Annotated in this window: 117 protein-coding genes and 1 pseudogene (1 of these 118 only partly in view); 98 read left to right on the top strand and 20 right to left on the bottom strand. The window is 30.0% G+C overall.

From position 1 onward, the window contains the following. Positions 1-79 precede the first annotated feature (79 nt). The 9 genes from HZY82_RS06215 (at position 80) to gdhA (ending at position 8,447) form a co-directional block, all read left to right on the top strand. Entirely contained in the window at positions 80-601 is a 522-nt protein-coding gene (locus tag HZY82_RS06215; RefSeq protein ID WP_135156292.1) for a hypothetical protein, read from the top strand. A gap of 12 nt (positions 602-613) precedes the next feature. Further along, the gene (locus tag HZY82_RS06210) at positions 614-832 is read left to right on the top strand and encodes a helix-turn-helix domain-containing protein (RefSeq protein WP_135156293.1); all 219 of its coding nucleotides are present in this window, start codon (positions 614-616) and stop codon (positions 830-832) included. Between the two features lie 52 nt (positions 833-884). After that, on the top strand, positions 885-3,227 hold the full coding sequence (locus tag HZY82_RS06205; RefSeq protein ID WP_179939041.1) for an ABC transporter ATP-binding protein/permease: 2,343 nt from the start codon (positions 885-887) through the stop codon (positions 3,225-3,227). A gap of 106 nt (positions 3,228-3,333) precedes the next feature. Continuing rightward, the gene (locus HZY82_RS06200) at positions 3,334-3,705 is read left to right on the top strand and encodes a VOC family protein (protein ID WP_179939039.1); all 372 of its coding nucleotides are present in this window, start codon (positions 3,334-3,336) and stop codon (positions 3,703-3,705) included. A gap of 180 nt (positions 3,706-3,885) precedes the next feature. Next, the gene (gene cysS / locus HZY82_RS06195) at positions 3,886-5,289 is read left to right on the top strand and encodes a cysteine--tRNA ligase (protein ID WP_179939037.1); all 1,404 of its coding nucleotides are present in this window, start codon (positions 3,886-3,888) and stop codon (positions 5,287-5,289) included. After that, positions 5,274-5,705: a Mini-ribonuclease 3 gene (locus tag HZY82_RS06190; RefSeq protein ID WP_135156297.1), complete on the top strand. Its 432-nt coding sequence runs from the start codon at positions 5,274-5,276 to the stop codon at positions 5,703-5,705. Before cysS ends, HZY82_RS06190 begins: the two co-directional genes overlap by 16 nt. Then, the gene (gene rlmB / locus HZY82_RS06185; RefSeq protein WP_179939035.1) at positions 5,689-6,522 is read left to right on the top strand and encodes a 23S rRNA (guanosine(2251)-2'-O)-methyltransferase RlmB; all 834 of its coding nucleotides are present in this window, start codon (positions 5,689-5,691) and stop codon (positions 6,520-6,522) included. The genes HZY82_RS06190 and rlmB overlap by 17 nt, the downstream gene beginning before the upstream one ends. Positions 6,523-6,765: 243 nt before the next feature. Further along, on the top strand, positions 6,766-7,047 hold the full coding sequence (locus HZY82_RS06180) for a glutaredoxin (protein WP_135156298.1): 282 nt from the start codon (positions 6,766-6,768) through the stop codon (positions 7,045-7,047). A 50-nt stretch (positions 7,048-7,097) separates the two neighbouring features. After that, entirely contained in the window at positions 7,098-8,447 is a 1,350-nt protein-coding gene (gene gdhA, locus HZY82_RS06175) for an NADP-specific glutamate dehydrogenase (RefSeq protein WP_135156299.1), read from the top strand. 31 nt (positions 8,448-8,478) lie between these two features. Here the strand turns inward: gdhA and HZY82_RS06170 are convergent, their stop codons facing one another. Next, on the bottom strand, positions 8,479-9,033 hold the full coding sequence (locus tag HZY82_RS06170) for a DJ-1 family glyoxalase III (protein WP_135156300.1): 555 nt from the start codon (positions 9,031-9,033) through the stop codon (positions 8,479-8,481). A gap of 1 nt (position 9,034) precedes the next feature. Beyond that, positions 9,035-9,766 carry a gamma-glutamyl-gamma-aminobutyrate hydrolase family protein gene (locus tag HZY82_RS06165; protein ID WP_135156301.1) on the bottom strand — a complete coding sequence of 244 codons (732 nt, stop codon included), beginning with the start codon at positions 9,764-9,766 and terminating at the stop codon, positions 9,035-9,037. A gap of 225 nt (positions 9,767-9,991) precedes the next feature. On the opposite strand from HZY82_RS06165, the gene HZY82_RS06160 reads away from it, so the two are divergent. The 3 genes from HZY82_RS06160 (at position 9,992) to HZY82_RS06150 (ending at position 13,348) form a co-directional block, all read left to right on the top strand. Further along, positions 9,992-10,618, top strand: coding sequence for a deoxynucleoside kinase (locus HZY82_RS06160; protein WP_218925260.1), 627 nt, complete (start codon positions 9,992-9,994; stop codon positions 10,616-10,618). A 294-nt stretch (positions 10,619-10,912) separates the two neighbouring features. After that, positions 10,913-12,013, top strand: a complete 1,101-nt coding sequence (gene ychF, locus HZY82_RS06155) for a redox-regulated ATPase YchF (protein WP_179939033.1) — start codon at positions 10,913-10,915, stop codon at positions 12,011-12,013. A 129-nt stretch (positions 12,014-12,142) separates the two neighbouring features. Continuing rightward, positions 12,143-13,348, top strand: coding sequence for an alpha/beta hydrolase (locus HZY82_RS06150; protein WP_218925259.1), 1,206 nt, complete (start codon positions 12,143-12,145; stop codon positions 13,346-13,348). Between the two features lie 7 nt (positions 13,349-13,355). Here HZY82_RS06150 and HZY82_RS06145 read toward each other — a convergent pair whose 3' ends face one another. After that, entirely contained in the window at positions 13,356-13,787 is a 432-nt protein-coding gene (locus tag HZY82_RS06145) for a DUF3021 domain-containing protein (RefSeq protein ID WP_135156303.1), read from the bottom strand. A gap of 12 nt (positions 13,788-13,799) precedes the next feature. Beyond that, complete coding sequence (locus HZY82_RS06140; RefSeq protein WP_135156304.1) at positions 13,800-14,234, bottom strand: LytTR family DNA-binding domain-containing protein; 435 nt, start codon at positions 14,232-14,234, stop codon at positions 13,800-13,802. Positions 14,235-14,786: 552 nt separating this feature from the next. On the opposite strand from HZY82_RS06140, the gene HZY82_RS06135 reads away from it, so the two are divergent. The 24 genes from HZY82_RS06135 (at position 14,787) to tkt (ending at position 40,076) form a co-directional block, all read left to right on the top strand. After that, the gene (locus HZY82_RS06135; protein WP_135156305.1) at positions 14,787-16,586 is read left to right on the top strand and encodes an aminopeptidase P family protein; all 1,800 of its coding nucleotides are present in this window, start codon (positions 14,787-14,789) and stop codon (positions 16,584-16,586) included. 89 nt (positions 16,587-16,675) lie between these two features. Continuing rightward, positions 16,676-17,443 (top strand): type III pantothenate kinase, encoded by a 768-nt coding sequence (locus HZY82_RS06130; RefSeq protein ID WP_135156306.1) that lies wholly within the window; start codon positions 16,676-16,678, stop codon positions 17,441-17,443. 10 nt (positions 17,444-17,453) lie between these two features. Continuing rightward, a complete protein-coding gene (gene hslO / locus HZY82_RS06125; RefSeq protein WP_135156307.1) occupies positions 17,454-18,323 on the top strand; it encodes an Hsp33 family molecular chaperone HslO in 870 nt (289 codons plus the stop codon). A gap of 110 nt (positions 18,324-18,433) precedes the next feature. Next, positions 18,434-19,018 carry a xanthine phosphoribosyltransferase gene (locus HZY82_RS06120; RefSeq protein WP_135156308.1) on the top strand — a complete coding sequence of 195 codons (585 nt, stop codon included), beginning with the start codon at positions 18,434-18,436 and terminating at the stop codon, positions 19,016-19,018. Between the two features lie 25 nt (positions 19,019-19,043). Continuing rightward, the gene (guaB, locus tag HZY82_RS06115; protein WP_135156309.1) at positions 19,044-20,507 is read left to right on the top strand and encodes an IMP dehydrogenase; all 1,464 of its coding nucleotides are present in this window, start codon (positions 19,044-19,046) and stop codon (positions 20,505-20,507) included. 87 nt (positions 20,508-20,594) lie between these two features. Beyond that, a complete protein-coding gene (locus tag HZY82_RS06110) occupies positions 20,595-21,302 on the top strand; it encodes a Wzz/FepE/Etk N-terminal domain-containing protein (protein ID WP_135156310.1) in 708 nt (235 codons plus the stop codon). Beyond that, on the top strand, positions 21,302-22,006 hold the full coding sequence (locus HZY82_RS06105; RefSeq protein ID WP_135156311.1) for a polysaccharide biosynthesis tyrosine autokinase: 705 nt from the start codon (positions 21,302-21,304) through the stop codon (positions 22,004-22,006). Before HZY82_RS06110 ends, HZY82_RS06105 begins: the two co-directional genes overlap by 1 nt. Before the next feature lie 141 nt (positions 22,007-22,147). Beyond that, positions 22,148-24,085, top strand: a complete 1,938-nt coding sequence (locus HZY82_RS06100; RefSeq protein ID WP_179939031.1) for an N-acetylmuramoyl-L-alanine amidase — start codon at positions 22,148-22,150, stop codon at positions 24,083-24,085. Between the two features lie 51 nt (positions 24,086-24,136). Further along, positions 24,137-24,910, top strand: a complete 774-nt coding sequence (locus HZY82_RS06095; RefSeq protein WP_135156313.1) for an SDR family NAD(P)-dependent oxidoreductase — start codon at positions 24,137-24,139, stop codon at positions 24,908-24,910. Positions 24,911-25,198: 288 nt separating this feature from the next. Beyond that, positions 25,199-26,242, top strand: a complete 1,044-nt coding sequence (locus HZY82_RS06090; protein ID WP_179939029.1) for an LLM class flavin-dependent oxidoreductase — start codon at positions 25,199-25,201, stop codon at positions 26,240-26,242. A gap of 131 nt (positions 26,243-26,373) precedes the next feature. Beyond that, positions 26,374-27,537, top strand: a complete 1,164-nt coding sequence (locus HZY82_RS06085) for a multidrug effflux MFS transporter (protein WP_135156315.1) — start codon at positions 26,374-26,376, stop codon at positions 27,535-27,537. An 84-nt stretch (positions 27,538-27,621) separates the two neighbouring features. Beyond that, positions 27,622-28,269, top strand: coding sequence for an O-methyltransferase (locus HZY82_RS06080; RefSeq protein ID WP_135156316.1), 648 nt, complete (start codon positions 27,622-27,624; stop codon positions 28,267-28,269). A gap of 21 nt (positions 28,270-28,290) precedes the next feature. Continuing rightward, a complete protein-coding gene (udk, locus tag HZY82_RS06075; RefSeq protein WP_167753225.1) occupies positions 28,291-28,911 on the top strand; it encodes a uridine kinase in 621 nt (206 codons plus the stop codon). Positions 28,912-28,960: 49 nt separating this feature from the next. Then, positions 28,961-29,446: a transcription elongation factor GreA gene (gene greA, locus HZY82_RS06070; RefSeq protein WP_135156318.1), complete on the top strand. Its 486-nt coding sequence runs from the start codon at positions 28,961-28,963 to the stop codon at positions 29,444-29,446. 1 nt (position 29,447) lies between these two features. Next, positions 29,448-30,143: a 5'-methylthioadenosine/adenosylhomocysteine nucleosidase gene (locus HZY82_RS06065; protein ID WP_135156319.1), complete on the top strand. Its 696-nt coding sequence runs from the start codon at positions 29,448-29,450 to the stop codon at positions 30,141-30,143. Between the two features lie 283 nt (positions 30,144-30,426). Continuing rightward, positions 30,427-31,863: a PTS sugar transporter subunit IIC gene (locus tag HZY82_RS06060; RefSeq protein WP_135156320.1), complete on the top strand. Its 1,437-nt coding sequence runs from the start codon at positions 30,427-30,429 to the stop codon at positions 31,861-31,863. Between the two features lie 53 nt (positions 31,864-31,916). Further along, complete coding sequence (locus tag HZY82_RS06055) at positions 31,917-32,195, top strand: PTS sugar transporter subunit IIB (protein WP_135156321.1); 279 nt, start codon at positions 31,917-31,919, stop codon at positions 32,193-32,195. Positions 32,196-32,274: 79 nt separating this feature from the next. Beyond that, positions 32,275-32,760 carry a PTS sugar transporter subunit IIA gene (locus tag HZY82_RS06050; protein ID WP_135156322.1) on the top strand — a complete coding sequence of 162 codons (486 nt, stop codon included), beginning with the start codon at positions 32,275-32,277 and terminating at the stop codon, positions 32,758-32,760. A gap of 36 nt (positions 32,761-32,796) precedes the next feature. Then, entirely contained in the window at positions 32,797-33,462 is a 666-nt protein-coding gene (locus tag HZY82_RS06045; RefSeq protein WP_135156323.1) for a 3-keto-L-gulonate-6-phosphate decarboxylase UlaD, read from the top strand. A 5-nt stretch (positions 33,463-33,467) separates the two neighbouring features. Then, complete coding sequence (locus HZY82_RS06040) at positions 33,468-34,331, top strand: L-ribulose-5-phosphate 3-epimerase (RefSeq protein ID WP_135156324.1); 864 nt, start codon at positions 33,468-33,470, stop codon at positions 34,329-34,331. A gap of 1 nt (position 34,332) precedes the next feature. Next, complete coding sequence (locus tag HZY82_RS06035; RefSeq protein ID WP_135156325.1) at positions 34,333-35,049, top strand: L-ribulose-5-phosphate 4-epimerase; 717 nt, start codon at positions 34,333-34,335, stop codon at positions 35,047-35,049. Between the two features lie 119 nt (positions 35,050-35,168). Further along, positions 35,169-36,815: a BglG family transcription antiterminator gene (locus HZY82_RS06030; RefSeq protein WP_218925258.1), complete on the top strand. Its 1,647-nt coding sequence runs from the start codon at positions 35,169-35,171 to the stop codon at positions 36,813-36,815. A 123-nt stretch (positions 36,816-36,938) separates the two neighbouring features. Further along, on the top strand, positions 36,939-38,033 hold the full coding sequence (ulaG, locus tag HZY82_RS06025) for an L-ascorbate 6-phosphate lactonase (protein ID WP_135156326.1): 1,095 nt from the start codon (positions 36,939-36,941) through the stop codon (positions 38,031-38,033). 72 nt (positions 38,034-38,105) lie between these two features. Further along, positions 38,106-40,076 (top strand): transketolase, encoded by a 1,971-nt coding sequence (gene tkt / locus HZY82_RS06020; protein ID WP_179939027.1) that lies wholly within the window; start codon positions 38,106-38,108, stop codon positions 40,074-40,076. Between the two features lie 186 nt (positions 40,077-40,262). On the opposite strand, the gene hpf is transcribed toward tkt, so the two are convergent. From hpf to HZY82_RS06005, 3 genes are all read right to left on the bottom strand, one after another. Next, entirely contained in the window at positions 40,263-40,808 is a 546-nt protein-coding gene (hpf, locus tag HZY82_RS06015; RefSeq protein ID WP_135156328.1) for a ribosome hibernation-promoting factor, HPF/YfiA family, read from the bottom strand. A 123-nt stretch (positions 40,809-40,931) separates the two neighbouring features. Continuing rightward, positions 40,932-41,525: a ComF family protein gene (locus HZY82_RS06010; protein ID WP_179939025.1), complete on the bottom strand. Its 594-nt coding sequence runs from the start codon at positions 41,523-41,525 to the stop codon at positions 40,932-40,934. Further along, positions 41,525-43,012: a helicase-related protein gene (locus tag HZY82_RS06005; protein ID WP_179939023.1), complete on the bottom strand. Its 1,488-nt coding sequence runs from the start codon at positions 43,010-43,012 to the stop codon at positions 41,525-41,527. Before HZY82_RS06005 ends, HZY82_RS06010 begins: the two co-directional genes overlap by 1 nt. A gap of 126 nt (positions 43,013-43,138) precedes the next feature. On the opposite strand from HZY82_RS06005, the gene pcp reads away from it, so the two are divergent. Beyond that, on the top strand, positions 43,139-43,783 hold the full coding sequence (gene pcp, locus HZY82_RS06000; protein ID WP_179939021.1) for a pyroglutamyl-peptidase I: 645 nt from the start codon (positions 43,139-43,141) through the stop codon (positions 43,781-43,783). Between the two features lie 268 nt (positions 43,784-44,051). On the opposite strand, the gene HZY82_RS05995 is transcribed toward pcp, so the two are convergent. Both HZY82_RS05995 and HZY82_RS05990 read right to left on the bottom strand, forming a co-directional pair. Beyond that, positions 44,052-44,477, bottom strand: coding sequence for an HIT family protein (locus HZY82_RS05995; protein WP_135156332.1), 426 nt, complete (start codon positions 44,475-44,477; stop codon positions 44,052-44,054). A 19-nt stretch (positions 44,478-44,496) separates the two neighbouring features. Next, positions 44,497-45,321 carry a purine-nucleoside phosphorylase gene (locus HZY82_RS05990; protein ID WP_179939019.1) on the bottom strand — a complete coding sequence of 275 codons (825 nt, stop codon included), beginning with the start codon at positions 45,319-45,321 and terminating at the stop codon, positions 44,497-44,499. Between the two features lie 348 nt (positions 45,322-45,669). On the opposite strand from HZY82_RS05990, the gene HZY82_RS05985 reads away from it, so the two are divergent. The 21 genes from HZY82_RS05985 (at position 45,670) to HZY82_RS05885 (ending at position 67,391) form a co-directional block, all read left to right on the top strand. Continuing rightward, positions 45,670-46,767, top strand: a complete 1,098-nt coding sequence (locus tag HZY82_RS05985) for a BMP family lipoprotein (RefSeq protein WP_179939017.1) — start codon at positions 45,670-45,672, stop codon at positions 46,765-46,767. A gap of 157 nt (positions 46,768-46,924) precedes the next feature. Next, a complete protein-coding gene (locus HZY82_RS05980) occupies positions 46,925-48,436 on the top strand; it encodes an ABC transporter ATP-binding protein (protein ID WP_135156335.1) in 1,512 nt (503 codons plus the stop codon). Between the two features lie 12 nt (positions 48,437-48,448). Continuing rightward, entirely contained in the window at positions 48,449-49,507 is a 1,059-nt protein-coding gene (locus tag HZY82_RS05975; RefSeq protein ID WP_135156336.1) for an ABC transporter permease, read from the top strand. Next, positions 49,508-50,428 carry an ABC transporter permease gene (locus HZY82_RS05970; protein WP_179939015.1) on the top strand — a complete coding sequence of 307 codons (921 nt, stop codon included), beginning with the start codon at positions 49,508-49,510 and terminating at the stop codon, positions 50,426-50,428. Positions 50,429-50,577: 149 nt separating this feature from the next. Next, complete coding sequence (gene prfB, locus HZY82_RS05965; RefSeq protein WP_135156338.1) at positions 50,578-51,696, top strand: peptide chain release factor 2; 1,119 nt, start codon at positions 50,578-50,580, stop codon at positions 51,694-51,696. Between the two features lie 182 nt (positions 51,697-51,878). Then, positions 51,879-52,802: an ABC transporter ATP-binding protein gene (locus HZY82_RS05960; protein ID WP_179939013.1), complete on the top strand. Its 924-nt coding sequence runs from the start codon at positions 51,879-51,881 to the stop codon at positions 52,800-52,802. Between the two features lie 9 nt (positions 52,803-52,811). After that, on the top strand, positions 52,812-53,948 hold the full coding sequence (locus HZY82_RS05955) for an ABC transporter permease (protein ID WP_179939011.1): 1,137 nt from the start codon (positions 52,812-52,814) through the stop codon (positions 53,946-53,948). Then, positions 53,945-55,063 carry an ABC transporter permease gene (locus HZY82_RS05950; RefSeq protein WP_135156341.1) on the top strand — a complete coding sequence of 373 codons (1,119 nt, stop codon included), beginning with the start codon at positions 53,945-53,947 and terminating at the stop codon, positions 55,061-55,063. The genes HZY82_RS05955 and HZY82_RS05950 overlap by 4 nt, the downstream gene beginning before the upstream one ends. Before the next feature lie 21 nt (positions 55,064-55,084). Beyond that, positions 55,085-55,699, top strand: a complete 615-nt coding sequence (locus tag HZY82_RS05945) for a DUF4097 family beta strand repeat-containing protein (RefSeq protein ID WP_179939009.1) — start codon at positions 55,085-55,087, stop codon at positions 55,697-55,699. A 464-nt stretch (positions 55,700-56,163) separates the two neighbouring features. Beyond that, positions 56,164-57,858 carry a M3 family oligoendopeptidase gene (locus HZY82_RS05940; RefSeq protein ID WP_179939007.1) on the top strand — a complete coding sequence of 565 codons (1,695 nt, stop codon included), beginning with the start codon at positions 56,164-56,166 and terminating at the stop codon, positions 57,856-57,858. A gap of 103 nt (positions 57,859-57,961) precedes the next feature. Continuing rightward, a complete protein-coding gene (locus HZY82_RS05935; protein WP_179939005.1) occupies positions 57,962-58,741 on the top strand; it encodes a phosphatidylserine decarboxylase in 780 nt (259 codons plus the stop codon). A gap of 7 nt (positions 58,742-58,748) precedes the next feature. Beyond that, positions 58,749-59,288, top strand: a complete 540-nt coding sequence (locus HZY82_RS05930) for a YqeG family HAD IIIA-type phosphatase (RefSeq protein ID WP_135156345.1) — start codon at positions 58,749-58,751, stop codon at positions 59,286-59,288. A 10-nt stretch (positions 59,289-59,298) separates the two neighbouring features. After that, positions 59,299-60,420: a ribosome biogenesis GTPase YqeH gene (gene yqeH, locus HZY82_RS05925; protein ID WP_179939003.1), complete on the top strand. Its 1,122-nt coding sequence runs from the start codon at positions 59,299-59,301 to the stop codon at positions 60,418-60,420. A 61-nt stretch (positions 60,421-60,481) separates the two neighbouring features. Further along, on the top strand, positions 60,482-60,781 hold the full coding sequence (gene yhbY / locus HZY82_RS05920) for a ribosome assembly RNA-binding protein YhbY (protein WP_135156347.1): 300 nt from the start codon (positions 60,482-60,484) through the stop codon (positions 60,779-60,781). Continuing rightward, on the top strand, positions 60,781-61,398 hold the full coding sequence (gene nadD / locus HZY82_RS05915) for a nicotinate (nicotinamide) nucleotide adenylyltransferase (protein ID WP_135156348.1): 618 nt from the start codon (positions 60,781-60,783) through the stop codon (positions 61,396-61,398). The genes yhbY and nadD overlap by 1 nt, the downstream gene beginning before the upstream one ends. Further along, complete coding sequence (yqeK, locus tag HZY82_RS05910) at positions 61,367-62,236, top strand: bis(5'-nucleosyl)-tetraphosphatase (symmetrical) YqeK (RefSeq protein WP_135156349.1); 870 nt, start codon at positions 61,367-61,369, stop codon at positions 62,234-62,236. The genes nadD and yqeK overlap by 32 nt, the downstream gene beginning before the upstream one ends. Before the next feature lie 15 nt (positions 62,237-62,251). Beyond that, complete coding sequence (gene rsfS, locus HZY82_RS05905) at positions 62,252-62,590, top strand: ribosome silencing factor (protein WP_135156350.1); 339 nt, start codon at positions 62,252-62,254, stop codon at positions 62,588-62,590. 49 nt (positions 62,591-62,639) lie between these two features. Next, positions 62,640-63,359: a class I SAM-dependent DNA methyltransferase gene (locus HZY82_RS05900; protein WP_179939001.1), complete on the top strand. Its 720-nt coding sequence runs from the start codon at positions 62,640-62,642 to the stop codon at positions 63,357-63,359. A gap of 64 nt (positions 63,360-63,423) precedes the next feature. Further along, a complete protein-coding gene (gene whiA, locus HZY82_RS05895; protein WP_135156352.1) occupies positions 63,424-64,371 on the top strand; it encodes a DNA-binding protein WhiA in 948 nt (315 codons plus the stop codon). Between the two features lie 141 nt (positions 64,372-64,512). Next, the gene (locus HZY82_RS05890) at positions 64,513-65,949 is read left to right on the top strand and encodes an alanine/glycine:cation symporter family protein (RefSeq protein ID WP_179938999.1); all 1,437 of its coding nucleotides are present in this window, start codon (positions 64,513-64,515) and stop codon (positions 65,947-65,949) included. A 161-nt stretch (positions 65,950-66,110) separates the two neighbouring features. Then, positions 66,111-67,391, top strand: coding sequence for an MFS transporter (locus HZY82_RS05885; RefSeq protein WP_228098256.1), 1,281 nt, complete (start codon positions 66,111-66,113; stop codon positions 67,389-67,391). 170 nt (positions 67,392-67,561) lie between these two features. Here the strand turns inward: HZY82_RS05885 and murB are convergent, their stop codons facing one another. Beyond that, entirely contained in the window at positions 67,562-68,467 is a 906-nt protein-coding gene (gene murB / locus HZY82_RS05880; RefSeq protein WP_179938998.1) for a UDP-N-acetylmuramate dehydrogenase, read from the bottom strand. Between the two features lie 208 nt (positions 68,468-68,675). On the opposite strand from murB, the gene HZY82_RS05875 reads away from it, so the two are divergent. Then, on the top strand, positions 68,676-71,234 hold the full coding sequence (locus HZY82_RS05875) for a transglycosylase domain-containing protein (RefSeq protein ID WP_179938996.1): 2,559 nt from the start codon (positions 68,676-68,678) through the stop codon (positions 71,232-71,234). Positions 71,235-71,464: 230 nt separating this feature from the next. Then, positions 71,465-72,658 (top strand): mechanosensitive ion channel, encoded by a 1,194-nt coding sequence (locus HZY82_RS05870; protein WP_135156356.1) that lies wholly within the window; start codon positions 71,465-71,467, stop codon positions 72,656-72,658. Positions 72,659-72,720: 62 nt separating this feature from the next. Here HZY82_RS05870 and glmM read toward each other — a convergent pair whose 3' ends face one another. The 8 genes from glmM to mbhE all read right to left on the bottom strand — a co-directional run bounded on the left by glmM (position 72,721) and on the right by mbhE (position 79,919). Next, positions 72,721-74,061 carry a phosphoglucosamine mutase gene (gene glmM / locus HZY82_RS05865; protein WP_135156357.1) on the bottom strand — a complete coding sequence of 447 codons (1,341 nt, stop codon included), beginning with the start codon at positions 74,059-74,061 and terminating at the stop codon, positions 72,721-72,723. Positions 74,062-74,179: 118 nt separating this feature from the next. Beyond that, on the bottom strand, positions 74,180-74,551 hold the full coding sequence (locus tag HZY82_RS05860; RefSeq protein ID WP_135156358.1) for a cation:proton antiporter: 372 nt from the start codon (positions 74,549-74,551) through the stop codon (positions 74,180-74,182). Continuing rightward, the gene (locus HZY82_RS05855) at positions 74,535-74,831 is read right to left on the bottom strand and encodes a monovalent cation/H+ antiporter complex subunit F (protein ID WP_135156359.1); all 297 of its coding nucleotides are present in this window, start codon (positions 74,829-74,831) and stop codon (positions 74,535-74,537) included. The genes HZY82_RS05860 and HZY82_RS05855 overlap by 17 nt, the downstream gene beginning before the upstream one ends. Continuing rightward, positions 74,831-75,310, bottom strand: coding sequence for a Na+/H+ antiporter subunit E (locus HZY82_RS05850; RefSeq protein WP_135156360.1), 480 nt, complete (start codon positions 75,308-75,310; stop codon positions 74,831-74,833). The genes HZY82_RS05855 and HZY82_RS05850 overlap by 1 nt, the downstream gene beginning before the upstream one ends. Before the next feature lie 5 nt (positions 75,311-75,315). Next, entirely contained in the window at positions 75,316-76,794 is a 1,479-nt protein-coding gene (locus tag HZY82_RS05845) for a proton-conducting transporter transmembrane domain-containing protein (RefSeq protein WP_135156361.1), read from the bottom strand. Then, positions 76,784-77,146, bottom strand: a complete 363-nt coding sequence (locus HZY82_RS05840) for a sodium:proton antiporter (protein ID WP_135156362.1) — start codon at positions 77,144-77,146, stop codon at positions 76,784-76,786. Before HZY82_RS05840 ends, HZY82_RS05845 begins: the two co-directional genes overlap by 11 nt. Positions 77,147-77,148: 2 nt before the next feature. Next, positions 77,149-77,574, bottom strand: coding sequence for an MnhB domain-containing protein (locus HZY82_RS05835; protein ID WP_135156363.1), 426 nt, complete (start codon positions 77,572-77,574; stop codon positions 77,149-77,151). Next, the gene (gene mbhE / locus HZY82_RS05830) at positions 77,574-79,919 is read right to left on the bottom strand and encodes a hydrogen gas-evolving membrane-bound hydrogenase subunit E (protein ID WP_135156364.1); all 2,346 of its coding nucleotides are present in this window, start codon (positions 79,917-79,919) and stop codon (positions 77,574-77,576) included. Before mbhE ends, HZY82_RS05835 begins: the two co-directional genes overlap by 1 nt. A 226-nt stretch (positions 79,920-80,145) precedes the next feature. On the opposite strand from mbhE, the gene gltX reads away from it, so the two are divergent. The 8 genes from gltX to HZY82_RS05790 all read left to right on the top strand — a co-directional run bounded on the left by gltX (position 80,146) and on the right by HZY82_RS05790 (position 88,016). Beyond that, positions 80,146-81,597 carry a glutamate--tRNA ligase gene (gltX, locus tag HZY82_RS05825; RefSeq protein ID WP_135156365.1) on the top strand — a complete coding sequence of 484 codons (1,452 nt, stop codon included), beginning with the start codon at positions 80,146-80,148 and terminating at the stop codon, positions 81,595-81,597. A gap of 130 nt (positions 81,598-81,727) precedes the next feature. Then, positions 81,728-84,295, top strand: a complete 2,568-nt coding sequence (secA, locus tag HZY82_RS05820) for a preprotein translocase subunit SecA (protein ID WP_135156366.1) — start codon at positions 81,728-81,730, stop codon at positions 84,293-84,295. A gap of 85 nt (positions 84,296-84,380) precedes the next feature. Beyond that, on the top strand, positions 84,381-84,530 hold the full coding sequence (gene rpmG / locus HZY82_RS05815) for a 50S ribosomal protein L33 (RefSeq protein ID WP_003145675.1): 150 nt from the start codon (positions 84,381-84,383) through the stop codon (positions 84,528-84,530). 425 nt (positions 84,531-84,955) lie between these two features. Continuing rightward, positions 84,956-85,294, top strand: a complete 339-nt coding sequence (locus HZY82_RS05810) for an Asp23/Gls24 family envelope stress response protein (RefSeq protein WP_135156367.1) — start codon at positions 84,956-84,958, stop codon at positions 85,292-85,294. An 8-nt stretch (positions 85,295-85,302) separates the two neighbouring features. Continuing rightward, positions 85,303-85,695: a transcription antitermination factor NusB gene (gene nusB / locus HZY82_RS05805; RefSeq protein WP_135156368.1), complete on the top strand. Its 393-nt coding sequence runs from the start codon at positions 85,303-85,305 to the stop codon at positions 85,693-85,695. Next, complete coding sequence (gene xseA, locus HZY82_RS05800) at positions 85,696-86,967, top strand: exodeoxyribonuclease VII large subunit (RefSeq protein WP_135156369.1); 1,272 nt, start codon at positions 85,696-85,698, stop codon at positions 86,965-86,967. Continuing rightward, positions 86,960-87,160 (top strand): exodeoxyribonuclease VII small subunit, encoded by a 201-nt coding sequence (gene xseB / locus HZY82_RS05795; protein WP_135156370.1) that lies wholly within the window; start codon positions 86,960-86,962, stop codon positions 87,158-87,160. The genes xseA and xseB overlap by 8 nt, the downstream gene beginning before the upstream one ends. Continuing rightward, positions 87,153-88,016 (top strand): polyprenyl synthetase family protein, encoded by an 864-nt coding sequence (locus tag HZY82_RS05790; protein WP_135156371.1) that lies wholly within the window; start codon positions 87,153-87,155, stop codon positions 88,014-88,016. The genes xseB and HZY82_RS05790 overlap by 8 nt, the downstream gene beginning before the upstream one ends. Positions 88,017-88,049: 33 nt before the next feature. Here HZY82_RS05790 and HZY82_RS05785 read toward each other — a convergent pair whose 3' ends face one another. Next, entirely contained in the window at positions 88,050-89,288 is a 1,239-nt protein-coding gene (locus tag HZY82_RS05785) for an aminotransferase class I/II-fold pyridoxal phosphate-dependent enzyme (RefSeq protein WP_135156372.1), read from the bottom strand. Positions 89,289-89,516: 228 nt separating this feature from the next. Between HZY82_RS05785 and HZY82_RS05780 the strand changes: the two genes are divergently transcribed. The 5 genes from HZY82_RS05780 to HZY82_RS05760 are packed head-to-tail and all read left to right on the top strand — an operon-like array spanning position 89,517 to position 93,860. Beyond that, positions 89,517-90,062 (top strand): helix-turn-helix domain-containing protein, encoded by a 546-nt coding sequence (locus HZY82_RS05780; protein WP_135156373.1) that lies wholly within the window; start codon positions 89,517-89,519, stop codon positions 90,060-90,062. 9 nt (positions 90,063-90,071) lie between these two features. Further along, positions 90,072-91,160, top strand: coding sequence for an ABC transporter ATP-binding protein (locus HZY82_RS05775; RefSeq protein ID WP_179938994.1), 1,089 nt, complete (start codon positions 90,072-90,074; stop codon positions 91,158-91,160). A 2-nt stretch (positions 91,161-91,162) separates the two neighbouring features. Beyond that, positions 91,163-91,975 (top strand): ABC transporter permease, encoded by an 813-nt coding sequence (locus HZY82_RS05770; protein WP_135156375.1) that lies wholly within the window; start codon positions 91,163-91,165, stop codon positions 91,973-91,975. Continuing rightward, positions 91,975-92,781: an ABC transporter permease gene (locus HZY82_RS05765; RefSeq protein ID WP_179938992.1), complete on the top strand. Its 807-nt coding sequence runs from the start codon at positions 91,975-91,977 to the stop codon at positions 92,779-92,781. Before HZY82_RS05770 ends, HZY82_RS05765 begins: the two co-directional genes overlap by 1 nt. Then, positions 92,781-93,860, top strand: coding sequence for an ABC transporter substrate-binding protein (locus tag HZY82_RS05760; RefSeq protein ID WP_179938990.1), 1,080 nt, complete (start codon positions 92,781-92,783; stop codon positions 93,858-93,860). The genes HZY82_RS05765 and HZY82_RS05760 overlap by 1 nt, the downstream gene beginning before the upstream one ends. 56 nt (positions 93,861-93,916) lie before the next feature. Here the strand turns inward: HZY82_RS05760 and HZY82_RS05755 are convergent, their stop codons facing one another. Beyond that, complete coding sequence (locus HZY82_RS05755; RefSeq protein ID WP_179938988.1) at positions 93,917-94,285, bottom strand: PH domain-containing protein; 369 nt, start codon at positions 94,283-94,285, stop codon at positions 93,917-93,919. Between the two features lie 155 nt (positions 94,286-94,440). On the opposite strand from HZY82_RS05755, the gene obgE reads away from it, so the two are divergent. The 25 genes and pseudogenes from obgE to HZY82_RS05630 form a co-directional block, all read left to right on the top strand. Next, positions 94,441-95,748, top strand: coding sequence for a GTPase ObgE (gene obgE, locus HZY82_RS05750; protein WP_179938986.1), 1,308 nt, complete (start codon positions 94,441-94,443; stop codon positions 95,746-95,748). Beyond that, positions 95,748-96,191 carry an ACT domain-containing protein gene (locus HZY82_RS05745; protein ID WP_218925257.1) on the top strand — a complete coding sequence of 148 codons (444 nt, stop codon included), beginning with the start codon at positions 95,748-95,750 and terminating at the stop codon, positions 96,189-96,191. Before obgE ends, HZY82_RS05745 begins: the two co-directional genes overlap by 1 nt. Before the next feature lie 45 nt (positions 96,192-96,236). After that, positions 96,237-97,586, top strand: coding sequence for a 23S rRNA (uracil(1939)-C(5))-methyltransferase RlmD (gene rlmD / locus HZY82_RS05740; RefSeq protein ID WP_179938984.1), 1,350 nt, complete (start codon positions 96,237-96,239; stop codon positions 97,584-97,586). Between the two features lie 503 nt (positions 97,587-98,089). After that, entirely contained in the window at positions 98,090-99,082 is a 993-nt protein-coding gene (locus HZY82_RS05735) for an insulinase family protein (protein ID WP_179938982.1), read from the top strand. Between the two features lie 19 nt (positions 99,083-99,101). After that, positions 99,102-100,022, top strand: a complete 921-nt coding sequence (locus tag HZY82_RS05730) for an ABC transporter ATP-binding protein (RefSeq protein ID WP_179938980.1) — start codon at positions 99,102-99,104, stop codon at positions 100,020-100,022. After that, positions 100,015-100,767, top strand: coding sequence for an ABC transporter permease (locus HZY82_RS05725; protein ID WP_179938978.1), 753 nt, complete (start codon positions 100,015-100,017; stop codon positions 100,765-100,767). The genes HZY82_RS05730 and HZY82_RS05725 overlap by 8 nt, the downstream gene beginning before the upstream one ends. 330 nt (positions 100,768-101,097) lie before the next feature. Continuing rightward, positions 101,098-101,955, top strand: coding sequence for an asparagine synthase C-terminal domain-containing protein (locus HZY82_RS05720; protein WP_179938975.1), 858 nt, complete (start codon positions 101,098-101,100; stop codon positions 101,953-101,955). Beyond that, entirely contained in the window at positions 101,930-102,670 is a 741-nt protein-coding gene (locus tag HZY82_RS05715) for an ABC transporter ATP-binding protein (protein ID WP_135155994.1), read from the top strand. The genes HZY82_RS05720 and HZY82_RS05715 overlap by 26 nt, the downstream gene beginning before the upstream one ends. Positions 102,671-102,688: 18 nt before the next feature. Beyond that, positions 102,689-105,115, top strand: a complete 2,427-nt coding sequence (locus HZY82_RS05710) for an ABC transporter permease (protein ID WP_179938973.1) — start codon at positions 102,689-102,691, stop codon at positions 105,113-105,115. A gap of 238 nt (positions 105,116-105,353) precedes the next feature. Beyond that, positions 105,354-105,557 carry an SHOCT domain-containing protein gene (locus HZY82_RS05705; RefSeq protein ID WP_179938971.1) on the top strand — a complete coding sequence of 68 codons (204 nt, stop codon included), beginning with the start codon at positions 105,354-105,356 and terminating at the stop codon, positions 105,555-105,557. 56 nt (positions 105,558-105,613) lie between these two features. Beyond that, positions 105,614-106,081: a recombinase family protein gene (locus HZY82_RS05700; RefSeq protein WP_179938969.1), complete on the top strand. Its 468-nt coding sequence runs from the start codon at positions 105,614-105,616 to the stop codon at positions 106,079-106,081. A gap of 78 nt (positions 106,082-106,159) precedes the next feature. After that, complete coding sequence (locus tag HZY82_RS05695) at positions 106,160-106,483, top strand: recombinase family protein (protein WP_135155998.1); 324 nt, start codon at positions 106,160-106,162, stop codon at positions 106,481-106,483. A 72-nt stretch (positions 106,484-106,555) separates the two neighbouring features. Continuing rightward, on the top strand, positions 106,556-106,810 hold the full coding sequence (locus HZY82_RS06705; RefSeq protein ID WP_135156188.1) for a recombinase zinc ribbon domain-containing protein: 255 nt from the start codon (positions 106,556-106,558) through the stop codon (positions 106,808-106,810). A 69-nt stretch (positions 106,811-106,879) separates the two neighbouring features. Continuing rightward, positions 106,880-107,463: pseudogene (locus HZY82_RS05685) on the top strand (recombinase family protein); the annotation flags it as partial. A gap of 36 nt (positions 107,464-107,499) precedes the next feature. Next, positions 107,500-108,147, top strand: coding sequence for a recombinase zinc ribbon domain-containing protein (locus HZY82_RS05680; RefSeq protein ID WP_368667372.1), 648 nt, complete (start codon positions 107,500-107,502; stop codon positions 108,145-108,147). Between the two features lie 140 nt (positions 108,148-108,287). Continuing rightward, the gene (locus HZY82_RS05675) at positions 108,288-109,172 is read left to right on the top strand and encodes a hypothetical protein (RefSeq protein ID WP_135156001.1); all 885 of its coding nucleotides are present in this window, start codon (positions 108,288-108,290) and stop codon (positions 109,170-109,172) included. A gap of 111 nt (positions 109,173-109,283) precedes the next feature. Continuing rightward, positions 109,284-109,685, top strand: coding sequence for a hypothetical protein (locus HZY82_RS06565; RefSeq protein WP_218925256.1), 402 nt, complete (start codon positions 109,284-109,286; stop codon positions 109,683-109,685). 398 nt (positions 109,686-110,083) lie between these two features. After that, positions 110,084-110,389 carry a hypothetical protein gene (locus tag HZY82_RS05665; protein ID WP_135156002.1) on the top strand — a complete coding sequence of 102 codons (306 nt, stop codon included), beginning with the start codon at positions 110,084-110,086 and terminating at the stop codon, positions 110,387-110,389. 42 nt (positions 110,390-110,431) lie between these two features. Further along, on the top strand, positions 110,432-110,830 hold the full coding sequence (locus tag HZY82_RS05660) for a hypothetical protein (protein WP_135156003.1): 399 nt from the start codon (positions 110,432-110,434) through the stop codon (positions 110,828-110,830). Between the two features lie 212 nt (positions 110,831-111,042). Beyond that, positions 111,043-111,234 (top strand): hypothetical protein, encoded by a 192-nt coding sequence (locus HZY82_RS05655; RefSeq protein WP_135156004.1) that lies wholly within the window; start codon positions 111,043-111,045, stop codon positions 111,232-111,234. Positions 111,235-111,534: 300 nt separating this feature from the next. Beyond that, on the top strand, positions 111,535-112,023 hold the full coding sequence (locus HZY82_RS05650) for an N-acetyltransferase (protein ID WP_135156005.1): 489 nt from the start codon (positions 111,535-111,537) through the stop codon (positions 112,021-112,023). Positions 112,024-112,303: 280 nt separating this feature from the next. Beyond that, positions 112,304-113,035, top strand: a complete 732-nt coding sequence (locus HZY82_RS05645) for an ATP-binding cassette domain-containing protein (RefSeq protein ID WP_135156006.1) — start codon at positions 112,304-112,306, stop codon at positions 113,033-113,035. Then, the gene (locus tag HZY82_RS05640) at positions 113,035-114,549 is read left to right on the top strand and encodes an ABC transporter permease/substrate-binding protein (protein ID WP_179938963.1); all 1,515 of its coding nucleotides are present in this window, start codon (positions 113,035-113,037) and stop codon (positions 114,547-114,549) included. The genes HZY82_RS05645 and HZY82_RS05640 overlap by 1 nt, the downstream gene beginning before the upstream one ends. A gap of 11 nt (positions 114,550-114,560) precedes the next feature. After that, entirely contained in the window at positions 114,561-114,785 is a 225-nt protein-coding gene (locus HZY82_RS05635; protein ID WP_179938962.1) for a hypothetical protein, read from the top strand. A gap of 396 nt (positions 114,786-115,181) precedes the next feature. Then, a protein-coding gene (locus HZY82_RS05630) for a GyrI-like domain-containing protein (RefSeq protein WP_179938961.1) crosses the window boundary here: on the top strand, positions 115,182-115,343 show its 5' end (the start). The gene runs 480 nt beyond the window's last position; the window shows 162 of its 642 coding nt (coding positions 1-162); it begins with the start codon at positions 115,182-115,184; its stop codon lies beyond the right edge, outside the window.

Genomic DNA, 115,343 nt, shown 5'->3' with positions numbered 1-115,343 from the left:
TCGAAAAACAATATAAATATATTGAATTTAAAATTAAATTATGGTATTATTATTATAAAGAAGAAGGAGGAGATATAAAATGAGAGAGGCAAAGGTAAGGAATAGAGTATTACTATTAATTAGTTATATATTGAAACTAGTATCTTACTTAAGCTACATAGCAGTAGTTATTGTGTTGGGGCTTAGAGCATTACTATATTTTATTAACGCAGAAATAGTATTTAAAGACTGGTTAAATGACCCACAATTTTCTAATTTTACAACTAATTCAGAAATAATATTTAAAGACTTGCTATATGACCCACAATTTTCTAATTTATTTAAGTTTTTTGGAATGATAATAGTTTTATTAGTTATGGCTTATATATTAAGAACTATGGCCAAGCTTGTGGCTAATGTTAGTAAAGATATTATTTTTGAAAGAAAGAATGTTAGCTACCTTAGAGGAATGACTATTGCAACATTTTTATTATCATTTGTAATTTCAGATCAAAGTCTTGTAGATGGAGGGGTAATTCTACTATCATTAACCTTATTTTTATTTTCAATGACTTTATCTAGAGCAATAATTATTGCAGAAGAACAAGAATTTACTATCTAGGAGAGTGAATTTATGATAGTTATAAATTTAGATGTAGAATTAGCAAAAAAGAAGATGTCTTTGGGGGAACTTTCTGAAAAAGTAGGGATTACAGCAGCCAATCTATCAATTTTAAAAAATGGTAGGGCCAAGGCTATCAGATTCTCTACACTTGAGGCGATTTGTAAGATCTTGAAATGCCAACCTGGGGATATTTTAGAATATAGGGAAGATGAAGAGAAGAATAATTAAGAAAGAATTTACTACTTATGTTTTATCATAAATTATAGGTAAGGGAGGAAATATGTTAGAGTTAAAGAATATTGTAAAAGAGTATAATTTGGGAGGAGTTAAATCAACGGCCTTAAAAAATGTTAGTATAGCCTTTCCTCAGTCAGAATTTGTATCTATTCTAGGTGCGTCTGGATCTGGAAAAACTACTATGTTAAATATTATTGGAGGTATCGATAAATATACGTCTGGAGATTTAGTTATTGCCGGAAAATCTAGTAAGGATTTTAAAGATAAAGATTGGGATGCTTATAGAAATGGAACGATTGGATTTGTATTTCAAGCCTACAATTTAATTAGTCACTTAACAGTTCTAGATAATGTTAAATTAGCTTTATCTATTTCAGGTATATCTAGTAGAGAAGCTATTGAAAAATCTAAAGATGCTCTTGAAAGGGTAGGTTTGGCAGAACATATTAACAAAAAACCAGGTCAATTATCTGGAGGTCAAATGCAAAGGGTAGCTATTGCACGTGCCTTGGTGACTAACCCTAAAATAATTTTGGCTGATGAACCTACAGGGGCATTGGATTCTAAGACAAGTGTCCAAATTATGGAACTTATCAAGGAAATAAGCAAGGATAAGCTGGTAATTATGGTTACTCATAACCCGGAATTGGCAAAGGAGTATTCTGATAGAATAGTAAGGGTTGCTGATGGAGAAATTGTAGAAGATACTAAGCCATATAGTCTTGAAAATAGTGAAGGGTCAACATATATTGCTTCTAAAACAGCCATGTCTTTAAAAGATGCAGTTAAATCTAGTTTTAATAACTTACTTACTAAAAAATTAAGAACATTTTTAACTGTATTGGCATCTTCGATAGGAATAATCTCAATTGCTTTGGTGCTTTCAATTTCAGAGGGAATGAATGGATACATATCTAAATTAGAAGGGGATAATGTTTCTACAATGCCATTTACTATTATGAATCAGCAACCTACTGAGGGAGTGAGAATAGCAAGAACTTCGGAAGATACAGGAGAATCTAGTGATGCTAATTCTAGTAAGATAAAAGCTAGTAGTACCAATGATTTACATACTAATAAATATTCAGAAGATATATTAGGAAACGGGCAAACATTTATTAAATATTTTGAAGAAAATGCTAAAGATTATTATAAAAATATAGAGTATACGAATGCTTACGGATTAAAATCTCTTGTGAAAAATTATAATAATCAAGTGCAAGAAGTGAAAATTGAAGATGCAGAAACTTTTGGAAATTCAACAATTTTTTCAAAATTATCTACTGACAAGAGTGTTTTGACTAGTCAATTCGATATTGTTGCTAAACTTGATGAAAATTTTGACTACATAAAAGATAATGAAATGATTTTATTTGTAGGAAAAGATAATTCTCTTGATAAGTCAATATTAAGAGCTTTAGGTTATGATGACAATGCTAATTTAGAATTTAAAGATTTATTAGGAAAAGAAATTTCAGTAGTAGATAACGATAATTATTTTGAAGAGGTATCAGGTATCTATGTACCTAAGAAAGCTGATGATAATGCTTATAACTCTGGAGTAAAAGCTAAGATAGTAGCAGTTGCTAAACCTAGTGCAGATAATGTAAGCAGAACGGGTTATAGTTTAGGTTATACAAGTGCTTTAGAAAAGACAATGTTAGATAAGGAGAAAAATTCTAAAATTGTAGCAGCACAAAAAAAGGATACTTCTAAAAATGTAATGACAAAACAAGATCTAAAAGATAATGAGCTAGAGAATGTATTAGGCTACTTAGGGGCTAGTGAAAAACCAATTTCTATTGCAATTTATCCAAAATCAGTTGATGATAAGGCCAAGATTGAAAATGTAATAGTAGACTATAATAAAAAAGTAGAGAATAAGTATCCTAATGATGCATCTGCAGCAGAAAAAAATTCTATCAAATATATGGATATATCGGCAGCAATAACAGGAATATTAGGGGAAATAATTACAACAATCACTATAATATTAACATCATTTGCAGCTATTTCTCTAGTAGTTTCGTCAATTATGATAGGAATATTGACTTATGTGTCAGTTGTAGAACGTACTAAAGAAATCGGAATATTAAGAGCAATTGGTGCTAGAAAGAAAGACATTACAAGAATTTTCAATGCAGAGGCAGGACTTGTAGGACTTATTTCAGGTTTGACAGGGGTATTAATTGCAGCAACATTATCACTACCCTTATCAAGTGTAATTAAGAATGCTATCAAAGTAGAAAGTTTCAAAGCTTCTCTTCCACTAGATCAAGCAATTTATTTAATAGGCTTAAGTTTAATTCTTACTCTACTTGCATCAATTATACCAGCAAGAATTGCAGCTAAGAAAAATCCAGTAGAAGCACTAAGAAGTGAATAGGATTTTAGATTAAGAAAAATATATAATAATGCGTTAGGCTTGGAACTTGATTAATAGAATTAGAAAATATATAATTAAATGCACAAGTAATGAAAGAGGTTAATGTATGTTATCAAAAAATTTAGGTGTAATGTTGTATGTAGAAGATGTGGCTAAAGAGAAAGAATTTTGGAAGTCGATTGGATTTGAAATTGTATCTGAAACTGAAATGATGTCTTATGAAATGTTTGAAATGAAATCAAATTTAGAATCAAGTATAACATTTACAGTTTTTAATAAAGAATTTATCAAGCAAGTCTCTCCGGAAGTTGTTGATAATCAGCCTAGTGTTTTATTTGAAACTAATAATTTAGAAGAATTGCACAAAAAGCTAGAGGCAGTAACGGATACTGTTGGTCAAATCCAAGAAGTACCATTTAGAAATTTTAACTTTGCTAGTCCAAGTGGTAATTATTGCGCAGTAAAAGAAGTTAAGTAAATAATATTAATTTATTTTATAAAAGTGAGAAGATTAAAAATAAGTGAATTTTTTAGTAACACATTCAGAGATTAATTTCTGAATGTGTTTTTTTTATGACTGTAATTAAGAAAATTTACTGTTTATTGCTATAATGTGTTAAAATAGTTAATAATAGAAAATTTATAAAGGAGAAGTTAAATGATTAAAATTTATAATACGCTGAGTCAAGAAAAAGAAGTATTTAAATCATTAGAAAAAAATAAGCTGTCTATGTATGTATGTGGCCCTACAGTTTACAATTATATTCACATTGGTAATGCTAGACCAATTATTACTTTTGATGTAGTAAGGCGTTATTTTGAATATATTGGTTACGAAGTGAATTTTGTATCTAATTTTACAGATGTTGATGATAAGATTATTAAAGCTGCCAATGAAGAAGCTATCTCTACTAAAGAATTATCAGACAAATATATAGCAGAATTTTACAAGGATTATGATGCTCTAGGTTGCCAAAGAGCGAGTTCTAATCCAAGAGTATCTGATTATATTCAAGAAATTATTGATTTCATTTCTAAATTAATTTCAGAAGACTATGCCTATGAAGTGAAGGGAGATGTTTACTTCCGTACACGTAAGAAGGAAGATTACGGAAAATTAAGTAAGCAATCTATAGATGATTTAATTTCAGGTGCCAGAATTGAGGCTAGCGAACTAAAAGAAGATCCACTAGACTTTGCTTTATGGAAGGCTGCTAAAGATGGGGAAGTATCTTGGTTAAGCCCTTGGGGACAAGGGCGTCCTGGTTGGCATATTGAGTGCTCTGTAATGGCTAAAGAAAGTCTAGGTGTAACTATCGATATTCATGCAGGAGGACAAGACTTAACATTCCCTCATCATGAGAATGAAATTGCTCAATCAGAATGTCACAATCAGGCAACTTTTGCTAATTACTGGATGCATAATGGATTTATAAATATTGACGGGACTAAGATGTCTAAATCTTTAGGAAACTTTACTTTAGTAAAAGATATTCTTACCCAAGTAGATCCAATGGTACTTAGACTATTTATGCTAAGTGTTCACTACAGAACACCTATTAATTTTTCTGCAGAAAGTATAGAACTTGCTAAGACTAACTATGCAAAATTAGTGATTGCATATCAAAACTTGAACTTTAGATTATCTAACGAGATGCCAATTCCAAGTATGGATAATGAAGTTGCAGAAAAAGTGAATACTAATTTAGAAACTTTAGAAAAAGAAATGAATGATGATTTTAATACAGCTAATGTTTTATCGGCATGGTATGAGTTAGTGAAGATCTCTAATATCTATACTGAAAAAGATGAGGTAAATAAAGAGACTCTTGAATTAATTAAGGCTGCATTTGGAGTCTATAGTAAAATTTTAGGGATTAGCTTAGAAGTAAAAGAGGAAATCAAAGGGGATTATGCACGAATTGAGGGCTTAATTGCTCAGAGAGAAGATGCACGCAAGAATAGGGATTTTACTTTGGCAGACAAGATAAGAGATGACTTAAAAGCTGAGGGAATTATATTAGAGGATACTAAACAAGGAGTAAGATGGAAGAAAGAATAAAATTTTCTTTTACTGATGAAAATATAAAAAATTTAGAAAATATGCAAGTTTTATCATTAGCTTATATTGGAGATTCTATTTATGACATTATGGCTAGAGAGTATATGATGATAAATCATTTAGGGAAAATTAATGATTTACATAGACAAGTTTCTGGAGTTGTATCTGCTAGGGCTCAAGCACTTTTTATGCAGTCTATTTTAGATAATAATATTTTTAGTGAAGAAGAATTGGCTATATATAATCGTGGTAAAAATCAAAAGAATAATTCTAAAGCAAAGAATGCTACTATAATGGAGTATAAACTTGCTACAGGACTTGAGGCTGTATTTGGTTATCATTACTTAGCCAAAAATTTTGAAAGATTGGAGCAGCTGTTTAGCTATATAGTAAATGAATATGAGAAATCAAAATAAGAAATTTAAATCAAATAAGAATTTCAAAACTCAGGATTTTAAAAAACAAGGTAAGCAAAATGAGTTTTCAGAAATGGTAGATTTAGAAGATGATAAGGAAGTAATCGCTGGAAGAAATGCTATATTGGAGGCAATTAATTCTGGTCGTCAAATAAACAAAATTTTATTTCAAGAAGGAATCGAAAAAGGAAGATTGAAGTCTATTTTTTCTATTGCTAATGAAAAAAGAATTGTTTGTCAAGAAGTGCCTAAAAGAAAACTTGACAATGTAACTAAAGAAAGACATCAAGGAGTTGTAGCTTTTGTTGCACCTTATGCATACAGGGAATTAGATGAAATACTAAACTCATTAGAAGAAATAAATCGAGATACTACTTTATTGATATTAGATCATATTGAAGATCCTCATAACTTAGGAGCAATTATCCGTTCGGCAGAAGCAAGTGGGGTAAAAGCTGTAATTATTCCTAAGAGGAGAGCAGCAGTAGTAAGTCAAACAGTTGTACGTTCATCAGCGGGTGCTATAGAATATATGCCAGTAGTAAGAGTATCTAATTTATTAGACACAATTGCAAAATTAAAGGAAAAAGGATTTTGGATTGCAGGAACTACTCTTTCGGATAGATCAGAAGATTATACTAATATTGCTAAAGATGTTCCCTTAGCTATTGTAGTTGGAAATGAAGGAGAAGGTATGAGTAAGACTGTGACTGCAGCTTGTGACTTCTTATACCATCTTCCTATGTTAGGGAAGACTCAAAGTCTTAATGCATCAGTAGCAGCAGGTATTATTATGTATGAAAGAATAAGAAAATAGGTTAAGTAGATATAGTAAATAAAGACATAGCTTGAAAAATTCAACCTATATTTGAATTAACAAGTTGTGTTTTTATTTTATTACAGAATAATTTTAAAGGTCCTTTATTTCCAATTAAAGTTATTATGTTGCTAACTATAGTTTAATGATACATTGGTATTATTAATCATATTGAGCATAAAAATTTTTTTGAAAACTCTTTTATGATATAATTTCATTAAGAATGATGAGGGGAGAAAAAATATGGCAGGATATACTTTATATTTCAGTGATCTATGTCCAGATACAGCGGCATTTGTTGCTGAATTAAAGGAACAAGGAATTGATTACGAAGAAGTTAATATAACGGCCTCTATGGATAATTTGAAAAGATTTTTAAAACTTAGAGATACAAGACCAGAATTTGAAATGAGAAAACTTTGGGGATTTATTGGTATACCAGTTTTAGTTCAGCCTAATGATACGCTTATTTTTGAATTAAATGATTTAAATGGAACAGCTTGTACTTTAACTGCAAGACCCTAAGAAGAATTTTTAGGCAATGAACACACATGTTTAGATAAGGAGATTTTATTATGACAAAAGGAAGAGAATACGTAACAGAAGTTTTTAAGAAGGTAAAGGAAGATAATGCTCACGAGTCAGAATTTTTGCAGGCAGTAAAAGAGGTTTTTGAAACTTTAGTGCCAGTTTTTGATAGGTATCCAAAATATATTGAAGAAAATATTTTAGAGCGTTTAGTAGAACCTGAGAGAGTTATATCATTTAGAGTAGCTTGGTTAGATGATCAAGGAAAAGTACAAGTAAATAAGGGGTATAGAGTACAGTATTCATCAGCAATCGGACCTTACAAAGGAGGAATTAGATTTCATCCATCTGTAAACCAGTCAATTGTTAAGTTTTTAGGTTTTGAACAAATTTTCAAAAATTCACTGACAGGACTTCCTATCGGTGGAGGTAAGGGTGGTTCAAACTTTGATCCTAAAGGAAAATCTGATAATGAAGTAATGAGATTCGTTCAAGCCTTTATGACTGAACTTCAAAAATATATTGGTCCAGATATAGATGTACCAGCAGGAGATATTGGTGTAGGAGCAAGAGAAGTTGGATACATGTTCGGACAATATAAGAAGTTAAATGGATATAAGAACGGAGTTATTACTGGTAAGGGTCTAACTTATGGTGGATCACTTGTTCGTAAAGAGGCTACAGGATATGGTGCTGTTTATTTTGCTGAACAAATGTTAAAAGCTAATAGTAAGGATATTGCTGGGAAAATAGCTATAGTATCTGGTTCTGGAAATGTTGCAATTTATGCTGCAGAAAAATTACAGCAATTGGGTGCTAAGGTTGTAGCTATGTCTGATTCATCAGGATATATTTATGATGAAAATGGTATTAACTTGGATACAATTAAAGAACTTAAAGAAAAACAACGTGAACGTATTTCTAAATATGTAGAATTTCATCCACATAGTGTATTCACAAAAGCAGAGGAAGGTAGAATTTGGTCTATAAAAACAGATTTAGCTTTCCCTTGTGCAACTCAAAATGAATTAAATGAAGAAGATGCAAAAGTTTTAGTTGAAAATGGTTTATTAGCAGTTTCAGAAGGTGCCAACATGCCATCTACATTAGAAGCTATAAATGTTTTCCATCAAGCAGGTGTTCTATTTGGACCTGCTAAGGCTGCTAATGCTGGAGGGGTAGCAGTTTCAGCATTAGAAATGAGTCAAAATTCTATGCGTCTTGCTTGGACTTTTGAAGAAGTTGATGCTAAGTTATATGATATTATGAAGAATATTTACGAAGAATCGGTTAAAGCTTCTAAGGAATTTGGTCAAGAAGGGAATTTAGTTTTAGGTTCCAATATTGCAGGTTTTTTAAAAGTAGCTGAAGCAATGTCTACACAAGGATTAGTATAAATAAAAAGTTAGCGATTAAATCGCTAACTTTTTATTTTTTTAACATTGCTTTTGCTATATTATTGCTTGTTTCTTCATTTGTTAAATAGGTAAGTAGTTTTAGTGAAAAGTCTAAGGCTAGACCAGGACCAGAAGCTGTAATCATATTGCCATCTACTATGACGGTTGATTCTGAATACGATTTGAAATCAATGCTATTTTCGAAACCAGGATAACAAGTAATATTTTTATTTTGAGTTAATCCTGCTTTATCTAGAACGATAGGAGCAGCACAGATTGCTGATACTAGTTTAGCTGCTTTATTCATTTCTTGGAAAAATTCAATGACCCTTTCATTGTTTTTTAAGTTTTCAGCACCAGGCATACCTCCAGGGATAAAGATTGCGTCATAGTCCAGAATAGAGTTTATGTCATTAATTTTTTTATCTACAAGAATCTTTACATTACGTGAACTAGAGATACATTCAGCATTATTAGCGGAAATTAGGTCTACCTTTAGACCTGCACGTCTAAGTACATCGATAGGTGTAAGTAATTCTATTTCTTCAAATCCATTATCAGCCAAGACTGCTATTTTTTTAGTCATACTAAAGCCCTTTCTTACATTCCATTACAAAATTTTTAAATAATTTTTGGGATTCTTCATGCTTTTCTTGAAGTAAAATTTCTGGATGCCACTGAACTCCGAGAATATATTGACTAGGAATTATGGATTCAACAGCCTCTATTAATCCATCAGAAGAGTAAGCTGTTGCTTTAAGGTTTACTCCTAATTTTTTTATAACTTGATGATGAAGGCTGTTAATAGTAGAATTGTCTCCTATCAACTTATTTATTATTGAGTCTTTTACAGTTGATACTGAATGACTGATATATTTTGGGTGAGTATCTTGCCAATGTTTTATAAGTTCTGTATTTACATACTCGATATCTTGATAGAGACTACCACCTAGCGCTATATTGATAACTTGCATACCTCGACAGATACCGAAAATGGGTTTTTGTAATTTCAACATTTCCTTAACTATTTCAATTTCAAAAGCATCTCTTTTTGCCAAGGTCTGTCCTAATTTAGGGCTAGGTTCTTCTCCATAAAATAAAGGGGAGACATCTTGACCACCAGCAAGCAAAAGACCGTCTATTATGTGTGAATATTTTTTTACGGATTCCGCATTATTTATTGGTATAATGATGGGGTCCCCACCAGCATTGGAGATTGCATTTATATTGTCTGTTGCGGTATAAGTGATTTGGAGTTTATTTAAAACTTCAAATTCATCATTTATTTGATTGCTAACTATTCCGATTATAGGTTTCATAAAATCTCCTTAATTTTTATATATAAGAATAATTATAATATATAATTTATTAAAAATTCAAGTGACTAGTACGAACTATAAAATTTTGTAAAACTTTATAGTTCAAGTCATACTTCAAGGAAATCGGTGTATAATTTTAAAAAAATTAAAAGTTTTAGAATATTGACGCAAAAGGAGGATATATATATAATTAATAAAGAAAAATTATAAAGAAAAGAGAATAAAATGGTGTTAGTTTTAGGAGGGACAGTTGGTAGCGGTAAGTCAACTGTAAGTAAGAGATTATCGGATGAGTTAGGGACAAAACTTATGGCAGAACCCGTAGAAGAAAATCCAATTTTGGACAAATATTACGCTGATCGTAAACGTTATGGATTTTTACTGCAAATCTATTTCTTAAATAAAAGATTCAAGTTAATAAAAGAAGCTTTAGATAATGATAATAATGTTTTAGATAGATCTATATACGAAGATGCTTTATTTGCCTTACTTAATTATGAAGACGGGAACATGAGTGTAGAAGAATACAACACCTATATAGAATTATTGGATAATATGATGGAAGAATTGAAAGGTATGCCTAAGAAATCACCAGATCTACTTATATATCTTGATATTACTTTTGATAAGATGATAGCAAATATCAAAAAAAGGGGGCGTCCTTATGAGCAATGTGAAGTGGGAAGTAGCTTGTATAAATATTATCAAAGGATGCATAGTAAGTATGTAGGTTGGTATGAGTCTTATAATAAGGGACCAAAAATTAAGATTGATATGAATAATATTGATGTAAATAAAGAAGAAGATTGGCAGCTAGTTTTTGAACAAATAAAAACTAAATTAAAGATCTAATAAAAGGGGTTAATTGATTAGGAATAGATATTTGAAAAATAGATTAAAATCAAAAGAATTGTCGCTTTAAGAAATGTACAATAATTAAGAGAAGGTAATAACAATGGGAGCTATGTTGATTAAATTTTGCAAGTTTGAAACAAGTGGAGCACTCTAGGATAGGATTAGTAGTTGTTGTATTAGTAAGATGATTTATATGAGAAAATTGTATTGATAAGTTTTAGTTATAGGGTGACTTAATCAGTAATATGTGATAGAATATTTTAGATTAATAAAATTTTAGGAGATTAAAAAATGGCATTAACAGCAGGAATAGTAGGATTACCAAATGTGGGTAAATCGACATTATTTAACGCGATTACAAAGGCAGGAGCTCTAGCAGCTAACTATCCTTTCGCAACAATTGATCCAAACGTGGGTATTGTAGAAGTACCAGACCAAAGATTAAATAAATTAACAGAATTAGTAGAACCTAAAAAAACAGTGCCAACATCTTTCGAATTTACTGATATTGCAGGAATTGTAAAAGGTGCATCTAAAGGGGAGGGGCTTGGAAATAAATTTTTAAGTCATATTCGTGAAGTAGATGCTATTTGTCAGGTGGTAAGGTGTTTTGAAGATGAAAATATCACTCATGTAGCCGGAGGAGTAGATCCAATATATGATATAGAAGTAATTAATTTAGAATTGATCCTAGCAGATTTAGAAAGTGTTGAAAAACGTATAAGTCGTGTAGAGAAAATGGCTCGTCAAAAAGATAAAGATGCTCTAGCAGAATTTGAAGTTTTAACTAAAGTTCGTGAGGTTTTAAAGGAAGATAAACCAGCACGTATTATAGACTTCGATAAGGAAGAAACTAAAATTGCAAAAGGATTACATCTACTTACTTTAAAACCTATGCTTTATGTAGCAAATGTTTCTGAAGATGATTTAGGAAATGAGGACTCAAATAAATTTCTTCAGGCAGTAAAAGAATTTGCAGCTGTAGAAGGTTCAGAAGTAATTACAGTATGCGCTAAGATTGAAGAAGAAATTGCTTCTTTAGAAGATGAAGAAAAAGAAATGTTTTTAGAAGAATTAGGAATTAAGGAATCAGGACTTGATCAATTAATTAAGGCTGCTTATTCACTATTAGGCTTAGCAACTTACTTTACTGCAGGGGTTCAAGAAGTACGTGCTTGGACATTCAAAAAAGGAATGTTGGCACCAGAATGTGCAGGAATAATTCATTCAGATTTTGAGCGTGGATTTATTCGTGCAGAGACAGTATCTTATGACGATTTAGTGGAGTATGGTTCAATGCCGAAAGCTAAAGAGGCGGGGAGAGTTAGATTAGAAGGAAAAGAATATGAAGTTAAAGATGGTGATATAATGTTGTTTAGATTTAACGTTTAGAACTAGTGAAAAATCACAAACTTAATGTTTGTGATTTTTTATTTTAGTTTACATTTGGAGAATATTAAACTATACTATTTCATTATATAGTTTGATTAACAAACTAAAATTATATGATGGGAGTATATAATGAAATTTATAAAAAAATTTAAAAAAAGTATTATTTCATTTTTCATTATTATTTTACTTGCAGCTTCTTGGTTTGTAGGAGATTATTTTCATAATTTTGCTCTTAATCCGCAAATTAGTAAAGATGGAGTTACTGGACAAGATAATGATGGAGTTGAAGATACAAGAAAAGTTGAAAATCAAAAATGGTTCAATGAAAAAGCTATAGAACAGGACATGAAGTCAGTGACAGGGGTCAATCTAAAGGGATATACATTTACTCACAATAATGAAAAGAATGAAAAATGGATAATAGTAACTCATGGATTCACTAGTTCAGCTAAAGATGCGGTCAAATTCATTAAAGGTTTTTATAATAGAGGTTATAATGTTTTTGCTCCTGATTTAATTGCACATGGTAATAGTGAAGGAAAAACTTATTCAATGGGTGGTCATGATTCAAGTGATTTAGTAAATTGGGTTAAGAAAATATCTGCAGAAAATAATAATCCAGATATAGTGTTGTTTGGAGTATCTATGGGGGCGGCGGCGACAATGAATTCTTTAAATAAGGGACTACCAGAAAATGTTAAAGGCTTTATAGAGGATTCGGGATATGTGAGTTTAGATGAAGAGTTCTCATATCAATTAAAAAAATTATTTAAATTGCCGTCATTTCCTGTCATTCCTTTAGCTAATTTTGTAACAGGTCTTAAAGCATCTTATAATTTTGGAGATGTGGATGCAAAAGAAGCTTTAAAATCAACTAAGTTACCGGCTTTAATTCTGCATGGCGGACAAGATGGTTTTGTGCCTGTAGATAATGCGGATATAGCTTACAACTTGCTTAATTCATATAAAGAAAAATATATTTTTGATGATGCTAAACATGTTAAAGCTGAGAGAAAATATAATGAAGAATATTGGCAACATATAGAAAGATTTCTTGTCAAAGCATATTCAGGGAATATGACCGCTACAACAAATTTTAAAAATAATTTATCAAATGGAGATGAAGAATTTGGAGAAGATTTGGAAAGTCAGACAAACTCTAAGCAAGAAAGAGGTACAGAACTTGTTTTAAAGCATGATAATGAAGAAAATACTAGCAATAGAGAAAGTTTTGTTGATTCGTTTGACTATACGTCAGATCTAGAGTCATCTAGTAATTTTAAAAATATAAAAAGTACATTACCATCAACAAGAGCGGTGACAAAAAGTTCCTAGAAATTTTCTAGGAACTTTTATTTAATTTAGCATTTATTTTTGACATTTCAATTCTATTTGATGTATATAGGTATATATATATTATAAAGTAAATTATTTCTACCAGTATAAAACTTGCTATATTAAATTTAAACCAATGAAGATAAATTCCAGCTGCAAAAACTGATATAATAATTAAAAAATTATGAATAAGCGTTTGTGTTAGTAAACTTAAATCCTTAGAAAATATTTTTGAAGCATATGCTTGACTAATACCTATAAGCCCAGTTACTATAATTTGCATAGTCATTGCGTTAGTTGTAGATGAAAATTTACTTGCAAAGCTAGGAACCATAGCAACATAATCATAAGAAAAAATGTGAGCTAGCAATAATGATATAAAAGTAGAGAATCCGATTCCCATCATAGCGTATTTTAAAAGATTTTGTAGTGTTTTCATTTGTTTTTCTCCTTATATTCCTAATTTATTTTTAAATTCTTTTATTGAGCGTCTAGAAACAAAAGTCTCAATTCCATTTTTAAAGATTAATTTAATTGTTCCACTATAAGAAAAATCTAATTTTTTTACATATTTAATATTTACAATCTCAGATTGTGATATTTTAATAAAATCATCGGTTAACATTTTTTCAATTTCGTAAAGTTTTAATTTACTAATATAAGTTTTTGTTTGATAATAAATTTTTATCTTTCTATCTTCAATAAAAATTCTTTCTATAAAATTTTCGTCTAAAAGCTGAGCCTCTTTATCTCGATATGCGACAATAGTATTTTGTTTTGAGTTCACAATATCTATGATTTTTTGAATTTTTTCATCGATTTTATTAGTATAGATTTTAATTATTTTTTCATCTGTGGAAGAATCAGTAAATAATTCTAGCTTCATTAATTTTCTCCTTTCTTTGTTTCTACTTTAATAATATACTAGAAATAAAAGGAGGTAAATAGATTTTGTCTATGTGGTAATTTTTTTATTTTATATGGCTGGTAAGCACTTCTAAGTAAATTGTAGAGAAGAAAAAATAATATTGAATTATAGAGATAAGATTATAATCTTATATGAATTGTTAGGATAATAGATAAAAAAACTATTATTTCATTATAGTAGGTAAATATGTTAAAATATAAGAATATAAGCATTTTCAAAATTGAAATCTTATATAGTTTACTAATATTAAATATATAAAATTTATTGTATTGAATTAGATGATTTTTGGCCCTATCAGCAATTCTTTACCCGCTCTTTAAGTAAACTAATTTTTTATTTGAGGGCTTATTATTTTAGAAGAAGGATTGCTTTATAGAAATCTATATATTAAAAGAGAAATTAGTTATTGCTGTTAATGAGAGTATAAGAGTATACTTATATAACTAAAGGAGATATTTATAGTTTAATAGAACAGTTTATGAATTTAGAAATATTTTAGGAGAGTAAAGTATGTATGTGAATGAAAAATTAGCTGCTTTAAGGCAACTTATGAAAGAGAAAAAAATAGATATATATTTAATTCCAACTGCCGATTTTCATAATAGTGAAAATGTAGGTGATTATTTTAAGGTTCGTGAATATATGAGTGGTTTTACTGGATCTGCAGGAACACTTGTAATTACTGCTAATTATGCAGGTTTATGGACTGATGGGAGATATTTCTTGCAAGCAGAAAGAGAGCTTGCTGGAACAAGAATTGAACTGCAGAAAATGGGAGAAGAAGAAACCCCTAGTGTTATCGATTTTATTGTTGATGCAATTCCAAAGGGAGGTAAATTAGGATTTGATGGTCGTGTTGTAATGTATGGAGAAGGAAAGCAACTTGCACTTAGATTGAAGCGTAAAGAGGCTAGTCTTGTTTATGATTTAGATCTTGTTAATGAAATTTGGCTAGATAGACCATCTCTATCTAAAAATAAAGCCTTCTCTTTATCATTAGAACAAGCAGGAGAAACTGTTGCCGATAAATTAAGTAGAGTAAGGAAAGAGATGCATAGCTATGGAGCTAATGCTCATATTATTACGAGCCTTGATGATACTGGTTGGTTACTTAACATAAGAGGGACTGATGTGGAGTTTTTTCCTCTCTTATTAAGTTATACAATAGTTTATGAAAATAAAGTTGAATTATATGTAGATAAAAGTAAACTTTCTGATGAGATTAAGGTTAACTTGGCCAAAGACAAGGTAATCCTAAAAGACTATAATCAAATATACAAGACTGTAAAAGAATTTGAATATTCAGATGTAGTACTAGTAGATCCCGATTTACTAAATTATGCAATTTATAATAATATTCCAAAGGAAGTAACTCTTGTAGAAAAAAGAAATCCAACTATTTTGATGAAAGCCATGAAAAATGAGGTAGAGATCAATAATATAATTAATGCTCACATTAAGGATGGAGTAGCACATACTAAGTTTATCTACTGGTTAAAACAATTGGTTAAATCTGGAAAAATTTCAGAGCAAAATGAAATAAGTGCTTCAGATAGATTAGTTGAATTTAGAAAGGCTCAAGGAGATTATATATTTCCATCATTTTCGCCAATTTTTGGACATGGGCCTAATGGTGCTGTTATTCACTATTCATCAACAGAAGAAACAAATAGAAATTTAGAGATAGGAACTTTACTTTTGACTGATTCAGGATCTCATTTTATGCAGGGTTCAACTGATATAACAAGAACTCATGCACTAGGTGAAATTCCTTTGGAATTTAAAAAAGATTATACAAGAGTTTTGAAGGCAAATTTAGCCTTATCGAAACTTAAATTTATGGAAGGAATTGCTGGACAGAACATTGATATTTTGGCAAGGCAACATTTGTGGGAAAATTACCAAAATTATAATCATGGAACTGGACATGGAGTAGGTTATATTGGAAATATTCATGAAGGACCAGTCAATATACGTTGGCAAATCCCTCTGAATGGACAAGTGGAAGCCTTAAGAGAAGGAATGATTTTAAGTAATGAACCAGGACTTTATATAGCAGGATCACATGGAATAAGGTTAGAAAATGAACTTTTAGTAAGAAAAACAGTGAAAAATGAATTTGGACAATTTATGGAGTTTGAAGTTATTACCTATGTTCCATTTGATTTAGAAGCTATAGATTTTTCTTTAATGACTGATGTAGATAGAAAAGAACTTAATAAGTATCATGCAAAGGTGTATGAACTAATAGCACCACATTTGACAAAGGAAGAAAGAGAGTGGCTGAAAGAAGTTACTAGAGAAATATAATAAAGGCACGCTTAAGAGCGGGCCTTTATATTTTATAAAATTAGATTCTATGATATAATAAGTAGAATTTTTATTTAGGAGTAGACACGATGATTTGTGCACTTGATGTTGGAAATACTAACATTGTATTGGGAGTTTTTGACGATGACTATACATTAAAATATTCTTGGAGAATAGCTACAGATGCGAGTAAAACTGAGGACGAACTTTATGTTATTATAAAAAGTTTTTTTAAAGATAAAGAAATTTCTTTTGATTTTTTTAAGGGAGTAGTTATCTCTAGTGTAGTACCGGGTATGATATTTGCTTTAAAATTACTTAGTAAAAAATATTTTGGATTAGAACCAATAGTGGTCTCCAATGCTATAAATACAGGTCTAGTAGTACCAGAACCCTATACAAGTAAGTTAGGTGCAGATAGAATTGTAGATATAGTAGGAGCTAAGGTATCTAACTATTTACCTGCGATTGTTGTAGATTTTGGAACAGCGACAACTTTTGATTATGTTGATGAGAATATGATTTATAAGGGAGGAGTTATTTGTCCAGGAATAAATATTTCTGCAGATGCTCTCTATCAAAAAGCCGCTCAATTACCTAGAGTAGAGATTGAAAGGGTGGATAGTTCTTTAGGAATGGATACAATTACTCAAATGCAAGCGGGGCTATTTTATGGATTTATAGGTCAATTTGAAGCTATAATTAATAGTATGAAAAAAGAGATTGGAAAAGATGTTAAGGTTGTTCTTACCGGAGGTTTGGCAAAGTTACTTTCTAAAAACTCTAAACAAATAGATATAATTGATGAAGAATTGACTTTAAAAGGAATTATTGAGATATATAAATTAAATAAATAGGAGATATATGATGAAAGATTATTTAATTAGAGGACTTGCCTTTAATGATGAAGTAAGATTTTTTGCGGCAAAAACAACGGAATTAGTAGAAGAAATTAGAAAAAGACATGATGCATATCCGACTGCAATTGCAGCAGTAGGGAGAACTGCAACTGCGTCAGCCATGCTTGGTGCTATGCAAAAATCTGGTGATATTGTGGATGTTAGGCTGGCAGGAGATGGGCCTTTAGGTAAAATACTGGCAACTGCTGATGAAGAGGGTAATATAAGAGCTTATGCATCAAATATGCAAATACATATACCAAGTAATGATAAAGGAAAATTAGATGTACGTGGTGTAGTTGGAACACAAGGAGAATTAGTAGTTATCAAGGACCTGGGTCTTGCTGAAAAATATACAACTACTTCTCCGATAGTATCTGGAGAAATTGCAGAAGATTTCACTTATTACTTTGCTAAAAGTGAACAAGTACCTTCAGCAGTATCTTTAGGAGTTTTAGTAGAAACTGATAACTCTGTGATTGCAGCGGGAGGATTTATTGTACAGGTTTTACCATTTGCTTCAGAAGAGACAATTACAAAATTAGAAAATGTAATAGCTAATATTAAGCCTGTATCAACTCTAATTCATGAAGGTAAAACTTTGGAAGATATTGCTAAAATCTTATTCGGTGAAGATTTTAGAATATTAAAATCAAATGAAATAAGATTCTCTTGTTCTTGCTCTAAGGAAAAATATGCAGATGCCTTAATTACTTTAGGTAAAGAAGAATTAGCGGACATGGCTACAGAAGAAAATATTGAAACAGTGTGTTCATTCTGCAGTGAGAAATACGTATTTTCACAAGATGAAATCAAAGAATTGATTGAAAAATTGTAAAAATAAAAAGAATATTTAAATATCTGGGAAAAGTATTGAGTTTTCCCGGATATTTTGTTATTATATATAGAAATAAATTTTACTTGATAACATGGGAGTGATTGATATTCATGCAACTACTAGAAGAAATGGTTAGAAATAAGGGTGAAGTTTTTTCCGGTAATATAATAAAAGTTGATTCTTTTATTAATCATCAGATTGATCCCAATCTTATGAAAGAAATATCTGAATCATTTTATGAACATTTTAAAGGAAGAGATGTTACTAAGATATTGACTATCGAAGCTTCAGGAATAGCACCGGCCTTGTTTGTTGCTAATAAATTTAAGGTTCCAATGCTTTTTGCTAAAAAGGCCCAACCATCTACATTAAAAAGTGGCAATATTTATAGTAGTGAAGTTTTTAGTTATACTAAAAATGTAACGAATACTATTGTAGTGTCAAAAAATTTTTTAAATGAAGGTGATAATGTACTTATTATTGATGATTTTCTTGCAAATGGGCAAGCAATAAGTGGATTGGTAGATATTGCTAATCAAGCCAATGCTAATGTTGTAGGGGTAGGAATACTTATTGAAAAATCATTTCAAGTGGGGAGAAGTCTACTTAAGAAAAAGGGTATAGATGTATGTTCTCTATGTAGAATAGCTTCTATCAAGGATGGAAGTATAGACTTTGAAAAATCTGACAAGTAGAAAATAAATATTAAGGAGAAATACTATGTGGGAAAATAAATTCCAAAAAGAAGGATTAACGTTTGATGATGTATTGTTAGTACCAGCTTACAGTGAGGTATTACCTAAGAAAGTTGATTTAAAAGTTAACTTAACGGAAAGATTGAAATTATCAATACCGGTATTATCAGCGGCAATGGATACAGTAACTGAACATAAAATGGCTATTGCTATGGCACGCGAAGGTGGATTAGGTGTAATTCACAAAAACATGTCAATTGAAGCTCAAGCTGAAGAAGTAACAAAAGTTAAAAGATCAGAATCGGGAGTTATTACTAATCCATTTTTCTTAACGCCAGAACATTTAGTAGAAGATGCTGAAGATTTAATGCAAAGATACAGAATTTCAGGAGTTCCTATTGTAAATAATATAACAGATAAAGAGCTTGTGGGAATTTTAACCAACCGTGATTTAAGATTCTTGACTGATTTTGATACTCCAATTGCGGAAGTAATGACTAAAGAAGAGTTAGTTACAGCAGCAGCTAATACTACTTTAGATGAAGCAAGTACAATTTTACGTTCTCATAAAATTGAAAAACTTCCTTTAATTGATGAAGAAGGAAAATTATCAGGATTAATTACTATTAAAGATATAGAGAAATTAGCTAAGTATCCAAATTCAGCAAAAGATAAATATGGAAGATTATTAGTAGCAGCGACTGTAGGAATTGCGGGTGATACTTTTGAGCGTGTGGAAGCATTAGTTAACGCTGGAGTGGATGCAATTGTTGTTGATACAGCCCATGGACACTCTAAAGGAGTTATTGATGTAGTTAAAACATTACGTACAAACTACCCAGATTTAGACATTATCGCAGGAAATGTAGCAACTGGAGATGCAGCTCGTGCTTTATTTGAAGCTGGTGCAGATGTTGTTAAAGTTGGTATTGGACCAGGGTCTATTTGTACAACTCGTGTTGTTGCTGGAGTAGGGGTACCTCAAATTACAGCAATATATGATTGTGCATCAGTAGCACGTGAATATGGAAAAACAATCATCGCAGATGGAGGAATTAAGTATTCTGGAGATATAGTTAAGGCACTTGCAGCGGGAGGACATGTAGTAATGCTTGGTTCTATGCTTGCGGGATGTGATGAATCTCCAGGTGAATTTGAAATATTCCAAGGAAGAAGATTCAAAACTTATCGTGGAATGGGATCATTAGCTGCTATGGAAAAAGGATCTAAGGATCGTTACTTCCAAGAAGATGGGAAGAAACTTGTTCCAGAAGGGATTGAAGGAAGAACTCCATATAAAGGAACACTTACTGAAACAATCTATCAATTAATTGGTGGGCTAAGAGCAGGTATGGGGTACACAGGTTCTAAAACTTTAGAAGATTTAAGAGAAAAAGCACAATTTGTAAAAATGACAGGTGCAGGATTAATCGAATCACACCCTCATGATGTTCAAATCACAAAAGAATCTCCAAATTATTCTAAGTAAAGATTTTGTTTGAAAAGAGTGGAATTTTATAGTAAAATTATATGTTGTTAAACTTATAAAAATAAATATATTAAAGAGGTTCATTTTATGGATACTAAACAAAACGATATTCTAGACATTGATATTTTCTATTTATTAAGAAAATTATGGTCAAAGAAATTACTAATTTCCACAATAGCATTAGTTTTTGCTGCCTTAATGGGTGTTTATAGTATATTTGTCGTAAAACCTACCTATCAAGCAACAACTAAAATTTATGCTGTAAATAAAGCTGATCAAAGTAAGCAGCTAACAGTTCAAGATGTTCAAATTGGTACATCTTTAGTTAAAGACTATCAAGAGATTATTCTATCACCGGATGTCTTGACTAGGGTAATAGAGAGGGATAGGTTAAATTTAACGACTAAATCTTTAGCATCGAAGATTTCAATTTCATCACCTAAGGACACTAGGGTTTTAAATATTATAGTTTCGGATTCTAATCCGAGAATAGCAGCAGAAATTGCTAATACATTGAGAGAAGTATCATCAGAAAAAATAAAAAGCGTAACACAGATAGAAGATATAACAACTATAACTGAAGCTACAGAGCCAGTGGCTCCATCATCTCCTAATATTCCAAGAAATATCTTATTTGGTTTCTTAGCTGGGGCAATACTATCTATGATAATAATCGCTATTAAAGAGCTATTAGATGATCGTATTAAACGTCCAGAAGATGTAGAAGAAGTTTTAGATGTTGTATTGTTAGGAGTTATACCTAGCGTAGAACAGAAGAAAGGTAAGAAGAAGTAATGAAAAAGATACATATTAATTACAACACAAATATTATAGTTAAAGACCTATCGGAACATTACAATGCCTTAGCTACTAATATTCAATTCCTAGGAAAAGATATAAAGACAATTGCCTTTTCGTCAGTTCAGCCTAATGAGGGAAAATCAACAGTTACTATAAACTTATCTAAAGCCTTATCGGAATTAGGATATAAAGTTTTACTTATAGATGCTGATACAAGAAAATCAGTTTTAGCTAATAGATTTAGAGTAGAAGGTGGGAAAATTGAAGGATTAACTTCTTACCTATCGGGAAATACTGAGATAGAGAATATCTTATATTCAACAGATATTCCTAATTTAACTATTATTCCAGCAGGAAAGGTTCCCCCAAGCCCACTTAGTTTAATTCAGAATCCTAATTTTGAATTAATGCTAAATGCATTCCGCAAATATTATGATTACGTAATTATAGATACTCCACCTATAGGTGCTGTAATTGATGCGGCTATTATTGCACAAAAATGTGATGGTTCAGTTCTTATAACAGAATCTGGTGCAATCAAGAGGAAATTTGTAAAAAAAGCAATTGAACAATTAGAATCTTCAGGAAGTAGGTTTTTAGGTAGCGTATTGAACAAGGTAGATATAGAATCTAGCCATTATGGAGCTTATGGAGCCTATGGAGTTTACGGTAAATATGGAGAACGTGTAGAAGATTAATTATTAAAAATGACTTGAAAGATTGAACTTTCAAGTCATTTTTTATTTAACTGTAAATAAAATGAAATATATAATACTTACATAACGTGATATAATAGGTAAGAATTATAATTATCAAAGTTTTAAGTAAGGGAGCAAATAATGAATAAAAAATTATTAATGTCATTGGCAATTTTTTCTAGTACATTTGTTGTTAATACACTAACAGAGGAAAATGATGCACAAGCGAGTAATAAAGCAGCTAAATATACATTAAAAAATTCTGCAGCTACATATACAAATTCAATTAATGCAGCAGCTGGGGTAAATGCAGTTAAAAAAACATACTCTGCTGGAAATTATTATATATATAAAACTGCAAGTAATGGAATGATAAATGTTTCAACACAACAAGGAAAGCCAGGTGCTTGGATTAATCCAAATGCTGGAAAAGCAAAAACACAAGTAACATCATCTAAGGAAGTAAGTACAGCAACAGCTAAAGCAAATTCATCGACAGCTGTAAAAGCGAAAGCCACTACACAAGCAGTGTCAGCAAAAGCAGTAAGTACAGTAACTCCTAAAGCAAATACAGCAACAGCTGTAAAAGGAAAAACTACTACACAAGCAGTGCCGGCAAAAGCAGTAAGTACAATAACTCCTAAAGCAAATACAGCAACGGCTGTAAAAGAGAAAACTACCACACAAGCAGTGCCAGCAAAAACAGTAAGTACAGCTACGCCTAAATCAAAAAATTTAACAACTAATAAAGCTAATACATATGTATTAAATTCAAGTGCAAAAACATATGTAACTTCTGCTAATGCAGCAGCACAGGTAAATTCTAAGAGTAGCTATGCAGCAGGGAATTACTATATATACCGTACAGCGAGTAACGGAATGTTAAATATTTCTAGAACTCAAGGTAAGGTAGGAGCATGGATTAATCCTCTTGATAATAAGTTAAATTTTGGAAAATTAGAAAAAAAAGTTCAGGTAAAACCTGTCCAAACATCTACTAAATTAGCAACAGAAAAAACTACAACTGCTCAGAAAACAACAGCAGCTAGTAAAATTAAAGAAACAACTCAAGAAAAATATATATTAACAACAAATGTTAAAACATATACAAACGCAGCTAATGCAGCTTCAGGGAAAAATTCAAAAAATACATATGGTCAAGGAACTTACTATGTATTCCGTTCATATAATGGAATGTTAAATATTTCAAAAAATAAAGGAAAAGTAGGAGCATGGATTAATCCTGCTGAAAATAAAGTAGAAGCGACTAAAGCATCAGCAAATAAAATTACTACAACAAATAAAAAAGAAACGGTTAAAGCATCAGCAAATAAAAAAGAAGTTGCTAAGGCATCAACAAATAAAACTACTACAGTAAATAAAAAAGAAGACATAAAAACTACTAAGTCAGCTAAGACAGTAGCTAGCACAATTAAGTTACAAGATAAAGGTTCTAATGAAGGAGTAAGAAACAACTATGGTAAATATAGTAAAGTAATTTACTTAGATGCAGGACACGGTGGTTCAGATCCAGGAGCTGTATATAACAAACTTAAAGAAAAAGATTTAACTCTGTCAATGTATAATAAATTATCTGCTCAACTAAAAAAAGAAGGTTATACGATTATGGAAACGAGAAAAGGAGATACTCGTACAGCCTTAACTGAAATTTCAGAAAAAGCTAATAAAACAAATGCAGATTTATTTATAAGTCTTCACTTTAATGCGGCAACTAATTCTTCGGTAAAAGGTATAGAAACTTATTGGTATAAAGATTATGAAGAATATCCGTCAAAAATTAATCAAGATAATCACATAAATCCTGATCGTTTAAGAAGATCTCAAATTTTAGCTAGTGGAATTCATACTAACTTAGTCAAGAATACAGGAGCAGAAGATCGTGGTGTAAGACGTGATACATATTCAGTTTTAAGAGAAACAGCTATTCCATCAGTATTATTAGAATTAGGATACATATCTAATAAAGATGAAGCTAATAAGGTATCTAAATCAGCTTATCAAGATAAATTAGTGGATGGGATTGTTAAAGGAATTAATAATTACTATCAAAAAGCATAAGAAAGACCCGAAAGGGTCTTTTATATTTATATATGGAGGTTAAAAGTCAGTATGACGAGAGTTTTAATAACGGGTGCTAGTTCTGGAATAGGAAAGCAATTAGCTAATGAATATGCAAAAGATAAAAATAATTTATTTTTAGTAGCAAGAAATGAAGAAGCCTTACTAGATTTAAAAAGAGAGCTTGAGGATAAATATACTATTCAAGTGGAAATTTTATCTAAAGATTTAAGTGAAGAGGAAGCTGCAAAAGAAGTCTATGAGTATGCTTTAAAAAATAATCTCCAAGTATCATCTTTAGTAAATAATGCTGGATTTGGAGATTATGGCCCATTTATCAATAGTAATTTAGATAAGCAAGTAAATATGATAAATCTTAATGTAAACACATTAACTAAGTTTACTCACCTATTTTTAAAAGATATGAAAAAGAAAAATTATGGTAATATAATAAATCTTGCTTCAGTGGCATCTTTTATGCCGGGGCCACAAATGTCAGTTTATTATGCTACAAAAGCCTACGTCCTATCTTTAACAGAAGCCCTTTCTGAAGAACTAAAAGGAACAAATATTTATATAACTGCAGTTTGTCCGGGACCGACAAAAACAGATTTTGAGACTAATGCAAGTGTATCTTTTTCTAGTGTGAGAATGCAATCAGTTGCAGAAATGGTGGCTTACAGCTATGGGGAAATTTCTAAAAGAAAAAAAGTTATAATTATTCCAGGCCTGAATAATAGAATTTATATAAGATTTTTGAAACTTTTACCTAAATCTGTAATAAGAAAAATAGTAAACCAAGTACAAAGTAAATTTAGAAGATAAAAAAATAATAGATATTGCATCTCTATTAAATTAAGAATATAGTTATACTGCTAAGAGATATAGTAAATATATAGAGTTTTTATCAAGATGATGTTAATACAGGGTAAGTAATATTAGAATAAGATATTTATAAAAATTATTTTCCAACTCGTATATATGTTAAAAGTTTTAGTAAAAATTAATTTTATAAAATTGTTACAGTTTTTTCTAAGCAAAAGTTATATTATTTTACTTTAGTTGACTATATGTATATTATTGCAATATATATTTAAAAATAAGAGGTGAAAAATGAAATATTCAGTTTTAAATTTAGTTCCTTTAAGAGAGAATCAATCTTATAAAGATGCTATTGATGATATGATAGAATTAGCGAAAAAAGTTGAGAAATTAGGCTATGAGAGATATTGGATAGCAGAACATCATAATAATAAATTTATTGCATCAAGTGCGACGCAGTTATTAATTCAAAAAACATTAGATAATACTAAAAAAATAAGAGTAGGTTCAGGTGGAGTGATGTTACCTAATCATAGCCCTTATTTAGTTGCAGAGCAATATGGAACATTAGAAATATTACATCCTGGTAGAGTAGATTTAGGTTTAGGGAGGGCTCCTGGAACAGATTTAAAAACAGCGACAGCAATCAGAAAAAAAGCTAATCTTCATCCTAATTTTGAGAAAGACTTAGAAGAATTACTCTCATATTTTGAAGGGACAGCAGAAGTTCATGCTTATCCTGGAGAAGGGGTAGAAATACCTATTTATATTCTAGGATCAAGTGTAGAGAGTGCTTATCTAGCATCTAAGTTGGGATTAGCGTATGCTTTTGCAGCTCATTTTTCGCCAGCATCAATGTTAGAGGCATCTTACATCTATAGAAATAATTTTAAAGCATCAAAATACTTGGATAAGCCTTACTTTATTTTATGCTATAACATAATTTTAGCTGATACAGTAAAGGAAGCTAAAAGGCTTGCCACTACACAAATCCAATCATTTTTGAATCTTGTAACTTCAAGACCAAAAGGATTACAAAAACCTGTAAATTCTGAAGAAGAAGTATGGCAAACTTATATAGCAGCGGAGAAAGTTCCTCATTTTGGCCCTATTGCTTTCACTAATGAAAACTTTATATACAGAGAAAAAGAAATTGTTAGGAGTATGACAGCTGGATCTATAATAGGAACTAAGGATACAGCCCTTATAAAACTAAGGGAATTGAAAGAAGACTTACAGTTTGATGAATTAATGGTAAATTCAATGATATATGATAAAGATGCGCAAGAATATTCTTATAAATTATTTTCAGAGATAGCAAGCAAAGTAGAATAAGATAGTTATGATAGTATATTTCGGAGAAAATTTTTAAAAATATCCCCTTGAAAATATTATAAATAATATTGGAATCATAGTTTCAGTATGTTATAATTATTTTTATTGAATTTTTTAGAAGGGAGATATTAGTGGAAAATAGAAAAAATAGTAAACTATTTCTAGTTTTGTTTTTAGGAACCTTGTCAGCCTTTGGACCATTCGTAACGGACTTGTATCTACCAGCACTACCCTATATGACAGAATATTTTGGAACTTCAGCTTCAATGGTGCAATTAACATTGACAACATCTATGATGGGGATGGCTTTAGGGCAGTTAGTAGTAGGTCCAATAAGTGATAAATTCGGAAGAAGGGAACCATTATTAATAAGTTTGATAATTTATTTATTGAGTACAATATTTATGTTAGCAGCAGCTAATATTTATACAATGATTTTTTTAAGATTAATTCAAGGATTATCATCGGCAGGAGCGGTAGTAATTTCTAGGGCAGTAGCCAACGATCTTTATGAGGGAGAAGATTTACGGGAATTCTTTGGTTTACTCATGGCAGTAAATGGCTTAGCTCCTATTATTTCACCAGTTTTTGGAGCAGTTTTATTACAATTTGTAAATTGGAAAGGAGTATTTGTTACATTAGCCTTAATAGGAATAATTTTATTATTAGTACTTCAAAAATTTCAAGAAAGTTTATCAGAGAGTAAGAGAGTGCAGGGTTCATTGCTTGAAGTATATTCAAATATATTTTTAGTTCTAAAAAATAAATTATTTATGTCTTTAGTATTTATTAATTCTTTTGCATTCGCAGCTATGTTTGGATATATTTCAGCATCTCCATTTATTTTTCAAACAGGATATGGAGTATCAAGCTTTGTCTACTCACTATTTTTTGCAGCAAATGGCTTTGCTATAATGCTTGGGGCTAGATTATCTTCATATTTATCAAATAAAAAAGCTATATTTACAGCTTTATTATCTTTAGTAGTATCAAGTTTATTTATAGCTATAACACTTTACTTTAAGGTAAGTGTGTTTATAGTAGAAATTTTCTTCTTTACTTTGATGATATCTATGGGGATAATGTTCGCATCAAACTCAGCCTTAGCAATGTCTAAAGAAAGAAGATATTCTGGAACAGCCTCAGCAATCTTAGGATTTTTTCCAGCCTTATTTGCTGCTATAGTTTCTCCTTTAGTAGGGATAGGAGATGTATTCATAGCAACTGGTATTACTTTAGTAATAGCATCAGTAATTTCTATGTTAATATTCCAAAAAATCAAATCAAAAATATAATAGAAATACAGCAGAGACTTGCTGTATTTTTTTCTTTTGTGATATAATTATAAGGATATAAATTTTAAATTTAGAGGAGAAGTTATGGTTGCTATAGAATCTAAAGATAGTCTTTATGTAGAAAATCTTTTGCCTGAAAGTGAAGATTTTTTTAAAGGATTAGAAGCCTATGCTCTAGAAAATAAGGTGCCGATTATTGATAAAATTGCTATTGCATATCTTATTCAATTATTTAAAATAAAAAAGGCTAAAAATATTTTAGAAATCGGTACAGCAATAGCTTATTCTTCGATAAGATTATGTGAGGAAGTAGGAGCAAAGGTCACTACTATCGAACGTAATGAACTTATGCAAGAACAAGCAGAGAAAAATATTAATTTAAGGGGACTTGAAGATAGGATAACTATGGTTAAAGGAGATGCACTTGTTTTACATGATGAAGTTGTCAAACAGGCACCTTATGACGTAGTATTTATTGATGGTGCTAAGAGTCAAAGTAGAAAATTTTTTGAACTTTATGAACCCTATTTTGCTGATGACGTACTTATTATTACAGATAATGTACTATTCAAAGGAATGGTCTCTGATCCTAGCATAATTCAAAAGTCAAAAGATTTAAGACAACTTGCAAGAAAGATAGATAAATATAATCAATGGATAATGAATCATCCGAATTACTCAACGAGCATTATGCCTTTTGGTGATGGTATTGCAATGACGATAAGAAAATAGTTTTAGAGAGGATGAATTAAAATGAAAAAGCCTTTAGTTATAGGAATAGTTGGTGGAAGTGGAAGTGGGAAAACAACTGTTACAAAGAGAGTTATTGAAGAATTAAGCCAAGATAAGGTGGTACTTATTGAGCAAGATTATTATTATAAAAATCAAGATCATTTGACTATGGAAGAAAGAGTTAAGACTAACTATGATCATCCAGATGCTTTTGATAATGACTTATTAGCTCAACATTTACAAGAGCTTATTCAAGGAAGAGAAGTAGATATGCCTATCTATGATTATGTAAATCATACTAGATCTAGTGAAACAAAGCATCAAGAGTCCAAAGAAGTAATTATACTTGAAGGATTATTTGGTTTATATTCAAAAACATTAAGAGAACAATTAGATATTAAAATATTTGTTGATACACCGAGTGACATAAGAATTTTAAGAAGGTTATTACGTGATATGAAAGAGCGTGGTCGTAGTGTTGAGTCGGTAATAAGTCAATATTTAACATCGGTAAGACCAATGCATGAGCAATATATTCAACCAACTCGTCAATATGCGGATATTGTAATACCAGATGGTGGATATAACGATATTGCAGTAGATATACTGCTGACAAAAATTAAGTCAATACTAGAAAAATAATTAAAAAAAGTTTATAATTATAAAGATTAAAGAGAAAGAGGATAAAATAATGGCAGAAGAGAAAATTGAATTTCAAATGACCCAAGAGGGTTATGATAAGTTAGTAGCAGAATTAGATTATTTAAAAACAGTAAGACGTCCAGAAATCGTAGAAGAAATTAAAGTTGCACGTTCTTTTGGAGATTTATCTGAGAATGCTGAGTATCATGCAGCTAAAGATGCACAAGGAGAAATAGAGCAAAAGATTTTAGAGCTAGAGCAACAAATTCGTTTTGCGAAAATTGTTACTATTGAAGCTGGATCAAATGTTATTCGTCTAGGTCACACAGTTACATTCGTAGAATTACCACATGGAGAGGAAGAGAGTTATAAAATTGTAGGGGTTGCAGAAGCAAACCCACTAGAAGCAAAAATTTCTAATGAATCACCAATTGGACAAGCATTACTTGGTAAAAAAATAGGAGATATAGTAAAAATTTCTCTTCCAACAGGACCAGAAGCGTCTATGGATATTAAGGTTGTTAAGGTTAAATAGTATGATAGCACTAATAGGAGCAATGCCTGAAGAAGTAGCTATTATAAAATCTCAAATTAAGGATTTGAGGATAGAAAAGAAAGCACATGTAGATTTTTATCTAGGGAGATATCTAGATAAAGAAATAGTCTTAATGCTTTGTAAGCCAGGTAAAGTTAATGCAGCTATTGCAACATCTTTATTATTAGACAATTACAAAGTAGATTTTGTTATAAATATTGGTTCTTGTGGAGCTTTAGTTAAAGATTTAGAAGTAGGAGATTTAATTGTAGCTACGCAGGTTGTACATTTTGATGTGGATGCAAGGCACTTTGGTTATGAGTTAGGTCAAGTGCCACAAATGCCAGCCAAATATCTAAGTGATGAAGATTTAGTTCAGACTATACTGGTAAATACAAAAGATTTCGATTTAGGTGAGTATAGTATTCATTTGGGCTTATTAGGAACATCAGATTCATTTATTTCAGATAAAGAATTAAAAAAAGATATTTTAGAAAAATTTCCAGCTTTGCTTGCTGTAGATATGGAAGCAGCAGCTATTGCTCAAACATGTTATAATTTTGGTATTAGGTTTATAATTTGTCGTTCTGTGAGTGACAAAGCTGAAGAAGGAAGTAGAATTACATTTGATGAGTTTTTAGGAATTGCAGCTCAAAATTCATCAAAAATTACAAGTGAATTAATCAAGAGAATATAGCATAAACCATCGTTAATACGGTGGTTTTTTATAAATTTACCGCATATAGGATACAGTAATAGTATGTCAGAAATATTATAGACATATATTTAATAGGTATTGAGATGTTTAAAATGGAGTTAATTTGCTAGTATAGTTTGCAGATAAAGCCGTCTATTATTTATTTAGTAAGGCATGTATCCAATTTTGAACAGATGATTGGGTGTTCTTTGGTCTTTTTTTATCATTTGAAACCCTATACAATAGAAGTGTAAAGAAAATTAAATAAAAAGGAGTAGATGATATGGAAATATTAATTACTATATTAAATTGGTTTTCTCAAAATATTTTGCAGAAACCAGCATTCTTCGTAGGTCTATTAGTATTAATAGGGTATGCTTTACTGAAGAAATCTGCACACGAAGTGTTTGCAGGATTCATTAAAGCAACAGTAGGATACCTTATCTTGGATGTAGGGGCCGGGGGACTAGTAAGAACTTTCCGTCCAGTACTTGCAGCATTAGATAAAAGATTTGGTTTGAATGCCGCAGTTATTGATCCATATTTTGGATTAACAGCAGCCAACCAAAAACTTACTGAGATGGGATTCATTGAAGTTGCTACGACAGCATTATTAATTGGATTTGGTGTAAATATTCTTTTAGTGGCACTTCGTAAAATTACAAAAGTTCGTACACTGTTCATTACGGGTCATATCATGGTTCAACAAGCGGCGACAGTTTCGGTTTTCGTTCTATTATTAATACCGGCATTACAAGGAAGCACAGCAGCATTATACGTTGGTCTTATCTGTGGTCTTTACTGGGCAGTAAGTTCTAACTTAACAGTAGAAGCAACACAAAGATTAACTGGTGGTGGTGGTTTTGCTATCGGACATCAGCAACAATTTGCTTTATGGTTTGTAGATAAGGTGGCACCATTTTTCGGTAAAAAAGAAGATAATTTAGATAACTTAAAATTACCAAGATTTTTAAATATCTTCCATGATACAGTTGTTGCATCTGCAACACTTATGATTGTTTTCTTCGGAGCAATTTTAACGGTTTTAGGACCTGAAATTATGGCGGATAAAGCTGTAATTACAACTGGAGATGTATATAACCCAGCTAAACAAGCTTTCTTTATGTACATATTACAAACATCTCTAACATTCTCAGTGTACTTATTTATTTTGATGCAAGGTGTACGTATGTTCGTAGCCGAGTTAACAAATGCCTTCCAAGGTATTTCATCAAAATTATTACCGGGTTCGTTCCCAGCGGTAGATGTTGCCGCATCTTATGGATTTGGTTCATCAAACGCAGTTCTTTCAGGATTTGCATTCGGTTTAATAGGTCAACTTATTACAATAGGATTATTAGTAATTTTCAAAAACCCGATATTAATAATTACAGGGTTCGTACCAGTATTCTTCGATAATGCAGCAATAGCGGTGTATGCTGACAAACGAGGAGGATGGAGAGCAGCGGTAGTGCTATCATTCATCTCTGGTATTCTCCAAGTAGCTCTTGGAGCATTAGCAGTATCTCTACTTGGATTAGTAGGTGGTTACCATGGAAACATCGACTTTGTTCTACCTTGGTTACCATTCGGATATGTATTCGAGAATTTAGGAATTTTAGGATACGTTCTAGTATGTCTATTCTTCTTAATCTTACCTCAACTTCAATATGCAAGAGCTAAGGATAAAGAAAAATACTACCGCGGTGAAACACAATAATATTAAGTCAATAAAATAATATAAAAATAAAATAATTTTTGGAGGAAAATAAAATGGTAAAAGTATTAACAGCATGTGGAAATGGAATGGGATCATCAATGGTTATCAAGATGAAAGTTGAAAATGCACTTAGACAATTAGGTGTAACTGATTTTCAATCAGCATCTTGTTCAGTAGGAGAAGCTAAGTCATTAGCATCAGGATACGATATTGTTGTAGCATCAAACCACTTAATCAAGGAATTAGAAGGTCGTACTACTGGTAAATTAGTAGGATTAGAAAACTTAATGGATGATGCAGAAATTAAAGCAAAATTACAAGAAGTACTATAATATATTACAGTAATGAACAATAAAAGGGTTGGGTCAAGGCCCAGCCCTTAATTTTATATAAAATTAAGGAGACAGCAAAATGAATTTAACTAGAGCATTTAAGGAAAACGATTCAATTAGATTAGGACTGCATGCAGAAACATGGCAAGAGGCAGTAGAATTATCGGTACAACCACTTATTGATAGCGGGGCTGTAACTAGAGAATATTATGAAGCAATTTTAGAATCTACTGAAGAATATGGTCCATATTATATTTTAATGCCAGGAATGGCTATGCCACATGCTAAAGCAGGTGTAGGTGTAAATAGAGATTCATTCTCATTAATAACATTAGATGAACCAGTTGCTTTTTCTGATGGTAAGGAAGTTTCAGTACTTGTAACTTTAGCAGCAACTTCAGCGGATATTCATACATCAGTAGCAATCCCTCAAATAGTAGCATTATTTGAATTAGAGAATTCAATAGCAAGATTAGTTGAGTGTAAAACTCCGGAAGAGGTTTTAGCAATGGTAGAAGAATCTAAAAATAGCCCATACTTAGCAGGATTAGATTTAGAAGGATAGTTAGAAATTTAATTTATTAATAAGGAGAACAATAAAATGACAAAGAGAATTCCAAATTTACAAGTAGCATTAGATCACTCAGATTTGAAAGGAGCTATTAAAGCGGCAGTTTCAGTAGGACATGAAGTAGATATTATTGAAGCTGGAACAGTGTGTTTACTACAAGTAGGGTCTGAATTAGTAGAAGTATTACGTAACTTGTTCCCAGATAAAATTATTGTAGCGGATACAAAATGTGCTGATGCAGGTGGGACAATCGCTAAAAATAATGCAGTAAGAGGAGCTGACTGGATGACATGTATCTGTTCGGCAACTATTCCAACAATGGAAGCAGCATTGAAAGCAATTAAAGAAGTTAATGGAGAAAAAGGTGAAATTCAAATAGAATTATATGGTGATTGGACTTATGAACAAGCACAATTATGGCTAGATGCAGGAATTTCTCAAGCAATTTATCACCAATCAAGAGATGCTCTATTAGCTGGGGAAACATGGGGAGAAAGAGATCTTAACAAGGTTAAGAAACTTATTGAAATGGGATTCCGTGTATCAGTAACTGGAGGACTGGATGTATCAACTCTAAAATTATTTGAAGGAGTAGATGTTTACACATTTATTGCAGGTCGTGGAATTACAGAAGCAGAAAATCCAGCGGCTGCAGCACGTGAATTCAAAGATGAAATTCGTAGAATTTGGGGGTAGTTAATATGACTCGTCCAATAGGTATATATGAAAAAGCAACACCTAAGCACTATACTTGGTTAGAAAGATTAAATTTTGCCAAAGAATTAGGATTTGATTTTGTTGAAATGTCAGTAGATGAATCGGATGCAAGATTAGCTAGATTAGAATGGACTAAGGAAGAGAGATTAGATATAGTAAAGGCTATTTATGAAACAGGAGTAAGAATACCTAGTATATGCTTTTCAGGGCACAGAAGGTATCCTTTAGGGTCGAATGATCCAGAAATTGAAAAAAAATCATTAGACCTTATGAAAAAATGTATAGAATTAGCACAAGACTTAGGTGTTAGAACTATTCAGTTGGCAGGATATGATGTTTACTATGAAGAAAAATCACCTCAAACAAGGGAAAGATTTGTTAAAAATTTAAGAAAAGCATGTGATTGGGCAGAAGAAGCTCAGGTAATGCTTGCTATCGAGATAATGGATGATCCATTCATCAATTCAATTGAAAAGTATCTAGCAATAGAAAAAGAAGTAGATTCTCCTTATCTATTTGTATATCCTGATACAGGAAATCTATCAGCTTGGCATAATGACTTATGGAGTGAATTCTATATTGGTCATAGATCAATAGCAGCCTTACATTTGAAAGATACTTATGCAGTAACTGAAACTTCAAAAGGACAATTTAGGGATGTTCCTTTTGGAGAAGGCTGTGTAGATTGGGAGCATGTTTTTGATGTTGTTAAGAAATCAAATTATAGAGGGCCATTCCTAATAGAGATGTGGTCAGAAAATTGTAGCTCTGTTGAAGAAACTAAAGAGGAGATTAAGAAAGCACAAGACTTTCTATATCCATTAATTGAGAAAGCGGGGTTAAGATAATATGTCGAAATCATTAGAAGAGATTAGAAAAAGAGTTTGTGAAGCAAACAAATCATTACCAGAACATGGCTTGGTTAAATTTACATGGGGAAATGTTTCAGAAGTTGATAGAGAAGCAGGGGTAATTGTTATTAAACCATCAGGAGTTGATTATGATAAATTGACTCCAGAAAATATGGTGGTAACAGATTTAGACGGAAATGTGATTGAAGGAGATTTAAATCCATCTTCAGACTTACCAACACATGTAGAATTATACAAAGCTTGGCCAGAAGTGGGTGCTGTAGTTCATACACATTCGACAGAGGCTGTTGCTTGGGCACAAGCAGGGAGAGATATTCCTTTCTATGGAACAACACACGCTGATTACTTCTATGGAACTATTCCATGTGCTAGATCTTTAACAGAAGGCGAAGTAAATTCAGCATATGAAATAGAAACAGGAAAAGTAATCGTGGAAGAGTTTGCAAAAAGAGGAATAGAACCACTAGCTGTACCAGGAATTGTAGTGAGAAATCATGGTCCATTTACTTGGGGGAAAGATCCAGAGCAAGCAGTTTATCATAGTGTAGTTTTAGAAGAAGTATCTAAGATGAACAGGTTTACTGAACAAATTAATCCAAGAGTGGAGAGTGCACCAAAATATATAATGGATAAACATTATTTAAGAAAGCATGGTCCAAATGCTTATTATGGTCAAAAAGGTGACAAACATTAAAAAAATTGTAATAAAAGATGCAAAACTAAATTTTTAGTTTTGCATCTTTTCAATTATGGAGTACTATGTTATTATAATATTAAATTACAAAGTTACATATTACTAAAGGGGATAACAAAATGTTGCTGGACAAAAAAAGTTATGATTTACTAGTATATCTTATAGAACTAGAAGAAGCGGAAACTATCATGACAATTTCATCCAAATTAAATCAATCAAGAAGGAAAATATATTATCATTTAGAAAAAATAAATAAAGCACTACCACAAGGTGTAGGAGAAATAAAATCATACCCTAGAGTTGGATTACAGTTAACTGATGAACAAAAAGATGTATGTAGAAAATTATTAGCAGAATTAGATGATTATTCTTATGTTATGAATGTTACAGAGAGAGTAAGATTAAGTTTAATTTATATTGCAATTTCTAAAGAAAGAGTAACTATTGAAAAATTAATGCACCTTACAGATGTATCAAGAAATACGATTTTAAGTGATTTGATTGTTATGAGAACGAAATTATCAGAAGAAGAATATGATATTTTTTTAAAAGTAACTAAAGCAAAAGGTTATTATTTAGATTGTCACCCTTTATCAAAGATACAATACTTGTATAGGTTGTTATATAGAGTGTATACAGAGGATAATATTGGATTTGTAAATATAGTAAAAGATAAGATTGTTGATATTACAGGATTTGATAATTATTTTTCTGAGGAAGTTAAAAGTTTTTTAAAAAGGGAAATTGAAACTTCTGATTACATCTTAGGAAAGAAGATAAATCATCAAGATAGCAAGTTTATGATTCAAATTTTACCTTATTTAATACTATCTTATAGATCTATAGAATTAACAGATAAAGATAAAGAAATGGTAAGGAATGATTTTGAAGGAATTTCTAAAAAAATTGAGTATAAGTTAGCTGAAAAAATATCCCAAGGTTTATGTAGCAACTTTAAAATAGAGTTAGATGATATAGAAATTAGCTTGATTGTTATGCTACTCTTATCGTTTAGAAAATATACGGATACGCATTTAAATTCAAAAGATTATAAAGAAATGAAAGAAATTTTGGATGTGTTTTTAAAAAATTTAAATGTTCAATATGGTATTAAATTTAAAAAATATAACGACTTATTAAATCAATTATTAATGCATGCTAAAGCTTTAATATACAGAAAAAGATATGGAGTTTTTTCTATAAACCCACTTTTGAAATATATAAAGGAGATGCACAGTGAATTATTTGAAATAACTAAGTCTAGTGTTGGTATTTTAGAAGAAAGTTGGAAAGTAAAATTAACAGATGATGATATTGCATATATAACTATACATTTGGGTGGAGAATTAGAAAAAGAGCTAGTATTATCCCAGGATAGTAAAAAGGCAATAATTGTATGTGATGAGGGGATTGGTGTCCAAAAATTACTATTAAACCAAGTTTCAAAGTTATTAAAAAATTATGAAATAGAAGCAGTATTTACATCAGAACAATATTATACTGTTAGTGATCTTTTAGAAATTGATTTAATTGTAACAAGTAATACCGGTATTGAAAGTAAAGTACCTATAGTTAAAGTACATCCAGTTTTAGTCAATGAAGATATTATAAAATTAGTACATATATCTAATAATATTCTAGATAAAGATATAATTTTTCATGATGAATTAGAAAAATTATTGCATCCTTATATTCAAAATTCAGTGGAGAGAAATGTTTTGAAAGGGAAGATAGAGAAATTAGTGAGTAGAATAATATTGAAATAATATAATTTTTTAGGTCAAGTTTTGCACACATTTAAGTGTAAGACTTGGTCTTTTTTAGTATGAAAATATGGCCTATAATAAGAATGTAAGCAAAACCAATAAATTAGTAGGAGGAAGTAACTAATGGCAAAAAATGTAAAAGAAGTAACAAGAGAATCGTGGATTCTAAGCACATTCCCAGAGTGGGGAACTTGGCTAAATGAAGAAATTGAAGAAGAAGTGGTTCCGGAAGGAAACTTTGCTATGTGGTGGTTAGGTAATTGTGGTGTTTGGGTAAAAACACCAGGTGGAGCTAACATTGTTATGGATTTATGGTCATCAAGAGGTAAATCAACTAAAAAAGTAAAAGATATGGTTAGAGGACACCAAATGGCTAATATGGCAGGTGTTAGAAAATTACAACCAAACTTAAGAGTACAACCAATGGTAATTGATCCATTCGCAATTAATGAATTAGATTACTACTTGGTATCACACTTCCATAGTGATCATATGGATATTAATACAGCAGCGGCTATTATTAATAATCCAAAATTAGACCACGTGAAATTTGTAGGACCATACGAGTGTGGAGAAATTTGGAAAAAATGGGGAGTTGCAGAAGAAAGAATAATGGTAATTAAACCAGGAGAAAGCTTTGAGTTTAAAGACCTAAAAGTACATGCAGTTGAATCATTTGATAGAACATGTTTAGTAACTTTACCTGTTCAAGGTGCTGAAGAAAATGCTGGAGAGTTAGCAGGACTTGCAGTGACTGACGAAGAAATGGCAAGAAAAGCTGTAAACTATGTATTTGAAACTCCAGGTGGAACAATTTATCACGGAGCGGATTCACACTTCTCTAACTACTTTGCAAAACACGGTAGAGACTTCAAAATTGATGTTGCATTAAACAACTACGGAGAAAATCCAGTTGGTATCCAAGATAAAATGACATCTATAGATTTACTACGTATGGCAGAAAACTTACGAGCTAAAGTAATTATTCCGGTACACTATGATATTTGGTCTAACTTTATGGCATCAACAGATGAAATATTAGAACTATGGAAGATGCGTAAAGAAAGATTACAATATGACTTCCATCCATTTATTTGGGAAGTAGGAGGTAAATATACTTATCCATTAGACAAAGATAAGATTGAATACCATCACCCAAGAGGATTTGATGACTGCTTCTTAGAAGAATCAAATATCCAATTTAAAGCCTTGCTATAAAAATAATGATGTGCCGTATAGTTACTATACGGCACATTTAAATTAAATAAATTTAAAATTAAGGAGATAATTATGTCAAACAAATCAATAAATGCAATAAGAATGTTAGGAATAGACGCAATTGAAAAGGCAAAATCTGGGCACCCAGGGATAGTAATGGGAGCAGCTCCAATGGCATACAGTTTATTTACAAAACATATGACAATTAATCCAAAAGAAGTAAATTGGATAAATAGAGATAGATTTATATTATCTGCAGGTCATGGATCTATGTTGTTATATGGATTGCTACATTTATCAGGTTATGAAGAAATGACTATAGATGAATTAAAAAACTTCCGTCAATGGGGATCGAAAACTCCAGGGCATCCTGAGTTAGGTCATACAGCAGGAGTAGATGCGACAACAGGACCTTTAGGACAAGGTATCTCAACAGCAGTGGGATTCGCACAAGCAGAAAGATATTTAGCGGCTAAATATAATAAAGAAAATCATAAAATATTTGACCACTATACATATGTAATATGTGGAGATGGTGACTTGATGGAGGGAGTATCATCAGAAGCAGCATCATATGCAGGTTTCCAAAGATTAGACAAATTAGTAGTTCTATATGATTCAAATAATATTTGTTTAGATGGATCAACAGCAGACACGTTTACAGAAGATGTAAGAGCAAGATATAATGCATATGGATGGCATACTTCTTTAGTAGAGGATGGAAAAGATATAGATGCAATTAACAGAGCAATAGAAGAAGCCAAAGCATCTAAAAAACCATCATTAATTGAAATAAAAACTAGAATTGGAGAAGGATCTCCAAATAAAGTGGATTCAAATGCAGCACATGGTGCTCCATTAGGATTTGACGAGGCTAAAGCTACAAAAGAAAATATGGGATGGTCTTACAAAGAGTTTGAAATTCCAGAAGAAGTATATGAAGATTTCAAAGTAAATGTTGCAGATAGAGGAGAGAAAGAATATAAGGCTTGGTTAGAATTAGTAGAAGATTACAAGAGAACATATCCAGAACTAGCAGAAGAAGTTGCAGATATCCTAGCAGGAAAAGATCCAGTAGAGATTAAAGCAGAAGATTTTCCAAAAATAGAAGCAGGATATTCACAAGCAACTCGTAATTCAAGCCAAGATGCTTTAAATGTAGCAGCAAGCAAATTGCCAAACTTTTTAGGAGGGTCTGCAGACTTAGCGCACTCAAATATGACATACATAAAAGGTGAGGGATTACAAGATGCAGAGAATCCAAAAAATAGAAATATTCAATTTGGAGTAAGAGAATTTGCCATGGGAGCAATTCTAAATGGTATGGCAGCACATGGAGGATTAAGAGTATATGGAGGAACATTCTTTGTATTCTCGGATTATCTAAAAGCAGCTATGAGATTATCAGCACTTCAGGGATTACCAGTAACATATGTCTTTACACACGATTCAATTGCAGTAGGAGAAGATGGTCCGACACACGAACCAATTGAACACTTAGCAGGACTTAGAGCAATTCCAAATCTAAATGTTATACGACCGGCGGATGCAAGAGAAACTCAAGGAGCATGGTATTTAGCCTTAACTAGCAAAACAAGGCCAACAGCACTAGTCTTAACTAGGCAAAACCTGATAGTTGAAGAATCTACTGATTTTGATAAGGTAAGCAAAGGTGCTTATGTTGTATATGAAGCAGAAGGCTTTGACAGAATTTTATTAGCAAGTGGATCAGAAGTAAATCTTGCAATAAAAGCAGCAAAAGAGTTAGAAAAAGAAGGAATCAAGGTAAGAGTAGTATCAGTTCCATCAACAGAACTATTTGATGAACAAGAAGAAGACTACAAAGAAGAAATTTTACCAAAAACTATAAGACGTCGTCTAGCTATAGAAATGGGAGCAAGCCAAAGTTGGTATAAATATGTTGGTTTAGATGGAAAAGTATTAGGAATTGATACATTTGGAGCATCAGCACCGGCAGCAACAGTAATAGAAAAATATGGATTTACTGTTGAGAACCTTGTAAGATTAGCTAAAGAATTGTAATTAATCATATAGAAATAAACTGACAAGAATTTTAATCTTGTCAGTTTATTTTATATTTTGGATAATATTAAATTAAAATTAAGTTTAGTATATCTTAAAATAGAAACATCTGATTAAGTATAGTAATTTTATCCTTAATCAAATGTTTCTAGTTATTTTTTATATATTAAAAAGACAACTACTAGCTTATCTCTCTAATTCTAGGGCACCATATTGCCCATCTTTACGTTTGTAAATTACTGAAAATTCATTAGTATCTTCATCTAAGAAAACGAAGAAATCGTGACCTAATAATTCCATTTGTAAAATAGCCTCATCTTTAGACATTAAGTTAGCGGGAATTTTTTTAATTTTTACAAATTCGTGTTTTTCTTCTTCATAAGATTCAAGTTCATTAGTTAATAAATCATGATTAATAGAACCTTTTTCACGACTACGTCTATTAATTCTAGTTTTATGTTTTCTTATTTGCCTCTCTAATTTATCTACTGTCAAATCTACAGCTGCATATAGGTCGCTATTTACTTCTTCTGCACGAAGAGTAAGTCCTTTCAAAGGAACTGTAATTTCAATCTTTTGTTCCCCATTTTTACGAACTTTAGCGTTGGCATAAACATTAGCATTCAATTCATTAGAGAAGTATCTTTCTAATTTAGCAACTTTAGTTTCGATATAGTCTCTGATGGCTGGTGTAATTTCTATGTTATCTCCTCTTACTTGATATCTTAGCATGCTTAAGCACTCCTTTCATGAGTAAATGACTACTCATTGGATTATGTATCCGTTTTATTTTCTTACTTATATTGTACTTCTAAAGTAAAAAAAAGTCAACACAATTTGTAAAGGTTTCCTATTCTATGATTTTCCTAAACAAAGGAATGAAATTTTTAGTTCTTTATTTATTTTTAAAAGAACAAGTGCTAAAGATTCTAAAGTATTGCCAGAGGTAAATATATCATCGATAATTAGGATACTTTTAGCTGAGATAATATTATTAGTGAAATCTTTATTTAAAGAAAAATTATGATATTTTCTTTCTGAATAAAGTTTTGACTGTTTAAGTCTATAGGGTTCAATAAAGATGTCTTTATAGGGTATTTCTGCTATATCACAAATTATTTTTACATGATTAAAACCTCTTATAGCTTCTCTAGTTCTATTGCTGGGAGCAATTAAAACTAGATCAAAGTGATTTTTTTGTAAAAAATTATTTAAGGCAGCTTTAAATGATTCAGCTTTTTTTATATCACCAAAATATTTTATAGAATAAATTTTATCTTTTATAAATTCATAGTGAGCCAAATAATAGAGCTTATAAGATTTGTGCTTATATACTTTTAAAGATAGTTTTTCTTTGCAATGCTCACAGTAATTTTCTTTATTAAATGAAAAGAGATTTATAAAAGAAAAATTAGTATTTAAGTCTTTATAACAAAATTCACAATTCATCATTTCACCAACTTTCTATACTTGGCTAGTTCATTCATGTATTTTATTTCTTTAATAGCAGATTTGATAGCTTTCGTATGTTCACCACTGTAGAAAATTATTGAGCCACTAGGATCATATGCTTTTCTACCAACCCGACCAGAAATTTGTATTAAGGCTTCTTTTGAAAAAGTTTTATGTGAACTATGGAATACTACAATATCCAAGTAATCGAAGGTAAGACCACGTTCTAATATAGTTGTAGTAATTAGAACATTAAATTTTTTATTTCTAAATCCTTCTATTAAATCATTTCTATTTTCAGTTTTACTGGATACAAAATTATAAGCTGTAGACTTAGCTAGTTCTTCACCAATCTTAATTGTAGGGACGAATATAAGAAGTCGTCTATTTTTATTTGTACTGGACCTAATAATTTTATCTAAAGTATCCAAAATATTAGTAGAAAATATATTTTTATTAAAATCTTTATGAATTTTAAGATTTGGAACAGGAAGTAAATTTCCATGATAACGAATAGGAAGTTTATAGACTGAATCTACTGATTTTTTTATTTTTTTGGAAGGTGTAGCAGATAAAAAAATTAGAGGTGCTTGATCTTTTAATGCTTTCTTCATACCATATTCTAATACATCATTGCCATTGTAGGGGAAGGCATCAACTTCATCTACAATTATTAGGTCAAAGAATTTATAGTAATGAAATAACTGGTGACAGGTCATAATATAGAAATTAGATCCTAAAAATTTTTTATCATCTCCATGAAGAAGATTAATTTCTAAAGAAAAATCTTTTTTAATTCTGCTAGCAAGTTCATTGACTATATCTTTCCTAGGTATTGCCAAACATATAATTTTATTTTCCTTTAGGTAGTTACTTATAAGTTTGTAGATAATCTCTGTTTTACCAGCACCACAAACAGCCCAAATTAAAGATGATTTATTTGCTTTAGAGTTCTCTACTAGTAAATCTGATGCAATTTTCTGCTGGTCTGATAAGGCTATAGAGGGTATGGTAAAATGACAAGGCTCATTTTTATAATTATTAATTAAAAATCTTATTTCATTTGATTTAGAAATACCAAAATCTATACAATCTAGACAATAAGTAATTTTATCAAAAGAAGCATAATAGCTATAAAGATTTTTTGAAGAACACATAAGACATTTGGAATCTCTAATAGTTGATATGACTTCAATACAATTTGCTTTTTCCAAATAGTGAATTTTAATTTTTTTCTTGACTAATTGGTCAATAGAGAAAATTCTACCCCTGTAGGAATTTAAAAATTTTAAATCAATAATCTCTTTAAAGTTGCCATATTTTAATTCGAAGAAAATTTGTTCAACTTCAATATCTGTAAAAGTAGAATCTGTATATTCTTGATAAATTTCATCAAGTAAATTTTTCTTAATTTTTTCATCATAGTTTGAGTAGTGGATATGGAAAAAAGCTGGTATAAATTCTAAGTTGCTAGAAAAATACATAAAATAATCTCCTAAGATATGATCTACTTATATTTTAGCAAAATATATACTTTATGAAAACCCTATATTTTGTTTGATAGCATAGAAAAATGCTATAATAGGTAAAAATAAATTTTGGAGGAAATTATGAAAATATTAGTAACAGGATTTGATCCTTTTGGAGGAGAAGAACTAAATCCATCTTGGCAAGTGGTAAAATCATTACCAAATAAAATTGCAGATGCAGAACTTAGAAGGATTCAAATACCGACAGTTTTTGGTAGATCTGCCCAGATGCTATTTGAAGAAATAAAAAAATTTTCTCCTGATGTGGTACTTTGTTTAGGGCAAGCAGGAGGGAGAAGTGGGATTAGTCCTGAGAGGATTGCTATAAATATAGATGATGCAAGAATTGCTGATAATGAGGGTAATAAACCAGTAGACGATGTAATAAGGGAAGATGGGAAAGCAGCATATTTTTCTACTCTACCGATAAAAGCAATGGTAGAGAATATTAAAAAAATAGGAATAAATGCAGAAGTATCCAATACAGCAGGGACTTTTGTATGTAACCATATTATGTATCAAGTTCTGTATTATGCGGAGAAGAATAATTTGAATATACAAGCAGGATTTATACATATTCCTTACTTGCCAGAACAATTGAAAGGTAGAGAGTTGCCTATGATGGAATTTGATGATATGAGAAGAGCAATAATATCTTCTATTCAAACTATAGTTGACTACAGGGATAAATGTGATTTAAAAGTAACGGGAGGAAAAGAAGACTAATGTAAGAAAATTAATTAAGAACAAATCACAATAAAACAATTAAAATATTACTAGTAGACTTAAAAGGAGTTAGAGATATTGCTCTAATAGATGGATAAAAGATGGTAAATTAATGAATTACTTTCAAAATATGAAAATAAAAATTTGTGATAATAAAAATCTCTATACTTTAAGTATAGAGATTAATTTTTTAAGCTGAGTAGTTTAATTTTATTATCTTTTCATTTTACTGATTTCAATAAAATAATAATTAAGATTAGAATTAATTTTACAATTTGCTAGTAATTTTATTTTGAATTTCTTCAAAGTCAGCAGCTTCTAATTTTTGTGGTGGCCATTTAACTTCTAGATTATCAAAGTTGATGTGCTTATCTTTATATCTTGGGATAATGTGGAAGTGTAAGTGGAAGACACTTTGTCCTGCATATTCTTCGTTGTTTTGAATAATATTAATTCCATCAGGATTGAAAGCATCTTTTACTGCATTAGCAATCTTAGGTAGAGCAGCTCCAATGTGAGCAGCCGTTTCTGCTTCACAATCTAGGATATTTCGGCTATGTTTTTTAGGAATTACTAGAGTATGGCCTTTAGTGATTGGAAATACATCTAAAAAAGCATATACATGTTCATCTTCGTAAATTTTGTAAGAAGGAATTTCTTTATCTAAGATTTTTTCAAAAATTGTTTTATCCATAGTGGTTCTCCTGTAATGTTTAGTCTAATTTTTCTAATGTTTTTGCCAGTAATTTTTTAAGATTAATAGAAATCTTCTGTGCCGTAGCAACTACGTTAGTATGATCGTGTTTTTTATCTTGGATACCAGTTGCCATATTTGTTACACATGATAAAACTGCCACAGCTAACCCTGAGTGATTAGCAGCAATGATTTCTGGAACAGTCGACATACCAACTAGATCAGCACCCATTTTTTCAAAGGCACGAATTTCTGCACGAGTTTCGAAATAAGGTCCCATAAAAAACGCATAAGTTCCATGATTTAATTTAATATCAAGTTCTTCAGCAGATTTTTTTAAATTTTCTACTAGGTTAGGATTGAAAGGATTTGTCATGTCAACAAATCTCTGACCTAGTCTATCATCATTAGGACCGATTAATGGATTGTTAGATACTAGAGAAATAAAGTCATCTAAGCATACAATATCTCCAACTTGGTAATCTGTATTGATTGCACCGCAAGCATTAGTAATAAATAGTCCTTTAATTCCCATAAATTTTGTAACATAAGTCATAAAGGCAACATCTTTCATAGAGTGTCCCTCATAGTAATGAAGTCTTCCGTTAAAAACCATAACGGTTTTACCAGAAATTTTTCCAAAAGTTAATTTATTAGCGTGACCCACAACGTGACTTGTTGATTTATTTCCTGGGAAAAGAGGAATTTCTGCATAAGGTAAGTCTTTTTGATTTTCAAGTTCTAATGTAATCCCAGAACCAAGTACGATAGCATAATCAATTTTTTCTCCGTAGAAATTATTGATAAATTTAGCGGTATCTACTATATTTTCATAATAAGTCATATTATTACTCCTTTGTTCATTAGTATATAAATTAATTATATCAAAAAGATAAATAAAATAGAATGAAAAATAAATCTATAAAAATTTTGTAAATGTTCGAATAGATGAATATTGATTTAACCCTATGTATGTAAAATAATGAAAAACAGAAAAAGATCTCAACGTTGAAAATTTACATTTTCTGAACAATAGCTATTCCTGAACTTGTCTATATATGACAGAAAACCATTTATTACGAATGTTAAAAATAATTTCAATAAAAATATGATAAAAATATTGATATTTATTATTTGATATGTTATCATGTAATTGTAAACCAATATAAATATTTAAAGGGGATATATTACTATGGAAAAGAAATTTTCATTTTTAGCAGTAGCTTTATCTGCTGCGTTAACAGTGACTGGTTTTACAGCAGCTACACCAGCATTTGCTAATGACTCATTAAAGGTAGGGGTTGTAACTGATGAAGGTGGAGCCAAAGATAAATCTTTCAACCAATCTAACGTTGAGGCTGTTGAAGCATGGGTAAAATCTAATAACGGAAAAGCTCTACAAGCAATTGAAACTAAGAGCCATGATAAAATTGCTCCAAACTTAGAAACTGCTTCTAAAGTTTCAGACGTAGTATCAATTGCAGGATTCTACTTTGAAAAAGAATTACCAGCAGTAGCTGATAAATACAAGGATAAAAAATACATACTATTAGATGCAGTAGTTGACAAAGAAAATGTTTCTTCTGTAACATTCCAAGAAAATGAAACTGCTTATTTAGCTGGATATGCGGCAGCATTACAATCTAAAACAGGAAAATTAGGATTCGTTGGAGGAGCTAAAATTCCTGCAGTAGAAAAATTTGGTATCGGTTTTGTTGAGGGAGCTAAAGCTGCTAACAAAGATATCGAAATTTTCTACCAATACTCAGGATCATTTACTGATGCAGCAAAAGGTAAAACATTAGCAGCTACAATGTATGACCAAGGTGCTGATATTATCTTCGCAGCAGCAGGAGGGACTGGTACTGGAGTTATTAAAGAAGCTCAAGAGAGAGCTACTAATGACTTAAAATCTGGTGACATTAAGCACTGGGTAGTTGGTGTTGATAAAGACCAATATGAAGAAGGATTATTTAAAGCTAAAGATAAAGATGGAAAAGATGTAGAAAAATCTGTAATCTTAACATCAGCTGTTAAACGTATTGATGTAGCAGTAACTAAAGTTTTAGATGAAATTAAATCAGGATCATTCAAAGGTGGAGAATCTAATGCTCAAGTATTATCAATCAAAGATAACGGAGTTGGATTACCGGAGAAAAACCCTAACTTAACTGAAGAAACTACTAAGAAAGTAAATGAAGTAGTAGAAGAGTTAAAATCAGGTAAAGTAAAATTAGCAACTAAAGCTGATGAAGTAAAAGATAAATCTAAAGTTAATGGTGAACTTTAATTTATAAAACTTAGAGAAGAACATTTGTTCTTCTCTTTTTTATAGATGGTTGAAAACAGACAAAGTAATCGCTTACTTTATTGTACAAAAGATATACATTTTTAGAAAAATATATTATAATTATAGTGTACAAAATTTAAGAGAGGTATTTATTTATATGTATGCAATAGAGATGCTAAACATAACGAAAAAGTTTGGTGACTTCTACGCAAATAAGGATATAACAATTCAGGTTAAAAAGAATGAAGTACATGCATTATTAGGAGAAAATGGTGCAGGTAAATCAACTCTTATGTCTGTTCTTTTTGGTATGTATCAACAGGAAGAAGGTGTTATTAAATTAAATGGTAAAGAAGTAAAAATCAAGGATCCTAAACATGCAAATGAATTAGGAATCGGGATGGTACACCAGCACTTTAAACTTATAAAAAACTTCACTGTAGCTGAAAATATTATTTTAGGAATGGAAGAAGTTAAAGGTGGAAAGATTGATATAGAGGAAGCTTCAAAGAAAATTCATGATTTATCTATAAAGTATGGACTAGAAGTAAATCCCACAGCTTTAGTTTCTGATATAACAGTAGGTATGCAACAACGTGTTGAAATCTTAAAGATGCTTTACCGTGATGCAGATATTTTAATATTTGATGAACCTACAGCAGTGTTAACACCAGCTGAAATTGAAGAATTTTTAGTTATCATTAAAAACTTACAAGCAGAAGGTAAGACTATTTTATTAATTACTCATAAATTAAATGAAATAAAAACAGTAGCTGATTCTTGTTCTATTATTCGTCGTGGTGAGTATTTTGGAACTGTAGAAGTAGCAGCTACTCCAAAAGAAAAGTTAGCAAGTCTTATGATAGGAAAAGATCTAGAGAAAATTAATTATGAACGCTCTAGAGATGGTGTTAAGAAAACATTAGAGATAAAATCTTTATATGCTGATACAGAAGAGAAAAAGGATAAATTACACGACTTTAATTTGGAAGTTAGAGAAAGAGAAATTCTTGGAATTGCTGGAGTTGATGGTAACGGACAAAAAGAATTTGTAGAAGTCCTTAACAATTTATTGAAATCTACAAAAGGTGAGATTTTTTTTGACGGACAAGAAATTTCAAAACTATCTACATCTCAAAGGAAAGAAGTAGGATTAGAAATTATTGCTGAGGATAGACATAAAGATGGTTTAGTTCTTGATTTTTCTGTAAAGGAAAATTCAATATTAGAAAATTACTATACAGAAAAATTTGCAAGTAAAGGATTTTTAAAGCCAGCGACTATTACAAAATTTGCTAAAGAATTATGTGAAAAATATGATGTACGTAAAGCTGGAGATGAAAATATCTCTGCACGTTCAATGTCAGGAGGTAATCAACAAAAATTAATCATTGGTCGTGCATTAGAAATGGAGCCTAAATTATTGGTAACAACTCAACCAACACGAGGATTAGATGTTGGAGCTATCAACGGAATTCATAAGATGTTAATAAATTACCGTGATAAGGGGAATGCTGTATTACTAATTTCATATGATTTAGATGAAATTTTAACATTATCAGATAGAATTGCAGTAATTCATAATGGTAATATTATTGATGTTGTTGATAATGATGAAAATGTAACTAAAGAGCAACTTGGTCTATTAATGGCTGGAGTTAAGAAGTAAGGAGGAAACATAATGTTTAGTAAAATTTTATCTAATGCAATTTTGCCTATTCTTGCTTCGTTTATAGTAGGAGCAATAATTATAAGTTTTGTTGGGGCAGATTTAACAGGAGTTATGGATGTTATTGGTATGGTAGTAACTGATCCAGCAAATATATCAGAAGTCTTACTATCAGCAGTACCACTTATCTGTACAGGATTATCAATTGCTTTTGCATTTAGAACAGGTCTATTCAATATTGGAGCGGAAGGTCAATTTATTATTGGGGGATTAGTAGCAGGTTATGTTGGTATTACTCTGCAAAATACTAATTTTTTCTTAGCCTTGACAGCGTCAATTTTGGCAGCTATTGTAGCTGGAGGATTTTGGGCAGGGATTGCAGGTTTCCTGAAAGCAAAATACAATATAAGTGAAGTAGTAGTGACAATTATGCTTAACTATATCGCTTTGTACTTTGTTCAATTCTTTGTTCCTAGATTTATTAGAGGTAATAATGATATCATCTCTCAAGATATTGAGTATGCTGATGGTACTAAATATTTACATAATGACTTTATAATTTCAATTTTCGGTAATGAACGTTTAGGAACAGATTTATTATTTGCTTTATTAGGATTAGTTATTTTCTATATTATTATGGAGAAAACTGTTTTTGGATATGAATTACGTTCAGTAGGTTTTAATAAGAATGCATCTGAATTTGTAGGTATGAAAGTTAACAGAAATACAGTTGCATCTATGTTTATAGCAGGAGCATTTTCTGGTCTTGGTGGAGCTTTATATAACTTAGGTCCTGTAGGAAATGTTGTAGTGGGATCAACATTTACAGGAAATGGATATATGGGGATAGCAGTAGCTTTAATTGGGGCTAATACAGCTATAGGAGTACTATTAGGAGCTTTACTATTTGCTTTCTTAACGGTATTGACACCATTATTAGCTTTCGAAGGAATTCCAAAAGATATTGCTAATATCATAATTGGATTAATAGTATTATTCGTTGCAGCGAAAACACTATTTGAATCGAAATACTTAGATAATTTATTTAAGAGAAAGAAAGGAGATAAATAGATGGATACGATATTATCACTATTAGACTCTATGCTGCAATATACTGCTCCAATTCTTATTGCTGCAATTGGTGGTTTCTATTCGGAAAAATCAGGAGTAGTTAACGTTGCTCTTGATGGATTTGTAATATTTGGAGCTTTTGTTGCATCTTTCGTTGCTACATCTTTATATGATGCAGAACCAACGATTGCCAATTTAGTAGTATGTTTAATCTTGGCAACTCTGGCTGGAGGTCTTATGTCACTAGTCCACGCCTATGTGTCAATTAACCTGAAAGCAGATCAGGTAATTTCGGGTACAGCTATTAACTTAATTACACCGGCAGTAGCTCTATTTTTAGTAAATCACTTTAATGGGACTTATGAATTATTATTAAAAACTGGTTTTCCAAGACAAGAAATAATAGGTAAGTTTACAATATATCCAACAATAATTATTGCAATTATTTTAGTTGTTGTAACTTACTATGTGATTTATAAACGTCCATTTGGTTTGAGATTACGTTCTGTTGGAGAAAACCCACAAGCAGCAGATTCATTAGGTTTAAGTGTTTATAAATATCGTTATATTGGGGTGTTTATATCAGGTTGTCTAGCAGGATTAGCAGGTGCTATTATTGCGACAACATTCTCTCAAGGATTTAATGCATCAATCACGGTATATGGATTTGGATTCTTAGCATTAGCGGCACTTATCTTTGGTAAGTATAACCCATTAACAATCACATTAGCATCTCTATTCTTTGGAGGAACTAAAGTATTTGCGGAGAAAGTATCTATTCTTGCACCAAATCTTCCAATTCCAGTGTCATTTTGGAATATGTTCCCATTCGTAGCAACAATTATTGCACTGATTGTTTTCTCTAAGAAATCATCAGCTCCAGAAGCACTTGGAGTACCTTATGATAAAGGTTTAAGATAAGAATTAAACTTAGCACTCAAGATTTTCTTGAGTGCTTTTTTATAATAGAATAGGAAATAGATATGGTATTAAAAATTAAAGATTTAACTTGAAACTAATGTTTTATATCTTGTATAATTAGTCTATATATAATTAATGGAGAAAATAAATTGGAATTAGTAGAGATAAGGCGAGAACTAGCCGATATAAAGAAGAAAATAGAAGATTTTAGTAAGTCATTAAAATTAGATGTAAAAGAAGAGCGACTTGCTAATATAGAAAATCAGATGTTAAACTCAGATTTTTGGAATGATAATGAAGTGGCGACAAAATTAGTAGCAGAGTCAAAATTTTTAAAAAATGAATTAGATGAATTTGCAGATTTGAGTTTACTTTTGGAACATAATGAGGAAATAGTTGATTATTTAAAAGATCAAGAAGACTTAGATATATATGAAGAATTACTTGAAAATCAAAAAAAATTGACTGAAAAGATGGATAAGTTTACTATGAGACTGTTGTTATCGGAAGATTATGATAATCATTCAGCAATCTTCGAGATACATGCTGGTGCTGGTGGGGTTGATTCTGCAGATTGTGCAGAAATTTTACTTAGAATGTATGAAAGGTTTTTTCAAAAGCAAGGCTTAAAGTATTCTTTTCAAGATTATCAAGCTGGTGATGTGTGTGGGGTTAAGTCAGTAACTATCAAAGTAGAAGGAGACTTTGCTTATGGACTCTTGAAGGGCGAGAAAGGTGTTCATCGCTTTGTAAGAATTTCCCCTTTTGACTCATCAGGGAAAAGACATACTTCGTTTTGTTCAGTAGATATAGTACCAGAATTTGAAGATACTGAAATTGATATACAAATCTCTCCAGATGAGATAAAAGTTGATACCTATAGAGCTTCTGGTGCAGGTGGTCAGCATATTAATACGACTGACTCGGCGGTAAGAATAAGTCATATACCTAGTGGTATAGTAGTTCAGTCGCAAGCAGAAAGAAGTCAGATAAGTAACAGAGAAACGGCGATGAAAGAACTAAAATCAAAACTTTATCAATTAAAGCTTGATGAAAAAGCTAAAGAATTGAGCTCTATCAGAGGAGAACAGATGACTATAGCTTGGGGTTCTCAAATTAAGTCTTATGTTTTTGCACCTTATACAATGGTAAAAGACCATAGAACAGGATTTGAAGTATCTACTATTGATAAGGTTTTGGATGGACAAATTTTTGATTTTATAGAAGCATATTTACACTTCAATATGAATATGAAGATAAAAGAGTAGAGTTTGTAAATTGATATATATATATATTGGATATAATAAAGGAGAATGAAATTTAATAGGGAGTATATAGCTTCTAAGACTGACAAAAAATATTGGCATATTTTTGTTAGTAAATTTAATTTAATAAAATATATGTAGGAGAATTAATAAAAATTATATAATAATAGAAAAAGGGGTATCTTATGAACATAATAGAAGTAAACCAGCTTGAGAAAACATATAAAAATGGTTTCAAAGCAGTTGATAACATAAATATTAAAATAGAAAAAGGGAAAATATATGGCTTATTGGGGCCGAATGGGGCAGGAAAGTCAACGTTAATTAGTATTTTAGTTGGACTAATTAGAAAGACATCGGGTGAAGTTTTTGCATTTAATGAACCAATTTCTAATTTTAATAAAATTAGTCAGAAGATTGGTTATGTTCCGCAAGAAATTGCAATTTATCCAGATTTAACAGCATTAGAAAATGTCATGTTCTTTGGTGCCTTGTATGGAATTGATAGGAAAAGTTTAAAAGATAAAGCTATGGAAAGCTTAAAATTAGTTGGCTTACTAGAGAATTCTAAGGAATATCCTAAAAACTTTTCTGGAGGGATGCAAAGACGTTTAAATATAGCATGTGCACTAGTTCATTCACCCGAATTAATAATATTTGATGAGCCAACAGTAGGAATTGATCCACATTCACGAAATAATATATTAGAGTCTATTATGTATTTAAACAAAAGTGGTGCAACTATTATTTATACATCTCACTACATGGAAGAAGTTGAGAAAATTTGTGATTATGTGTACATTCTTGATAAAGGGAAAGTTATCGAACAAGGGACTATACTTAATTTATATCAAAGATATACAAAAATCTTAGATAGTCCTATTATGGTTTCTATAACTGAGGAATCAAACTTACCTGATGAAATTTTTAAATACTGCAGATTAGATATAGCCGAAGGAAGTCGTGTATTGATTTTTAATGAAACTTCTTTTAAAAAAATAATCGAAGTCTTGTATAGTCATTCGATAGAAGTAAACGATATAAAGAAATCTAATCTTAATTTAGAAGAAATCTTTTTATTCTTAACAGGGAAGACTTTAAGAGATTAGGAGGTCATTATGAAAATTTATTACATCGCAAAATCTGAGATATTAAGAATTTATAGGAATAAAAAGCATTTATTTATGTTAATTTTGTTTCCAATATTAATGATTACTATCTTAAGTACAGCATTTAAAGAAAATTTCACTTCTACATATACACTTCCAAAAATGAGTATCTCTTACTATTTATCTTCATCGAATAAAGATTATAATGATAATTTTTTAAAATTTGTAACAACAGTATCTAGTGAAGTTGATATTGAATTTAAAAAAATTAATTCTGAGGAATTTAATAATGAAAAAGAAAAGTTAGAAAACGGAGAGCTTACAGCTTTAATTAAAACAGAGGATGATAAATCATTAACAGTTTTTCTAAATAATATAAAAAAAGATAATGCTGATTTTGTGACACTCTTACTTAAAGTGTTCATTGATACAGAACAGACACTCACGGCAGTAGCCTCTGAATTTCCAGAAAAACTACAGAATATTAAAGAAGTGAATAAAGATTTAGTAAATAAAAAGGTAATTGAATCTAAAACAGGAAGTACATCTACAGATTACTACACAATATCTATGTATACTCTAATGGGATTATACGGATTAAGTTTATGCACAGAGTTATTTTTTACTGAGAGGAAATTAAAAACTTTAGATAGAATCAGTATTTCAAAATCATCAAAGTTAGAAATAATATTTGGTAAATTTCTAGGATATTTAGGGATAATGACAATACAACTTTCCATATTATTTGTTTTCTCTATATATGTAATGAAGGCAAATTGGGGAAATCAATATTGGATTATTGGATTATTAACATTTTCTCTAATATTCTTTACTGCTGCGACCTCACTATTTTTATCAACATTTTTTAAAAATAAAAAATTAATAAGCAATGTTATCAATTTAATTATTCCCATATTAGGCTTACTAGGTGGTAGTTACATTCCATTATCAACTTTTCAGTCTGAATTGTTAAATACACTATCATTTTTATCTCCCTTAAAATGGATGAATGACAGTATCTTTTATTTGATATTTGGTGGTTCCTGGAACCCTATTGCGGGAACTCTTTTGATTAATTTAGGTTTAGGAACATTATTATTAGTTCTCGCTATATTTTCTTTTAAAAATAAAGGAGTAAAATTATGAAAATTACTATGATGATGCTTTCTAGAATATTTAGAAAGAAAAGTACTTTATTTTCACTGCTATTACTACCTATACTTGCTACTTTTCTAGCTATTTTATTCAATATTTCCTCAGAACAGCAAGTAAATGTTGGTATTATTGATAGTAATCAAACATTTATATCTAAAAAAATAAAAGAAAATTTGAAAGAAAATAAGAATTTTAATGTTTCTGAAGATATACAAATGGGAGATGCAGATGAATTATTAAAAAATAAGACTTTTGAAGTAATTGTGATTATTAGTGAAGATTTTTCTGAACATATTATTAATGGTAAAAATAAAAGTTTGGAGTTACGCTATATTTCTAATAGTGAGATTATTCCTTGGATTGAATCACAATTAAAATACGACATAGATAATCTCTTAATTATAGGTCAAGTTGCGAATGGTGACGGTAGTATTTTTCAAAAAGTACTTAGTAATATAGAATCAATGGACTATGGAGTTAAAATTGAAAATGTTCAAGACTTATCCGTGAGTAAGGCTGTTTCAAGTCAAGGTTTAGGTTTCTTGATTGTTACAATGCTTGCTTTCTCTAGTTTTCTATCAATAACAATCATTTCAGAAAAAGAGAAAAAGATTTTTGATAGGATCTTGATTACAAAAAGTTCTGTGATAAAATATATTCTTAGTTATTTAATGGTAGGTTTTATAACTTATTTAATACAATTTAGTATTATGTCTTTACTTTTTAGTTTATTAAATATTAAACTCTATGTTCCAGCCTCTGTCCTGTATATAACATTACTCTTACTTACTTTATTAATTAGTTCATTTGCTATACTAGTAGGAGCATTTTCAAAAAATGTATTAGAGGGTGTAAAACTTTTAAATTTAACAATTTTACCAAGTTCTATGCTGGCTGGTTGTTTTTGGCCAATATCTATTACTCCAAATTTCATGCAAATACTGGGGAAAATTTTTCCGCAAAATTGGATATTAACTATAATCGAAATTGCTCAAAATGGTGGATCTGTAGATAAGATATTAGTGTACCAAGTTCTATTGTTGCTAGTGTCAATTTTCTTCTTACTCATTTCTTATTATAAAATGAGTTCAAGAGAAAATTTTTAATTCTAATGAGGTGTAATTTTTATGAAAAGTATTACTATATTTTTTTCTATTTTAATGATAGTAGTTTCTATTATCTTCCTTGCTCTAAATTTGAATAGTGTCGATAAATATTCTAATATGGAAGTAAAAACTGTGAGTAATATTTCAAATCTAAACGTAGACTTAGATACAACTGATATTATAATCGAGTTTTCTGATGTAGATACTCCAACATTTAGTTATTCAAAATCGCTTAATAAGCATATTAGTATTTCTCAAGATGATTCCACAGCAAGGTTGAGTGAGAAGAAAAGTTTTTTCTCTTTTGGAAATATTAAAAACAATACTATACAAGTAAAACTACCTTACAATACCAAACTAGAAAATTTAAATCTAAATTTGATAAATTCAAATTTGGATTTAAAGAACTTAGTTGTTGAAGGTATCAGTGCAAATTTGTCGCAAGGTAATTTAATAATAACAAATTCAATAATTTCAAATAGTCGCTTTAAATTGGAAATGGGTGATATGCAGATAAGAGATAGTCAAATTTCAAAAGTTGATATAGAAAATTCCATGGGAGATATTATTTTAACTAATACACAAAAAAACGATGTATTTTTCAAAAATAATATGGGAGAAATAATAGAAAAATAGTATCTTCCTATAAATCTCGATAAATGAATTTTATTGAGATTTATTTTTTAAAATCTAGAGCTAGCAGTTAGATTATTAATTTTAAGAGCCAGCTTATATAATTTTCTATATACTGCATGTGGACAGGATAAGAGAAGGAAATAAAAAATCTAGGCCTAGCCCATACTATATAGCAAGACTAATAGTAAGATACATATTTACTTATGAAAACTATATTTAACTTGTTTTAGTTAAGTATAGTTTTTTATGTTGATTTATAGATAACTTACTAATCTAAAACTTAAAAATAAAAGAGAAGATGATAAGCTGTTTTCCAAAGATTATAAGAAAGATGCTATTATTTACTAGAAAATTTTTGATTTTAATTTTAAAGAAATATTTTAAAAATTTAAGAAAATACTATTATAATTTATTTTTTAATATGGTATGATATAATTAACTTAATTTATGGAAGGGGTTAAATTATGAAATTTGAAAATTATAAATATACTAGACCTAATAAAGAAGATGTAAAAAATAAATACAATGAATTAATTGAAAAATTGGAAACAGCTACAAACTTTGAGGATTTCTATGATACATTCACAGAATATAATAACTTTTCCTCTACATTAGATACTCAAGCTACACTTGTTTCTATTAGAAATAGTCTTGATACAAGAGATGAATTTTATGAAAAAGAGCAAGATTTTTGGAATGAATTTGGACCTGAGCTACAAGAAATCTCATTTAAAGTTGCTAAGATAGTTTATCATAGTGAATTCAAAAAGCAATTACAGGCTGAGATTGGGGAATATTATTTTAATCTTATTGAATGTGAATTGAAAACATTTAAGCAAGAAATTTTAGAAGACTTAAAAGAAGAAAATAAGTTAGTGACTAAATACACTAAACTTACATCATCAGCTAAAATTTTATTTGATGGAAAAGAGAGAAACTTATCTGAAATGGCTAAGTATACGCAAGCTGATAACAGAAAAATTAGGACTGAAGCTGCCAAGGCAGTTGCCAAATTTTTTGAAGATAATCTAGATAAATATGATGATATCTATGATCGTATGGTTAAGGTTAGAACTAGGATTGCTAAAAAATTAGGCTTTGAAAATTTTGTTGAACTTGCATATTTAAGACTCAGAAGAACTGATTATAGAGCAAAAGAAGTTGCAGGATATAGGCAAGAAATTCTTGAAAATATTGTACCGCTTGTTGAAAGAATAAAAAAAGACCAAGCTGTTCGTTTAGGTTTAGAATCACTAAAATTTCAAGATGAAGCTGTAATGTTTAAAACTGGTAATCCAAAACCAAAAGGAGATAGAGAATTTTTAGTTAACAATGCCCTTACTATGTATAGGGAACTATCTGATGAAACTGCAGAATTTTTTGATTTTATGGTTGAAAAAAATTTACTTGATTTAGATACTAAAGATGGAAAAGCTGGGGGAGGATATTGTACTTATTTACCAGATTACCGTTCACCATATATATTTGCTAACTTCAACGGAACTCCTCATGATGTAGAAGTTCTTACTCATGAAGCTGGCCATGCTTTCCAAGTTTACAGAAGTCGTGATGTAGTTGTGCCAGATTATATTTGGCCAACCTATGAGGCCTGTGAAATCCACTCTATGTCAATGGAATTTTTAACTTGGCCATGGATGGATCTATTCTTTGAAGAGGATACAGAGAAATTTAAGTATTATCATATTGCAGGAGCCCTAAAATTCTTACCTTATGGTGTAAGTGTTGATGAGTTTCAACATATTGTATATGAAAATCCAGAACTTACGCCAGCAGAGAGACGTGCTAAGTGGCTAGAGGTAGAATCTAAGTATTTACCAAGTCGTTCTTATGATGATGTTAAAGCTCTAAAAAATGGTATGTTTTTCTATCGCCAAGGACACCTATTTTCTGCACCATTCTATTATATAGACTATACATTGGCACAAATATGTGCTTTCCAATTTTGGAAAAAATCTAGAGATAATTCTAAAGATGCTTGGCAAAATTATTTAGAGCTATGTGATTTAGGAGGAAGCAGAGCATTCTTAGATCTAGTTAAGTCTGCTAAATTGGATAATCCATTTGAAGATGGAACAATTGCTAAGGTAATACCAGCTTTAGAAGAGTATTTAGAATCAGTAGATATGACTAAATTTTAAATGTTTAAATCACAGTCTGTTAGGACTGTGATTTTTTGTAGATAGTTGCTTATAGACCTTATATATAGTAGAATTATATAGATAAAGTATACTGAGGTAGATTATGCTAAAGAAAAGATTATTTCAAATTTGTGTTGAATTGACTAATGGAGAGATGTCATCCAAAGCAATACAAAAACTAACTAAATCAAGTGCATCACGATTATTAATACAGCCATTTATAAAAACATATGGAATAAATACTTATGAAATATTAAAAGATGTTTCAGAATTTAAAAACTTGAATGAATTTTTTATTAGAAAGATTCATCCAAACTTACGACCAATTGAAGAAGAGAAAGATGCTATCATCAGTCCTACAGATGGTCTTATATCAGAAATTGGGAATATTGATGAAGAGTCGTGCTTTATTATTAAAGGGCAGGAGTACTCTGTAAAAACTTTACTTGCAGATAAGAATAGAGCCAAAAGTTTAGCTGGAGGTACATATATGGTAGTATATTTAAGCCCTAAGAATTATCACAGAATTCATATGCCTACATCTTCAATAAAAATTGAAGAGTATGCCTTAGGTAAATACTCTTATCCTGTAAATAAGCTGGGCTTAGAGCTAGGAGATAATGTATTGTCATATAATTATAGAAAGGTATACAGGATTACTAGTGATAAATTTAATTATGATTTAGTAGCAGTGGGAGCACAAAATGTAAACTCTATAATTTCGACTTACGATAAAGAAAATCTTGCTAAGGGAGATGAATTAGGATACTTTGAATTTGGTTCTACTGTGGTTCTGCTTTTTCCAAAAAATACTGTTGATTTTTTTGATTTGGAAAAACCTTTGGAAATTAAAATGGGAAAAAAAATAGGGAGTATTAAATAGTAAGCTTATGGTATTAAGAAAATATTTTTCACCAGATGACTATATAGAAAAGTATGATATGATTGATTCTGAATATATGGAAAGACATAATAGGACTGCCATTATATCAGATTTAGATAATACTTTAATTTCCTGGGATGCTAAAGATAATACAGAGGATTTGAAAAATTGGCTAAGTTATTTAAAAGAGAATAATATAGATATAATTATTTTATCTAATAATAATCAAGAAAGGGTGGAGTCATTTTGTAAAGCTTTGGATCTAAAATATATCTTCCAGGCAAGAAAACCATTAACAAAAGGGTTTGAAAAAGCATTGGAAAAACTTGGGAAAAAACCAGGGCAAGTAGTTGTACTTGGTGACCAGTTAATGACAGATATACTAGGTTCTAAGAGATTAGGCAAGGTGAGGGCTGTTTTGGTAAAGCCAGTTACTAATACCGATGGTTTAAATACCAGAATAAATCGTTTCTTTGAGGCTAGAATAATAGATAAATTGAAGAGAAATAATGAATTCCCTCAGATGAGAAAAAAAATAAAAATATAGGAGAAAAATTTTGTTAGAGAAATTAACGTGTATTGGTTGTGGAATTGATATTCAAACAGAAGATGAAAATAAGCAAGGCTATTTGCCTCTTAGCCTTGTCGCTAAGTCTGTAGATTTAAATCATCTTATCTGCAAGAGATGTTTTAGACTTAAAAATCACAACGAAGTTACTGATGTGGAATTAGGTGCTGAAGATTTTTATAAGATGGTTAAGGATTTATCTAAAAAAGATGCATTGATTGTAAAAGTAGTAGATATCTTTGATTTTTCAGGATCCTGGATAGAAGATGTTACGGATATAGTTGGAAAAAATAAAGACTTAGTACTTGTTGCTAATAAGATGGATTTGCTTCCAAAATCGGTAAAAGAGAATAAGATTAAGCAATGGCTATTTAAGATGATGAAGCAAAGAGGGATAAAAGTTAAAGATATTTTTCTGATATCTGCTATTAAAAATCATGGAGTGGAAGAATTAGCTAGTCATTTGGATAGACTACGTAATAAGAAAGATATCTATATCGTAGGTGCTACTAATGTTGGTAAATCTACGCTTATTAATAAACTTATCGAGTTAACTACAGGTGATAAGAATATAGTTACTACATCCCACTTTCCAGGGACAACTTTAGGAATGATAGAAATCCCTCTAGATTCTAGGTCAAGTATATATGATACACCAGGTATTATTCTAGATTACGATATAAGTCATTATTTAGATGCTAAATCATTAAAATTAGTAATTCCTAAGAAGGAAGTTAAGGCAAGAGTATTTCAATTAAATCCAGAGCAATCAATTTTTTTTGGAGGTCTTGCTAGAATGGATTTTGTTAAGGGAAGTAGACAAAGTTTTACCATTTATGCATCAAATTTAGTAGATTTACACAGAACTAAATTAGAAAATGCTGTTAGCTTGTTTGAAAAACATTTAGGTAAGATGCTAGCACCACCATTTGAGGATAATTTGTCGATATTTAATAATGTTGTTAAGAAATCATTTAGAATTACAAATAGAAAAATTGATATAGTAATTTCAGGTTTAGGTTGGATAACTATAAATAGTGATGCTGGATGTGAGATTGATATTTGGCTTCCAAAAGAAATAGAAGTATTTACAAGAGATTCTATAATCTAGACTCTTGTAGATATAATACTATCTACTACCTATTAGTGAATAAATTTGAAGGGAGAAAATGATGTTAAGAGGAAAACAAAAAAGACAATTAAGAGCTTTAGCCCACCATTTAAATCCTATTTTCCAAATAGGAAAATCTGGAATTACTCCTGAAATGGTTAAGGGAATTTCAGATGCTCTTGAAAAGAGAGAGCTAATTAAAATTTCAATTCTTCAAAATTGTGATGAAGATAAAAATGAAGTTGCTGAAACAATTTCATCTAGAACAAGGTCTGAGATTGTTCAAGTTATTGGTAAGGCTATAGTACTATATAAGCAATCTTCGCAAGAAAAATACAGAAAAATAGAACTAGTCAGATAATGAAGAAAATAGGATTATATGGTGGTTCATTTGACCCTGTGCACATCGGACACTTGCTTACAGCTACTAATGTATTGGAGACTTTATCATTAGATAAATTAATTTTTATTCCATCTAATATAACTCCGCTTAAAGATTCAAAACTTAGAGCAACAAATGAAGAACGTTTTAAAATGATAAAACTTTCGATATTATCGATGCCTAAATTTGAAGTTAATGATTATGAAATATCTAGGCAAAGTGTGTCCTATACTTATAATACTGTCAAATATTTTAAAAAAATCTATCCCAATGTAGATTTATACTTTATTATAGGAACTGATAGGGTTAGGGATTTGAATAAATGGTATAGAATAGATGAATTATCAAAACTAGTAACTTTTATTTTTGTAGCAAGAGATAGTGATAGATTAGAAGAAATTGTTGAAGAATCAGAGTTTTATAATAGTATAAAATATGTTATACTTAATTTGCCCATAATAGAGATTTCTTCTAGTATGATACGGGATAAAATAAAAAATTTACAATCAGTAGAGTATCTGCTGGAGAAGGATTGTTTAAGATATATAGAGGAGAAAAGCTTATATGAAATTTCAAGAAATACAAGAAAAAGTTAAAGAAATATTAGATAAAAGAAGATATGAGCATACATTGAGAGTGATGGATACTGCAGCCATGCTTGCTGAAAGATATAATGCTAATGTAGAAAGAGCCAAGTTAGCTGCCTTATTACATGATGTGTGTAAACCAATGGATGAAGAATTGATGAAAAAGTATGTAATTAAGTATGGACTTGATTTAAAATTACTCGACTATCCAACTGAAGTTCTTCACGGACCCGTGGCTAGTGTTTATATTGAAAAAGAATTTAAAGTAGTTGATGAAGAAGTGAGAATGGCGGTCGCTAATCATACTTTTGGTAGAAAGCATATGTCACTTTTAGAAAAAATAATATTTATTGCTGATTACATTGAACCAGAAAGAAAACATCCACACTTAAAAGAAGTTACAGAAGTAGCAAGATATGATCTTGATGAGGCTGTAAGATTAGCTGCCAAGTATACACTAGTATTTTTGATTGATAATGATGAAAGAATTTATCCGTCATTATTAAAATGCTATAATTACTATAATATAAAAAATTATAGAGTAGGGTTTAAAGAAGTAAATAAGGATAAGATTTTATCTGGTGATAAAATTATTACTATCCGTAATAATGAAGAGGCTCACTTTAAAAAAGGTGATACTCTAGAAGCTGTTACATATGATGACGATACACAAACAATTTTTGCTAAGTTAGAGGTAGATTTAGTAAAACGTGTTGACAGATATTCATTAACAGAAAGACATGCTAGTTTATACGGTGTAACTAAGGATGAATTAGTAAAAAAATTAGCAGAACGTTATCCTAATGACGAAGAGTTATATGTAATAATGTTCCACTTAATAAAATAAGAAAGAGAGAAAATAATGATTGTAGAAAAATTGTTAACAACAGTAGTTGATGCTTGTGATGATAAGCATGGATATGATATAGTTGTTTATGATATGAAAGAAGCTGGATTTTTATATGATTATGCAGTAGTCTGTCATGCACCAACTAATAGGCAAGTTGAGGCCATCGCTTCTGAAGTAAAAGAAAAAGTTTTAGAAAATGATGGGAATATCTTGAATATTGAGGGATGGCGTGAGGCTAAATGGATCCTATTAGATTTAGGTGATATTATTGTTAATGTCATGACACGTGATGATAGAGAATATTACGCATTAGATAGTTTATTTGAAAAATATCCAATTAAAGAAGTATAAAGTAAGGTAGATTATTCTACCTTCTTTTTTAATGACAGGAGGCTTACTTATGTATAAGAATTTAAGTTTGGTATATGATAGATTGATGGATGTAGATTATGAGTCATATAAGAAGATTATAACTAGTATTTTAAATAATAAGAAAAATTTGAAATCCTTAGATCTAGGTTGTGGATCAGGTGCCTTAACTTCAAAGATAGGGGAGTATGGGGAAGTTTTTGCAGTTGATATAAGTGAAGAAATGTTGGTTTTAGCTAATGAAAAGTATCCAAAAGCCAAGTATTTTATCATGGATTTATTAAATATAAATTCTTTAGAGCAAGAATTTGATTTTATTTTATCAGCTTTTGATGTATTTAATTATTTGGAAAACTTTGATGATTTTAAAAAAGCATTATTAGCAGTCTATAATTCTTTGAAAGATGGTGGAATTTTTCTTTTTGATATACATACGCCTGCTAAAATTAATTATATGTTAGATAATGAAGTTTTTGCCTATGAGGAGGAAGATTTAGCCTACATTTGGTATACATATCCCACAGATAATGAGTTGGAAGTAGAGAGTGAATTGAGTTTTTACATAGAAGAGAGGGAAGGTTTATATAAGAAAATGTATGAGTATCAAAAACAAAGAAGCTATGAAATTGAAGATATAATGAAGGAAATTGGGAATATAGGATTTAAGATAGATAAATATTTCTGTGATTTTGATGAATCAAATAAAGATTATGAAAAATCACATAGAATAATTTTTCTTTTATCAAAATAATATAATTGTTAATTATATTTATAGGTGGTATAATAATTTGATTATACAAAAGGAGGTATTATATATGTCATACGCATCGGATATGAAAAAAGAGTTAACTATGATTGAACTGACTGACGATCCTCAGTTTTTATCCGAACTATCGGCCTTAATAAAAATGAATGGTGTTTTAAGTATTAGCAATATGAAACTTGCCCTAACTTTTCAAACTGAAAATGCCTCGATAGCAAGACGTATGTTTTCTTTGATAAAACACTTTTATGATGTTGATATTAATATATCGGTTAGAAAAAAATTAAAATTAAAGAAGAATAATGTATATATATGTAGGCTAGAAGAGAGAGTAAAGGAAATTCTTAGGGATTTATATATATTAAACGATAATTATACTCTTAAAACAACAATAACAAAAACTTTAATTGATAGTGATGAAAAAAAGAGAGCTTACCTTAGAGGTGCCTTCTTAGCAGGTGGTTCTGTAAATAATCCGAGAACCTCTTCTTATCATTTGGAGATTTTCTCACAATATGAAGAACATAGTAAGGAACTTTTAAATCTTATGAATACATATGACTTAAATGCCAGAGTTATTGAGAGAAAGAAAGGCTTTATTGTTTATATAAAAGAATCTGAAAAAATATCAGACTTTATAAATATTGTAGGAGCTGTAAGAGCTTTATTTCAATTTGAAGATGAGAGAATAGTAAGGGATTTGAATAACGCAGTTAACAGAATGAATAATTGTGACATAGCTAATATTAACAAGATGGTAAATGCGGCTACTAAACAAGTAGAAGATATTAATGTTATTGAAGAAAGATTAGGTTTAGAGCAACTAGATGAAAAGCTAAGAGTAGTGGCTCTAGCAAGATTGGAGCATCAAGAATTACCCTTAAAAGATTTAGCTGAACAGATTGAAGATGGAAAATTATCAAAGTCTGGTTTAAATCATAGATTTAGAAAAATAGCTAGAATTGCTCAAGAATTAAGAGAAGGAATTTACGAAGTATAAAGCATTTAAATTATGAAATCTATGTTAACTATCTTAATTTAATAATTTAATTTGTTATATAATCTAACAAGAATTCGTAATTCCCCAAAAATTATGATACAATTATAATTGTGAAAACTAAATTAATAATAGGAGAATTTTATGTATCAAAAGATATTAGATTTAATTGGTCTTGCTAATGATTTCATGTGGACTTATTTCCTAATAGGATTAATATTAGTGGTAGGTATATATTTTACAATTTCCACTAAATTTATCCAATTTACTTATATAAAGGAAATGTTTAAGTTAATATTAGAAAAACCAGCTACAAATAAAGATGGAAGCCAAAAAGGAATATCTGCTTTCCAAGCATTTACAATTTCGGCAGCTTCACGTGTAGGTACAGGTAATATTGCTGGGGTAGCTATTGCTATTGCCATGGGAGGATCTGGTGCAGTATTTTGGATGTGGGTTATGGCTTTAATTGGTGGAGCATCATCATTTGCAGAATCTACTTTAGCTCAGGTTTACAAAGTAAAAGACAGACGTGGTTTATATCGCGGAGGACCGGCTTATTATATGGAGAAAGGTCTTGGTCAAAAATGGATGTCAGCAGTTTTTGCTGTTGTAATTGCAGTAACTTATGGTTTTGCATTTAATTCTTTCCAGTCTAATACTATTGCTAAGTCTTTAACTAAATACTCTATAGCACCAGAATTAGTTGGAATTGTTTTATTAGTAATTACGGCTTTAATTATATTTTCTGGAACAACGAGATTAGTTAAGGTAACTCAATGGATGGTTCCTGTAATGGCTGTTATATACTTATTGATTGTATTTATAATTATGATTATGAACTTTGATAAGTTAGGTGGAATCCTAATACAAATTTTCAGATCTGCATTTGGTTTGGAACAATTTGCAGGTGGTACTATTGGTATGGCAGCAGCAATGCTACTAGGAGTTAAACGTGGTATGTTCTCTAACGAAGCTGGTTTAGGATCTACTCCTAACGCAGCAGCAACAGCGGAATCAACACACCCAGCTAAACAAGGATTTATTCAAACTTTAGGAGTTTACTTTGATACATGTTTAGTATGTACAGCGACAGCATTCTTAATCTTATTATATCCAGAATTAGAATTTGGTGGAGAATTAACGGGTATTCAATTAACTCAGGCAGCTATGACAGCTCATATTGGTGATTTTGGTTCTATCTTTTTAGTAATATCAATTTTTTTATTTGCCTATAGTTCTGTAATTGGAAATTACTATTATGGTGAAACAAATATTCAATACTTAATTCCTAAAAAATGGGCAGTAAATGCTTATAGATTAGTAGTAATAGCATTTGTTTATTTAGGAGCAGTGGCTGATTTAGAAATTGTATTAGCTGCATCTGATGTTACAATGGGAATAATGGCAATACTTAACCTTATAGCTATTGTTGGATTATCTGGTGTAGTGTATGCAGTTCTTAAGGACTATACTAAGCAAAAGAAAGCTGGAAAAGATCCACAATTTAATCCAGAAAACTTACCAATTAAACTTAACAATATTGAGTGTTGGGAAAGTAAAAATAAAATAGAGAAATAATTTGTTAAACACTTCAAGAAATTCTTGGAGTGTTTTTACTATGAAAAATCATAAAAATTTGAAAAGTTATGAAAGAGTATGAAATTGTATTGAATTTTTTTCGTACTTGAGTTATACTATAATAGTATTAAAAATAAAGTGGATCTCAAAGGAGTAAAAAGATGCCTAATATAAATCTTGCTGCACCATCTAAAAAGAAAGGTATTTTTATGTTTACTATGCTAATTCTAGCATATATTATTTTTGCAATTAACTGGGTAGCTGGTTCAAATTTATCAAAGCAGATCACAGAATATTACTTTAATGGACAAAGTGTTTCTGCTTCAACTTCCGAATTAGTTAACTATACTATAACAGGAGCTAGGATTGTTGCTAATTTATTAGCAGTACTTATTCTAGCGAAATTAAATCCCAAAAATGCATCATTATTTGCTTTAGTATTACTTAGTTTTTCATTTTTAGCTGTATTTTCATCTAACTATTGGATTTATACTGGTGCAAGAATGATTATGGCTTTAGGAGGTTCAATGGTAATGGTATTTATTAATGTATATGTAGCTAAATTTATATCTAAAGAATACAAAACTATAGCAGGAGCTATAATAACAGCAGCTTATAACGCTGGTGCTGCCCTAGTTGCCATATTATTCCTAGTATTTAATGATTTATTAAAGGCAAATTGGCAAAATACTATGTTGATTTTTTCTTCATTTAGTTTAATTATAGTTCTTATATGGTTTTTCTTTGCGGATGACTTTAATCCTCTGCCTAAGACTGAGACAAATAAAAATTATTTTTATCAGAAATTACTATTAGAATCAAGATTGATTGCGCACGTTGAAGAAGAGAAAGAGTATACTTATTCAGATGCTTTAAAAGAAAAATTTGTATATATCTTTTCTTTAGGTTTTGGAGGTTTTTTATTCTTGTATGTGATGTCATTGGTTTCCCTACCCAACCAAGTAGCAGCAAACTCTACTATTGGATTTAAATCAGCTTTTATGATTTTAACTGTGACAATGGGAGGAATTCTAGCAACAATACTGGATTTATTTCTTTTAAAATTGGTGGTTAATAAAAAGAAATTTTTATTAACTAACGGCTTTATGATGATAGCAAGCATGCTTATAGGTTTATATTTATCAAATATTTGGCTAATTGGATCTTATCTTGCTTTGTTTTTATCAGGATTTTTTATGTATTTAGTTTATCCTGTATATCTAAACTATCCTTATGATTTACCGGCGACTACACCCAAACAATTAGTTATGATTTTTGGAATAGTATGGGCCTTTGGTTATGCAATTCATACATTGTTTAATATTATTTGGAGTATAGTTTTACAAAATTATGGATATGTGGCTTCTCTTATTTTCTATATTCTTGCAAGTTCAATATACTTAATTTTTGCATATATGCTCCCAAGATTTGATAAAAAATAAAAAAAGCTATATTTATAGCTTTTTTTATGTATATAAATCTTATATTAAATTTTTAAATAGGAGATTATAATAGCATATCACCCATTAATTTATAAATAATATTTTTTAAAATTAATAATGGAGTATTAAAATAAAAGCAGTATAGACCATATTATCTATACTGCTTTTCACTATTCTTCACCAATAATTTTAACCTCTGGTTCTAATTTTACACCAGAATCTGCTAGAACTTTCTCTTGAACTTGCTTAATTAATTCTTTATAGTCATCACAAGTCGCATTATTTATATTGACCATGAATCCAGCATGTTTTTTAGAAACTTGAGCTCCACCGACAGTTAAGCCTTGAAGCCCAGCATCTTGAATAAGTTTTCCGGCAAAATATCCCTCAGGACGTTTAAATACAGAACCACAAGAAGGGTATTCTAGAGGTTGTTTATCAGAACGTAGCTTGTTTAGCTGTGTAACTTTTTCAAGGATTTCTGTTTTAACTCCCTCTTTTAATTGAAAATAAACTTTTGTGATAATATCTTTAGTTTCTTGAACTACAGAATATCTGTAAGCAAACTTCATATCCTTATTTGAGTAAACTTTTTTTTCTCCAGAAAGAGTTACAGTTTCGATGGTAGCAACTACATCTTTAACTTCGCCGCCATAAGCACCAGCATTCATAAAGATAGCTCCACCAATAGATCCAGGAATTCCGCAAGCAAACTCTAATCCGGATAATTCTTTTTCAATAAGAAAATCAGTTAATTCTTTAAGTGTCACACCAGCTTCACAAGAGACAAGGTTGTTTTCTAATAATTCAATCTTTTTCATTTCTTGGGTTACTATAGTAATGCCACGTATTCCTTTATCTGAGATTAAAACATTAGACCCATTTCCTAGAATAGTTACCTGTTCATTTGTTTCTTTTGCAAAATTTAGGATTTTAATTAATTCATCTGCAGTTTTTACTAAGATTAACTTATCAGCCATTCCACCAGTTTTGGTGTATGAATAGTTTTTTAGTTCTACATTATTTTTTACTGTACTTTTTAAAAGTAAATCTTCTATTTTTTTTTTCATTATCATTCGATAACCTCGTATCTAGATATTTTAACTTAATCATTTTATCATTATAATTCAAATTTGTAAAATCATAATGTAGTAAATTAAATAAATACTATTACAATTCTATGTTAGATAAGTTATAATCATGTAATAGAATTGATTTTTTTATAATTATGCTATAAAATTAAAATAAGTATTAGTATACAAAATTTTAGAAAGATAGATTATTATGAACAATAAAAAAAGAGAGCCTCTGTCAAGAAATAAAAGACACAGCGGTGTAGAACCAGGTGGTTTTATTTCTAGGAGAAATGATATTAGTTCAAATAAATCCAATGCTTCTAATCAGAAAAGGATATCTGCTCCAATCAGTAGAAGACCTATACAAAGTAGAAATACTAAATTAGAGCAAGATAGGAGAATATTAGAACAGAAAAAAGAAAAGGCTAATTTAATAAGAAGAAAAGTTAACTCTACTAATAAGGACTTTGTATCAAGAGAGGAACAACTACCACCACGTCAACAACAGGGAAGAAGAATCTCAAAACAAAGAATAAGTAAACCGTTAAAAAATAAGACTAGTATTTGGTGGTATATTTTTAAATATGGTTTAGCTCTTGCTAGTGTTGGAGTTATTGCAGTTTTCCTATTATTCAGTTATTGGATATTTGAGGCACCTGAGTTCAATCCTAGAGTATTAGATGCTAATAAAAAGACAGTTGTTTATGATGTTAATGATCAGGAAATAGCAAAATTAGGAAATCAAATAGGTGATAATGCAGAAAAAGGGGAAGTACCTATTCAAATGCAGGATGCAATACTAGCAACAGAAGATAATAGGTTTTTTGAACATGCTGGAGTGGATTATTGGCGACTAGCGGGTGCCTTACTTTCAAATATAACTAGTGGTTTTGGTTCCCAAGGTGGATCAACCATATCGCAGCAGTTGATAAAGAGAACATTTCTAGATGATGATAAGAATATAAAAAGAAAAGTTCAAGAGGCTTACCTTGCTTATAAATTAGAACAAAACTATACAAAAGATGAAATATTCAATATGTATATTAACAGGATTTACTATTCTGATGGAGTATATGGATTAAAGACGGCAGCTAATTATTACTATGGTAAGGAACTTAAAGACTTAAGTTTACCACAAATGGCTGTCTTAGCAGGATTACCACAACAACCCAATACATATAATCCTTATGATAATCCAGAAGCTGCTAAAGTGAGACGAGATACGGTTCTTTATTTAATGCAATATCATGGAAAAATATCAGAAGCGGAGTCTTCAGCTGCTCAACAAACAGACGTATTAACAGGTATTATTCCAAGAAATAAAGCTACTAGATATAACTCATCTAGTGAATTTGATGCGGATTATGCAGCGTATATGAGTCAAATAGAAGTAGAATTAAGAAATAGTAACGAATTTAAAGGTTACGAAGGTGATGTTTTAAATCTTGGATTGAAAGTATACACATCATTAGACCAAAATATCCAAAAAAATATTTCTAATAGTATGAATAATAATTTAGCTAATATAAAACCATCGAGTGATATAGCCATGGTTGTTTTAAATAATGAAAATAGTGGTATTTCTGCTATTTATGGTGGAAAAGACTTTAAGTTTGGTGGTTTCAACTATGCTACTCAATCTAAATTGCAACCGGGATCAGCAATTAAGCCGATTTTAGCTTATGCACCAGCTGTTGAATATTTAGGATGGGCGACTAATCATATAATAGACGATAGTAAGATACCAGGCTCAAATATTCAAAACTGGGATAGACAATTCCACGGAAATATAACTATGAATAATGCCTTAAAAATGTCTTTAAACATTCCTGCTATTAAAACCTATCAAGCTGTAGGTATAAATAGAGTGAAAGAATATGCAGCAAATGTCGGAATTCAAGTAACTGATGACTCTATTACATCTCCAATAGGAGGAAGTGCAGATGGTTATAGTCCACTTCAAATGGCTGCTGCTTATGTGCCATTCTCTAATGGAGGATACTATGCAAGTCCTAAGGCTATTAAGAGAGTATTAGATGATACTGGTTTAGAGCTCACAGAATTCTCAGATGAGACTAGAAAACAAGTTATAAAAGAATCGACAGCTTATATTATGACATCTATGCTTAGAAATGTAACAGAAGGAACTGCTCAAACAGCATCTATACCAGGTGTTGAAATGGGAATAAAAACAGGAACAACAACATTTTCAGAGGGAGATATATCTAGATATGGATTTGATGCTGATGATCATTCCAAAGATTCATGGGTTGTAGGATATACAAATAGATATACCCTAGCAGTTTGGCAAGGATTTGATGCTATTGATGGACCTAATAAATACATGACATCAGAGGATACTAAGAAAACGCAAAGTCTGTATAAAATTAATATGCAAGCCATAGCTAATATATATCCGACAAGAGGGTTTGTAGCACCTAACGATGTAGGTTACTTTAGAGGTGGTATCAAAGTTCTAACTGCTGAAGATCGTGCAATTCTAGCAGAAGAAGCTAGAAGAGCAGAAGAAGAGCGTCGTAGAAAAGAAGAGGAAGCAAAAGCTAAAGCTGAAGAAGAACGTCGCAGAAGGGAAGAAGCCCAGCGTCAAGAGGAAGAGAGTAAAACTACTAGTGAAAGTACTAAGACTAGCGAGAGTAGTAAAACTAGTGAAAGTAATAGCAATTCTAATTCTATTAGTCTTCCAAGTTGGATACCAATAATAGGTGGAAATTCTTCAAGTTCTAATGATACTAATAATGATGATTAATTAGAAAATAAACAAGCCTAGATTTTCTAGGCTTGTTTTATTTTGGAAATTTTTAATAAAAGAAGAAATTATCTTTATGATTTGAATATTTATAATGGAGGAATGTTTAGCAATATAGCTCAAGGGTAATTATTTCTAATTTTTTATTTTACAAAGTAAAATATTTAATGTATAATTAAGTAGACTGATAAGTCGATAAATAAATATAATTTCATAAGGGGGATAAGTTCATGGATATCCAAGCACTTATACAACCTTTTGTTAATTCAGTACCAGGATTATTAAAGTTATTAGCTTTAGTAATTGTTGCGTTTGTATTAGCAAAAGCTTTAAGAAAAGCAACTATTTTTTCTTTAAAAAAATTAGGTTTTGCTTCTAAATTAGTAAAATGGAATGTTGTAACTGACGAAACTAAGGCTAGTACAATGACTAACACAATTGGACAACTAGTATATTTCTTAGTTATATTGTTCTTCTTACCATTAATTTTTTCAGGATTAAATGTCGGTTCTGCATTTGCTCCAATTTCAACAATGTTTAGTAATGTATTTGGATTTGTTCCAAACTTATTAATTGCAGGAATCATACTTTATGTTGGTGGATTCTTCTGTAAATTTGTTAAAAATATTGTTGCTAGTTTATTAAACAGTCAAAGAGTTGGTAAATTATTAGAAAAAGGTCTTGGAAAAGATAATGTTTCTAAACAAGCTCAAGTTGCTGAAGCTTTATCTACAGTTGTGTATGCTTTAATTTTCTTACCAGTTTTAGCATTAGCTTTAGAAACTCTTAACATTAAGACAATTTCTGAGCCAGTTGTAGCTTTATTAAACCAAATTACAGCTGTTATTCCTAACATCTTGGTAGCGGTATTAGTTTTAGTAATTGGTGGATTCATTGTTAAGTTAGTAGGAGATTTGGTAGAAAATTTGTTAAAATCAAGTGGACTAGATAATTATTCTAAATATCTAAGTGGAAAAGCAGAAGGTGACTATACTTTATCTAAAGTTGCTTCTCAATTATTAAGAGGAGTTTTATTCACTTTCTTCTTAGTTCAAGCAATTTCTATCTTACAATTAAATATACTGAACAATATTGGTGTTGCTATCATTGAATATTTACCAAACGTATTGAGTGCAATTATTTTATTAATTGTTGCTGTTATCGGTGGAAATGTAGCTTCTACATTTATGTCAAAAGCAACAGGAAACAATTTATTAGCAAACTTTGTTAAGTATGGAGTACTGATTTTAGCTGTATTTATGGCCTTGAATCAATTAAATATTGCAACTACAATTGTTAACTCAGCCTTCACTATTATTCTATCAGCTGCAGCTGTAGCATTTGCTTTAGCATTTGGTTTAGGTGGAAAAGACTTTGCTGCTAAGCAATTAGAAAAATTAAACAACTTTTTTTCTAAAAAATAATTAAAAAGGTAACTCGAAAGAGTTACCTTTTTTGTTGAAAAAAAACGAAGTATGACTTCGTTTTAAATTAAAAATTTTTCTCTAACAATTTTAGCTACTTGCTCACAGTATTTATCAGTGAGTTCATCAGTTTTTGCTTCAACCATAACTCTTACTAAATTCTCTGTTCCAGATGCCCTTAATAGAATTCTACCGTCTTGACCAAGTTCTTCTTCAACTTTTTTGCACTCAGCTAGAACCTCTTCATCTTGCATTGCAAGATGTTTGTCTGTTACCTTGATGTTTACAAGTTTTTGTGGGAAGATTTCTACTTGATCAGCCAATTCTTTAAGACTAACATTTCTTTTTTTTAGGATAGATGCTAGTTGAACAGCTGTAAGAATACCATCTCCAGTAGAAGCATGCTCTAACATAATAACATGACCTGACTGTTCTCCACCTAAAGTATATCCACTTTTTTTCATTTCTTCAACTACATATTTATCCCCAACTGCAGTTTTTACAGAAGTCATCCCATGCTTAGCAACTGCTGCATAGAAACCTAAGTTTGACATAACTGTAGACACAACCATATTATCTTTTAGTTTACCTTTTTCTTTCATATCTTGAGCAAGGATAAACATAATCTTGTCACCATCTACAATATTTCCTTCGTTATCAACTGCTAGCATTCTATCTCCGTCACCATCGAAAGCAAAACCTAAGTCAACATCATTTTCTTTAACAAAATTTGCAAGGGTATCTAGCTTTGTAGAACCAAAGCCATCATTAATGTTTGTTCCGTTAGGGTTACAACCAATCGTTTCAATATCTGCATCTAAATCTCCAAAAATAAAAGGTGCAATTGATGTTGTAGCTCCATGAGCACAATCAAGAACAATTTTCATTCCTTCTAAATTAGAAGAGATAGATGATTTTATATGTTGGATATATTTTTGTGATAATTCATAAGAATAGAAAACACGTCCAATTTTATCCATACTAGTGTTTTTTATTTCATCTTGCGAGTCAATGAACTTTTCAATAGTTAATTCTTCTTCATCAGTTAATTTAAAACCATCTGATGCAAATATTTTAATACCATTATCTTGATATGGGTTGTGAGAAGCAGAAATCATAATACCTGCATCCATTTCTAAGTTGCTTGTTAAATATGCGATAGCAGGGGTAGGTATAACACCAGTAAGCATTACATTAACCCCAGTTGATGTAAGACCAGCTACTAACGAACTTTCTATCATGTCACAAGAAATTCTCGTATCACGTCCAATTATTATTTTTGGATCTTCTTTTTTTGAAATAAGTAGTGAACCTAAAGCACGTCCAGTTTTGTAACATAAATCAGCTGTTAAACTTTCCCCAGCTACTCCTCTTATTCCGTCAGTTCCAAAGTATTTTCTCATAGGAAAATCTCCTTAATTTTTTCTTTAAATTATTATAATTAAATAATACTATATTATTCAAAATAAGTCAAACTACTGTAAAATTTACAGAAAAAAGTCGCTGATTTCAGCGACTTTTTTATTTTTTATTATATTTTTTTATATCTTCTAATACAGGTTCAACCTGATTTTTTTCTTTGAAGAATGTTCCTTTATTGTTAATTATTATAGCTTGTGCAAGCATATGTGCTGTAATTGGAGTAGTAACAAATAGGAATATAATAGCTAATATAAGTTTAAATTCAAATACGTGCATAATTTGGTAAAAGTAAATGAAAGCAGCAATTAAAGCTAATTCTACTGCAAAAGAACCAGTTACTCCGGCTGCATGAATCTTAGTCAATTCATCTGGTAGTCTAATAAATCCTAGTATGGTAGAAATCATAGCTAGAATAGCGATTATTATAAGAATAATAACTATTATGGTCATTATATTATTTAGAATCGTCATCAGTAAAGACCTCCCCACGATTTAAGTATCTAGTTGTAACTACTGTACCAATAAAACAAACCAAAGCAATAATTAAGATTAATGAGGTATATGATAGTGTTTTGTAGTACATTGAAATGAATACAACTGCACAGATAAGTGGCATAGCTATTAAGTCACTGGCTATTATCTTATCATAGATAGATTTTCTAGTTACCATATAATAAAGCAGGAATACTATCATGATAAAACTGGTCCAGATACCAGCTATTATTGTATAATGTAAAATTTTATCAAGCATTACTTATCAACCTCCAATAACCATTTTTCGAAACTAGTTTTAATAGCATCGATTTCTCCAGGAATATCATCAGTATCAAGTCTATGGATAAATATTTTTGAATTATCGTGACTAATATTAGCTGATATTGTCCCTGGTGTTAAAGTAATCATGTTGGCTAACATTACAATTTGCCAATCTTTTTTCACGCTTAATGGATATTCAAAAATTACAGGATTTACATCTAACTTGGCTTTGAACATAAGTTGAAATACTGCAATATCAGCCTTAATAAGTTCGATAAGAAAAAGCCAAATAATTTTTAACCATCTCCATAAGACAATAAAGTATAAGTGTTTTCCAGGAAGTACCTTTCTAAAAATTACTAGTATAATTAGTCCCCAAAAGAATCCTACAGCGAAGTATTCATGGTTAAATTCACTAGATAGAAACATCCATAAAAAACCAAAAAATATGTTAATAAAAAATTGAATTGCCATATTTATTATCCTTTCTTCAAGACTATGTCTATATAATTTTTAGGTTCTAAAATAGTAGATACACTGCTTTCTAAGAAGAAATCAAGGTAGTTACTAGATAGCCCTACAACAATTGCAACTACTAATAGAGTAATAGCATTAAATACTAGTGACTTAGGTAGTGGTCTTAAATTCAATTGTTTATTAATATTATCATAGAATACATTTAAGAAAATTTTAATAAGCGAATAGAATACGACTAGACCTGATAGGGTTACTATAAGGGCAGCAATAAAATGATTTGCCTCTGCTAAACCTTTTATAATCAATGCCTTACCATAGAAACCTGGTAGAGGAGGAACTCCAGCAAGTGATAGGGTAAGAAGGAAGAAGGTCCAAGCAAGAAGTGGATATTTATTAATCAATCCAGCTTTCTTGATATTTCTAATCCCCGATACATATATTATTAAACCAATAAGAATAAATAAAGCGGCTTTTAATAAAATATCGTTGACAGTGTAAAGAATTAGTCCTTTAACAGATGATTTATTTAATACTGCTAGAGCAGTAACCATAACACCCAATGAAATTACTATATTGTAAATAGCAATTTGTTTTAAATTCTTTTGATAGATAGCCCCAATAGAACCAGCAATAATAGAAATTAATCCTAATATTAATAAATAGTATTTAATAAAGTTTGATTCAGAGTAGAATAGTGAGAATGTTCTTACCATTGAATATAAACCAACTTTAGTTAGTAAAGCCGCAAATACTATTGATACAGCAATAGGTGGAGCAGCATAAGCTCTATTCATCCAAGTAAATAATGGGAAAAGTGCACCTTTCATTGCGAATACAAAAATCATTACTAGTCCTACTAAGAATAAAGCTCTTTTATCAGCAAGTGTTTGGATAATATCTGAAATGTGAGCCATATTAAGACTACCAGTGATTGTATACAGGTAACCAACGCTTATAACGAATAAAGAACCAGCAAATACATTCATTAATACATATGAGATAGATGATTTTAATTGTTCCTTACTGATACCTACTAAAAGTAGTAGGTAAGATGCCATAAGTAATATTTCGTAGAATACGAAAAGGTTGAAAATATCTCCAGTTGTGAAAGCACCATTAATTCCGGCAATGATTAGCAATAAACCACTATAGAAAAATGATTGTTCACTATTTTTGTCAATCGTTTTAAATGAATATAGCAGGGTTACTAAAAACACAATAGAAGATGTGAAAACTAGTATTGCTGCCAAACCATCGAGAACTAAAGTTATTCCGAATGGTGCAGGCCAATTCCCCATTTCTAGGTATAATAATTTATGAGCATTAACTTGTAGCAAATTATAAAGTGATGATAAAAGTAACAAAAGACTAGCTACTAAAGTTAGAGATCTTTGAGTTTTTACTTTATTTTTGAAAAATATAGTTATTGCTGCAAAAAGTAGGGGTATAAATATAGGAAGAACAGGTAAATTACTTGTCATCTTTACTTACCTCCTTATAAAAATCTAGGTCTTCTAATTCATTGATATTATCACTTGTTTTAAGTTTATAATTAGCGATATATATAGAAATTAGTAAACAAGTAACTGCAAAACCGATAACGATAGCAGTCAGAATTAAAGCTGCAGGTAGAGGATCTATATAATTATTACCAAGCTCTGAAATAATAGGAATATCTCCATCAAATAGTCCACCTGCGATAAGAATAACCATATTAGCTGCATGTCCAAAAAGACCAACACCAATAATAATTCTCATTGTTGATTTAGAAAGCATCATATAAACTCCAAAACCTACAAGAATACCACAAAGAATAATCATAATAAGTTCCATATTTATTTACCATCCTTTCCAAATGCTAAAATAACTGTCATTAAAACACCTACAACTACAAGATAAACACCAAGGTCAAAAATTGCAGCTGTATGTAGTTCCGCTTCACCAATTAAAGGAATATGAGCGTGAGCAAAGTGGTGTTTAAAGAAGTTTTTACCAACTAGCATACCAGAAACAGCAGTAGCTATAGCCAAAATGACTCCTATCCCAGTTATCTGAATATAGTTTAATGGTAATATTTTATTTACTTTATCAATTCCATAGGTAAACATAGCAAGTCCTATAGCCATAGTACACAAAAGCCCACCTACGAAACCACCACCAGGGTAAAAGTGTCCTTTAAAATATAAGTAAATAGACAATATAAAAGCAAAGGCAGCTATAATTCCAGCTAGTGTTTTCAAAATTAAATCATTAGTTTTCATTATTTGTTAGCTCCTTTCTTAATTAATTTAAACATTGCATAAATGATTAAGGCAACCATGGTCATAACTACAACTTCAAAAAGCGTATCGAAACCACGGAAATCAACAATAATTACGTTAACTATGTTTCCACCACCAGATGGAATAACATTTTCTTTGAAGAAATCACTGATAGCTGATGGATTTTTGTAAGCCCAAGTAACCAGCCCTACTAAAGTGAAACTTATCCCACTCAAAGCAGCAATAATGGCATTTGTAAGTTTGAACTTAGGTGCTTCAATGTGTTTTGTTTTATCTGTTAGTAAAATAAACGCTATTAGGAAAATAATAGTAGAAATCGATTCAATTACAAATTGAGTCATGGCAAGGTCAGGTGCTCTGAATGACACATAAATAGCGGTCATCATAAAACCAATACCAGAAGAAGTCATAATTAAAACTAATCTATTTGTCATAACTGATAAGGCAAGACAACAAATAGCAATACCAACTGCAATAGCAAGATTAAAGTAACTAATTTTTGAGAAAGAAGTTACTAATAAAGGTTTACCTAAGGCAAAATAACCAATAATAATTGTTGCCGAAAGACTGATAAAGATATAAGACATATTTCTTCTTATCTTGTTAGTAATAAAAGCATTATGTAAAAATCTTGAAGATTTGTAAATAAAATCTCCCATTTTATCATAAAGTTTTTGTATATTTACTATAACAGGACTAAATTGATAAACAGTATTTTTACTTGCCAATTTAATATATACAATACTTCCTAAAATAATAACAATAACTGTTGTTATTAACTCGGGACTTAATATTGAATCGTGACTTACACTAGATTTGAAGTTATCTGATTGCATAACTGCCTTTTGAGCAGGAATTACAATAGTATCTTTAAAGAAATTATTAGCAATAGTAAATACAGCTAGGATAGCTGGTGGAATTAAAATTCCCTTACTAACAATATGCATTTTATGTTTACCTAATGGAGCATCGCTATATGAACCTAAGAATGGTTTGAATGCAAGAATCATAGAGTAAACAAATGTACCTAAGGCTGCAATAACAGTCATAATAACTACAATCCAATAGATTGGATTTACATTGATTAAAGTAAATACAGCGTATAAGAAGTATTCTTTAGAATAAAATCCTGAAAATGGTGGAACTCCAGCCATAGACATACCAGCAAGTATCGAGATAACAAATGAAACTGGTAAGAATAAACGTAAACCTCTAATTAATGAAATATCACGAGAGTGCATTGTATGATCGATGATACCTGTAACCATAAATAAACTTGCTTTAAAAGCAGCATGATTAATAATGTGGAAACACACGGCATAAAAAGCAAATGTGTAAATAATATCTACTTTGTTGTATAGACCTAAGTTTCCAATACCAATCATTAATGTCATCATACCAAGCTGACTAATTGTAGAGTAAGCAAGTATAGCTTTTAAATCCTTTAAGAATATAGCATTAACAGATCCGAGTAGCATAGTAATAGCACCGAATACTATTAATGTATGTGAGAAACTAGGCGTAAATGCGAATATAACACCAACTCTAAGAAGTAAATAGATTCCAGCTTTAACCATTGTAGCAGAATGCAAGTAAGATGAAATAGGTGTCGGTGCGGCCATTGCATCAGGTAACCAAATATGGAATGGAAATTGTGCAGACTTAGAAAAAGCACCAATAATAATTAATGCCATTGCAAGATATGCAAGTTCTCCCATATCATTATTTGCTGAATAAGCAATTATTTCACTAATATTAAATGAACCACTTATTAATCTAAGAATAATAATTCCAAGTAACATTAGCATACCACCGAATACCGTGATAATTAATGATTTCAAAGCTCCACGCCTAGATGCATCGTTTTCGTGCCAATATGAAATTAATAAAAATGATGATACGGAAGTAAATTCCCAAAACATGTACATACTTAGAAGATTATCTGATAAGACAAGACCGAACATAGCTGTCATAAACATCATTAAATATATATAAAATTTATGAAGTTTAGGATCAGATTTCTCCATATAGAATATAGAATAAAGAATTACTAAACTACCGATACCGCTTATTAACAAAGCAAATAATTGTGACAAACCATCAAGCTTAAAGTTGAAATCAAGTCCAACATTTGAAGCGAAAACAAAATTTTGAATAATAGTTTCACTTTGATTTACATTATCTATTTTAGATAAAAAATATAAAAATATAGTTAAAGGTATAAAGAATACAAATGATCCTAAATGAATATTTTTAACATACTTTTTTATAATAGGTATTAAGAATATTGCAAATAATGGTAGCAAAATGCTCAAATGTAACATGTAAAAACCTCTCTTTCTAAAATTTTTTACAATAGCCATTATATAATATAAGTATAAAATATTCAACAAAAGGACATAGCAGTGCCTTTTGTAAGCGTGTAATGATTTTTAATGCAGGTGATACAGTAAATTGTTAGGAAAGATTAGGAAAGATATGGACGTTGAAAATTTTTAATAAAATATGATATAATTATTCGTAAAATACACTTAATGAGGAAGAAAATTAATGAATAAAGTAAGAGTAAGATATGCACCATCACCAACAGGTAACTTGCATATAGGAAACGCTAGAACAGCCCTATTTAACTATTTATTCGCTAAACGTAATAAGGGTGAATTTATTTTAAGAATCGAGGATACAGATTCGAAACGTAATACAGTTGATGGAGAGTCTAGTCAGTTAAAGTACCTAGAGTGGCTAGGTATAGATTATGATGAAGGGATCTATAAAGAAAAAGATTATGGACCTTATCGCCAATCTGAACGCATAGGAATTTATCAAAAATATGCTGAGCAATTGATCTCAGAAGGAAAAGCGTACAGATGCTATATGACAGCTGAAGAATTAGAAGAAGAACGTGAAGAGCAAATTTCTAATGGAATGGCACCACGATATGGAGGAAAACACGCTAATTTAAGTCCTGAAGAAGAAGAGGCTTTTATAGCAGAAGGAAGAAAACCTGCTATTCGTATTCGTGTACCACAAGATAGAAGCTATAGTTGGACTGATATGGTAAAAGGTGACTTATCTTTTGAAGGTAAGGATTTTGGAGATTTTGTTATTATTAAAAATGATGGAGTAGCAACTTATAATTTCTGTGTTGTAGTTGATGATTATCTGATGAAAATATCACACGTATTACGCGGAGATGACCACATTTCAAATACTCCAAAACAATTGGTAGTTTATGAGGCATTAAACTTCACACCGCCAATATTTGGTCACATGACATTGATTGTAAATGAAAATAAGAAAAAACTATCTAAACGTGATGAATCGATTATTCAATTTATAGAACAATATGATTTATTGGGTTACTTACCGGAAGCAATCTTTAACTTTATAGCACTATTAGGTTGGTCACCTGAAGGAGAAAGAGAGATATTCAGTAGAGACGAGTTTGCTAAGATTTTTGATGAAAAACGATTATCTAAATCACCAGCATTCTTTGATAATCAAAAATTAACTTGGATTAACAATCAATACATAAAAAAACAACCCCTTGAAAGAATTGTAGATTTATCATTACCCTTCTTAGTAAAAGAAGGTCTAGTAACAGAGGAAGAAATAGCCTCAAACAAAGAATGGTTTGATAAATTAATAGCATTATATCAACCACAAATGTCATATGGAGCTGAAATTGTAGAACTTACAAAACTATTCTTTAATAAAGAATTAAAGTTCTCTGATGAAGAGAAAGAAGTTTTAGCATTAGAAACAAATGCTCAAGTATACGATGCTCTAATTAAAAAAATTGGTGAAAGTGAAAACTTTACTGCTGATAATATTAAAAATTTAATTAAGGAAATTCAAAAAGAAACTGGGGTTAAAGGTAAGAGCTTATTTATGCCAATTCGTGTTGCTACGACTGGACAAATGCACGGACCAGAACTTAACTTAAGTTTAGAATTATTAGGTAAAGAATTAGTAATTGAGAGGTTAAAATCTCAATTATAGTGAAAAAGATAAAAGTCTAGTTAGTAAAACTGGACTTTTATTCTGTAATATATTCTTTGATTAAACATAATTAAAATGATATAATACGGGGTATTAATAATAGTTAATTTATTAATTGAAAGGATAAAAAATGGGATTATTTAGTAAAATATTTGATGCTAATAAGAGAGAAGTAAAATCTCTATCTAAATTGGCTGACAAAATCATAGCGAAAGAAGATGAGTATGAAAAACTATCTGATGAAGAATTAAAAAATAAAACTGTAGAATTTAAAAAAACAGTAGCTAATTTGATAGAAAAAGGAAAATCTAAACAAGAGGCCTTAGATTCAATCTTAGTAGATGCATTAGCAGCAGCTAGAGAGGGAGCCTATCGTTCTATAGGAATGAAACCATATAAAGTCCAACTTATGGGTGGAATGGCACTACACCGTGGAGATATAGCGGAAATGCGTACGGGAGAAGGGAAAACTTTAACAGCCACACTCCCAGTATATCTTAATGCACTAACTGGAGAAGGTGTGCACGTAATTACAGTTAACGAATATCTATCTCAGCGTGATAAAGAAGAAATGACTCCATTTTACGAATGGATGGGACTTACAGTAGGGCTTAACTTAAGCTCATTAGGTCCGGCAGAAAAAAGAAGAGTGTATGCATGTGATATAACTTATTCAACAAACAATGAATTAGGATTTGATTATTTACGTGATAATATGGTACGCCAAGTAGAGGAAAGAGTTCAAAGACCTTTAAATTATGCAGTAATTGATGAGGTTGATTCAGTATTAATAGATGAAGCTAGAACACCACTTATTGTTTCTGGGGGGGGGCAAGAATCGACATCCTTATATGGAGCAACCAACGCATTCGTTAGAACATTGAGAAAAGCATCAAAAGAAGATGGTTCTGACGGTGACTATACTTTAGACATTAAGACGAAAGCTATACAATTATCAGAATTTGGTATTGATAAGGCTGAGGCCTATTTTGGAATTAGAAATCTATTTGACTTAAAGAATGTAGATTTACTACACCATATTAATCAAGCATTAAGAGCTAACTATACAATGGCTCTCGATATTGATTATGTTATTGAAGATGGACAAATTGAAATTGTAGATCCTTTCACAGGTCGTACAATGCCAGGACGTAGATTTTCTGAAGGACTACACCAAGCTATCGAGGCAAAAGAAGGTGTAAAAGTACAAAGAGAAAACAAAACAATGGCTACTATTACTTTCCAAAACTATTTCCGTATGTATAAAAAATTATCAGGTATGACAGGTACTGCTAAAACAGAGGAAGAGGAATTTAGAAACATTTATAATATGGTTGTAACGACAATTCCTACAAATAGACCAATTGCACGTATTGATGCAGCCGATTTGGTATATTCAAGTATGAACTCTAAATATAGAGCTATAATTGAAGAGGTTAGAGAACGTCACCTAACAGGACAGCCAATACTAATAGGAACTGTTGCTATAGAAACAAGTGAATTGTTATCAAGTTTACTATACAAGATTGGAGTACAACATAAAGTATTGAATGCTAAACAAAATGAATCAGAAGCGGAAATTATCAAATTGGCTGGACAAAGAGGTTCTGTAACAATTGCTACAAACATGGCAGGGCGTGGTACAGATATTAAGTTAGGAGAAGGAGTCAGAGAACTTGGGGGATTAGCTGTTATTGGTACAGAGCGACACGAATCACGTCGTATTGATAATCAATTACGTGGACGTGCAGGGCGTCAAGGGGATCCAGGGTATTCAAGGTTTTATCTATCTCTAGAAGATGAGTTAATGATGAGATTTGGAGCAGACAGACTTAAGAAATTGATGGAGGCTAATGACGATACACCTTTAGAATCAGCCATGATAAGTCGATCTGTAGAATCAGCTCAAAAACGTGTTGAAGGGAATAATTTTGATGCAAGGAAGATGGTTCTTCAGTATGATGATGTACTTAGAAAACAAAGGGAAGTCATGTATGGCGAGCGTAATGAAATATTAGAAAGTCAAAAAGTTAGTCATATTGTTGAAGATATGATAGATAATGCTGTTAGAAAGAATATAGAATATGCAGCTTCAAGTCAGTATATAGATGAAGAATTGGAAAACAAAGATATCTTAAAACTTATTAATGATAAATACTTTTTAGAAAATCCAATTGAATTAACAAAAGAAATTGAACACTCTGATGATGAGGAACTTGCTAATATTATTATCGAAAGAATTAAGTCGGATTTAGCAGAAAAGAGAGAATTGTTAACTGATGAAACATTTGATTCTTTTGAAAAATACATTCTATTAAATTCTATTGATCAACGTTGGACGGATCACATTGACCAGATGGATCAATTAAGAAGAGGAATCTTTTTACGATCTTATGGACAAATTGATCCTCTACGTGAATATAGAAATGAAGGTCATATGATGTTTGAAAATATGATTGATGAAATAGAAGATACTGTAACAGCTAATTTATTACGTATTAAAGTAGAACGTAATGAAGAAATAGAAATGAAAGAAGATAAGCAAGTTCTTATAACTAATGATTCTAAGCAACACATAGCGAGAGGTCCAATTAAGAGTCAAGCTAGAGAAGAGAAAAAATCTAAGCAAGAAGAAAAATTAGCCAAAATTAAAGAACTTAAAGAATTAAAAGAAAAAAGAAAGAAACTAGATAAATAAAACACTAGATTTTTAAAAAAAATAGTGATATAATAATTATCGTTGTATGAAAAAGTTGTAAAATATTAAATAGGAGGTTATATTCATGCGCGTAAATGTAACATTAGCTTGTACAGAATGTGGTGATAGAAACTACATTACTAAGAAAAACAAAAGAAACAATCCTGACCGTATTGAATTAAAAAAATACTGTCCAAGATTGAAAAAAGTAACTCTACACAGAGAAACTAAATAATTTTTAAAAACCCTTGAAACTATTAAGTTTCAAGGGTTCTTTTTTTGAATAATATAATATTAGGATTGTAATAATAGTGGGAACTAAAGTTTAAAGTACTAGGAAGTAATGTTTTTAAAGTACATATAGAAAAGAATCCATTTCTTTATAGTGATACGACTGCGGAGAGGGGTAGTAAGAAGCACTTAACAAAAATAAATAAATCTGTTAAAATAAATAAAAAGACTGTAAAGACGGGAAGTATGCGAAATAATTTAGATTCAATGGCTAAACATCAAAGGTTTATTACTAAAAATGCGTTGAATGAAGAAATCAGCTTTAATCTAAAAAATAAGGCTTTTAACCTTATAGACTAAATTGATTTGCCAATATGGGTTATTTGAGGTATAATTTTATATAACTATAAATTATAGGAGATGAGAAGAATGACAAAGAATAACTTAGGAAGTATAGAAATTAAACCACAAGCACTTGCGGTAATTATCTCTATCGCAGCAAGTGAGGTAGAAGGTGTGTCAAAACTAGTAGGTAGTTTAAGATCATCTACTTTAGAAAAAATTGGAAAAAAAGAGTACTCTAAAGGTGTTAAATTATCTTTTGAAGAAGAAAAATTGAACATTGAAGTATTTTGTAACTTAAAAACTGGTTATCCAGTAGCTAGTGTAGCTGGGAAAATTCAAGATAATATTAGAAATTCTTTATATAACATGACGGATATTGTTGCTAATTCAGTAAATGTTAATATATTGGGAATTGATTACTAGAGGTTAGTATGGTAAAAAGACATGAATTAAGAGAAAGTGTATTTAAGCTATTATTTCAATTAGAAAATAGTGGAATGTCACTAGAAAATATTTTCAATTTAGATGAAGAAGAATCTTATGATGCTTATGTAAAAGATACGGTAACTTTAATTTATGAAAATAAAGAAAATATTGATAAAATTATCTCTGATAGTTTAAAAGATTGGACAATTGATAGACTTTCAAAAATGGATAGACAAATCTTGAGAATTGCTATCTATGAGATAGTTTATAGTGATATTCCTTATAAGGTATCTATTAATGAAGCTGTTGAATTATCTAAGAAATACAGTGAAAAAGATGATAGTTACAAGTTTGTTAATGGTGTATTAAAAGGTGTAGTTGAGAGAGAAGAAAAATAGATGTCAAAAGATAGTAAGTATTTAACAGTTACGGATGTAAACAGATATATAGAAAAAAAGTATGTTAATGACCCCTATCTTAAAAAAATTTATATAAAAGGTGAAGTGTCTAATTGTAAGCTGCATACAAATGGGACACTTTATTTTTCTATTAAGGATTCTAACACAAAGATGAATGCTTTAAAATTTAGGGCCAAAGTTTTAGATATCAAAGAAGGGGATTCCGTACTAGTTACAGCAGAACTTAATTTCTATTTTCCTTATGGGGAAGCAAGGCTTATAGTATCTGAAATAGAAAAAGATAGTATAGGAGATTTATATAGGAGATTATTAGACTTAAAAGAAAAACTTAATAATGAAGGTTTATTTGACACAAGTCTTAAAAAGAAAATAACTAGATTCCCAGAGTCGATAGCAGTAGTTACAGCAAAAACAGGTGCAGCTGTGCAAGATATTACTAAAACAATTTATAGAAGATATCCCTTAGCGAAATTAAATCTATATTCATCTCTAGTTCAAGGACCATCAGCTATAGCAGATATAGTAGAGAAATTAGGACAGGCTGACAGGGCTGGCAATGACTTAATAATTTTAGCAAGAGGTGGGGGTTCTATTGAAGATCTTTGGGCTTTTAACTCTGAAGAGGTAGTTAGAGCCATATTTAGAGCTAATACACCTATAATAACAGGTATAGGACATGAAACAGATACAACTTTAGCCGATTATGCTGCCGATAAATATGCTTCAACACCGACAGCAGCTGCAGAATTGGCGACATCTGTAACTATATCTGATTTACAAGCTCATTTTAAAGCAACAGAAATAAAGATACGAGGACTTATTAATCAAAAGATTTCTTCTAATATGGCACAAGTAGAAGGCTTAGCAAATTCTTATCAGATAAAAAATTTTGCTAATAACTTTTCTCAAAAAGCTAAAGATATTGAGTCTTATAAAACAAGGATAGAGCTCTTGTTACAGAATAAATTTGATAAAAAAATATCCGATTTTATTAGAAAAAAAGAAAGCTTTTTGAAAATAGATATTGTAGAGAAAGAAAGTCAGAAATTACAAAGTATAATAGAAAAATTAGAGCATAATTCACCACTTAATATCTTAAAAAAGGGTTATGCTTTGGTTAAAGATAAGGATAATAAGAGATTAACATCAGTTAAAAGTGTAGAAGTCGATAGTGATATTACTATTGATTTGAAAGATGGGGTAATTACAGCTAAGGTTGTAAAAATCGAAGAGGAGAAAACAAATGGCTAGAAAAAAAACATTTGAAGCTCAATTACATGCTTTAGAGGAAGTAGTAGCAAAATTAGAAAATAATGAGTTGACTTTAGAACAATCTTTAGAGGAATATAAAAAAGGAATTAATCTTATCAAGGATTGTAATAAAATATTAGAAAATGCACAAGTAGAGATAGCAAGTTTAACTAAGGATGTATACAATGACTAAGATAGTAGAGTTTTTAGCAAGTAATAAAGATATATTAAATAAGTATGCAGATGAAAAAATTAAATCCTTAACTATGCCTAAGGAACTAAAAGATTCAATAGTTTATTCTTTGGTTAATGATGGTAAAAAATTAAGACCTTTAATATTTTTGGCTATGCTAGATTACTATAAATTAGATTTCAAAAGATATCTGGATATTTCCTTGGCAATAGAGTTAATTCATACATATTCCTTGCTTCATGATGACTTACCAGCTATGGATAATGATGATTATAGATGGGGAAAACTTACCAATCATAAGGTTTATGGAGAGGATATAGCAATTCTTGCGGGAGATGCTATGCAGGCTTTAGCCTATGAATTAATAGTTGATAATCACCATATATCAGCAGATATTAAAGTTAAATTAGTAAAATTATTAGCTGATTATTCTGGTGCTAAGGGTATGATTGCAGGGCAAATTTTTGATGTAAAACAAGGTAATTATGATATATCAGCAGACTACTTACAAAAAATGCATACTTTGAAAACTGGAAAATTAATAATTCTCCCTTTACTATTTGCAGGGAATATAGCAGGCAAACAGACAGACTTAGAAAGATTAGAGAATTTCGGATCAGATTTAGGTATTGCTTATCAGATTAAAGACGATATATTGGATAACTATGGTGATTTTGAAAAAATCGGAAAAAAACCAAGTGATGAGGGAATGGTTACTTATCTTTCCTTTTATGGAATTGAAAAGTGTGAAGATTTATTAAAAACACATACAGACAGGGCGATAAATGAAGCAGAGCTTTTAAACAACAAATTATTAATTGATTTTGCTAATATGCTTTTAAAGAGAGAGAAGTAAAAATAAAGTAGGGAATATTCCCTACTTTATTTTTTATTGCCAAAATTTAAGGCAATCTTTTATTTTTTTAATCATATCTTGGATATTTTCTTTATCTACACAAGAAAAAGCAATTCTTATATGTTTATCGTCCATAGAATAAAGACCTAATTTATAATCTTGTAATAATTTTAGTCTAAAATCGTGGGCATTGATAGAATCTAATTTTATTGTAAAGAAGTAACCAGAGTTGAATGGAAGAATTTCTACGTATTTATCCAATTCTTCATCCTTGATGGCTTCTTTTAATGTAAAGTATCTTTCTTCAATTATCTTATCATTTACTTCTTTTTCTGCTTGCAAGTTTTTATTATTCATAATTTCAGGAACAAGAGCTTGAGAAAGGGCTGAACCTGATGATGTAGAAGAACGTAAGAAACCTTGAGATTTTTCTACTATCAAGTTTCTTAATTTATCATTTTTTAGGTAGTAAGTTACATATCCTAATCTTAAGCCCCAAGCATAGTATTCTTTAGTAATACCATCTAATTTAGCAATTATACAGTTATCTAAGTCTATTAAATCAGCCATTGAGTTTAGACTAGAATTTTTATGATTTTCTTCAAAGAATAGACCGAAATATGCATCATCACATAGAAGAATAATTTTCTTGTTAGAATGTTCTTTAGCAAAATCTCTAATAATATTTTTTAAACTTTCTAATTCTTCATTACTTGGAGTATAGCCAGTTGGATTATTAGGGAAGTTTAATAAAATTGAAATTTTTTCTTCATCCAATGAATATAGTTTTTCTTTGATAGCGGCTAAATTATATTGTCCATTTAAAAATTGATCGTAAGTGTAAATTTTTGATCTTAGTTTTACACTATAAATTTGTGCATAGTTTTGCCAGTATAGGTCTGGTAGTAATAGAGCATCTCCTTCTTCTGAAAAAAGATTGGCCACTAAGTCGATAGCTTGAGTAATACCAGTTGTAGCAATAGGTTCTGATAAGTATTTAGATTCTATATTAGAATTTTCTTTTAATATTTTTTCTTTCCATAATTGTCTAGCAGATACTTGACCAGGGGTAGGTGCATAGGGTAGATACTTTTCATAAGAAAGATTTTTTATGGCTTCATCAAGTGATGGAAGATTCATAACCTTACCATTAGCAACAGCCATACCAATAGTTGCATTTAATGCACCATTAACTTCATTAGTTTCCTTAGATTGAAGTAAAACATCTTTAGGCAGAATAATATTTTGCCCAATTTTTGAGAAAAATGACATAATTAACTCCTTTAATATAGTAATTAACTAAATTATAATTTTAATCCTAGAAAAAATCAATTAGAAATACCATGAAAGGACTTGCATTTTTTATTTTTATGAAGTAAAATATAGGCATATTCGATTTAATCAAACAAATTGTTCACTATTAGTAAACTTTCTAAACTATAAGTTTATTTTCAGTGAACTTTATAATTTAAAGTTTTTATAATAAAGAGAGAGGACATTATGAATTCAATAGGATATAGAATAAGGAAATTAAGAATCCAAAAAGGTTTAACTCAAGAAGAACTCGGAGAGAGGACGGATTTATCAAAAGGATATATTTCTCAGATTGAGCGTGATTTATCCTCGCCATCTATGGAAACATTTTTTGATATATTGCAAGTTTTAGGATGTTCAGCTAAAGATTTTTTTGATGTAGAAGCGGAAGAACAGCAAATTTTGTATACAAAAGAAGATCAGACCTTGTATGAAGAGACTGATGAATTTTATAAATTAAATTGGTTAGTACCAGAATCAAATGAAAAAGAAATGGAATCATTAATTTTGACACTTGCTAGTAAATCATCATACAAAACCTTTGCTCCATCAGAGTCGGATACGCTGTGTTATATATTAAAAGGTAAGTGTAAACTTACTTTTGGAAGCAAAGAATTTATAGCTCAAGAAGCTGAAACATTTTATTTTACCGCTACTGATGAGCATACTTTGTCAAATCCATTTGATGAAGAATGCCAAGTATTAATAATAGCAACAAATTCATATTTATAGGAGGAAAAAATGGTAAATATAGTTGAATTTAAGAATGTGACAATGTCATTTGGTGAAAATACTATTTTAAAAAATATTGATCTAGAAATAGAAAAAGGGAAATTCTACACACTTTTAGGACCTTCTGGTTGTGGTAAATCTACTATTTTAAAATTAATTGGTGGATTCTTGCAACCAACAAGTGGAGATATTTTATTAGATAACAAGGTAGTCAATAGTGTACCAGCTAACTTGAGACAAGTGAATACGGTATTTCAAGATTATGCCTTATTTCCACATATGAATGTCTATGAGAACATTGCTTTTGGTCTAAGAGTAAAAGATGAAAGTAAAGAAATTATTGATAAAAAAGTTAAAAAGGCACTTAAACAAATAAATTTAGCAGGATTTGAGAAAAGAGAAATTTCTGAAATGTCTGGTGGGCAAAAACAGCGTGTTGCAATTGCCCGTGCAATAGTAAATGAACCAGAGATTATCTTGTTAGATGAGTCTTTATCAGCCTTAGATCTTAAACTTCGTCAAGAGATGCAGTATGAGTTGCGAGAACTTCAGCAACAAACAGGAATTACATTTATCTATGTAACCCACGATCAAGAAGAAGCTTTAGCCATGAGTGACTATATATTTGTAATGAATAAAGGAAAGATTGAACAATCAGGAACACCTTTAGATATTTACGATGAGCCTGTAAATAAATTTGTTGCCGATTTTATCGGGGAGTCTAATATTGTTAATGCTGTCATGCTTGAAGATTACAAGGTAGAGATATATGGTAGAGAATATGAATGTGTTGATGCAGGTCTTCCAAAAGATAAGCGTGTAGAGGTGGTTATTAGACCAGAGGACTTAGAAATTAGACCAGCAGATCAAGGAAAAATCAAGGTTGTGGTTGATACTCAATTATTCCGTGGAGTACATTATGAAATTTGCTGTTTAGATGACCAATATAATGAGTGGATTGTTCACTCTACAAAACCTGCCAAACCGGGACAAGCTATCAGTTTAGACTTTGAACCAGAGGCAATTCATATAATGGTACCAGGTGAAACAGAAGAGGAATTTGATGCTCGTCTTGAAGCTTACGAAGAGGAGGAGTAAAAATGTTTGATAAAAAAAGTAGAAGTTTTTTTATGATTCCCTATATAATTTGGATGTTAATGTTTGTTATCTTTCCAATATTATTAATTTTATACTACTCACTTCACGATAGTAATGGGGAATGGTCATTAGTTAATTATAAAGAGTTCTTTGGTAAAACCTATATGTGGATGACTTTCTATTCATTTTGGTATGCCTTTATTATAACTCTAGTTTGCCTAATAATTTCCTATCCATTAGCAATTATTATATCAAGAAGTAAATATAAAGAGATTTTATTACTACTTTTAATCTTACCAACTTGGATTAATATCTTATTAAAAACTTATGCCTTTATAGGATTATTTGGTAAGCAAGGTACAATCAATTCATTTTTAGAATATATTGGAGTTGGAACTCAATCTTTACTATTTAATTCATTTTCATTTGTATTTGTTTCTGCATATATTTTTATGCCATTTATGCTATTACCAATTTACAATGCTGTATCAGGTATTAATAAGAATGTGATAGATGCATCTTATGATTTAGGGGCAGATTTAAAAACAACATTTAGAAAAATTATCCTGCCTTTGTCTATGGAAGGGGTTAAAACAGGAATTCAGGTTACATTTATTCCGGCCTTATCAATCTTCATGATTACTCGCTTAATTGCAGGTAACAAAATTATTAATTTAGGAACAGCCATTGAGCAGCATTTCCTAGTAACTCAAAATGTAGGTCTGGGATCAACAATAGCTGTATTCCTAATTTTAATAATGGCAATTATAATGATTCTTACAAATACAAAAAATAAATTAGGGGGTAGAAAATAATGAATAAAATATCTTCTAAATTATATTTAACAATAGTTTTCTTAATCTTATATATTCCTATATTTTATTTGGCCTACTATTCATTTTCTGCTGGAGATAATATGATAAATTTTGAAGGTTTTTCTTGGATACATTATCAAGAGTTAGTTGAAAACGCTAGGCTAATAGCTATAGTTATCAATACAATTGTAGTGGCACTTTTATCTGGAGTATTTTCTGCTATTTTAGGAACACTAGGAGCCTTGGGAATTTATTCACTAAAGACAAATAAATTTAAAAATACTTATCTGGTAACAAACAATATTTTAATAGTAAGTCCGGATGTAATTATCGGTTCTTCATTTTTATTAATGTTTACCTTTATTTCGGAAGCTTTAGGTTTAGATGGTCTACAAGGATTTTGGTCAGTACTTTTATCACATATTGGATTCTCAGTTCCTATAGTAGTTCTTATGATACTACCAAAATTATATGAAATGCCAATCTCAATGATTGATGCAGCTATTGATTTAGGGGCAACTTATAGACAAGTAATTACTAAGATAGTAATTCCTTATATAATGCCCGGTATTTTAGCTGGATTTTTTATGGGATTAACTTATTCATTAGATGACTTTGCCGTTACATTTTTTGTGACAGGTAATGGATTTCAGACTCTATCTGTAGAAGTTTATTCTATGGCAAGAAAAGGAATCAACCTACAGATCAATGCCTTATCAACACTAATTACTTTATTTATAATAATTTCGGTAATGATTTACTATGTAATTAATATGAATAAATTAAGAAAGGGGGAGAGTAAGTAATGAAAAAATTAATCTTATCTGCTTTAGCAATTATTTTAGTATCCCTAGCTTTACTACAAGTAAGAGACTATATAGATTCTGGTGATGATTCAGAAGCAGGAACTCTTACAATTTATAATTGGGGAGAGTATATTGATCCAGAATTAATTACACAATTTGAAGAAGAAACAGGGGTTAAAGTTATCTATGAAACATTTGATTCAAATGAAGCCTTACTTACAAAATTGAAAAATTCTTCAACAGCTTATGATATAGTAGTTCCATCTGATTATACAATTAAGAAAATGGCAGAATTAAATTTATTACAAGAAGTTGATAAATCAAAATTAAGTAACTTGGCTAAAATTAATCCAAAATTAATGAATCTGTCATTTGACCCTGAAAATAAATACTCTATCCCATACTTTTGGGGAACACTAGGTATTGTTTATAATACTTCTATGCTTGAAGAAGATCAAAAATTTGAAAATTGGAATGACCTATGGGGACAAGATCTAGAAAATGACATCTTATTAGTTGACGGTGCTCGTGAAGTTTTAGGTTTAGCCTTGCAATCAGAAGGAAAATCCTTAAATGAAACGGATGAAATTGCTTTGAAATTAGCCAAGGAAAAATTAGAATTGATGCGTAAAAATATAAAAGCAATTAACAATGATGAAATGATACCACTTATGGCTAATGGAGAGGCTAAAGTAGCTGTGACTTTCTCAGGGTCAGCAGCAGAAATGATGGAAGCTAATGAAGATTTAGCTTATTCAATACCTAAAGAAGGCTCTAACCTTTGGTTTGACAATATGGCAATACCAAAAGTTTCTAAAAATCCCGAAGCAGCTCATAAGTTTATAGATTTTATGCTAAGACCAGAAAATGCGGCTAAAAATGCAGAATTTGTAGGATATGCAACTCCAGTTCTAGATGCTTATGAAATATTAGGAGAAGAGATTACATCTGATGAGCAATTCTATCCAACAGATGAAACAATGGAAAAATTAGAAGTATATAAATCCCTAGATCAAAAAGTAACACAATTGCAAAACGATTTATTATTAGAATTTAAAATAAATTTAAATAGAGGATAGAAAGAAGACTAGCAAATTTTGCTAGTCTTTTTTTATCTATAAATGTAGCTGATTTTTTATAAAACAGATTGGGCTATAATTTTATCAATTTTTCTAATATCTACACCTTTTCTAAGGTTTATTTTTATTTTTCCAGATCTTGTCCATAAAGTTATTTCTGCACTTAAATCAAAGGTTCCAGCATTTTCAGTAGACCACATGTTGATAGCCGAATAAGGAACAGAATAGATTTCTGCTTTTCGGCCAGTTATTCCTTGCACATCTCTAACCATTAATCTTTTATTAGTAAAAATTGCTGAATCTCTAACTGTTCTGTAAGCTGCGACTGCAGTTTCTCCATTTGCTAAAATAGAAGAAACATCATCAGGAATAGAAGATTCTGTAATAAAGGTCCATTCTGCGATATTAGTTTCAAGTATACTCATAATAAAATTCTCCTAAATAATACATAATTTTATATTGATTATAGCAAATAAAACTTGTCTTAACAAATATGATACTAGTTCAAAAGTTATAAACTTTATGCTATAATAGTAGGGATTAATTTTAATATATAGTATTAAAAAATAGGAGGTAAGCTATGTTTATAGATGAGGTCAAGATATATATACGTTCCGGAGATGGAGGGAACGGAATGGTTGCATTTAGAAGAGAAAAATATGTGGCTAATGGTGGACCAGCGGGAGGCGATGGAGGTCGCGGGGCTAATGTAATCTTCAAGGTTGATGAAGGATTAAGAACTTTTATGGACTATCGTTATCAAAAGAAATTCCTTGCTGAAAACGGAGAAAACGGAATGTCTAAAGGGATGCACGGACGAAAATCAAAAGACTTGGTACTAATTGTTCCTCCAGGTACAGTTATCAAGGATACTGATACTGGAGAGATTCTAGGAGACTTGACTAAGCACCAGCAGGAAGTAATGGTGGCTCGTGGAGGCCGCGGGGGTCGTGGGAATATTCGTTTTGCAACGCCAGCCAATCCGGCACCTGAAATTGCTGAAAATGGAGAACCAGGAGAAGAAAGAAATCTAACTCTAGAACTAAAACTTATGGCTGATGTAGGTTTGGTAGGTTTCCCATCAGTAGGAAAATCTACCCTATTATCAATTACATCTAAGGCAAAACCCAAAATTGCTGCCTACCACTTTACAACATTAGTACCTAACCTAGGAATGGTGGAAACAAAAGATCATAAATCATTCGTTATGGCAGATCTACCAGGCTTAATTGAAGGTGCTAGCCAAGGAGTAGGACTTGGTCATCAATTTTTACGTCACATTGAAAGAACTAAAGTAATCATTCATGTAATAGATATGTCAGCTACAGATGGCCGTGATCCATATGAAGACTATAAGATTATTAACAGAGAATTAGAAAACTACAATATGCGTCTATTAGAAAGACCGCAGGTTTTAGTAGCTAATAAGATGGATATTCCAGAATCAGCCGAGAACTTAAAAATATTTAAAGAAAAACTTGCTAAAGATGGTCAGACTGATGTGAAAATAATAGAATTATCTGCTTTTACAAGAACAAATTTAGATGAACTACTATATACAGTTAGTGATATACTAGATAATATTGATCCAAACTTAGTATATGAAATGGATACAGAAGAAGAAAATCTAGAGAATAGAGTTCTTTACAAACATAAGCCTAAAGATGAATCATTTACAATTACTCGTGATGATACTGGGGCCTATGTTGTATCTGGAGCAGGTATAGAAAGAGCCTTCCTTATGACAGACTTTAATAGAGATGCATCTATTAGGAGATTTGCTCAGCAGATGCGTACTATGGGAGTAGACGATGCTCTACGTGCTAGAGGATGTTCTAATGGAGATACAGTTAAAATACTTAAAGGTGAGTTTGAGTTCGTAGAATAATGCAAAATAAAAATTATTATGTAATAAGAGAGGATGTATTGCCAGAGGCTGTCCAAAAAACTATAAAAGTAAAAAAAGCTTTGGAAGATAATCCAGCCCTATCTATACAAGAAACTGTAAAAGAGCATGGACTGAGTAGATCTGCTTTCTACAAGTATAGGGATACTATTTTTCCTATAAAAGATTTTAAAAAAGAATCAATATTATCCATATCTATAAATGTAGAGGATGTCGTGGGAATACTTGGACAAATATTGGCAATAATAAATGAAGAAAAGTGTAGCGTGATAACAATACACCAAACAGTGCCTATCAATGGAAGGGCAACAATAATTTGTTCTCTAAATATGAATTTAGAATTTTCAGATGTAGAAAGATTGAAAAGTAGAATAGAGAATATAAATTATGTCAATGTAGTTAAGGTAATAGGATTTTCATTATAATGAGTTGAGGCCTTGTGCCTCGCTCTATTTTTGTAGGTGAATAAGATGAATAAAAATGAGATTTATAGAGGAATAATAAGCGATTATAGCCATGATGGAATGGGTATTTTAAAGATTAATAATTTTCCTATATTTATTGCAGATGTAATAGAGGGAGAAGAGGTTGAGGTTAAGATTATTAAAAGTAAAAAAAATCTTGCTTACGGAAAACTCATCAATTTAATAAAGTCTTCTGTTGAAAGGAGAGAAGTTATAGAAAAAAGTTCTGGTGCTAATCTTATGCATATGTCTTACAATGAACAACTTAAATTTAAAACAAGGCAAGTTAAGAATATCATGGATAAGATGTTAGGTAGAGGACTTATTGAAGTTTTAGATACGATTGGAATGGAAGATCCCTATCACTATAGAAATAAGTCAGTAGTTCCAGTTCAGAAAAAAGATGGATTTTTAAAGATGGGATATTATAGACCTAGAAGTCATGATGTAGTGGACACTAACAAATGTATTATCCAATTTGACGAGCATAATCATCTAACTAATGAGATAAGAAAAATTATTTCAGAATTAAATTTATCAGTTTACAATGAAGAAAAACATGAAGGTGCTATTAGACACATGATGTTTAGGACAAATACTGATAAGACTGAAATTATGGTGGCAATAATTGCTAAAGAAAAGTTTGCTGGACTAGATAAATTTGTAGAAAAAATTAAAGCATTAGATAAGAGAATAAAATCAATTATGTTAAATATTAATTCTAGAAAAACTAATGTAATTTTTGGAGAAGATACTTATACCTTATATGGACAGGACTATATTTCGGATGATCTAGATGGAATTAAATTTAATATATCATTAAGGTCTTTTTATCAAGTAAATCCTAAGCAAACAAAAAACCTATATCAAAAAGCAATAGACTTAGCAGACTTGAAAGAAGAGGATAATATAATTGATGCCTACTGCGGAATAGGAACGATTTCATTATTTGCAGCTAGAAAAGTTAATCAGGTTTATGGAATTGAGATTGTGAAAGCGGCAGTGGAAAATGCCAAAGAAAATGCTAGAAGCAATGGATTAAAAAATGTAGAATTTTTACTGGGTAAAAGTGAAGATAAGATAAAAGAACTTATTAATAAAGATGTTGAGATAGATGCAGTAATAATAGATCCGCCAAGAAAGGGATGTGAAGAATCCTTCTTACAAGATTTGGCAAAAATGAAAATTAAAAAAGTAGTCTATGTATCATGTAATCCAGCAAGTTTAGCAAGAGATATGAAAATAATGCAAGATTTGGGATACAGAGCTAGTCAAGTACAGCCAGTAGATATGTTTCCACAAACTCCGCATGTTGAGTGTGTAGTTTTGATGACAAAAACTAAAAGAAAGCCTTGAAATAAAGGCTTTTTAATATGAAGTAATATAAATTTTTAATCTATTAAATACATAGAATATTATGAAATTAGTAGGGTTGAGACTTTAATATAATTACTGGTATATAGAGTTATTAATATAGAAGGCAATATATAGATAGAGTACTATTATAATATTGGGGAAGAAATTAATGAGTATAATAGGTAGAATAAAGAAACTAAGATTAAAAAATAATTCTAAGAAGGCTTTTTAATTTTAATGCTACTCCCACGAAAGAAAATAAACGAAAAACTTCAGAAATAAATAATTATTTTCAGAAAGATAATTAAAATATATTAACTTCGATTAAAAATATTGCTACAATACAATTAACGAAAAAAATTAGCATTAAACTTATAATCAAAGTAATTTAGAGTGTTAAATTTCTCGGAAAGTAGAAAAGGAGGAATTAGAGATATGGTGGTTACTGAACTTTTTGAAAACAACAGATTTTTAGATACGCCTGTCACTGCAGATGCAATCTGATGTTGTTACTTCTGTACAACAGAGCTTCCAAAGAAGTTTTGAATACAAATCTAGAATTAATATTTAAATTTCTTTTGCAGGGTGAAATTTATGAAATTGATTTACAAAAGGAAAAGAAGGTTATAGCTAATGAAAAAATTTCAAGAAAATTTGATAACATTAGATATTATCAAGATGAATTGAATAAGTTGGTATGGAGAGGAATAGTTAATACTGATATTTTAGGAGATAATCTGAATTCTATTTCGTTGAACGATGTTCAATCAGTACTTTCTGAATTAACAAAAAGGGAGTACATGTCTATCTATTATGCTACTTCAGATATTTCAAAATCTGAAATTTTTTTTTCAAATTTGATAAATAAAAAAAACAAGATTTTTGAAAAACAATTTAATATAGAAAAACCCATATTATCAGACTTATTTTTAAGTGGAAATAGAAGTAAGGAAATAGAGGGAAATCCTGCTACAATGGTTTCTATTATTTACATGCTTGATGAAAAAATTGAAGAAAGAGCGTCCATTATATTATCGCTTATTTCTTTAGCTTTAGTGAACGGAACAAGTGGTTATTTATTCGATAAATTACGTAATAATTCATATAATTTATATTTCATAATAGCTAAAACATATTTTCAGTATTCATATCCATTTTTAGAAATTCAATATATATATAGTTCTAAAGAGGAAAATAATATTAAATCTTTAAATAATTTAATAATAGAATTAATTCAAGCAAAAAGTTTAGAGAATTATATTAAAAATAATATTACTAAGTTAAAGAAAAATTTGTTAGAAATTATTGAGTATCAAGTTAGTTCTAATACTATGAAGAGTTTTTTGATGTTCTTAGCTAAAGAACATCAAATTGGTAGAGATAATATGAACTTGAATAATACTAAGTCTATTATATATTCAATAAATGAAGAGGAAATAATATCTTTACTTAATCAAATGGTTGATAGAGAATGTAGCCAAATTGCTTTAATATAATTATAGGAGATGTTTTAACATGCTAGTCAATATAGATAGCTTAAGTTATTCATACGGAGATAAAACTATTCTGAAAAATATTAATTTTTCAGTAGAAAAAGGAGAGGTCCTTGCTCTAGTAGGAAAGAATGGTTCGGGGAAAACTACTATGTTAAATTGTATACAGGGAGTTAGAACAGACTACCAAGGTTCTTGTAAACTTTTTGGAAGAGAATCAAAAGAGAGAAATAGAGAATCTCTAAGACGTATAGGTGTTCAATTTCAGTCGAGTAGCTTTTTCAATAATATAAAAGTAGGAGAATTACTAGTATTTATTGCTTCCTTATACGATATAAACTTATCGACTAAAAATGCAGAAAGCCTATTAAGTATGGTTCATATGGAAGAATATCTTAATAACTATGTATCAGAGCTTTCTGGTGGACAAAAACAAAGAGTAAGTCTTGCGATATGCTTAATAAATAAACCAGAAGTAATATTTTTAGATGAACCAACCCTAGGTTTAGATATTCAAACCAAAAAAGAACTATGGAAACTAATAAAAAAACAAAAAGAACAAGGACAGACTATTGTCCTTACAACACATTATATCAATGAAATCAAGGATATCTGCGACCGCCTAATAATTATAAATGGTGGGGAGATTATCTTAAACAAGAGCCTAAATGATATAACAGAAGGATTTCCCTACAAGAAAAAAATTAGTCTAAATGCTAATAGATACAAAATTGAAGAATTAGTAAAATCTATGGAAGGTATTGAATATACAAAACTAGACGATGAGGAAATTATAATATATACAAAATCTTCAGCTCATATCTTAGATAAACTTGCAGACCACTTAGAAAGAAGTGTTAATGATTTAGAAGGACTTGTAATTGCAGATATAGAATTAGACGATATATTTCTTTTAAAAACAGGAGGAAGATTAAATGACTAGTTTTAAAACTATGGTAAAATCATTCTTTTTAATGGAGGCACGTAATAAACAATCACTAATAATGGGAACTATTTTTCCAATTGTTATGTTAATCTTTATGGGAATAGCAGGAAAAGGAGAAAGCAGGGGAGATATGTCATATATGGCTTACATACTTCCTGGAATATTAGGAATGTTTTACGCCTCAATAGGATTAATCGCATTTCCAATCATGCTATCTAGTTATAGAGAAAATGGTTTTCTAAAGTTCTTAAAAGTAACACCAATGAAAATCTCAAAAGTAATTTCTGCATTAATGACAACTCAAGTAGTCATAATGGCTATACAAACATTTCTACTTCTTGTGGTCTGTAATCTACTTTTAAAATTGGGATTAAAATTCCATTGGCAACACACTATATGGCTGACTATAATCCTATTACTTAGTTCATTGGCCTTAATATTGATAGGACTTAATATCAGTATACTAGTTAAGAATGTAAAAAATACTTCAACCTTTGGTAACTTGGCTAATTTAATTTTCACATTCCTAGGAGGAGCTTTCTTTCCAACGGATGTATGGCCAAAATTCTTACAACCCATAGTAGCCCTAAATCCAATCACACATATGGTTGCCATGTTAAGATCAACTTTGCTATTTGACGATTTTACAGTAGCCAATGGATTTAAATATGCCAGATTCTTAATACTTGTAATATGCCTAACGTTCTTTACAGCGTATAAAAAATTTTCATATGAAATGTAGCTTGGGATAATGCAAGTATCAAAGTTAGAGAAAACAAACAAAAGAAAACTACTTTAGTCAAAATGAGGCTAAAGTAGTTTTTTTATTTTTATAAAAGTTGCTAATGAAACAAACATTAAATATTTCAGAAATTTAAAAAAACATTCCCAGAATATTCTGGTAAAAATTACAAAAATTATATTTGCTTTTGATAGAATATATGGTAGAATTAAATCGAAATAAGGAGGGATAGTATGAGGAAAATGTACAGGAATTTAAAGAAAAGCCTTTAGAATATGTTGAGAAAAAAATAACGATACCATTAATGAGGGTGATGAAAGAAAATATTTAATGGAAACTTGCAATAAAAATAATATAAAATCAATTTTAGTTAATACAGATTACCTAACATCTTTTTATAACTTCCCTAATGATTCACCAATTACTCAGGTACCTTACTGTAATGTTGCTACGTATGGAGCGCAAAAAATAATCTATGAAACAGCCAAAAGGGTTTTGACTGGATTAGGCGGTGATGAAGTGCTATCGGGGACAAATTATTTTAATCATGATTTATTTTTTAGTGGACACATACTGAAAGCGTTCAGAAATATTGGTAATCTCTCTAGGAATAGACAAGAACCATTAATCTATAATATAAAAAAATACATACTATCCCCATTAAAGTCTAAAAATAAATATAGCTATGGAAGAAAAAAAGAAATTAAACGAATAAAAGAAAATTTATTACCAATGATTACGGAATATATTTCAGATGTAAATAATATAACAGTAAGACATCCATATTTAGATAGAGAATTGATTGAGTTTATGTTAAGTTTACCAGTTCAATATAAAATATCAAGAACAGGATATAAAAAATATTTATTGAGAATTGCAATGAAAGAGATTATACCAGATAGTATCTTAAATAGGCTAGATAAGACATCACATTTTGGAATAATATTTGGAATAATATATGGAGGATTAAAGAAAGAATGGTCAAAATTATCAAAAATTTTAAATAATGATAACTATCTAGAGTTTAAAAGAAAATATGGATTAGATAATTCTAATCTTGATGACATTAATTTTGATTTATGGGCAATGGGAAGAGATGGGAATGAACTAGCGTGGCCATTAGTGAGTATGATGATATGGGAATATAAGGTAGGTAAAAAATATGATAAATTTACAAAATATAAATAAAAAAATCGAGGATAGAATAATTATAGATAATTTGAATCTATCTGTAAAAAAAGGTGAATTTGTTGTAATAATGGGAAAGAGTGGTTCTGGAAAAAGTACCTTATTAAAACTTATAGGAGGTTTATTAAAATTAGATAGTGGTAGGATAATAATTGATAAAATGGAGATTTCCAAATTTGACACTAATAGATGGGCAGATTATAGATTAGAAAACATGGGAATAGTTTTTCAAGATTTTCAATTATTAGATGTTTTTACAACCTATGAAAATATTATTTTTCCTTCAAAAATACTAAAAAAAGAAAGTAATGATATTATAAAAAGTAAAGCAAATACATATATAAAAATGGCGAATCTTGTTAGAGAAAAAAATAAAAATATAAGAGAGTTATCGGGAGGAGAAAAACAAAGGGTTGCTTTTATTAGAGCTTTTATGAATAATCCAAAAATCATTTTGGCTGATGAACCAACAGGTTCATTAGATTATAAAAATTCTCAAATTTTGATAGATTTTATAAGTAAATCTATCAAAGAATTAGGGCAGACTATGATTATGGTTACTCATGATTCATATGTGGCCGCCAATGCAGATAAGGTATACTTTTTAAAAGATGGACAAATAATTTCAAAATTAGTCTTGGATAAATCATCTAATGAAAGACTAAATGAAAATATAGATTTAGTACAAAAAGAATTGTTGAAGATAACTACTTAGTCTAAGGTTGGAAAGATTATGATAAAAAAATATATTACAAATTCAGTAAAACTGAACAAAGATAAGAGTAAGATATTAATAGTTTCTTCAAGTATTAGTTTGATTTTATTATTAGTCTTTACTCTAATTTTCTATAGCTTAAGTGATGGATTAAAAAATAGAAACGATGAAAAATTTGGAGAATATGATTTACAAGTAGGATATATTGAAAAAAATATTTTTTTTGACAATGAAAAAATAAAAAATATACCTATTGCTTATGAAAAACTTAATATCTTGTTAGTCATGGGATTAGAGGATAATTCTACAATCTATGGTTTAGAAGATAATTCTATGGAATTAAGAAAATATCAAACTTTAAATGGAGAAAAAGTTTTAAAAAATAATAAAGTAATTATTAATAAAAATTATGCTGACAGATATAATCTTAATGTTGGAAATATTCTAACTTTGTATAATCAAGAATATCAAATTTCAGCTATTGTATCTAGCAATAGTCAAGATAGTTTGGCATCAAAAATTTTTATTAGTTTGACGGATATACAAGAAAATATAAATTTACATGAAAAAATAAACTTAATACAAGTAAAGACAAAAGAAAATAAAGAGAGTATAAAACAAATATTAAATGAACATTTTAATGATAAAAAATTAAAATATGATATTATGAAAAATAAAGAGCTGGATTATAAAAAAATCCAAATCTATACTCCCTTATTTTATATAATGCTAGTAGGAATGATATTAACATATATAATTTCTCTTTATGGAATCTCCAAAATAAGACTACAGTCGCGTTTAAATGAATTTACTATATTAAAAAGATTGGGTTTAAGTAATAAGCCTATATATAGAATATTTATTGGAGAAAATTCTTACTTAAGTTTAGTGGGATCACTGATAGGGATATTTTTATCAGCGATTATATATTTACTTTTTAATATTATTTTTCAAAAATTAGAAATTTCCTTTACGATGATATCATTTACAGTATTTATTCTATTCGCAATGATTTATTTAATATTAAATTTATTAATAGTTTCTATTATTACATTTAGTCTACTATTTAAAGAAAGAAATAGATATGTTGACGAGATTAAACTATCTCATAAAAAAGAAATAATCATTAAAACAAAAATAAAATTAAAAGTGGCAATTCTTCTTCTAAGCAATCTTATAATGTATATTCTATCATGGCTACTCGATAATGAATATGTAAAGTATGGAGCAATAGTGCTGTGTTTAATATCTTTGATTGTAGGATTTAAATACTTTTTTATAGCTTTATATAAATTGTCTGAAAATGAAAAATATTTTGTTATTTCATATCCTGTAAAATCTTTCGCAAATAATTATAAAAAATATTCAATACTTATGAAATTGATGACTCTATCAATAGTTTTGGTATTGTTGAGTTTTAACTATCTTAGCGTATTTTCAAGTAAGGTAAGAGAAAATATTTTAAATCAATTACCAGCAGATTATGTGATAACAAATTCTGACTCGAATAAAAGTGAAAATTTTATAAGTGAATTAGATTTTGGATATATAAAAAGTAAGGTAAAGGATAATGATTTAGTAAAGATAGACTATACAAAAAACTATAAAATAGCATCAAATCACAATTATAGTGATGATTGGATAAGGTTGAGTGAGAAATCAGGAGATATAGATGACATAGAAATTATAAAACTAGATTTAAAAAAGAGAAATGAACTAAGAGAATTCAATGTATTAGAAGGAAAATTGCTTGATGAAAACTTATCACATAATGAATTAGTTTTAAATAAAAAGTTAGCTGCATTATTAAATTTAAAATTAGGAGATAATTTAGAAATTAAAGATAAAATAAATGGTGAAATAAAAAACTATAAAATAGTTAGTATAATAGATAACCAATTTCATCCATTTAATCTTGTGCTTATAGCACCAAGTATATCTAGTATAGAAGCTTCAGATACCTTATCATTAGAAATATATAATATATCTGATGAAATTTATAAAGATCTTAGAACTTATGTAAGTTCCTATACAAGTTTAGAGGGAATCTATACGAAGGATATTATTAATGAAAATATACTATTCTATAATCTAATTTATTATGCTTTACTATTTTTGAATAATTTTATTTTGCTTATATTCGTGATAAATTTACTTAATTTAATGATTTTAAGTTTAGAAGAAAGAAAAACAGAAATTCAAATTTTAAGAAATATAGGCATTTCTTTAGAAAAAATAAAAAAACTAACAACAGGAGAGATATACATAGTTTTCTCTGGAATTATAATTTTTTCAATAATGATATATACATATAGTGCATTACTTTTATCCTTAACTTTAAAAGTAAATTTAATTTTTATGATTTACGGCGTGTTAATTTTATCTCTAATAGTTTTATTAATTATATATAAAACTATTTTCAAAAGATTTGTTTTTGATCATTAAGGGGAGATTACTTTTTATGGAAAAACATTATATAACGGAAGAATTAACAATAAAATAAGTATTGTATGAAGCAATAATGACCAGATAAATATTTGATAAGGTGTAAGAATAAGAAGTAAAAGAAATCTACACAAGAAAAACTAGCTTAGAGACAAAAATCTAGGCTAGTTTTTTTATTTATGAAAAAATTTACTAAAATATTAATAATTGTCCCTTAAGTATTGAGGGAGGATAAAATATGAAAGTGAAAAAATCAGAAAAAGTATTAAAAATTAAAAATAAAGAAAATATAAATATAAAAAATGAACTAATCTACATACTATCTCAAAAGATAATAGGAGATTTATTTATCTTAGGGGAAATAAGTTTAAAAGAATATAGAAAAATAAGGAAAGAGAATCAGAAAAAATTCAAACCATACCTATATAAAATAATGCCGTAAATATTTGATATATATGGACTTATAGGGCAATATACTAGTGAAAAGGAGGAATAGATTTGAGAAAAATTACTAAAACTGAAACAAAAGAAAAGGCAAAAGAGGTAAAAGTTGCGGCATACATAAGAGTATCCACAAAGTCTCTTGAGCAAGAAAATAGCTTTATAAATCAAAAAGAACATTTTGAAAGATTAATATCAAAACACAATAATTGGAAACTAGTAAAAATTTATTCAGATCAGGGGGTAAGTGGAACTAGTATAGATAAAATAGAAGGTTTGCAGGAACTAATAAAAGATAGTGAAGATAAAAATATAGATTTAGTAGTAACAAAATCAATAAGCAGATTAGCAAGAAATACTAGAGATTGTTTAAGTATTGTAAGAAAGTTACAAGAATTAGGTCTTGCTCTATACTTTGAAAAAGAAAATATAAATACACAAAGTATGGATGGAGAAGTCATGCTTACAATATTATCATCACTAGCTGAAGATGAATCAAGATCACACTCTAAGAATATAAAATAGTCAATAAAAAAGAGGTTTGAAACAGGCAGATATATAGTATCAACACCAGCCTTTGGATATAAAAAATATAAAGATAATATGATAATAAATGAAGAGGAGTCAAAGTATGTAGAAAAAATCTATGAATTATACTTACAGGGAATGGGGACTTGGTCCATAGAAAAATATTTAAACAAAAAATACCCTAATAAAAATCGGGAAAAAAGTTGGAAAGAAAGAACAATAACAGAAATACTTAAAAATATAAACTACACAGGAGATTTACTCCTTCAGAAAACATACACAGATGAAGACTACAAAACAAGGAAAAATAAAGGAGAGAGAGACCAATATCTAATAGAAAATCATCATCCAGCAATAATCTCAAAAGAAAAATTTGAAAAAGTTCAAAAACTAATTTAAGAAAATTCAGAAAAGAAAAGAAGTCATCTAAGTAAAGAAAAATATAAAGAAAGATATGAATTTTCAGGAAAGATAAAATGTAGTTCCTGCAGAAAAAGTTTTAAAAGAAGACATCACTATAATCCAAGCTACATAGCCTGGACTTGTTCAGGAAGAATAAAAGAGAAAGAAAAATGTACTATAAAATATATAAAAGATGAAGAGATATCAAAATTACGAGTTGCCGCATACTGCAGAGTATCAACAGATACAGAAGAACAAGCAAGTAGTTACGAAATGCAGATAGAACACTACACAAACTACATAAAAAATAATCCCAAATGGTAACTAGCAGGAATATACGCAGATTATGGAATAAGTGGAACTAATACAAAAAAACGAGAAGAATTTAATAGAATGACTACTGAATGCAAAAAAGGAAATATAGATTTAATAATAACAAAATCAATAAGTAGATTTGCCAGAAATACACTAGACCGTTTAAAATACATAAGAGAATTAAAATCATTAAATATATCAGTATACTTTGAAAAAGAAAACATAAACACAAATGATGCAAAAGGAGAAGTATTACTTACAATAATGGCATCATTAGCTCAACAAGAAAGTCAATCCCTATCACAAAACGTAAAACTAGGCCTGCAGTATAGATTTCAAAAAGGAGAAGTAATGTTTAATCGTAACAGATACCTAGGATATACGAAAGACGAAACTGGAAAATTAGTAATAAAAAAAGAAGAAGCAGAAGTAGTAAAAAGAATATATAGAGAATACTTAGAGGGAAAGAGTTGGGCAAAAATTAAAGAAAACTTAGAAAAAGATAAAATAAAAAATGGAATGCGTCTAACATAAAACAAATACTAACAAATGAGAAATATATGGGAGATGCATTACTGCAAAAAACATATACAGTTGACTTTTTAAATAAGAAAAGGATAAAGAATGATGGAGCAGTTCCTCAGTATTATGTTGAAAATAGCCATGAAGCTATAATTCCAAAAGATATATTTTTGCAGGTGCAGGAGCAGTTAAAGAAAAGATCTAGTAAAAATAAAAGATGCCATAGCTCATTATATGTATTAACCAATAAAGTGAAATGTTCTAACTGCGGGAATATATATAGAAGAGTAACTTGGAAAAATAGAGGACAAAAAGAAGTAGTATGGAGATGTTTAACAAGAATAGAAAAAGGTCCAGAATCATGTCACGCAGAAACAATAAAAGAAGAAATCCTTCATAATAAAATATTAGAAGCGATAAATAACTATTCAATAAATCAAAAAGAACTACTAGGAACATTACAAAAGAATATAGAATCGGTTTTAGGAGAAGATAGTAAAAAAGAAATTGAAAAGTTAGAAGAAAAAATGTATATTTTACAAAATGAGCTAGTGGATTTTGCGAAGAAAGGAAAAGATTACGCTGAACCAGAGAAAGAGCTAAGGGAACTGCGAACTCAAAAACAAAACATAATATTAAAATCAGAAAACAGAAGAAATATTGATATAAGACTAAGGGTTATACAAGAATATTTAGAAGAGATAGGAAATCAAGGTATAACAGAATATAGTGATGATTTGGTTAAAAGACTAATAGATAAAATAGAAATAAATAGAGAAAAACTTACTGTAGAATTTAAAGATAGTAAGATAATAAGCATATAAAGATATATAAAACTTTATATGCTTTTTTGTATTGAAATAATATTGAATATGATATAATGTAAAATAAAATTTTATCATTGATATTGTTAGATTAAAAATATGGAATTAGCTACACTAAATAAAATAAATAGGAGAAAAAAGTGACGAATTTATCATTTAATATTTACAAATTTACCTTAGAATTTTTAAAAGAAAATCGGAAGAAATTCACAACACGAGAAAAATGGGGGATATTTTTTACAATAGTCTTTTTTATATCATATATATATTTTATTTTTAGCATAAAGGCTAGCAATATTAATGAAGATAAAATTGACAGTATTATATCAGGTTTTATAATGTTTATTTCGCTAATTACTCTTGCTATATTGTTTAATCGTTCGAGAGACACTAAGACGATACTAATTGAATATAAAAATAAATATAAAAAGTATTATAGTGCCTTTGATAACGAATATAAAATCCTTGAACCTAAGAAATCTTTTAAAAGACTTATTGAACACACGGTAACAGAATTAGAAGATGAAATTAAAATTATAATAAATATAAATAGAAATAGAGTAGATAAGCTAGTAGCTATATTAACACCTGTACCGTTTATAATTGTTTACATAAGAAATTCAGAGGATTTCACCCAAACGCTCCCATACATAATAGTGATACTTTTAGTAACTGCTATATTTATAATTGAAATTTATAAGCGAATAGAATTTCCAATTTTTAATAATACAAGTAACCTAAAAGATAAACAAAATGTATATAGATATTTGAAAGAAGTTTTAGAGTATAAAAACATGAAATTAGAGCGAAAATTAAAAAAACAAAAAAAGTTAAAGAAATTCAAACCAGATTTTAAAGAAGATGTAGTAAGGAACATGAAATATAAATTATTATATATTAAAAAGAAGAAAGGGATTTTGGAAACATGTAATGTCTGCTGGGGTGGCTATATCTATATAAAAGACTCCAATAGAAAAAAGCATAGAATCCTTTGGGGATTAATAGAATTTATATCAGATATATAATTTAAGAACAATAATTGATAAAAAATATTAGGAGGGCATATAAAATTTATATGCTTTTTCTTTACAGCTGAAATGATATAAAAATAGACTAAATATATAAGAGGATCAAAAGTGGATATCAGGAAATTTTACTTAGACAATATTGATGAACAAGAATATTATTATAAATTTTATACTATGATTGCAGAAATAGAAAAAACCTTCGAGATATATGATGCAGAGGAAGCAATTATTCAATTTAAAAAATTGTGTCAGCCAGAGATGATGTTTGAGACAGCTGAGAACAAATGCTTGTTTTATCTTCTAATATATTACTTATATAAATTAGGATATGAAATACAAGAATTTCCTAGACTATTTGCTAGACCACCAGAAGAACCTCTTGATTTTGTATATACTGATATACGTAATAGACTTATAAAAGAAAATAGAGATGATAATCTTACTGTATGGTATGCGAAACGAAAATTGTATATTGAAGAATTAAAATTTGTTCAAAAAATATTAATGTAGATATTGAAGAGTCTCTTAAACAGAAATTTATTGAAATATCTACTCGTCAGGCATCTTTTGAAGAAATGTCAATGGATGAGAGATTATCAGAAATAGCTAATTTAATCGAGAATTTATTAAAATAAAGAAGGGAAATTTGTAGAGTTGGATTACTCAGAAATATGTATGGAATTTATTTCTGATGAGAGTATAAAAATATTTAGAAAAAAACTACATTGTTTTAGGCATGCAACAGTGCTGCATTAGTAGAAAGAAATAGTTATACAGAGAAGCAAAAAGAATTTTTGATTGATTATGGATTAATAATAATTAAAGTGATTAATTATTCATTAAAAAGAGATGTTTGAAGTATAATAAAATATGTTATATAAAATTGTAAAAATCAGGAGGCACTAGTAATGAATCGAACACAAGAAAGTTTAAAATATTATTTAGGGGTAACCTTAGTTGATATTGGAGTCGAAATAGTAAAAAACGGAATAATTTTTGAAAGCCAATTTGAAAAACTAGGTTCAAAAACATGTAAAACATATTGTAGTGAAATAGTGGAGGCATTAAAAGAAATAGCAAATAAAGATATTGGGTATGGATATGATAATAAAACTAAACACTTTTATTTTTATGATAAAAATAAATATAGTTATGAAGAAGCCTTTGAGGAATCTGTAAAATTTCAATCAGATAAAGAGAAGATGATTAAATAGGATAAGTTAGTATTGTTGCGAGGTTAGAGGTTAAATTTATTTATGGCAAAATACAATAGAAGATATATGGAAATTGAAGAGAACTGGGAAAATCAAATAGTTTTTCTAAAAACGTCTATTAAAACTTTTGATGATGGGAACATTAACGAAGCGATTAGATTAGCTCAGACACTGAGAGTTATGTTTCATGAAACTAATAAATCTAAGTCGATTTATAATTTATTAAATTATAAATTATATTTTAAGTCTTTGAGTGATTTATATTTACCAACAAATTTTGTAAGTACTTGGATATTATTAGCTGTACAATCAGATAATGAGGGAGTGAGATTCATACCTAATTTTGATCCACCCAAAAGGATGTTTTATTATGACTTTGAAGATTGGTGGAATCAAGTTATTTTCGATGATAAAAGAATGTATTTTCTCGAAAAGACATAGTTTTATATGTTGCTAATAAAGAAGGGGGAGCACATCTAGATGTTGAGTTACCCAAGAAATATGCAAATTTAGTAAAATATAATTCTTTAGGAATAACGACTTATAATGGAGTAAAAATTGAAAATAATCCAGTTTATGTAGCTTTAAGGGTAATTGGACAAGAAGTAATAGATTATTGTAATTTAAATAAATCTACACCTTTGAAAAGGAATATGATTTATCCTAAAAGAAAGTTTGAAGTAAGATTTTTCTATGATAGTATTACGAGGTTTACGTGGTCTTCTACTGATATTATTTCTTCACAAGAAACCACGGAAGTAGTAAGATTATTTGAATTTGAAAAAAGAAATTTATACTCTATATATTTTAATGACGTTAGGATAGAATATGTTGGAAAAGGGTAGACACATTTCCTCATACAAGAAAAGTTAATGTCATCTATACTAGTAACTTAATTCATGTTGAGTGTGTAGTGTTGATGACAATAAACTAAAAGAAAATTTAGAACGAAAGTATTATAAAAGCCTTGGAGACGAGGCTTTTTAGTTGAAGCTAGCAGAGTACTTTAAGACGGTAGCTAAAAGACTGCCTGTGAAGCAACTAGCCTTACTTGTAATAACAAAATAGGTATTGTATAATATCCTTAAAGATTACTACAGATATAGTGTAAATAAATACCTAAAATAGTAAATAAAGGAGAAAAAATGATAAGGAGAGCAAACTCACAGGATTTACCTTCTATTCTAGAGATATATGAAATAGCAAGAAAATTTATGGCTGATAATGGAAATTCATCCCAATGGGGAGCCACATACCCATCTGAAGAGATTCTTAAAAATGACATTGAAAAACAACAACTTTATGTTTATGTAAAACAAGATTTAATTCGTGGAGTATTTGCTTTTATTCCAGGAAAAGATTCCTCTTATGAGAATATAGAGAATGGTTCTTGGAGGTCTGATTCCCCTTATAGTGCAATTCACAGAATCGCAAGCGATGGAATAGAAAAAGGTATATTTACAAAATGCATTAATTATTGCAAGGAACAAAGCCCCCACCTTAGAATTGATACTCACGAGAATAATGAAGTCATGAAATATTTGATTCAAAAAAATGGATTTATGAAATGTGGAACTGTATATTTACAGGATAAAACTCAACGAATTGCCTTTGATTATCTTAAGGTGCTATAGGACAATTATAAAAATCATATATGAAAGTCATAAGGGTTTATAGCCTTTATGATTTTTGTTTTATTAAAAGAAGAATGATGAGGAGAACTTAGAAATAGGTAACTTTAACTAAGAAAGATTTTTTATTTAACGATAGGGAAAAATTTACGAAGAAATACTCTATTAATATCAGTCAAATCTAGGATAGAAAGCGGCTGAAAAAGTAGATTTGAAAATATAAAAGCATTGAAAATATCTTGAATTTTCGGTGTGTGATAATTAGAAGATAAAGGAGAAAAAGATGATTGAGTATAGGAATGTGTCACTGACCTCTTCGGTCAATGGATTCATATTAAATGATTTGAATTTTACTATAAAAGAAGGAGAATTTTTCGTTTTGATTGGTCCAAGTGGTAGTGGAAAAACTACGACTCTTAAGCTGCTTAACCGCCTAATTGAACAAACGGATGGCGATATATTTTTTCAAAATAAGCGTCTGAAGGATTATGATCTAAGGAAATTACGTCTGGAAACGGGCTATGTTTTGCAACAGATTGCCCTCTTTCCTAATTTGACAGTAGCTGAAAATATTGCCCTTATTCCTGAGATGAAAGGTATGAGCAAAGATGAAACTTTAGCAAAAACGCGTCAGCTTTTGGACAAGGTTGGATTAGATCCTGAACAATATTTATCGCGCATGCCTCAAGATTTATCAGGAGGGGAACGTCAACGTGTTAGTATTCTTCGTGCCATTATTGCTAATCCAAAGCTTTTATTGATGGACGAACCTTTCTCGGCTCTTGATCCTATCAGCAAGACTCAGCTTCAAGATTTGATTAAGGATTTACATGAGGAATTTGCTATGACAATAGTCTTTGTTACCCACGATATGGACGAGGCGGTCAAACTGGCAGACCGTATCTGTTTAATGAAGGCAGGACAAGTGGTTCAATTAGGGACACCTGAGGAGTTAAGTAAGCAGCCTACTAATGATTTTGTCAGCGAGTTTATAAAAAATAGAGGAGGTGTATAATGGATCAGTTGATTACAAGTTTTTTAGAACGTAAGGAGGACTGGCTGATCGCCCTCTTTGAACACCTGAGGATCTCTCTACTTGCTTTGATTATTGCTATAGTCATTGCGGTACCACTTGGTTTAGTCTTGTCAAACAATAGAAAGCTGAGTGAGTGGAGCTTGCAAGTAACAGGAGTTTTTCAGACAATTCCTTCTTTAGCGCTCTTGGGACTATTCATACCTTTTATGGGTATTGGAACCTTGCCTGCGGTAGTGGCCTTAGTCATATATGCTATTTTTCCTATTTTACAGGGAACAATGACTGGTCTTTCGGAAATTGATCCTTCACTAAAAGAGGCGGCAACTGCTTTTGGAATGACCAAACTTGAAAAACTTCGTAAATTTGAGTTGGCTCTGGCTATGCCTATCCTCATGGCAGGTATTCGAACGGCATCCATTATGATTATCGGAACAGCAACTCTTGCGGCCTTGGTCGGTGCAGGAGGTCTAGGTTCCTTTATTCTCCTAGGGATTGACCGAAATGATTCGGCTCTGATTTTGATTGGGGCACTATCGTCGGCTATTTTGGCTATTCTTTTTGGTTCTATCATCAAGTTTTTGCAGGATAAGAAGCCAAGGAGTATTTTGTTGGCTCTTTTGTTAGCACTCTTTGCTGTCGGAGCTAGCTATATCCCGCTTAATCAGAGTCAACCTAAAAAACTACTTATTGCTGGAAAATTGGGGGCGGAACCAGAAATTCTTATTAATCTTTATAAACTCTTGATTGAGGAAAAGACGGATATATCTGTTGAACTTAAGCCAAATTTTGGTAAAACATCCTTTCTCTATGAGGCTCTCAAATCGGGATCTATTGATATATATCCAGAATTTTCAGGAACCATTACGACTACGCTTTTGAACAATCCTCCGGCAGCTTTATCCAAGAGTCCTGAGGAAGTCTACAACTATGCTAAGAATGAGATATTGGCACAGGATGGACTGGTTTATTTGAAACCAACAGCCTTTCAAGATACCTATGCTTTAGCAGTTAGGGAGGATTATGCTAGTGCAAAGGGGATTGAGAGCATTTCAGATTTGGCTAAGCTGCAATCGTCAGCTATTGCAGGATTTTCTTTGGAGTTTAACGACCGAGAAGATGGCAATATTGGTCTACGAAAGAATTATGGTCTTAATCTTAATGTCAAAACTATGGAACCTGCCTTACGTTATGAAGCCATAAAAAATAATGAGGTGCAGATTGTAGATGTTTATTCGACAGATAGTAAGTTGGTAAGTTATGAACTCAAAGTTCTTGAGGACGACAAAAAACTCTTTCCACCTTATCAAGCTGCTCCCTTATTGTCTCAAAAAACGCTGGAGAAATATCCAGAACTTGAATCGGTTCTCAGCCAACTAGAGGGCAAGATTAATACTGAAGAGATGACTCGGATGAACTATGCGGTTGATGTGGAAGGCAAATCAGCAGAAACAGTAGCACGTGAGTATTTGAAGAAAGAAAACTTAATAAAATAAGGAGCAATATTATGTCTAAATATGATGGAAATAGTTTAATATTGGGACAATACGGAAGTCATGCCTGCTCGAGAATAATTGGAAGAGAGAAATTTGATTTAAGTGAAGAAGAACAAGAGGAAATAAAAAAAGAAATGTATAACAAATTAAAACCTTTGATAGATGAGCAAGATACAAAGCCATTAGCTAATCTCCAATGGATATTCAATTGGAAATACAAAGATAGATTTAATTAATTTATAGACCTAGCTTAGATAAAATCTAGGCTAGGTTTTAAATATTCCTAATTATATTATTTTTATATTCTCCTTTTTTATTGTGAGGAATTTGTAGTGGAAGTATCATTTGAATCTAGAATAAGAAGTAAATTAATAAGATATTCAAAATTGTATTATCAAAATTTTGTTAATATAGAATATTATAAAGATGCAATCATAAACTTTATAATAAGAAGACAGGTTTATCCTGTCTTTTTTATGTCCATACTAGCTATAGTTTAAGACTTTTAATTATTTATTTAGTAGTAATATTATTTATAAGTATCTATGTAAAATAATTTACCTAAGAATAATATAAGTTAAATTTTTTATGATATAATTGTGAATAGAAAAATTTGTTAAAGAGGTAAATATATGGTTTTTGACTATAAGAAAGAATATAAGGAATTATATCTTCCTAAAAAGCAGCCTACTATAGTTAGAGTTCCAAAAATGAACTATATAGCAGTTAGGGGTAGTGGGGACCCTAATGAGGAGAATGGTGACTATAGAGAAGCCCTTAGTTTACTTTATGCA

This window comes from Gemella sp. GL1 (genome assembly GCF_013415365.1).
Lineage (GTDB): Bacteria > Bacillota > Bacilli > Staphylococcales > Gemellaceae > Gemelliphila.
This window is presented reverse-complemented; position numbering and strand designations above follow the sequence as displayed.

What these genes read in the sequence shown, in the direction of transcription:
- HZY82_RS06215 (WP_135156292.1), top strand. Translation starts at nt 80, where the DNA reads ATGAGAGAGGCAAAGGTAAGGAATAGAGTATTACTATTAATTAGTTAT.
- HZY82_RS06210 (WP_135156293.1), top strand. Translation starts at nt 614, where the DNA reads ATGATAGTTATAAATTTAGATGTAGAATTAGCAAAAAAGAAGATGTCT.
- HZY82_RS06205 (WP_179939041.1), top strand. Translation starts at nt 885, where the DNA reads ATGTTAGAGTTAAAGAATATTGTAAAAGAGTATAATTTGGGAGGAGTT.
- HZY82_RS06200 (WP_179939039.1), top strand. Translation starts at nt 3,334, where the DNA reads ATGTTATCAAAAAATTTAGGTGTAATGTTGTATGTAGAAGATGTGGCT.
- cysS (WP_179939037.1), top strand. Translation starts at nt 3,886, where the DNA reads ATGATTAAAATTTATAATACGCTGAGTCAAGAAAAAGAAGTATTTAAA.
- HZY82_RS06190 (WP_135156297.1), top strand. Translation starts at nt 5,274, where the DNA reads ATGGAAGAAAGAATAAAATTTTCTTTTACTGATGAAAATATAAAAAAT.
- rlmB (WP_179939035.1), top strand. Translation starts at nt 5,689, where the DNA reads ATGAGAAATCAAAATAAGAAATTTAAATCAAATAAGAATTTCAAAACT.
- HZY82_RS06180 (WP_135156298.1), top strand. Translation starts at nt 6,766, where the DNA reads ATGGCAGGATATACTTTATATTTCAGTGATCTATGTCCAGATACAGCG.
- gdhA (WP_135156299.1), top strand. Translation starts at nt 7,098, where the DNA reads ATGACAAAAGGAAGAGAATACGTAACAGAAGTTTTTAAGAAGGTAAAG.
- HZY82_RS06170 (WP_135156300.1), bottom strand. Translation starts at nt 9,033, where the DNA reads ATGACTAAAAAAATAGCAGTCTTGGCTGATAATGGATTTGAAGAAATA.
- HZY82_RS06165 (WP_135156301.1), bottom strand. Translation starts at nt 9,766, where the DNA reads ATGAAACCTATAATCGGAATAGTTAGCAATCAAATAAATGATGAATTT.
- HZY82_RS06160 (WP_218925260.1), top strand. Translation starts at nt 9,992, where the DNA reads ATGGTGTTAGTTTTAGGAGGGACAGTTGGTAGCGGTAAGTCAACTGTA.
- ychF (WP_179939033.1), top strand. Translation starts at nt 10,913, where the DNA reads ATGGCATTAACAGCAGGAATAGTAGGATTACCAAATGTGGGTAAATCG.
- HZY82_RS06150 (WP_218925259.1), top strand. Translation starts at nt 12,143, where the DNA reads ATGAAATTTATAAAAAAATTTAAAAAAAGTATTATTTCATTTTTCATT.
- HZY82_RS06145 (WP_135156303.1), bottom strand. Translation starts at nt 13,787, where the DNA reads ATGAAAACACTACAAAATCTTTTAAAATACGCTATGATGGGAATCGGA.
- HZY82_RS06140 (WP_135156304.1), bottom strand. Translation starts at nt 14,234, where the DNA reads ATGAAGCTAGAATTATTTACTGATTCTTCCACAGATGAAAAAATAATT.
- HZY82_RS06135 (WP_135156305.1), top strand. Translation starts at nt 14,787, where the DNA reads ATGTATGTGAATGAAAAATTAGCTGCTTTAAGGCAACTTATGAAAGAG.
- HZY82_RS06130 (WP_135156306.1), top strand. Translation starts at nt 16,676, where the DNA reads ATGATTTGTGCACTTGATGTTGGAAATACTAACATTGTATTGGGAGTT.
- hslO (WP_135156307.1), top strand. Translation starts at nt 17,454, where the DNA reads ATGAAAGATTATTTAATTAGAGGACTTGCCTTTAATGATGAAGTAAGA.
- HZY82_RS06120 (WP_135156308.1), top strand. Translation starts at nt 18,434, where the DNA reads ATGCAACTACTAGAAGAAATGGTTAGAAATAAGGGTGAAGTTTTTTCC.
- guaB (WP_135156309.1), top strand. Translation starts at nt 19,044, where the DNA reads ATGTGGGAAAATAAATTCCAAAAAGAAGGATTAACGTTTGATGATGTA.
- HZY82_RS06110 (WP_135156310.1), top strand. Translation starts at nt 20,595, where the DNA reads ATGGATACTAAACAAAACGATATTCTAGACATTGATATTTTCTATTTA.
- HZY82_RS06105 (WP_135156311.1), top strand. Translation starts at nt 21,302, where the DNA reads ATGAAAAAGATACATATTAATTACAACACAAATATTATAGTTAAAGAC.
- HZY82_RS06100 (WP_179939031.1), top strand. Translation starts at nt 22,148, where the DNA reads ATGAATAAAAAATTATTAATGTCATTGGCAATTTTTTCTAGTACATTT.
- HZY82_RS06095 (WP_135156313.1), top strand. Translation starts at nt 24,137, where the DNA reads ATGACGAGAGTTTTAATAACGGGTGCTAGTTCTGGAATAGGAAAGCAA.
- HZY82_RS06090 (WP_179939029.1), top strand. Translation starts at nt 25,199, where the DNA reads ATGAAATATTCAGTTTTAAATTTAGTTCCTTTAAGAGAGAATCAATCT.
- HZY82_RS06080 (WP_135156316.1), top strand. Translation starts at nt 27,622, where the DNA reads ATGGTTGCTATAGAATCTAAAGATAGTCTTTATGTAGAAAATCTTTTG.
- udk (WP_167753225.1), top strand. Translation starts at nt 28,291, where the DNA reads ATGAAAAAGCCTTTAGTTATAGGAATAGTTGGTGGAAGTGGAAGTGGG.
- greA (WP_135156318.1), top strand. Translation starts at nt 28,961, where the DNA reads ATGGCAGAAGAGAAAATTGAATTTCAAATGACCCAAGAGGGTTATGAT.
- HZY82_RS06065 (WP_135156319.1), top strand. Translation starts at nt 29,448, where the DNA reads ATGATAGCACTAATAGGAGCAATGCCTGAAGAAGTAGCTATTATAAAA.
- HZY82_RS06060 (WP_135156320.1), top strand. Translation starts at nt 30,427, where the DNA reads ATGGAAATATTAATTACTATATTAAATTGGTTTTCTCAAAATATTTTG.
- HZY82_RS06055 (WP_135156321.1), top strand. Translation starts at nt 31,917, where the DNA reads ATGGTAAAAGTATTAACAGCATGTGGAAATGGAATGGGATCATCAATG.
- HZY82_RS06050 (WP_135156322.1), top strand. Translation starts at nt 32,275, where the DNA reads ATGAATTTAACTAGAGCATTTAAGGAAAACGATTCAATTAGATTAGGA.
- HZY82_RS06045 (WP_135156323.1), top strand. Translation starts at nt 32,797, where the DNA reads ATGACAAAGAGAATTCCAAATTTACAAGTAGCATTAGATCACTCAGAT.
- HZY82_RS06040 (WP_135156324.1), top strand. Translation starts at nt 33,468, where the DNA reads ATGACTCGTCCAATAGGTATATATGAAAAAGCAACACCTAAGCACTAT.
- HZY82_RS06035 (WP_135156325.1), top strand. Translation starts at nt 34,333, where the DNA reads ATGTCGAAATCATTAGAAGAGATTAGAAAAAGAGTTTGTGAAGCAAAC.
- HZY82_RS06030 (WP_218925258.1), top strand. Translation starts at nt 35,169, where the DNA reads ATGTTGCTGGACAAAAAAAGTTATGATTTACTAGTATATCTTATAGAA.
- ulaG (WP_135156326.1), top strand. Translation starts at nt 36,939, where the DNA reads ATGGCAAAAAATGTAAAAGAAGTAACAAGAGAATCGTGGATTCTAAGC.
- tkt (WP_179939027.1), top strand. Translation starts at nt 38,106, where the DNA reads ATGTCAAACAAATCAATAAATGCAATAAGAATGTTAGGAATAGACGCA.
- hpf (WP_135156328.1), bottom strand. Translation starts at nt 40,808, where the DNA reads ATGCTAAGATATCAAGTAAGAGGAGATAACATAGAAATTACACCAGCC.
- HZY82_RS06010 (WP_179939025.1), bottom strand. Translation starts at nt 41,525, where the DNA reads ATGAATTGTGAATTTTGTTATAAAGACTTAAATACTAATTTTTCTTTT.
- HZY82_RS06005 (WP_179939023.1), bottom strand. Translation starts at nt 43,012, where the DNA reads ATGTATTTTTCTAGCAACTTAGAATTTATACCAGCTTTTTTCCATATC.
- pcp (WP_179939021.1), top strand. Translation starts at nt 43,139, where the DNA reads ATGAAAATATTAGTAACAGGATTTGATCCTTTTGGAGGAGAAGAACTA.
- HZY82_RS05995 (WP_135156332.1), bottom strand. Translation starts at nt 44,477, where the DNA reads ATGGATAAAACAATTTTTGAAAAAATCTTAGATAAAGAAATTCCTTCT.
- HZY82_RS05990 (WP_179939019.1), bottom strand. Translation starts at nt 45,321, where the DNA reads ATGACTTATTATGAAAATATAGTAGATACCGCTAAATTTATCAATAAT.
- HZY82_RS05985 (WP_179939017.1), top strand. Translation starts at nt 45,670, where the DNA reads ATGGAAAAGAAATTTTCATTTTTAGCAGTAGCTTTATCTGCTGCGTTA.
- HZY82_RS05980 (WP_135156335.1), top strand. Translation starts at nt 46,925, where the DNA reads ATGTATGCAATAGAGATGCTAAACATAACGAAAAAGTTTGGTGACTTC.
- HZY82_RS05975 (WP_135156336.1), top strand. Translation starts at nt 48,449, where the DNA reads ATGTTTAGTAAAATTTTATCTAATGCAATTTTGCCTATTCTTGCTTCG.
- HZY82_RS05970 (WP_179939015.1), top strand. Translation starts at nt 49,508, where the DNA reads ATGGATACGATATTATCACTATTAGACTCTATGCTGCAATATACTGCT.
- HZY82_RS05960 (WP_179939013.1), top strand. Translation starts at nt 51,879, where the DNA reads ATGAACATAATAGAAGTAAACCAGCTTGAGAAAACATATAAAAATGGT.
- HZY82_RS05955 (WP_179939011.1), top strand. Translation starts at nt 52,812, where the DNA reads ATGAAAATTTATTACATCGCAAAATCTGAGATATTAAGAATTTATAGG.
- HZY82_RS05950 (WP_135156341.1), top strand. Translation starts at nt 53,945, where the DNA reads ATGAAAATTACTATGATGATGCTTTCTAGAATATTTAGAAAGAAAAGT.
- HZY82_RS05945 (WP_179939009.1), top strand. Translation starts at nt 55,085, where the DNA reads ATGAAAAGTATTACTATATTTTTTTCTATTTTAATGATAGTAGTTTCT.
- HZY82_RS05940 (WP_179939007.1), top strand. Translation starts at nt 56,164, where the DNA reads ATGAAATTTGAAAATTATAAATATACTAGACCTAATAAAGAAGATGTA.
- HZY82_RS05935 (WP_179939005.1), top strand. Translation starts at nt 57,962, where the DNA reads ATGCTAAAGAAAAGATTATTTCAAATTTGTGTTGAATTGACTAATGGA.
- HZY82_RS05930 (WP_135156345.1), top strand. Translation starts at nt 58,749, where the DNA reads ATGGTATTAAGAAAATATTTTTCACCAGATGACTATATAGAAAAGTAT.
- yhbY (WP_135156347.1), top strand. Translation starts at nt 60,482, where the DNA reads ATGTTAAGAGGAAAACAAAAAAGACAATTAAGAGCTTTAGCCCACCAT.
- nadD (WP_135156348.1), top strand. Translation starts at nt 60,781, where the DNA reads ATGAAGAAAATAGGATTATATGGTGGTTCATTTGACCCTGTGCACATC.
- yqeK (WP_135156349.1), top strand. Translation starts at nt 61,367, where the DNA reads ATGAAATTTCAAGAAATACAAGAAAAAGTTAAAGAAATATTAGATAAA.
- rsfS (WP_135156350.1), top strand. Translation starts at nt 62,252, where the DNA reads ATGATTGTAGAAAAATTGTTAACAACAGTAGTTGATGCTTGTGATGAT.
- HZY82_RS05900 (WP_179939001.1), top strand. Translation starts at nt 62,640, where the DNA reads ATGTATAAGAATTTAAGTTTGGTATATGATAGATTGATGGATGTAGAT.
- whiA (WP_135156352.1), top strand. Translation starts at nt 63,424, where the DNA reads ATGTCATACGCATCGGATATGAAAAAAGAGTTAACTATGATTGAACTG.
- HZY82_RS05890 (WP_179938999.1), top strand. Translation starts at nt 64,513, where the DNA reads ATGTATCAAAAGATATTAGATTTAATTGGTCTTGCTAATGATTTCATG.
- HZY82_RS05885 (WP_228098256.1), top strand. Translation starts at nt 66,111, where the DNA reads ATGCCTAATATAAATCTTGCTGCACCATCTAAAAAGAAAGGTATTTTT.
- murB (WP_179938998.1), bottom strand. Translation starts at nt 68,467, where the DNA reads ATGATAATGAAAAAAAAAATAGAAGATTTACTTTTAAAAAGTACAGTA.
- HZY82_RS05875 (WP_179938996.1), top strand. Translation starts at nt 68,676, where the DNA reads ATGAACAATAAAAAAAGAGAGCCTCTGTCAAGAAATAAAAGACACAGC.
- HZY82_RS05870 (WP_135156356.1), top strand. Translation starts at nt 71,465, where the DNA reads ATGGATATCCAAGCACTTATACAACCTTTTGTTAATTCAGTACCAGGA.
- glmM (WP_135156357.1), bottom strand. Translation starts at nt 74,061, where the DNA reads ATGAGAAAATACTTTGGAACTGACGGAATAAGAGGAGTAGCTGGGGAA.
- HZY82_RS05860 (WP_135156358.1), bottom strand. Translation starts at nt 74,551, where the DNA reads ATGACGATTCTAAATAATATAATGACCATAATAGTTATTATTCTTATA.
- HZY82_RS05855 (WP_135156359.1), bottom strand. Translation starts at nt 74,831, where the DNA reads ATGCTTGATAAAATTTTACATTATACAATAATAGCTGGTATCTGGACC.
- HZY82_RS05850 (WP_135156360.1), bottom strand. Translation starts at nt 75,310, where the DNA reads ATGGCAATTCAATTTTTTATTAACATATTTTTTGGTTTTTTATGGATG.
- HZY82_RS05845 (WP_135156361.1), bottom strand. Translation starts at nt 76,794, where the DNA reads ATGACAAGTAATTTACCTGTTCTTCCTATATTTATACCCCTACTTTTT.
- HZY82_RS05840 (WP_135156362.1), bottom strand. Translation starts at nt 77,146, where the DNA reads ATGGAACTTATTATGATTATTCTTTGTGGTATTCTTGTAGGTTTTGGA.
- HZY82_RS05835 (WP_135156363.1), bottom strand. Translation starts at nt 77,574, where the DNA reads ATGAAAACTAATGATTTAATTTTGAAAACACTAGCTGGAATTATAGCT.
- mbhE (WP_135156364.1), bottom strand. Translation starts at nt 79,919, where the DNA reads ATGTTACATTTGAGCATTTTGCTACCATTATTTGCAATATTCTTAATA.
- gltX (WP_135156365.1), top strand. Translation starts at nt 80,146, where the DNA reads ATGAATAAAGTAAGAGTAAGATATGCACCATCACCAACAGGTAACTTG.
- secA (WP_135156366.1), top strand. Translation starts at nt 81,728, where the DNA reads ATGGGATTATTTAGTAAAATATTTGATGCTAATAAGAGAGAAGTAAAA.
- rpmG (WP_003145675.1), top strand. Translation starts at nt 84,381, where the DNA reads ATGCGCGTAAATGTAACATTAGCTTGTACAGAATGTGGTGATAGAAAC.
- HZY82_RS05810 (WP_135156367.1), top strand. Translation starts at nt 84,956, where the DNA reads ATGACAAAGAATAACTTAGGAAGTATAGAAATTAAACCACAAGCACTT.
- nusB (WP_135156368.1), top strand. Translation starts at nt 85,303, where the DNA reads ATGGTAAAAAGACATGAATTAAGAGAAAGTGTATTTAAGCTATTATTT.
- xseA (WP_135156369.1), top strand. Translation starts at nt 85,696, where the DNA reads ATGTCAAAAGATAGTAAGTATTTAACAGTTACGGATGTAAACAGATAT.
- xseB (WP_135156370.1), top strand. Translation starts at nt 86,960, where the DNA reads ATGGCTAGAAAAAAAACATTTGAAGCTCAATTACATGCTTTAGAGGAA.
- HZY82_RS05790 (WP_135156371.1), top strand. Translation starts at nt 87,153, where the DNA reads ATGACTAAGATAGTAGAGTTTTTAGCAAGTAATAAAGATATATTAAAT.
- HZY82_RS05785 (WP_135156372.1), bottom strand. Translation starts at nt 89,288, where the DNA reads ATGTCATTTTTCTCAAAAATTGGGCAAAATATTATTCTGCCTAAAGAT.
- HZY82_RS05780 (WP_135156373.1), top strand. Translation starts at nt 89,517, where the DNA reads ATGAATTCAATAGGATATAGAATAAGGAAATTAAGAATCCAAAAAGGT.
- HZY82_RS05775 (WP_179938994.1), top strand. Translation starts at nt 90,072, where the DNA reads ATGGTAAATATAGTTGAATTTAAGAATGTGACAATGTCATTTGGTGAA.
- HZY82_RS05770 (WP_135156375.1), top strand. Translation starts at nt 91,163, where the DNA reads ATGTTTGATAAAAAAAGTAGAAGTTTTTTTATGATTCCCTATATAATT.
- HZY82_RS05765 (WP_179938992.1), top strand. Translation starts at nt 91,975, where the DNA reads ATGAATAAAATATCTTCTAAATTATATTTAACAATAGTTTTCTTAATC.
- HZY82_RS05760 (WP_179938990.1), top strand. Translation starts at nt 92,781, where the DNA reads ATGAAAAAATTAATCTTATCTGCTTTAGCAATTATTTTAGTATCCCTA.
- HZY82_RS05755 (WP_179938988.1), bottom strand. Translation starts at nt 94,285, where the DNA reads ATGAGTATACTTGAAACTAATATCGCAGAATGGACCTTTATTACAGAA.
- obgE (WP_179938986.1), top strand. Translation starts at nt 94,441, where the DNA reads ATGTTTATAGATGAGGTCAAGATATATATACGTTCCGGAGATGGAGGG.
- HZY82_RS05745 (WP_218925257.1), top strand. Translation starts at nt 95,748, where the DNA reads ATGCAAAATAAAAATTATTATGTAATAAGAGAGGATGTATTGCCAGAG.
- rlmD (WP_179938984.1), top strand. Translation starts at nt 96,237, where the DNA reads ATGAATAAAAATGAGATTTATAGAGGAATAATAAGCGATTATAGCCAT.
- HZY82_RS05735 (WP_179938982.1), top strand. Translation starts at nt 98,090, where the DNA reads ATGTTGTTACTTCTGTACAACAGAGCTTCCAAAGAAGTTTTGAATACA.
- HZY82_RS05730 (WP_179938980.1), top strand. Translation starts at nt 99,102, where the DNA reads ATGCTAGTCAATATAGATAGCTTAAGTTATTCATACGGAGATAAAACT.
- HZY82_RS05725 (WP_179938978.1), top strand. Translation starts at nt 100,015, where the DNA reads ATGACTAGTTTTAAAACTATGGTAAAATCATTCTTTTTAATGGAGGCA.
- HZY82_RS05720 (WP_179938975.1), top strand. Translation starts at nt 101,098, where the DNA reads ATGGAAACTTGCAATAAAAATAATATAAAATCAATTTTAGTTAATACA.
- HZY82_RS05715 (WP_135155994.1), top strand. Translation starts at nt 101,930, where the DNA reads ATGATAAATTTACAAAATATAAATAAAAAAATCGAGGATAGAATAATT.
- HZY82_RS05710 (WP_179938973.1), top strand. Translation starts at nt 102,689, where the DNA reads ATGATAAAAAAATATATTACAAATTCAGTAAAACTGAACAAAGATAAG.
- HZY82_RS05705 (WP_179938971.1), top strand. Translation starts at nt 105,354, where the DNA reads ATGAAAGTGAAAAAATCAGAAAAAGTATTAAAAATTAAAAATAAAGAA.
- HZY82_RS05695 (WP_135155998.1), top strand. Translation starts at nt 106,160, where the DNA reads ATGATAATAAATGAAGAGGAGTCAAAGTATGTAGAAAAAATCTATGAA.
- HZY82_RS05665 (WP_135156002.1), top strand. Translation starts at nt 110,084, where the DNA reads ATGAATCGAACACAAGAAAGTTTAAAATATTATTTAGGGGTAACCTTA.
- HZY82_RS05660 (WP_135156003.1), top strand. Translation starts at nt 110,432, where the DNA reads ATGGCAAAATACAATAGAAGATATATGGAAATTGAAGAGAACTGGGAA.
- HZY82_RS05655 (WP_135156004.1), top strand. Translation starts at nt 111,043, where the DNA reads ATGATTTATCCTAAAAGAAAGTTTGAAGTAAGATTTTTCTATGATAGT.
- HZY82_RS05650 (WP_135156005.1), top strand. Translation starts at nt 111,535, where the DNA reads ATGATAAGGAGAGCAAACTCACAGGATTTACCTTCTATTCTAGAGATA.
- HZY82_RS05645 (WP_135156006.1), top strand. Translation starts at nt 112,304, where the DNA reads ATGATTGAGTATAGGAATGTGTCACTGACCTCTTCGGTCAATGGATTC.
- HZY82_RS05640 (WP_179938963.1), top strand. Translation starts at nt 113,035, where the DNA reads ATGGATCAGTTGATTACAAGTTTTTTAGAACGTAAGGAGGACTGGCTG.
- HZY82_RS05635 (WP_179938962.1), top strand. Translation starts at nt 114,561, where the DNA reads ATGTCTAAATATGATGGAAATAGTTTAATATTGGGACAATACGGAAGT.